The sequence below is a fragment of the Chlorobium sp. genome (assembly GCF_049593655.1).
GTDB lineage: Bacteria > Bacteroidota > Chlorobiia > Chlorobiales > Chlorobiaceae > Chlorobium.
Genome location: NZ_JBAWHG010000044.1, coordinates 1 through 105,665, shown reverse-complemented (window position 1 = coordinate 105,665; position 105,665 = coordinate 1). Strand labels below are relative to the sequence as shown.

At 54.1% G+C, this 105,665-nt stretch carries 89 protein-coding genes and 4 tRNA genes; 68 read left to right on the top strand and 25 right to left on the bottom strand.

All coding sequences use genetic code 11. From position 1 onward, the window contains the following. From WBP50_RS07320 to WBP50_RS07285, 8 genes are all read left to right on the top strand, one after another. Positions 1 to 654 (top strand): alanine:cation symporter family protein (locus WBP50_RS07320; RefSeq protein ID WP_423932878.1); only part of this gene is annotated, 654 nt, incomplete at its 5' end. Positions 655 to 751: 97 nt separating this feature from the next. Beyond that, on the top strand, positions 752 to 1,285 hold the full coding sequence (locus WBP50_RS07315; protein WP_423932877.1) for an inorganic diphosphatase: 534 nt from the start codon (positions 752 to 754) through the stop codon (positions 1,283 to 1,285). Positions 1,286 to 1,520: 235 nt separating this feature from the next. Further along, entirely contained in the window at positions 1,521 to 2,405 is an 885-nt protein-coding gene (locus WBP50_RS07310) for an ADP-polyphosphate phosphotransferase (protein WP_423932876.1), read from the top strand. 37 nt (positions 2,406 to 2,442) lie between these two features. Beyond that, a complete protein-coding gene (gene fumC, locus WBP50_RS07305) occupies positions 2,443 to 3,855 on the top strand; it encodes a class II fumarate hydratase (RefSeq protein WP_423932874.1) in 1,413 nt (470 codons plus the stop codon). A 732-nt stretch (positions 3,856 to 4,587) separates the two neighbouring features. Further along, positions 4,588 to 5,121 (top strand): KdsC family phosphatase, encoded by a 534-nt coding sequence (locus WBP50_RS07300; RefSeq protein WP_423932873.1) that lies wholly within the window; start codon positions 4,588 to 4,590, stop codon positions 5,119 to 5,121. Between the two features lie 53 nt (positions 5,122 to 5,174). Continuing rightward, complete coding sequence (locus tag WBP50_RS07295; RefSeq protein WP_423932870.1) at positions 5,175 to 6,047, top strand: N-acetylneuraminate synthase family protein; 873 nt, start codon at positions 5,175 to 5,177, stop codon at positions 6,045 to 6,047. Between the two features lie 256 nt (positions 6,048 to 6,303). Beyond that, positions 6,304 to 8,184, top strand: a complete 1,881-nt coding sequence (gene htpG, locus WBP50_RS07290) for a molecular chaperone HtpG (protein WP_423932868.1) — start codon at positions 6,304 to 6,306, stop codon at positions 8,182 to 8,184. 44 nt (positions 8,185 to 8,228) lie between these two features. Continuing rightward, positions 8,229 to 9,104, top strand: a complete 876-nt coding sequence (locus tag WBP50_RS07285; protein WP_423932865.1) for a VIT1/CCC1 transporter family protein — start codon at positions 8,229 to 8,231, stop codon at positions 9,102 to 9,104. A 43-nt stretch (positions 9,105 to 9,147) separates the two neighbouring features. On the opposite strand, the gene WBP50_RS07280 is transcribed toward WBP50_RS07285, so the two are convergent. After that, complete coding sequence (locus WBP50_RS07280) at positions 9,148 to 10,710, bottom strand: AAA family ATPase (RefSeq protein WP_423932862.1); 1,563 nt, start codon at positions 10,708 to 10,710, stop codon at positions 9,148 to 9,150. A 253-nt stretch (positions 10,711 to 10,963) separates the two neighbouring features. On the opposite strand from WBP50_RS07280, the gene WBP50_RS07275 reads away from it, so the two are divergent. Both WBP50_RS07275 and WBP50_RS07270 read left to right on the top strand, forming a co-directional pair. Continuing rightward, the gene (locus WBP50_RS07275; protein ID WP_423932860.1) at positions 10,964 to 11,428 is read left to right on the top strand and encodes a universal stress protein; all 465 of its coding nucleotides are present in this window, start codon (positions 10,964 to 10,966) and stop codon (positions 11,426 to 11,428) included. A 52-nt stretch (positions 11,429 to 11,480) separates the two neighbouring features. After that, positions 11,481 to 13,007 (top strand): fumarate hydratase, encoded by a 1,527-nt coding sequence (locus WBP50_RS07270; RefSeq protein WP_423932858.1) that lies wholly within the window; start codon positions 11,481 to 11,483, stop codon positions 13,005 to 13,007. Positions 13,008 to 13,150: 143 nt separating this feature from the next. On the opposite strand, the gene WBP50_RS07265 is transcribed toward WBP50_RS07270, so the two are convergent. Next, positions 13,151 to 14,353 carry a leucine-rich repeat domain-containing protein gene (locus WBP50_RS07265; protein WP_423932856.1) on the bottom strand — a complete coding sequence of 401 codons (1,203 nt, stop codon included), beginning with the start codon at positions 14,351 to 14,353 and terminating at the stop codon, positions 13,151 to 13,153. 214 nt (positions 14,354 to 14,567) lie between these two features. Here WBP50_RS07265 and WBP50_RS07260 point away from each other — a divergent pair, with 214 nt between their 5' ends. The 4 genes from WBP50_RS07260 to trxB all read left to right on the top strand — a co-directional run bounded on the left by WBP50_RS07260 (position 14,568) and on the right by trxB (position 22,208). After that, positions 14,568 to 16,934, top strand: coding sequence for a glycoside hydrolase family 65 protein (locus WBP50_RS07260; RefSeq protein WP_423932889.1), 2,367 nt, complete (start codon positions 14,568 to 14,570; stop codon positions 16,932 to 16,934). 231 nt (positions 16,935 to 17,165) lie between these two features. Then, positions 17,166 to 20,735: a DNA polymerase III subunit alpha gene (locus WBP50_RS07255; RefSeq protein WP_423932853.1), complete on the top strand. Its 3,570-nt coding sequence runs from the start codon at positions 17,166 to 17,168 to the stop codon at positions 20,733 to 20,735. A gap of 131 nt (positions 20,736 to 20,866) precedes the next feature. Then, a complete protein-coding gene (gene trxA, locus WBP50_RS07250; protein WP_012465772.1) occupies positions 20,867 to 21,196 on the top strand; it encodes a thioredoxin in 330 nt (109 codons plus the stop codon). 76 nt (positions 21,197 to 21,272) lie between these two features. Then, entirely contained in the window at positions 21,273 to 22,208 is a 936-nt protein-coding gene (gene trxB, locus WBP50_RS07245) for a thioredoxin-disulfide reductase (protein WP_423932852.1), read from the top strand. A gap of 91 nt (positions 22,209 to 22,299) precedes the next feature. On the opposite strand, the gene WBP50_RS07240 is transcribed toward trxB, so the two are convergent. Next, positions 22,300 to 22,488, bottom strand: a complete 189-nt coding sequence (locus WBP50_RS07240; protein WP_423932849.1) for a 4Fe-4S binding protein — start codon at positions 22,486 to 22,488, stop codon at positions 22,300 to 22,302. A 242-nt stretch (positions 22,489 to 22,730) separates the two neighbouring features. On the opposite strand from WBP50_RS07240, the gene WBP50_RS07235 reads away from it, so the two are divergent. Further along, positions 22,731 to 23,099 (top strand): hypothetical protein, encoded by a 369-nt coding sequence (locus WBP50_RS07235; protein ID WP_423932847.1) that lies wholly within the window; start codon positions 22,731 to 22,733, stop codon positions 23,097 to 23,099. Here the strand turns inward: WBP50_RS07235 and trmH are convergent. After that, a complete protein-coding gene (gene trmH, locus WBP50_RS07230; protein ID WP_423932845.1) occupies positions 23,051 to 23,710 on the bottom strand; it encodes a tRNA (guanosine(18)-2'-O)-methyltransferase TrmH in 660 nt (219 codons plus the stop codon). The genes WBP50_RS07235 and trmH overlap by 49 nt on opposite strands. 240 nt (positions 23,711 to 23,950) lie before the next feature. Between trmH and WBP50_RS07225 the strand changes: the two genes are divergently transcribed. Next, the gene (locus tag WBP50_RS07225; RefSeq protein WP_423932843.1) at positions 23,951 to 25,024 is read left to right on the top strand and encodes a metallophosphoesterase; all 1,074 of its coding nucleotides are present in this window, start codon (positions 23,951 to 23,953) and stop codon (positions 25,022 to 25,024) included. A gap of 27 nt (positions 25,025 to 25,051) precedes the next feature. Here the strand turns inward: WBP50_RS07225 and WBP50_RS07220 are convergent, their stop codons facing one another. From WBP50_RS07220 to WBP50_RS07205, 4 genes are all read right to left on the bottom strand, one after another. Further along, the gene (locus tag WBP50_RS07220) at positions 25,052 to 25,714 is read right to left on the bottom strand and encodes an HAD family hydrolase (RefSeq protein WP_423932840.1); all 663 of its coding nucleotides are present in this window, start codon (positions 25,712 to 25,714) and stop codon (positions 25,052 to 25,054) included. A gap of 15 nt (positions 25,715 to 25,729) precedes the next feature. Beyond that, on the bottom strand, positions 25,730 to 26,380 hold the full coding sequence (locus WBP50_RS07215) for a class I SAM-dependent methyltransferase (protein ID WP_423932838.1): 651 nt from the start codon (positions 26,378 to 26,380) through the stop codon (positions 25,730 to 25,732). 25 nt (positions 26,381 to 26,405) lie between these two features. After that, positions 26,406 to 26,771, bottom strand: coding sequence for an acyl-CoA thioesterase (locus tag WBP50_RS07210; protein ID WP_423932836.1), 366 nt, complete (start codon positions 26,769 to 26,771; stop codon positions 26,406 to 26,408). Positions 26,772 to 26,858: 87 nt separating this feature from the next. Next, a complete protein-coding gene (locus WBP50_RS07205; protein ID WP_423932833.1) occupies positions 26,859 to 28,481 on the bottom strand; it encodes an NFACT RNA binding domain-containing protein in 1,623 nt (540 codons plus the stop codon). Positions 28,482 to 28,589: 108 nt separating this feature from the next. Here WBP50_RS07205 and WBP50_RS07200 point away from each other — a divergent pair, with 108 nt between their 5' ends. From WBP50_RS07200 to WBP50_RS07180, 5 genes are all read left to right on the top strand, one after another. Then, complete coding sequence (locus tag WBP50_RS07200) at positions 28,590 to 29,114, top strand: deoxycytidylate deaminase (RefSeq protein ID WP_423932831.1); 525 nt, start codon at positions 28,590 to 28,592, stop codon at positions 29,112 to 29,114. 38 nt (positions 29,115 to 29,152) lie between these two features. Next, positions 29,153 to 30,235 carry a bifunctional diaminohydroxyphosphoribosylaminopyrimidine deaminase/5-amino-6-(5-phosphoribosylamino)uracil reductase RibD gene (ribD, locus tag WBP50_RS07195; protein ID WP_423932887.1) on the top strand — a complete coding sequence of 361 codons (1,083 nt, stop codon included), beginning with the start codon at positions 29,153 to 29,155 and terminating at the stop codon, positions 30,233 to 30,235. 47 nt (positions 30,236 to 30,282) lie between these two features. Further along, entirely contained in the window at positions 30,283 to 30,699 is a 417-nt protein-coding gene (locus WBP50_RS07190) for a DoxX family protein (protein WP_423932829.1), read from the top strand. Then, positions 30,690 to 31,529 (top strand): ABC transporter ATP-binding protein, encoded by an 840-nt coding sequence (locus WBP50_RS07185; protein WP_423932827.1) that lies wholly within the window; start codon positions 30,690 to 30,692, stop codon positions 31,527 to 31,529. Before WBP50_RS07190 ends, WBP50_RS07185 begins: the two co-directional genes overlap by 10 nt. 346 nt (positions 31,530 to 31,875) lie before the next feature. After that, entirely contained in the window at positions 31,876 to 32,682 is an 807-nt protein-coding gene (locus WBP50_RS07180) for a L,D-transpeptidase (protein WP_423932824.1), read from the top strand. 7 nt (positions 32,683 to 32,689) lie between these two features. Here the strand turns inward: WBP50_RS07180 and WBP50_RS07175 are convergent, their stop codons facing one another. Beyond that, complete coding sequence (locus tag WBP50_RS07175) at positions 32,690 to 33,049, bottom strand: hypothetical protein (protein WP_423932823.1); 360 nt, start codon at positions 33,047 to 33,049, stop codon at positions 32,690 to 32,692. Between the two features lie 315 nt (positions 33,050 to 33,364). Between WBP50_RS07175 and tpx the strand changes: the two genes are divergently transcribed. From tpx to WBP50_RS07150, 5 genes are all read left to right on the top strand, one after another. Beyond that, complete coding sequence (gene tpx / locus WBP50_RS07170; RefSeq protein ID WP_423932820.1) at positions 33,365 to 33,865, top strand: thiol peroxidase; 501 nt, start codon at positions 33,365 to 33,367, stop codon at positions 33,863 to 33,865. Between the two features lie 228 nt (positions 33,866 to 34,093). Continuing rightward, positions 34,094 to 36,025, top strand: a complete 1,932-nt coding sequence (locus WBP50_RS07165; protein ID WP_423932819.1) for an alpha-amylase family glycosyl hydrolase — start codon at positions 34,094 to 34,096, stop codon at positions 36,023 to 36,025. Between the two features lie 111 nt (positions 36,026 to 36,136). Continuing rightward, positions 36,137 to 36,793 (top strand): riboflavin synthase, encoded by a 657-nt coding sequence (locus WBP50_RS07160; RefSeq protein WP_423932816.1) that lies wholly within the window; start codon positions 36,137 to 36,139, stop codon positions 36,791 to 36,793. 2 nt (positions 36,794 to 36,795) lie between these two features. Then, positions 36,796 to 38,145, top strand: a complete 1,350-nt coding sequence (locus WBP50_RS07155; protein WP_423932813.1) for a replication-associated recombination protein A — start codon at positions 36,796 to 36,798, stop codon at positions 38,143 to 38,145. A gap of 86 nt (positions 38,146 to 38,231) precedes the next feature. Next, a complete protein-coding gene (locus tag WBP50_RS07150; RefSeq protein WP_423932811.1) occupies positions 38,232 to 39,617 on the top strand; it encodes a TolC family protein in 1,386 nt (461 codons plus the stop codon). 4 nt (positions 39,618 to 39,621) lie between these two features. Here WBP50_RS07150 and WBP50_RS07145 read toward each other — a convergent pair whose 3' ends face one another. From WBP50_RS07145 to WBP50_RS07130, 4 genes are all read right to left on the bottom strand, one after another. Then, positions 39,622 to 40,581 (bottom strand): class I SAM-dependent methyltransferase, encoded by a 960-nt coding sequence (locus WBP50_RS07145; protein WP_423932809.1) that lies wholly within the window; start codon positions 40,579 to 40,581, stop codon positions 39,622 to 39,624. A gap of 2 nt (positions 40,582 to 40,583) precedes the next feature. Continuing rightward, complete coding sequence (locus WBP50_RS07140) at positions 40,584 to 41,102, bottom strand: HIT family protein (protein WP_423932807.1); 519 nt, start codon at positions 41,100 to 41,102, stop codon at positions 40,584 to 40,586. Between the two features lie 35 nt (positions 41,103 to 41,137). Beyond that, positions 41,138 to 41,224: transfer RNA gene (locus tag WBP50_RS07135), tRNA-Leu, on the bottom strand. A gap of 35 nt (positions 41,225 to 41,259) precedes the next feature. After that, positions 41,260 to 41,341 (bottom strand) — tRNA-Leu (locus WBP50_RS07130). Positions 41,342 to 41,449: 108 nt separating this feature from the next. Here WBP50_RS07130 and WBP50_RS07125 point away from each other — a divergent pair. From WBP50_RS07125 to WBP50_RS07040, 18 genes are all read left to right on the top strand, one after another. Next, positions 41,450 to 42,043 carry a hypothetical protein gene (locus WBP50_RS07125; RefSeq protein ID WP_423932805.1) on the top strand — a complete coding sequence of 198 codons (594 nt, stop codon included), beginning with the start codon at positions 41,450 to 41,452 and terminating at the stop codon, positions 42,041 to 42,043. Then, positions 42,025 to 43,131, top strand: coding sequence for a ferrochelatase (locus WBP50_RS07120; RefSeq protein WP_423932802.1), 1,107 nt, complete (start codon positions 42,025 to 42,027; stop codon positions 43,129 to 43,131). The genes WBP50_RS07125 and WBP50_RS07120 overlap by 19 nt, the downstream gene beginning before the upstream one ends. Continuing rightward, the gene (locus WBP50_RS07115; RefSeq protein ID WP_423932799.1) at positions 43,118 to 43,717 is read left to right on the top strand and encodes a tetratricopeptide repeat protein; all 600 of its coding nucleotides are present in this window, start codon (positions 43,118 to 43,120) and stop codon (positions 43,715 to 43,717) included. Before WBP50_RS07120 ends, WBP50_RS07115 begins: the two co-directional genes overlap by 14 nt. A gap of 466 nt (positions 43,718 to 44,183) precedes the next feature. Further along, positions 44,184 to 44,615 carry an NADH-quinone oxidoreductase subunit A gene (locus WBP50_RS07110; protein ID WP_423932796.1) on the top strand — a complete coding sequence of 144 codons (432 nt, stop codon included), beginning with the start codon at positions 44,184 to 44,186 and terminating at the stop codon, positions 44,613 to 44,615. Between the two features lie 26 nt (positions 44,616 to 44,641). Then, complete coding sequence (locus tag WBP50_RS07105; protein WP_423932794.1) at positions 44,642 to 45,211, top strand: NADH-quinone oxidoreductase subunit B; 570 nt, start codon at positions 44,642 to 44,644, stop codon at positions 45,209 to 45,211. A gap of 35 nt (positions 45,212 to 45,246) precedes the next feature. After that, complete coding sequence (locus tag WBP50_RS07100) at positions 45,247 to 45,765, top strand: NADH-quinone oxidoreductase subunit C (RefSeq protein ID WP_423932884.1); 519 nt, start codon at positions 45,247 to 45,249, stop codon at positions 45,763 to 45,765. A 33-nt stretch (positions 45,766 to 45,798) separates the two neighbouring features. Continuing rightward, positions 45,799 to 47,001 carry an NADH-quinone oxidoreductase subunit D gene (locus WBP50_RS07095; RefSeq protein ID WP_423932791.1) on the top strand — a complete coding sequence of 401 codons (1,203 nt, stop codon included), beginning with the start codon at positions 45,799 to 45,801 and terminating at the stop codon, positions 46,999 to 47,001. Further along, positions 46,998 to 48,116 (top strand): NADH-quinone oxidoreductase subunit NuoH, encoded by a 1,119-nt coding sequence (nuoH, locus tag WBP50_RS07090; protein ID WP_423932789.1) that lies wholly within the window; start codon positions 46,998 to 47,000, stop codon positions 48,114 to 48,116. The genes WBP50_RS07095 and nuoH overlap by 4 nt, the downstream gene beginning before the upstream one ends. A 45-nt stretch (positions 48,117 to 48,161) precedes the next feature. Continuing rightward, positions 48,162 to 48,779 (top strand): 4Fe-4S binding protein, encoded by a 618-nt coding sequence (locus WBP50_RS07085; protein WP_423932788.1) that lies wholly within the window; start codon positions 48,162 to 48,164, stop codon positions 48,777 to 48,779. A gap of 27 nt (positions 48,780 to 48,806) precedes the next feature. Next, complete coding sequence (locus WBP50_RS07080; protein ID WP_423932786.1) at positions 48,807 to 49,328, top strand: NADH-quinone oxidoreductase subunit J; 522 nt, start codon at positions 48,807 to 48,809, stop codon at positions 49,326 to 49,328. Positions 49,329 to 49,340: 12 nt separating this feature from the next. Continuing rightward, entirely contained in the window at positions 49,341 to 49,658 is a 318-nt protein-coding gene (nuoK, locus tag WBP50_RS07075) for an NADH-quinone oxidoreductase subunit NuoK (RefSeq protein WP_423932783.1), read from the top strand. Between the two features lie 49 nt (positions 49,659 to 49,707). After that, positions 49,708 to 52,017: an NADH-quinone oxidoreductase subunit L gene (gene nuoL / locus WBP50_RS07070; protein ID WP_423932780.1), complete on the top strand. Its 2,310-nt coding sequence runs from the start codon at positions 49,708 to 49,710 to the stop codon at positions 52,015 to 52,017. Positions 52,018 to 52,058: 41 nt separating this feature from the next. Beyond that, complete coding sequence (locus WBP50_RS07065) at positions 52,059 to 53,696, top strand: complex I subunit 4 family protein (RefSeq protein WP_423932778.1); 1,638 nt, start codon at positions 52,059 to 52,061, stop codon at positions 53,694 to 53,696. 37 nt (positions 53,697 to 53,733) lie between these two features. Then, positions 53,734 to 55,269: an NADH-quinone oxidoreductase subunit N gene (locus WBP50_RS07060; protein WP_423932776.1), complete on the top strand. Its 1,536-nt coding sequence runs from the start codon at positions 53,734 to 53,736 to the stop codon at positions 55,267 to 55,269. A 219-nt stretch (positions 55,270 to 55,488) separates the two neighbouring features. Next, the gene (locus tag WBP50_RS07055) at positions 55,489 to 56,574 is read left to right on the top strand and encodes a hydrogenase small subunit (protein ID WP_423932773.1); all 1,086 of its coding nucleotides are present in this window, start codon (positions 55,489 to 55,491) and stop codon (positions 56,572 to 56,574) included. A 13-nt stretch (positions 56,575 to 56,587) separates the two neighbouring features. Continuing rightward, a complete protein-coding gene (locus WBP50_RS07050; protein ID WP_423932772.1) occupies positions 56,588 to 58,306 on the top strand; it encodes a nickel-dependent hydrogenase large subunit in 1,719 nt (572 codons plus the stop codon). A 12-nt stretch (positions 58,307 to 58,318) separates the two neighbouring features. Beyond that, complete coding sequence (gene cybH, locus WBP50_RS07045; protein WP_423932769.1) at positions 58,319 to 59,002, top strand: Ni/Fe-hydrogenase, b-type cytochrome subunit; 684 nt, start codon at positions 58,319 to 58,321, stop codon at positions 59,000 to 59,002. After that, complete coding sequence (locus WBP50_RS07040) at positions 58,999 to 59,472, top strand: HyaD/HybD family hydrogenase maturation endopeptidase (protein WP_423932768.1); 474 nt, start codon at positions 58,999 to 59,001, stop codon at positions 59,470 to 59,472. Before cybH ends, WBP50_RS07040 begins: the two co-directional genes overlap by 4 nt. Before the next feature lie 92 nt (positions 59,473 to 59,564). Here the strand turns inward: WBP50_RS07040 and folE are convergent, their stop codons facing one another. After that, positions 59,565 to 60,239 (bottom strand): GTP cyclohydrolase I FolE, encoded by a 675-nt coding sequence (folE, locus tag WBP50_RS07035; RefSeq protein ID WP_423932767.1) that lies wholly within the window; start codon positions 60,237 to 60,239, stop codon positions 59,565 to 59,567. Continuing rightward, on the bottom strand, positions 60,199 to 60,648 hold the full coding sequence (locus WBP50_RS07030; protein ID WP_423932764.1) for a 6-carboxytetrahydropterin synthase: 450 nt from the start codon (positions 60,646 to 60,648) through the stop codon (positions 60,199 to 60,201). Before WBP50_RS07030 ends, folE begins: the two co-directional genes overlap by 41 nt. A 240-nt stretch (positions 60,649 to 60,888) precedes the next feature. Here WBP50_RS07030 and WBP50_RS07025 point away from each other — a divergent pair, with 240 nt between their 5' ends. Beyond that, positions 60,889 to 61,317, top strand: a complete 429-nt coding sequence (locus WBP50_RS07025) for an OsmC family protein (protein WP_423932762.1) — start codon at positions 60,889 to 60,891, stop codon at positions 61,315 to 61,317. 211 nt (positions 61,318 to 61,528) lie between these two features. Next, complete coding sequence (trxA, locus tag WBP50_RS07020; RefSeq protein ID WP_423932759.1) at positions 61,529 to 61,837, top strand: thioredoxin; 309 nt, start codon at positions 61,529 to 61,531, stop codon at positions 61,835 to 61,837. 62 nt (positions 61,838 to 61,899) lie between these two features. Here trxA (WBP50_RS07020) and WBP50_RS07015 read toward each other — a convergent pair whose 3' ends face one another. After that, the gene (locus WBP50_RS07015) at positions 61,900 to 62,592 is read right to left on the bottom strand and encodes a zinc metallopeptidase (RefSeq protein WP_423932757.1); all 693 of its coding nucleotides are present in this window, start codon (positions 62,590 to 62,592) and stop codon (positions 61,900 to 61,902) included. A 250-nt stretch (positions 62,593 to 62,842) separates the two neighbouring features. Between WBP50_RS07015 and WBP50_RS07010 the strand changes: the two genes are divergently transcribed. Genes WBP50_RS07010 through WBP50_RS07000 form a run of 3 tightly spaced genes read left to right on the top strand, consistent with a single transcriptional unit; the run spans position 62,843 to position 65,408 of the window. Then, positions 62,843 to 64,162, top strand: coding sequence for an NfeD family protein (locus tag WBP50_RS07010; RefSeq protein ID WP_423932754.1), 1,320 nt, complete (start codon positions 62,843 to 62,845; stop codon positions 64,160 to 64,162). 4 nt (positions 64,163 to 64,166) lie between these two features. After that, positions 64,167 to 64,937: a slipin family protein gene (locus WBP50_RS07005; protein ID WP_423932751.1), complete on the top strand. Its 771-nt coding sequence runs from the start codon at positions 64,167 to 64,169 to the stop codon at positions 64,935 to 64,937. 12 nt (positions 64,938 to 64,949) lie between these two features. Next, complete coding sequence (locus tag WBP50_RS07000) at positions 64,950 to 65,408, top strand: universal stress protein (RefSeq protein ID WP_423932749.1); 459 nt, start codon at positions 64,950 to 64,952, stop codon at positions 65,406 to 65,408. Between the two features lie 47 nt (positions 65,409 to 65,455). Here WBP50_RS07000 and meaB read toward each other — a convergent pair whose 3' ends face one another. The 7 genes from meaB to rsmA form a co-directional block, all read right to left on the bottom strand. Further along, positions 65,456 to 66,460, bottom strand: a complete 1,005-nt coding sequence (meaB, locus tag WBP50_RS06995) for a methylmalonyl Co-A mutase-associated GTPase MeaB (RefSeq protein ID WP_423932747.1) — start codon at positions 66,458 to 66,460, stop codon at positions 65,456 to 65,458. A 13-nt stretch (positions 66,461 to 66,473) separates the two neighbouring features. Then, positions 66,474 to 68,621: a methylmalonyl-CoA mutase gene (scpA, locus tag WBP50_RS06990; protein ID WP_423932745.1), complete on the bottom strand. Its 2,148-nt coding sequence runs from the start codon at positions 68,619 to 68,621 to the stop codon at positions 66,474 to 66,476. After that, entirely contained in the window at positions 68,618 to 70,393 is a 1,776-nt protein-coding gene (locus WBP50_RS06985; protein WP_423932743.1) for a methylmalonyl-CoA mutase family protein, read from the bottom strand. The genes scpA and WBP50_RS06985 overlap by 4 nt, the downstream gene beginning before the upstream one ends. A gap of 9 nt (positions 70,394 to 70,402) precedes the next feature. Next, complete coding sequence (locus WBP50_RS06980) at positions 70,403 to 72,214, bottom strand: carboxyl transferase domain-containing protein (protein WP_423932740.1); 1,812 nt, start codon at positions 72,212 to 72,214, stop codon at positions 70,403 to 70,405. A 28-nt stretch (positions 72,215 to 72,242) separates the two neighbouring features. Continuing rightward, positions 72,243 to 72,650, bottom strand: a complete 408-nt coding sequence (mce, locus tag WBP50_RS06975; protein WP_423932739.1) for a methylmalonyl-CoA epimerase — start codon at positions 72,648 to 72,650, stop codon at positions 72,243 to 72,245. Then, positions 72,647 to 74,569 carry a propionyl-CoA synthetase gene (locus WBP50_RS06970; protein ID WP_423932882.1) on the bottom strand — a complete coding sequence of 641 codons (1,923 nt, stop codon included), beginning with the start codon at positions 74,567 to 74,569 and terminating at the stop codon, positions 72,647 to 72,649. Before WBP50_RS06970 ends, mce begins: the two co-directional genes overlap by 4 nt. 231 nt (positions 74,570 to 74,800) lie before the next feature. Beyond that, positions 74,801 to 75,589: a 16S rRNA (adenine(1518)-N(6)/adenine(1519)-N(6))-dimethyltransferase RsmA gene (rsmA, locus tag WBP50_RS06965; protein ID WP_423932737.1), complete on the bottom strand. Its 789-nt coding sequence runs from the start codon at positions 75,587 to 75,589 to the stop codon at positions 74,801 to 74,803. A gap of 72 nt (positions 75,590 to 75,661) precedes the next feature. Here rsmA and WBP50_RS06960 point away from each other — a divergent pair, with 72 nt between their 5' ends. The 6 genes from WBP50_RS06960 to WBP50_RS06935 all read left to right on the top strand — a co-directional run bounded on the left by WBP50_RS06960 (position 75,662) and on the right by WBP50_RS06935 (position 79,343). Beyond that, a complete protein-coding gene (locus WBP50_RS06960; protein WP_423932735.1) occupies positions 75,662 to 76,642 on the top strand; it encodes a transketolase family protein in 981 nt (326 codons plus the stop codon). Positions 76,643 to 76,684: 42 nt separating this feature from the next. Further along, complete coding sequence (locus WBP50_RS06955) at positions 76,685 to 77,020, top strand: YbaB/EbfC family nucleoid-associated protein (RefSeq protein ID WP_423932732.1); 336 nt, start codon at positions 76,685 to 76,687, stop codon at positions 77,018 to 77,020. A 6-nt stretch (positions 77,021 to 77,026) separates the two neighbouring features. Then, positions 77,027 to 77,644, top strand: a complete 618-nt coding sequence (gene recR / locus WBP50_RS06950; RefSeq protein WP_423932729.1) for a recombination mediator RecR — start codon at positions 77,027 to 77,029, stop codon at positions 77,642 to 77,644. Positions 77,645 to 77,696: 52 nt separating this feature from the next. Then, positions 77,697 to 79,079 (top strand): FAD-dependent oxidoreductase, encoded by a 1,383-nt coding sequence (locus tag WBP50_RS06945; RefSeq protein ID WP_423932727.1) that lies wholly within the window; start codon positions 77,697 to 77,699, stop codon positions 79,077 to 79,079. 100 nt (positions 79,080 to 79,179) lie between these two features. Next, a tRNA-Arg gene (locus tag WBP50_RS06940) sits at positions 79,180 to 79,252 on the top strand. A gap of 18 nt (positions 79,253 to 79,270) precedes the next feature. Then, positions 79,271 to 79,343 (top strand) — tRNA-Pro (locus WBP50_RS06935). A 66-nt stretch (positions 79,344 to 79,409) separates the two neighbouring features. On the opposite strand, the gene WBP50_RS06930 is transcribed toward WBP50_RS06935, so the two are convergent. After that, positions 79,410 to 81,698 (bottom strand): heavy metal translocating P-type ATPase, encoded by a 2,289-nt coding sequence (locus WBP50_RS06930; protein ID WP_423932880.1) that lies wholly within the window; start codon positions 81,696 to 81,698, stop codon positions 79,410 to 79,412. Positions 81,699 to 82,140: 442 nt separating this feature from the next. Beyond that, entirely contained in the window at positions 82,141 to 82,464 is a 324-nt protein-coding gene (locus WBP50_RS06925) for a hypothetical protein (RefSeq protein WP_423932725.1), read from the bottom strand. A gap of 22 nt (positions 82,465 to 82,486) precedes the next feature. Here WBP50_RS06925 and WBP50_RS06920 point away from each other — a divergent pair, with 22 nt between their 5' ends. The 13 genes from WBP50_RS06920 to WBP50_RS06860 form a co-directional block, all read left to right on the top strand. Next, a complete protein-coding gene (locus WBP50_RS06920; RefSeq protein ID WP_423932723.1) occupies positions 82,487 to 83,587 on the top strand; it encodes a polysaccharide biosynthesis/export family protein in 1,101 nt (366 codons plus the stop codon). Between the two features lie 83 nt (positions 83,588 to 83,670). After that, positions 83,671 to 84,831: a hypothetical protein gene (locus WBP50_RS06915; protein ID WP_423932722.1), complete on the top strand. Its 1,161-nt coding sequence runs from the start codon at positions 83,671 to 83,673 to the stop codon at positions 84,829 to 84,831. Positions 84,832 to 84,844: 13 nt separating this feature from the next. Then, entirely contained in the window at positions 84,845 to 85,636 is a 792-nt protein-coding gene (locus WBP50_RS06910) for an ABC transporter permease (protein WP_423932720.1), read from the top strand. After that, positions 85,633 to 86,289: an ABC transporter ATP-binding protein gene (locus WBP50_RS06905; RefSeq protein WP_423932718.1), complete on the top strand. Its 657-nt coding sequence runs from the start codon at positions 85,633 to 85,635 to the stop codon at positions 86,287 to 86,289. The genes WBP50_RS06910 and WBP50_RS06905 overlap by 4 nt, the downstream gene beginning before the upstream one ends. Positions 86,290 to 86,348: 59 nt before the next feature. Further along, positions 86,349 to 87,884: a hypothetical protein gene (locus tag WBP50_RS06900; RefSeq protein ID WP_423932715.1), complete on the top strand. Its 1,536-nt coding sequence runs from the start codon at positions 86,349 to 86,351 to the stop codon at positions 87,882 to 87,884. A 9-nt stretch (positions 87,885 to 87,893) separates the two neighbouring features. Then, positions 87,894 to 89,756, top strand: a complete 1,863-nt coding sequence (locus WBP50_RS06895; RefSeq protein ID WP_423932713.1) for an FkbM family methyltransferase — start codon at positions 87,894 to 87,896, stop codon at positions 89,754 to 89,756. A gap of 8 nt (positions 89,757 to 89,764) precedes the next feature. Continuing rightward, entirely contained in the window at positions 89,765 to 92,416 is a 2,652-nt protein-coding gene (locus WBP50_RS06890; protein WP_423932711.1) for a glycosyltransferase, read from the top strand. A 152-nt stretch (positions 92,417 to 92,568) separates the two neighbouring features. Then, positions 92,569 to 94,668, top strand: a complete 2,100-nt coding sequence (locus WBP50_RS06885) for a hypothetical protein (RefSeq protein ID WP_423932710.1) — start codon at positions 92,569 to 92,571, stop codon at positions 94,666 to 94,668. Between the two features lie 318 nt (positions 94,669 to 94,986). Further along, the gene (locus tag WBP50_RS06880; protein ID WP_423932708.1) at positions 94,987 to 96,360 is read left to right on the top strand and encodes a glycosyltransferase family 2 protein; all 1,374 of its coding nucleotides are present in this window, start codon (positions 94,987 to 94,989) and stop codon (positions 96,358 to 96,360) included. A gap of 95 nt (positions 96,361 to 96,455) precedes the next feature. Continuing rightward, positions 96,456 to 97,463, top strand: a complete 1,008-nt coding sequence (locus tag WBP50_RS06875; RefSeq protein WP_423932706.1) for a KpsF/GutQ family sugar-phosphate isomerase — start codon at positions 96,456 to 96,458, stop codon at positions 97,461 to 97,463. A 54-nt stretch (positions 97,464 to 97,517) separates the two neighbouring features. Beyond that, positions 97,518 to 99,644, top strand: coding sequence for a capsular polysaccharide biosynthesis protein (locus WBP50_RS06870; protein WP_423932704.1), 2,127 nt, complete (start codon positions 97,518 to 97,520; stop codon positions 99,642 to 99,644). Continuing rightward, the gene (locus WBP50_RS06865) at positions 99,625 to 100,977 is read left to right on the top strand and encodes a capsule biosynthesis protein (RefSeq protein ID WP_423932702.1); all 1,353 of its coding nucleotides are present in this window, start codon (positions 99,625 to 99,627) and stop codon (positions 100,975 to 100,977) included. The genes WBP50_RS06870 and WBP50_RS06865 overlap by 20 nt, the downstream gene beginning before the upstream one ends. 33 nt (positions 100,978 to 101,010) lie before the next feature. Further along, positions 101,011 to 105,665: BadF/BadG/BcrA/BcrD ATPase family protein (locus WBP50_RS06860; RefSeq protein WP_423932701.1), on the top strand; the 4,655-nt coding region annotated here is incomplete at its 3' end.

Sequence of the window (105,665 nt, the reverse complement as noted above, 5' to 3'; positions counted from 1 at the left end):
CTTCGTCAGGATACGCTGCCCGAAACCCTGCAGCTTATCTTTTCGTCTGCCTTCACCGGTCAGGCGGCTCTTGGCGGTTTCGCCGGCGCCGGAGTGAAGGAGGCCATGCGCTTCGGTATCGCTCGCGGCCTTTTTTCCAACGAATCGGGACTCGGCAGCGCGCCCATTGTCGCCGCGGCCGCCCAGACCAGCCATCCGGTGCGTCAGGCACTGATCTCCTCCACAGGAACCTTCTGGGATACGGTCGTGGTCTGCGCTGCAACAGGCATCGTCGTTGTCAATTCCGGCATGTGGCAGAGCGGGCTGAAAGGGGCGGAACTCACCAACGCGGCCTTCAACGAGGTGCCCTATATCGGCAACGCCGTCCTTACCTTCGGCCTGCTGACCTTCGTGTTTTCCACCATTCTCGGCTGGTCGTACTACGGCGAAAAAGCCATGGAGTACCTGTTCGGCAAGCAGCTGGTCATGCCCTACCGCTGGGCCTGGGTGGCGGCGGTCATGGTTGGATCGGTCGCATCGCTGCACGTGGTCTGGACCTTCGCCGACATTGCCAACGCGCTCATGGCCCTGCCGAACCTTGTGTCGCTGCTGGTGCTGAGCCCTGTGGTCGCCGCCGAAACGAAAGCGTATTTCGCAGGGAAAGCCGAAAGCTGAGATTCTCTTGCATTCGCGCTTGAAGGCTTTGAAAAAAAATGCTATAATGCCACGGCTTTTCCCTGTTTGACTATATAACCAATACAAGACACCCGTTATGAATTTTAATCCCTGGCATCATGTTGAGGTAGGAGAAGATCAGCCGAATATTGTCAATGCCATTATCGAAATTTCAAGAGGCAGTAAAACCAAGTATGAACTGGACAAGAAGACCGGCATGCTGAAACTCGACCGGGTGCTTTTTTCCTCGGTTTTTTATCCTGCCAATTACGGTTTCATTCCGAAAACGCTCGGTGACGACCATGATCCGCTCGATATCGTGGTTATTTCGCAGTGCGATATCGTGCCGATGTGCCTGGTGAGGGCGAGAGTGATCGGCGTCATGCGCATGGTCGATCACGGCGAGGGCGACGACAAGATCATCGCCGTTGCCGAAGACGATGTGAGCATGAACGGTATCAACGATATCGATCAGCTTCCCCCTTACTTCAACTCCGAGCTGCAGCACTTTTTTGAAGAGTACAAGGCTCTCGAGCATAAAACCGTTCTCGTCGAGCAGTTCCAGAATGCCGAAATCGCCCGTCAGAGCGTGGTGCATGCCATCGACAACTATAACAAGGTTTACGCATAGGCGGCTTCGCTTGAAGATGTCCTGAAGCTTTCTGGACTTCGCTGCACATTCCTGTTCAAGACCGATAAGGGCGCTCCGGTGCCCTTATCGGTCTTTTTTATGGCCTGCGGTTCCGGTCCATCTTGACACCCCTCCGGGCGGGTAAAACGAACGAACTGCAGACTTGAACCGTTTGTAGTGTAACGTTGCAGATTCCTCAAGTTCGGACTCTCTTGACTGTTGAAAATCAGCGGTTATGAACAGTGAAATAGCTCCCGGAAAATATCTTGTTCAGCAGGGCGGGAAGGTAGACCTTTCGGCATCTCCCACCCTCGAACCTCCCCTCTACTCCTCAAAAAAAGAGTACAGTAACGTGCTTGAGCGGCAAGTCAGGCAGCTCAGTGACATCCAGCAGCGGCACTATGCCGACAACCGCTATGCGGTACTCCTGATTTTCCAGGCCATGGACGCCGCCGGCAAGGACAGCGCGATCCGCCATGTCATGTCTGGCATCAATCCGCAGGGTTGCCAGGTTTACAGTTTCAAGCACCCTTCCCCGCATGAGCTCGACCACGATTTCCTCTGGAGAACCAACTCTGTTCTGCCGGAGCGGGGGCGTATCGGCATTTTCAATCGCTCCTATTATGAAGAGGTGCTCATTGTGCGTGTCCACCCCGAAATTTTCGTGGGTCAGGGGATTCCCGAGGTGCGGATGAAAAACGGGGACGTATGGAAGCAGCGCTACCGGTCGATCAATGAGCTTGAACGGCATCTCCACCGGAATGGCACCCGGATTCTGAAGTTTTTTCTGCATCTCTCGAAGGAGGAGCAGCGGAAGCGGTTTCTGGAAAGGATCGACCGACCGGAAAAGAACTGGAAGTTCAGTATGGCCGACATCGGGGAGCGGAAGTACTGGAAGGAGTACATGAAAGCCTATGAAGACTGTCTTTCGGCAACCAGCACCCGCTACGCACCCTGGTACGTCATTCCGGCCGACGACAAGAAAAACGCCCGGCTTCTGGTTTCGCGCATCATTCTCGACATGTTCCAGGGGCTTCGGCTCGAATTTCCCGAAGCCGATGCCCAGAGAACTGAAGAGCTGCGTGAATGCCGCAACATGCTGATGCGGGAGGAGTCCTGAGGGTTCGTTTCCCGATCAGCGCCAACGCCAGTCTGTCATGAACGGTCGAAGAGAGAAAGACTCCATGGGAGAGGTTGTTGTGCCTGCCGAGAAATACTGGGGGGCACAGACCCAGCGCTCGCTCCTGAACTTCAGGATAGGCCCTCCCGGCTCGATGCCCCACGAGGTGATACGGGCTCTGGGGTATGTGAAAAAAGCCGCGGCAATCGCCAATTGCGAGCTTGGGGTACTTTCTCCCGAAAAGATGAATGCGATTGCCCTGGCCTGCGACGAGCTCATTCAGGGGGAGCTGTTCGATCATTTTCCGCTGGTCGTCTGGCAGACCGGATCGGGCACCCATACCAACATGAACGTCAACGAGGTGATCGCCAACCGCGCCCATGTGCTGCTCGGCAAGCGCCTGGGTGAAGGAGAAAGGCTGCTGCACCCCAACGACGACGTCAACATGTCGCAGTCTTCCAACGATGTTTTCCCTGCAGCCATGTACATCGCCGCTTTCAGCGCGCTCTCGTCGAAAACCCTTCCCGGCCTTCGGCGGCTTCATGAGGCGCTCTCGGAAAAAACCGGCGCATTCGGGAGCATCATCAAGACCGGTCGTACCCATCTGATGGATGCCGCCCCACTGACGCTCGGCCAGGAATTTTCCGGTTACGCCGCCCAGGTCGCCCACGGTATCGGCTGGCTCGAAAGCTCCCTGCGGCCGCTTTCCATGCTTGCGCTGGGAGGCACGGCGGTCGGTACCGGCCTTAACGCTCCGGCGGGGTTTGCCGAAAAAGCGTGCCGGAACATCGCATCGCTGACCGGTTATCCCTTTACTGTGGCCCCCAATCCCTTTGCTGCACTGGCGTCGCACGATGCCCTTCTGGGTTCGCACGGAGCCCTGAAACTTCTGGCCGCAAGTCTCATGAAAATCGCAAACGATATCCGGCTGCTGGCTTCGGGTCCGCGCTGCGGCATCGGGGAACTGGTGCTTCCGGCAAACGAGCCGGGATCCTCGATCATGCCGGGGAAGGTCAATCCTACGCAGGCCGAGGCGCTCACCATGGTATGTGCTCAGGTAATGGGCAACGACGTCACGCTTTCGGTAGCCGGATCAGGCGGCATGCTCGAACTGAATGTGTATAAGCCGGTCATGATCAGTGTATTTCTCCAGTCGGCCGAGCTGCTGGGCGATGCCTGTCTGTCGTTTGCCGCAAAATGCGTTTACGGCATAGAGCCCGACAGGGAGGCTATCGACGGCTATCTGTCCGGTTCCCTGATGCTTGCAACGGCCCTCAACCCGCACATCGGCTATGACAGGGCATCGGAAATCGCCCGGAAAGCCTTCCGGGAAAATCTTTCGCTTCGTGAGGCTGCCCTGTCGAGCGGTTATGTTACGGAGGCGGAGTTCGACAGCTGGGTGAACCCTTCGGCCATGACCGGTACCGCTCTCCGTGATGAAAAAAGATGAGTTTTTTTTGTGTCTCCCCGAACAAAATCGCCACTCTTTTTGTTGTGTGTAAAAGGTTATGTGGTTATTGTTCTTTAGGGGTTTTTCCCTTTGTGCAGGCTCTTTCAGTCAGGTTTGAAAGAGCCTTTTTTTCTGCCGCCGCCCGCTCAATCCGTTTGACGTATTCTCCGTTTTTTTTCCTTTACCGAGAAAATTTTGTTTTTTCTGCGTCTCTCCTTTTCTGTCGGCGCTTTCAGTACGGAATGCGCCATCCCCCATCCGTTTTCGGGCATTGCCCAGCGAGGTCGCACCGGTCGAGGAGTCATTGCATCGGGACGTCTCCTTTTGCGCTGCAGTATTCTTTTCTTTTTTCTGCCGTATTGCGACGGATATTTGTTGACAACCTGCAGATTTGAGAGGTAATACTGCATCTCAAGGCGGAAAAACTATTGCGTCAGAGCTGTTTCATCAGAATTCATTTTTTTTCTATATAAAAGTTTTTAAACAGGATAACGGATTTTTCCGGCTGTTTTCGAATTACGCTACAGGCTCTGTTTCTGCCCGGAATTTCTGTGAACGGAGTGTTGAAAAAAATGTGGATAACCTGTTGGTAACTTTTTTCTCCACCCCTTCGAGATGCGTTTTTTGCCGGGGGGCGTTAAAGAAAAAGAAAAGTCCTATATTTGCGGGGAAGAGTGGACGGGCGGGCGGGCGATCCCCGTCCTTTTTTATGATATTTTTTTGCATCTACTTATGATCGAACTCGGAAATGCGGAACTCCGGCGGCGTGCCGCCTGCATCAGGCTGGTCATCTCGGACAATGACGGCGTATTTACCGATAACGGGGTCTATTACGGCGAAGGAGGAGAGGTGATGAAGCGCTATTCCATCCGGGACGGCATGGGTGTCGAGCGGCTTCGGGAGCACGGGATCGAAACGGCGATCATGACCGGCGAGGTGTCGCCGAGCATTGTCCGGCGCGCCGAAAAGCTGCGGATGCCGCACCACTACCTCGGGGTGAAAGACAAGCTCTCGAAGCTGCCTTCGGTTCTCGAGGATACGGGTCTGCAGCTGCACCAGCTCGCCTATATCGGCGATGATGTCAACGATCTCGGCATCCTCGGGGCCATAGTCCCTCAGGGTATTACCGCATGCCCCGGCGACGCCATGCCTTTCGTCGAGCCATTTGTTCACTATGTCGCCCGGCAAAAAGGGGGATACGGAGCCTTCAGGGATTTTGCAGAATGGCTCATTGCCCTCCGGACGGACTCGTCGTTGACGGTCTGAGCCGCATTCAGGCCTCCACAGGCATTTTTTTTACTAATTTTTTCAAGGATTGTATGGCGGAAGTAAAAATCGGAAACAGATATGTCGGAGACGCGCATCCGGCCTACATTATTGCTGAAATAGGCATCAACCATAACGGCTCTCTCGATGTGGCCCGGCAGCTCATCGAAGGGGCGGCTCTTGCCGGATGCGACGCCGTGAAATTTCAGAAACGCACGCCGGAGCTGTGCGTGCCTGCCGATCAGCGGGATATCGAGCGGGATACTCCCTGGGGCAGGATGCGTTATATCGATTACCGGTATAAAGTGGAGTTCGGGCGCGAGGAGTATGCTGAAATCGACGCATTCTGCCGGGAGAAAGGTATTCACTGGTTCGCTTCCTGCTGGGATGAGGAGGCTGTCGATTTTATGGAGCAGTTCAACCCTCCCTGCTACAAGGCCGCATCGGCATCGCTGACCGATCTGGCGCTTCTGAAAAAAACGGCCTCGACCGGACGCCCGCTCATCATTTCCACCGGCATGTCTACCATGGAAGAGATATCCCTGGCGGTAAGCGAGATCGGCGCAGGCAACCTGCTTATCGCACACACCAATTCAACCTATCCGTGTCCGGTCGAGGAGCTGAACCTTCGCGTGATCGAAACGCTGAAAGCCGCCTGGCCGGATATACCGGTCGGGTATTCGGGACATGAGGTCGGTCTTGCCACCACCTGGGCGGCCGTGGCCCTTGGAGCCACCTTCATCGAGCGGCATGTCACGCTCGATCGCGCCATGTGGGGATCGGACCAGGCGGCTTCGGTCGAGATATCGGGAATGAGCCGGCTGGTCTCCAATATCCGCGATATCGAAAAAGCTCTCGGAGACGGCCTCAAGCGGGTCTATGAGGGTGAAATTGCCGCCCGAAGGAAACTCCGCAGGGTGCCGTAGTTCACTGCAGGTTCCGATTTTTTCGGCAAACCGCCGGTGCTCCTGCAGAAGGAGCTTCCTCCGGCGGCCTGCCGGTCCGGTTTTTTCCCGAAGCCGGCAGCGAGGACGGACCTGTTATGGAGCGTTTGTTATATTTCATTCCCTCGCTTAAATTTACCCCTCGATTGCATGGCGCCTGGCGCATGCCCGTGTCTGTGTTTTTTTATCCCGTCGCCGGGATGATTTTTTAATGAATAACCCAACCAGAGTGCAAATTATGACCAGCAACAACGGTTCATCTGTGCAGGAGTTCGAATATAAGGCCGAAATGAAGCAGCTTCTGGACCTCATCGTCCATTCGCTCTATACCCATCCCGAAATTTTTCTCAGAGAGCTTATTTCCAACGCTTCGGATGCCCTGAGCAAGGTGCGCTTCAGCGCTCTTACCGACCAGGATCTTCTGGAGGGAGAGGGCGATCCGGGAATCAGGATCACGGTCGACTCCAAGGAACTGACCTTCGTTATCGAGGACAACGGCATCGGCATGAGCGAGGAGGAGCTGATTGCCAATCTCGGCACCGTGGCAAAATCCGGGACGCTCGGCTTCATGCAGGCGCTGAAGGATCAGCAGCAGGAGCTCGACGGCAATCTGATCGGCCAGTTCGGAGTGGGATTCTACTCGGTATTCATGGTGACCGACGAGGTCACGGTCGAAACCAGAAGCGCAAAACCCGGCTCCGAAGGCTACCGGTGGCGTTCTTCGGGCGAGGGTACCTACACCATCGAAAAGATCGAAAAGGCCGGACGGGGCACCACTATTTCCTTCAGGCTCAAGGAGGAGTCGAAAGAGTTCGCCGAGGAGTACCGTATCGAGCACATCATCAAGAAGTACTCGAACTTCGTCGATTTTCCCATCACACTCGGCGGCAGGCAGATCAACAGCGTGACGGCTCTCTGGCAGCGATCGAAGAGCGAACTGAAGGATGAGGATCTCAACGAGTTCTACAAGTTCGTTGCCAACGATTTTCAGGATCCTCTCGACTACCTGCACGTTTCCGTTGAAGGCATGGTGAGTTTCAAGGCGCTGCTTTTTCTCCCGAAGGATGCCCCGCCGGAACTGCTCTATCGCCAGAGCGAGCTTGAAAACCGTGGCCCCCAGCTCTACGTGAAAAAAGTGATGATCCAGCACGAGTGTCGCGATCTGCTTCCGGAATACCTGCGTTTTCTGGTTGGCGTTGTCGATACAGAGGACCTTTCGCTCAACGTATCCCGCGAGATCGTCCAGTCGAGCCCGGTGATGGCCAAAATTCGCCAGATCCTTACCGGAAAGATTCTCGGATGGTTTGAGGACCTTGCCAGGGAGCAGCCCGAAAAGTTCCGCACCTTCTACAAGGCGTTCGGACCCATCGTGAAGATCGGTCTGAACACGGATTTCACCAACCGGGACAAGCTGATCGAGCTGCTTCGTTTCGAAAGCACGAAAACCGCTCCGGAGGAGTACGTCACCCTCGGTGAATATGTGGCGAGAATGTCGCCTGATCAGAACGAGATCTACTTTCACTCCGGCAGCAGCCGCAGCCAGCTGCTGGCGCACCCCAATCTCGAGTACTTTCAGGACAGGGGTATCGAGGTGCTGCTGCTCAGCGATCCAGTCGATGTGTTTGTGATTCCCTCGATTCACGAGTATGAGAAAAAACCTCTGAAATCGATTGAAAAAGCCGATATTGATTTCACAAAAGCCGCTGAAAAGGAGGGGATCGAGCCGCTGCCGGAAAACCTGCTGCAGCCTGTTCTCGGGCTTTTCAGGGATGTGCTTGGAGAGCGGATAGAGGATGTCGTCGAGTCGCACCGGCTGGTGAACTCTCCGGTAACGCTCGTGAGCGGAAAGGATGCGCTCGACAGCCAGATGGAGCGGATGATGAAGATGATGCAGGCCGATATGCCTGCCGCCAAAAAGATTCTCGAGGTCAACACCTCCCATCCCATTATCCGGAATCTTTCGGGCATGTACATGGCCAATGCCGCCAATCCACTCATCGGAACGGTTATCCTGCAGCTGTACGATGCGGCGCTGCTGCACGAGGGAGGGCTTGATTCGACCACCGAGTTTCTTTCGAGGATGAACGAACTGATCGAGGCGGCAACCCTGCAGCGCTAAGCGGGGCCCGCTGAAGCTTTAACAACTTTTTAACCGGTTGATTTGTGAAACAGAGCAGGGATTTCGATGCACGGGAGGTAGCCGTTTTCCAGAAAAACGAGATCACCGAGCATTTCATCTACAAAAACCTTTCCGGAAAAGTGAGCGGGGTCAAGAACCGCCGCATTCTCAGCCAGATCGCCGACGACGAGCTGCGGCATTACAACGTCTGGAAAACCTACACCCGCAGGGATATTTCGCCCAGCAGGCTGAAGGTGTGGTTCTATACCTTCGTCAGCATGGTGTTCGGTTTTACCTTCGGCATCAAGCTCATGGAAAAAGCCGAGCAGAACGCCCACAATACCTACAACCGGATGCCGGGCAGCTTCAAGGAGATAAACGGCATCATCCGCGACGAGGAAGAGCACGAGCAGGCACTGATAACCCTGCTCGACGAAGACCGCCTCAGGTACACCGGTTCGATCGTGCTGGGTCTCAACGATGCGCTTGTCGAGCTGATGGGCGTGCTTGCGGGTCTGACCTTCGCCCTGCAGAATACGCCGCTGGTGGCCCTGACCGCCTCGATCACCGGTTTCGCCGCCGCGCTTTCCATGGCATCTTCGGAGTATCTGTCCACCAAGTCGGAGCCGGGCGGAAAAAATCCCCTGAAAGCGGCAATCTATACCGGTTTCGCCTACCTGCTCACGGTGCTGGTGCTGGTGACGCCCTACCTGCTTTTCACCGACCTTTACCTCTGTCTCGGCATGGCGTTTGCCGCCTCCGTCTGTATTATCGGTTTTTTCAATTTCTACATCTCCGTTGCCCGGGATCTCTCCTTCAGGAGCAGGTTTTTCGAGATGGTGGGGCTCAGCTTTACCGTTGCCGCACTGAGTTTTGCCGCAGGATACGGCATACGGCTGGCTTTCGGCATCGAGGTTTAGGCCTTTTTTGGCGGAGCGGGGGATCGGTTTCCGGAAGCCCCGTTCAGGGCGACTCTTTCCGGTGCCGCAGGTGGTTCGCGATGCTCCGGTAATCGATCTCGCGACCGGTATCGATCAGGATCTCGTCGGACAGCTCCTCTTCGGAGAGCGGCTCCGCCGCCGCCAGCTGTTTCTGCAGCACCGCTTCATCGGCTTCGGACGGATCACGCCCTTCCCGGAGCCTCGCCTTTACCCGCATCCGGAGTATCGCTTCATCGGCATGAAAATGCAGGATGGTGAACCGGCAGCCGTATTGCCGGGCAAGCTTTCTGAACTGACGCCGCTCGCCCTTTCCGAGAAAGGTGGCGTCGACCAGCACCGCAAACCCCTCTTCAAGAGCTGTTGCCGCTATTTCCGCAAGTCGCCGGTAGGTTTTTTCTGTAAACGGCGCCGTATAGATGTCGATTCCGGAGCAGTTGCTGCTGCGGGTATCGGCAGGGATGCCGGCAAGCCTTTTCCGCTCGATATCGGACCGGATATGAACGGCCTGCAGTTCCAGGGCGATCGCCCCGCCATGCGTGCTCTTTCCACTTCCTGAAACCCCGCAGGTGATCATGAGGTGCGCCGCCGTCGGCTGCGTATAGTGAAAGGCGTGACGCACATAGGAAAGGTGTTCCTCCCGGATGGTGTGCCTGCGCGTTTCGTCCGCTTCCTGTTCGTAACGGATGGCGGTTACCTTTGCCCGTACCGTTGCCCGATAAAGGCTGTAGAAACGAAGGAGGCGAAGGCTTTCGTAGTCGCCTGTCGCTGAAAGCCAGCCGTTGAGGAAACGCCATGCGAGCCCGGTGTTCCCGCTGTGCTGGAGATCCATGAAGAAAAAGGCGATATCGCTTGTTACGTCGATCATGTAGAGCGCGGGGCTGAACTCGATGCAGTCGAAAATCAGCACCCGGTCCTTTTGCCAGACCATATTGCCGGTATGCATGTCTCCGTGGCAGTGGCGGATGAAGCCTCCGGCTTTTCTTTCAAAAAAGCGGGGGGTGAGGCGAAGGTGTTCTTTTTGGACCCACGTCCTGACTTTTTCCAGCAGCAGTTCTTCTGCGCGGCAGGCTACAAGCTCCGATGTATGCCGGAAATTTTCGAGCAGGGGGAGAATCAGCTTTTCCGGACGTCCGTACTCCGAATCCGGATCCGCGGGCGGTATGGCCAGATGAAAAGCGGCAACCGTGTCGATGATGCTGTCGATATGCCGTGCCGTCAGCCGGTTTCCGGCAAGAAGCCTGTCGAGTTCCTGTGAACGGTCGAACTGCCGCATCTTCACTGCATGGCCGATAACGGCGCCATCTCCCCCAACCCTTACGGCAGTGTCTGAACGGGTGATCGGTACGACATCGATATAGAGATCCGCCGCGAGACGCCTGTTGAGGCGCACCTCCTCATGGCAGTAGTGCGCCCGTTTTTCGAGGGTGGAAAAGTCGAGAAAACCGAGATTTACGGGCTTTTTAACCTTGTAGGCCCAAATGCCGGTCAGGAACACCCATGAAATATGGGTTTCCGCCACGGTTATGGCTTCAGTCGGGTGGGGATAGGCCTCCGGCCTGCCCAGGGCTTCCAGAATAGCATCCATTGCTCTGACTCTCTCTCGGGTAACGGAATTTTCCGGGTTGACGGCTCTTGCCGGTAATTAGTCAAATATAACAGCCCTGAAAACAAGAGCGCGCCTGTTTTACCGTTTTTTCTTGCCGGAGTGAGGCCTGGCGAGTGACGTACTTCACTGATGCAGCCGGAGTCCGGATGTTTTAAACAAAAAAAATGTAAATTCAAGGCTTGAAAAGCAGTATCCCCCGATTCTTTTTTTCACCTGTCATCAGGCTACACTTATGATCCATCTTTCCAAGATTCTCTGCCCGACGGATTATTCGGATACGTCGGACAAGGCGGTCAGGTATGCCGTTGAGTTCGCCCGAAAGGTCAATGCGCATGTCCGGTTTCTGCATGTTCAGCCACCTGAAAACATCGCCCTGAAAACCGCAGCGAGCTACGGTCTGAATCTGGCTTCGCAGGAGAACGACGACGTCATTCCCCAGGCCTTTGCGGGAGTGGTCATGGCAGAAAAAAAGAACGGTCTTTCTGCCGATATTCATGTGCTTCGCGGTGAGGCATCAAAAGTGATAAGCGATCACGCCACCGCATGGGGAGCCGATCTGATCATCATGGGTTCCCACGGCAGAACCGGCCTCATGCGCCTCATGGTTGGCAGCGTGGCCGAAGCGGTATTCCGGTCCGCGGATGTTCCCGTGCTGCTGGTGAAGCAGTCCGATTCCGAAAAGACCGCAAACAACTGACCAGCCGGCAGGTCGCCGGTATTATTTCAACAGCATCCATCTTTCCAGTGCCATGAACAATTTCAGGGAATCAATACTCTCGCTTATTACCGAAACATCAGCCAACCTGCCCGGCGACGTGCGCCGGGCCATCGCAAGAGCCATCGACAGGGAGGATCCCGCATCGCAGGCAGGTCTGGCCATGTCGGCCATTTCGGTCAACATCGATATGGCAGTGGACAACGTATCGCCCATATGTCAGGATACCGGCATGCCGACCTTTTTCATCCACTCTCCCCGGGGAGCCGACCAGCTCATGATGAAGCGCGAAATCGAGGAGGCCGTAGCCGAGGCCACGCGCACCGGAAAGCTTCGACCGAACGCGGTGGATGCCCTCAGCGGCAAGAATTCCGGCAACAATCTCGGTTGCCATGTGCCGGTCATCCATTTCGAACCGTGGGAGAAGGATGAAGTCGAGGTGCGGCTGATTCTCAAGGGCGGGGGGTGCGAAAACAAGAACATCCAGTACTCGCTTCCGGCGGAAATTCCCGGTCTCGGCAAGGCCGCACGCGATCTCGACGGGGTGCGCAAGTGCCTTCTGCACGCGGTCTATCAGGCGCAGGGCCAGGGGTGCAGTCCCGGATTTATCGGCGTCGGTATAGGCGGTGACCGCACCAGCGGTTACGAGCTAGCCAAAAAGCAGCTCTTCAGGCGGGTTGACGACACCAATGCGGATGCCGAACTGCAGGCGCTCGAAGAGGAGATTCTTGAAAAAGCCAATACGCTTTCCATCGGACCGATGGGATTCGGGGGAAAGACTACCCTGCTCGGCTGCAAGATCGGCGCCTCACACCGGGTTCCGGCGAGCTTTTTCGTTTCGGTGGCCTATAACTGCTGGGCCTATCGCCGTCTCGGCGTGCTCATCGATCCCGAATCCGGATCGATTATCAGCTGGCAGTTCCGCGATGAGGATGAAATCCGTCGTATGGCTCGGGGTGAAGGCATTCCTCTGACCGGCAGGGAGGTCGTGCTGCAGGCTCCGGTCGGTGAGGATGAGGTGCGCAGGCTGCGGGTCGGCGATATCGTCATCATCAACGGCGCCATGCATACCGGCCGCGACGCCTTTCACCATCACGTCATGCAGCACGACCTGCCGGAGGGTATCGATACCCGGGGAGGCATTCTCTACCACTGCGGCCCGGTCATCATGAAAAACGGGGACGGCAGCTACCGCGTGACCGCTGCCGGTCCGACCACCTCGATCCGCGAAGAACCCTACCAGGCCGATGTTATCGAAAAACTCGGTCTGCGGGCCATTATCGGCAAGGGGGGGATGGGTCCGAAAACCCTCAGGGGGCTTCAGGAGCACGGTGCGGTCTATCTCAATGCCATCGGCGGCGCGGCGCAGTACTACGCGAAGTGCATTCACACGGTAACCGGCGTGGATTTTCTCGAAGAGATGGGGGTTCCCGAGGCGATGTGGCATTTCGAGGTCGAGTCGTTTCCGGCCATCGTCACCATGGACGCGCACGGCAACAGCCTCCACCAGAAGGTCGAGGATGAGTCGATGAGCGTTCTCGGGTCGTTTGTCAAGAAATAACGGTTACACTGCATCAGCGGGCAGGGCCCCGCTTCAGCTGCCGCCGGCAAAGGAAAAGGCCTCTGTGCACAGAGGCCTTTTCCTTTGTTTCGAAAACAGGTCGCGAGCGTTTTTTTCTCTGTCGGTTCCCTTTCGCAGCGGCTTCAGTTTTTCAGCAGTACTTCACAGCCGGGGTGGAGCTCGATGAATCGTTCGATCTCCATATCGGGTACCTGCCCTGCCGAAAGCTCGAGTTTTTCGAAATGTTCCAGATGTATGAGCGGCTCTATGGAGTGTATCGGGGTGTTTGAAATATCGAGTTCCTCGAGGTCCAGGAGACCTGCGAGCGGTTCGACCGAAGAAACCTCCGTTCTCGACACATTGATCTCCCTGAGCGAAACGATGTTTCTGAGCGGTTCGAGACTCGTTATTCCGGTTCTGCTGCAGCGAAGGTATTCGAGATTCCGAAGTTCTTCGAGCGGAGCGAGATCCTGAACACCGGTATTGTTGATCCCCAGCTCGATAAGATCCTCAAGAGCGCGCAGCGCCTCCAGTGAACGTATTTCCGTTTTATAGCAGCTCAGCTTTTCAAGCGTGACGATCGAGCGCAGCGGGGAGAGATCGGCAATCATGGTTTCCGAGCAGTAAAGCTCTTCGAGGTTGAGCAGATTTTTCAGCGGTTCGAGCGAAGTGATCTGCGTGCTCGATACCCAGAGCAGTTTCAGATTTCTGAGATTGCCGAGAGGTTCGAGAGTGGTGATGTCGCAATCGAAAGCATAGAGCCGCTGCAGATGCTGGAGATCGGCAAGGGGATCGAGACTTTCAACCGGCGATTCGTCACAGCGGAGCTGCTGGAGCATGTCGAGCATGCGGACCGGCAGCAGATCGTGGACGCGACGGTTGTCGCAGCGCAGATGGGTGGTTTTGAAAAAATCGAGAATTTCATTTTCGGAGGGTTCCCTGACAAGCTTCAGGGTGCTTTTTACGACCTCTTTCCAGTCGGCGCTCAGGCTGTTCCACCATTTCCTGCGCAGTCCCCCATCTTCGAGAAGCGCAGTTTTCGAACAGGTTGAGAGAAATTCTATTTCCTCGGGGCTGCAGTAAAGGTGGCGGTTTCCGATGTTTTTTGCGCAGCTGTCCCCCTGTACCTCGGGTGCGGTTTCACTCACACCGAGATTTTCGGTAATGCAGCGTGTATACCAGTCGGCTTTTTTTTCTTCGATGTTCCGCTGGTGAATTTCCATGCTCTGCTCGTCCAGAGAGGTGATATCCTCGAGTATGTCGTTGCCGCACCGCGGGCAGACTGCGCTGTCACTGGTGAGGGGAAAGTGGCATACCGGGCAATTGCTGTAGGTGTTCTGTTCCAAAATTCACAAGACGGTTAAGTTTATTGAAGGGAACAGCGATGAGCTAAAGTTTACAGTATAAGAAAAAAAGCGTTACGGTTATATAACCTGTTTCCCCCTATATGGTCTCCTTTTTCGAGAGTGCTTTGCAACTCAAACTATTTGAAAGCTTTCCGCGTTAAAGTAAAAACAGGCAAAAAGAGCGGTTTTCTTTTTCAATCCCCCGGAGGTCATGATGTACAGAAGTGAATCGAACGGGCTTGCCGGCACAGGGCTGCCGCATGCCTCTCTGCTTGAACTGTCCGAAGAGGTCTGGCTTCTGCGCCGCAAAGGGTTCCGAAGAAACGCAAAAAGCATCCAGATCGCCGAATCTGTCTTTACCATAGGCAACGGCTATCTCAACATCAGGGGAAGCCTTGAAGAGCTTCCCGACGGTCATGCAGGCGGGATGTATCTCGGTGGCGTTTACGACCGGTCGGAAGCCGATGTCGAAGAGCTGGTGAAGTGCCCCATGTGGACGGATGTTTCCGTCTGGAGCGAAGGGGAGAAGTTCAGCCTGTCCACCTGCAGCCTGCTTTTTCACGAACAGGTGCTCGATATGAAAAAAGGGATCCTGCACCGTTCGACCACCATGCGGAACTCCGCCGGCAGAGTTCTCACCATCGAAAGTCTTCGGCTGGTTTTCATGCATCAGGTTCATCTGGGCTACATGCTGTTCAGGATAACCCCGAGAAATTTTTCAGCTCCCCTGAGGGTGTTCAGCGGCCTTAACGGAGAGGTGTGCAACCGGGGGTTTTTCCCCGAAGAGCGTATCAAGCATCTGCAGCTTGAAAAGATCGAGCGGGGCAGGAACTTCATGTATCTCGAAATGAGGACACGGCAGCAGGGCATACGCATAGCCGAAGCTGCATCGTGGAAGCTTGTACTTCCCGGGTCCGCAAGGGCGTATCCCGAACCGAGGATTTACGGCGAAAAGTTCACCAGCGAGATGACCCTCGAAGTCGAGAAAGGCCAGTCCTATACGTTCGAAAAACTTGCCGTGGTCCGCACCAGCGACCGGAAAACTCCCGAAGAGAACATGTTCAGCCGCTCGATATGCGAGCTGAAGTCGTATATCCGTACCGGAGCGGCAGCCCATCTCGTCGATCATCTCCAGGCATGGGGAGGGAAGTGGAAGCAGGCCGACATACGGATAGAGGGAGACCCTCATGCCCAGAAGGCACTGCGCTACAACATCTACCAGCTGCTCATCAACGGTCCTCCGGTTTCCGGCAGCATCGGCGCGAAATTTCTCAGTTCGGAGGGGTACCTCGGCCATGTGTTCTGGGATACCGAGATTTTCATTCTTCCTTTTTTTGTCTACAATTTTCCCGAGATAGCGCGCAACATGCTGCACTACCGGTATGCAACGCTGCCGGGTGCGATGAAAAACGCCGAGCGGAACGGTTACCGGGGAGCGAAATATGCGTGGGAGTCCGCCTCCACCGGCGAGGACGTGACGCCGAGATTCGCTTCGAAACTTGAACGCACCATCCGGCTCATCTATACCGGCATGGAGGAGGATCATATCGTTTCGGATGTCATTTACGGCGTCGAAAAATATTTCCGGGTGACCGGCGACGAAGAGTTTCTTTTCGAGTGCGGGCTTGAAATGGTTTTTCAGACGGCAAGATTCTGGGCCAGCAGGGTGGTTTTCAGCGAGGGCATCTACGAGATACGCAGGGTTATAGGGCCCGATGAATTCCATGAACACGTCGACAACAACGCCTATACGAACTACATGGTGAAATGGCATCTCCGGCTTGCCGGCATGCTGTTCACCTATATGAGCAAGAGACATGGAGAGCGGCTCGATACGCTCTGCCGCAAGCTGGATCTCACCGGAGAAGAGGTCCGGCAGTGGCTTTCGGTGAGCAGGTGCCTGAAATTTTCCATCGATCCGGACACCAGGCTTGTCGAGCAGTTCGACGGCTATTTCAGGCTTCGCGACCACGTTATCGAAGGGTTCGACCGCAAAGGGCACCCCAAGCTGCCCAAGGGGGTCACCTACAGGAATATCGGATCGACGACGCTCATCAAGCAGGCCGACGTGCTGCTGCTGATGCACCTGTTTCCCCACGCGTTCAGCCAGGAGGAAAAGCAGGCGAATTTCGACTACTACGAAAAGCGTACCGCACACAAGTCTTCGTTGAGCCACTGTACGCACGCCATGATGGGCCTCTCGGTCGGAAAACGCTCCAGAGCCTACCACTATTTCATGAAAACCGCCCTTTTCGATCTTGAAAACCTGCATGGAAATACCGCTATGGGCATTCATGCGGCTGCGGTCGGGGGAGCCTGGCAGACCGTCGTCTACGGGTTCGGAGGGCTGTCGATCAAATCGGACCGGCTGGTGCTGACGCCCTGGCTTCCGGGAAAATGGAAGCGCCTCTCCTTTTCCGTCCGGTGGCAGGACCGGAACATCGATCTTTCGATCTCTCACGACAGGATCGACATATGGATAGAGGCCCCCTACGACAGCGAAATTCCGGTGAGCATCTATCGTAAAACGCATAAAATCAGAACAAACAGGAAAGAGGTGCTGCACTACTGTTCTTCGTGACGGATTTTTCTTCATCCGCGATTCACCCTTTTCAGACCAGGGACGAGTGTTGCCGGAAGTTTGCCGTATCGGGTGAGGCGACGGGATTCCTGCGGGGGAGCCGTCCGTTCGGGAAAAAGCCGGGAAACCGGGTTATCGGGTGGTGAAAGAGCTGAAAAAATTGTACTATTTCGGGCAGAGGTCTGCTGGTTGATCCCTTTTGAATGAACTCTCTCCCCGAAGGGTCGTTATATGGAATTTGTGCATCTTCACGTTCATACCCACTACTCGATGCAGAGCAGTCCGGTATTTCCCGGCGAGCTTTTTTCCGCCTGCCGCAGGCTCGGTATGGAGAGTGTTGCCGTTACCGATTACTGTTCGATTTTCAATATGCCGGAACTGTTCAGCGACGCCAGAAAGGCCGGAGTGAAGCTGATCATCGGTTCCGAAGTCTATCTGCTCGAATCGGGAGCCCATTCGCACGCCAAAAACAGCGTTTCACCTTCGCTTTTGCTGCTCGTCGAGAGTGAAATCGGTTACAGGAACCTCTGTATCCTGCTCTCGAGAGCGTCCAGGGATGGTTTCATCAACGGCATGCCGCATCTCGAATCGCGCCTGCTGGAGGAGTACAGCGAGGGGCTGATCTGCCTGTCAGCATACAGTTCCGGAAGAATTGGCAGGGCGCTGCTTGCCGGTTCCGCACATGAGGCCGAAACGGTTACCCGCTACTACAGGGAAATTTTCGGGGAGAACTTCTATCTCGAACTGCAGCGTCATGCCACGCCGTTCGACGACAGACTCAACCTGGCCACCATAGAGCTGGCCGAAAAATTCTCGGTGGAGCTGGTGGCCACCAACAATGTCCACTATCTCGAGCGCAAGGATTCCGGCTGCTACCGGGCAATGATAGCCAACCGCACCAAGGAAAAACTTTCGAGCCAGAACCTGCAGGCCCTCGCGGGCAGCGAGCACTATCTGAAAACCGCGGCGGAGATGGCCCGGCTTTTTCCCGAGAACCAGAGGGCGCTGGCCAATACGGTGACGATCGCCGAAAAATGCACCTACGCATTCAAAAAGAAGGACCCCATTCTTCCTCCCTACACGCTTCCCGAGGGGTTCGAAGACGAGGCGAAATATCTTCGCCACCTTACCTGGCAGGGGGCGGCAGAAAAGTATGCCGGATCGGAAGCCGAAGGCATCACCCAGGAGGATGTTCGCGAACGTATCGAGCTTGAGCTTGGCGTGATCGAGAAGATGGGTTTCAGCTCCTATTTTCTCATCGTGAGCGACCTTATTGCCGCTTCCAGAAGGATGGGCTATTCGGTGGGTCCCGGCAGGGGATCTGCCGCCGGCAGCATCGTGGCCTATCTTACCGGAATAACCAGGATCGATCCCCTGAGGTACAAGCTGCTTTTCGAGCGCTTTCTCAATCCCGAGCGCCTCTCCATGCCCGATATCGATATCGATTTTACGCCGGTCGGCAAGCAGAAGGTTCTTGAATATACCGTTGAGAAATATGGTCAGGAGAGTGTGGCCAAAGTGGTTGCCATCGGTACGCTTGGAGCCAAAGCCGCCATCCGCGATGCGGGCCGTGTGCTTGAAGTGCCGCTGCCGGTTGTCGACAGGCTTGCAAAGCTTGTGCCCGGAAAGCCGGGTATTACGCTTGAAAAAGCCATCGGCGACGTGAAGGAGCTGAAACAGTTTGTCGAAAGCACACCCGAGAACCGCACGCTGCTCGAATATGCCCGGGCGCTTGAGGGCAGGGCACGGAACGTTTCGATGCATGCCGGCGCCGTTGTCATCACCGACGGGCCGCTGGAAGCCCAGGTGCCGCTCTATGTATCAAACAAGATAGAGACCGAGGTGCGGCGCTATGCCGATGAAATCGATCTCGACGAAACCGCCCTCACCGGAGGCAAGGGGGTCGAGGGAGCCGAGGAAAAGCAGGTGGTCACCCAGTTCGACAAGAACTGGATCGAAACCGCAGGTCTGCTTAAAATCGACTATCTCGGTCTTGAAACGCTGGCCGTGATCGATGAAACCCTTCACCTCATCAGGAAACGGCATCAGGTCGAGATCGATCTCGAGAGAGTTCCCATGAACGACAGGAAAACCTTCCGGATCTTTCAGGAGGGTAAAATGGCCGGCATATTCCAGTTCGAGTCGTCGGGCATGCAGAACTACATGACCAGGTTGCAGCCCACCCAGATCGGCGACATTATCGCCATGAGCGCGCTCTACCGACCAGGAGCGCTGAACGCGCGGATCGACGAGCACCGCAATGCCGTTGACCTGTTCGTCGACCGGAAGCACGGCCGGGAGGCTATCGATTACATGCATCCCATGCTCGAGGAGATTCTCAAGGAGACTTACGGGGTTATCGTCTATCAGGAGCAGGTCATGCAGATATCCCAGGTGATGGGGGGATTCTCGATGGCCAAGGCCGATAACCTGCGCAAGGCGATGGGCAAGAAAATGCCGGAAATCATGGAGCAGTTCAAGGCGGATTTCGTCACCGGCGCGGTTGCCCAGGGGGTTCACGATACCCTGGCCACAAGGGTTTTCGAGCTGATGGCCGAGTTTGCAGGCTACGGCTTCAACAAAAGCCATTCGGCGGCGTACGGGGTGCTTGCCTACTGGACCGGATATCTCAAGGCGCACTATACCGCCGAGTTCATGACGGCGATTCTCAACAGCGAAATCGGTGATACCGACCGGATGAAGCACCTGACCGACGAGGCCAAAAGCTTCGGCATCATGACGCTGCCTCCTTCTCTGAACAAGAGCGATACCCTTTTCGCCATCGAGGACGTCAAGGGCAAGCCGTTTATCCGCGTTGGCCTGAGCGCCATCAAGCAGGTGGGCGGCGCGGCCCGGGCGATCGTAACCTCCCGCATGAGAAAAAAGCGGGACTTTGTGAATCTTTTCGATTTTACCGCCTCGGTCGATCTCCGGGTGATGAACCGCAAGGCTCTCGAATGCCTGATTCTTGCAGGAGCGCTTGACGAACTCGATCCGAACAGGGGAAAGCTTCTGGCAAATGTCGACAAGGCCATCAGGTTCGGCCAGATGCAGAACCGCTCGGTAACGCTCGGACAGTGCGGCTTTTTTACCTCCGAGGGCGGAGAGGGCACCGATGATATTCACTACCCCGATCTCGATCCGGGAGATCCCATACCGGAATCGGAAAAACTGCTGCAGGAGAAAAAACTGGTTGGTTTTTATCTCAGTCGTCATCCGCTCTCACCTTACAGGAGGGACTGGGAAGCGTTTGCGACCCTGCCGCTCAATGCCAAGGAGGTCACCCCTTTGCGGCAGTACAAGGTACTCGGCGTTGTCGTGTCGGTCAAGCCGCATCAGGACCGAAAAGGCAAGGCCATGCTGTTCGGTGCGCTGGAGGATTTTACCGGCAAATCGGACTTTACCGTTTTTGCCAGTGTCTATGAACAGTTTGGTCACCTCATAAAACCCGAGGAAGTGCTCATGCTGGTTGCCGAAGCCGAGGTGAGCGGCGGCATGCTGAAGCTGCTGGTACGCGAGGTGGTGCCAATCAAAAAGGTGCGGAGCAGCCTCATCCGTAAAATCATTCTGAAAGTTGACGCCGACGATTCGGCCCAGATCGAAAAACTCGTCCAGCTGAAAAAACTTTTTGAAGCACACAGGGGTCCGACCCCGGTCGATTTCGAGGTCAAGGCGCAGTCAGGGGAGAATATCGAAACCCTCAGAGTGTTCGCTCGCGGCACGCCCGTTGATGCCGCGGACTCGACGATTGAAAAACTCGAGGAGATTCTCGGTCCCGACAACGTGAGGATTTCGGGTTAGCAGTGCATGCGGACTGGCCCGGATTGTCCTCCGGTTTTGCCTGCCCACCTTGTTTTTTTTTGTTACTTTTATAACTTGTTGCTTGTATCGCTATAGAGTTTGGACCAACACAATTTTAAACTGGAATAACAATGAGCGGAAAATATCTTGCAGCTACCGACCAGAACTTCAAAACCGAAATTCTCGAATCGGACAAGGTTGCCCTTGTCGATTTCTGGGCTGCCTGGTGCGGGCCCTGCATGATGCTCGGCCCGGTTATCGAGGAGCTTGCCGGCGATTACGAAGGCAAAGCCGTGATCGCAAAGGTCAATGTCGATGAAAACCCCAATACTGCCGCGCAGTACGGTATCCGCAGCATTCCCACCATGCTGGTTTTCAAGAACGGTCAGGTTGTCGATCAGATGGTTGGCGCCATGCCGAAAAACATGATCGCCAAAAAAATCGACGAGCATATCGGCTGATCCTTCAGCCTTCGATTGATCCCGGCAGTTTTCCTGCCGGGATTTTTTTTCTCAACTCCATTTGACAGGCGGAACTATGGAAAAGGTGATTCGTGATGTCGTTATCATCGGAACGGGTCCTGCCGGGTATACTGCGGCAATCTATACCGGAAGAGCCAACCTGAAACCTCTTGTGATCGAGGGCATGCAGCCTGGCGGTCAGCTTATGATCACTACCGAGATCGAGAATTTCCCCGGTTTTCCCGAAGGGATCAACGGCCCTGAGCTCATGTCGAGAATGCGCAGCCAGGCGGAACGCTTCAACGCGGAATTTGTTTACGGCAGCGTTGTCGAGGCGGATCTTTCCAGAAGCCCCTTTTCCCTTACGCTCGATGACGGCAGGGAGATTGTGGCCCGCTCCCTTGTTATCGCAACCGGCGCCAACGCGAAATGGCTCGGCATTGAATCCGAAGACCGCTACCGGGGCAAGGGCGTATCGGCCTGTGCGACCTGTGATGGCTTTTTTTTCAAGGAGTGCCGGGTGTTTGTTGTAGGTGGCGGCGATACCGCGATGGAAGAGGCGCTCTATCTCACCAAATTCGCTTCACAGGTTACGCTCGTGCACCGCAGGGAGGAGTTCAGGGCGTCGAAAATCATGAGCCTGCGCGCCGGAAAAAACCCGAAAATCAAGACAATCCTGAATGTCGTCGTCGATGAGATACTCGGTGACGGCCGGAAGGTTACCGGTATCCGGCTGAAGGATGTCCGTACCGGCGAGCTTGCCGATCATGCCTGCGACGGCGTGTTCGTGGCCATCGGCCATTCGCCCAATGCCGGACTTTTTACGGGACAGCTTGCCATTGACGACTACGGCTACATCGAAACGAAGAAATCATCCTCCGAAACCAGCGTGCCCGGCGTGTTCGCCTGCGGTGATGTGCAGGACTACACCTACCGCCAGGCGGTAACCGCGGTTGGTTCGGGCTGCATGGCGGCCATCGATGCCGAACGTTTTCTGGAGTCCATCCGGTAAGCGACCTGTCGTGATGTTTTTTCGACAGGCACAGGAATGCGGGGCCGGCTTCAAACCGGCCCCGCTTGTGTTTGCGGTGTATGCGGGCAGTTCATGCCTCGACGATGCATTCCGTCGGGCATACCCCCACGCATGCCGGAGCGTCGCTGTGTCCGATGCACTCGGTGCACGTCGTCGCATCGATAACATAGGTGTCGTCACCGGCCGAAATTGCGTTGACCGGGCATTCGGGTTCGCACGCTCCGCAGAAGGTGCATGATTCTGTAATCTGGAGTGCCATGATTGCATGGAGTTTTACGTGGATGAAAAGGGAACGGTTCACAGAGGACAAGATAGCGCGGAATGCGCTGTTCGTCAATATCGAAGCCCACAGGGAGGCTGCCCGAACTTTCCGCCTCCTTTCTGATGCTGCTGAAAAGGATTTTCCAAACCGTAACAGAGTCGCGCTGGGTTGCTGGGATGGCATTGCGTAACATAAGCAGAGTGGGTTCCGGCCATTTTTCAGGGAACATGTGAATGCTTATGGATGAGTTAAAGCCTTTCAGAATCGAGATCGAGTGGACCGACAGGGAGGATTTCCTCTTTTCCTGCCACTATCGGAGTGCATCTTTCCCGGAGTGTCGGGTTGTGCCGGAGAGCGTCGCCGTGCGGCACTTTTTCCCCGTGATGACGAGAGCGATGGGCAACGTGCTGCGCAAGCTCAGGCGGGAGCACATCTCCTTTCCGCTTTTTCTGGTGACCCTGGCCTTTGAACACCGTCACCTGCTTTCGGAAATCGATCAGATGCTCAACGCCTTGCACAGCCATCTTCGGGAGCAGAAGAGTCCGGGCAGCTGGAATTGTCACGTATCGGGGGAAACGATGAAACCGTCGTCGTCGAGAGGGGGGTAGTCGAGCCCCTTTTCGCGGAGGTGTTCGGCGAGGCGGGGATAGGTGTACTCGAACAGGAAACGCTGCAGGGGCTCTTCGGGTATTTCCGGATGGTCGTACATGCCCTTGAGCAGCCGCTGGCGCTGGGCTTCGAAAATAATGACGGCGCCTGCGACCGATACGTTCAGCGATTCCACCATGCCGAACATCGGTACGGCAATGCACCGGTCGGCTCCCTGCACCGCTTTTTCCGAAATACCGTCCCATTCCGCTCCCAGAACCAGCGCGGTCGGTATGGTGTAATCGATCTCCCTGAAATCCACGCTGTTCTCTGACGATGCCGCTGCCAGAATCTGCATGCCTTCCCGGCGCAGAAGGGCGTAAACGCTCTCGATCTCCTGGTAGAGGTTGAGGTTTACCCACTTGCTCGAACCTGCTGCGGCGTTGTGGCGCGTGAAGATGTGCTTCCTGTAGGATACCGCGTGCATTTCACGAATGCCTGCAGCATCGCAGCTTCTGAGGAGGGCGGCAAGGTTGTGGGATTTGTTGACGTTGTCCATGACAACGGTCAGACTGGTCTGTCTTCTGCAGAGCATCTGACGGATTTTTCTGAACCGTTCGGGTGAAGGCAAGGGCGTCAAGGCGGATTGCTGATGTCAGGGTCGAGTTATTTTCAATAAATCTATCAATTACCCGCTTTTTTTCTCATTTTTTATTCCCGATTGCCATTATGCCGCTTTGTGAGCAGGGAGAACGGCAGGTTCCGGGTGTTTGCCGTAATGAAAAAAATAATTATATCGGAGTGTTGCTTTCTGCCGTCACCGGATGGCGGCGGCATGGAGGTTGGAGTAAACGGGTGGTGCCATTAGAATATGCCTTTACATCATAAAAAACATCCACATCTCGAGCGCCTGCTCAACAGCGCCCGTTCGCTTTCGCTCGAAGAGAACTCCCGCGTGCTGATTCTCAGCGATCTGCACATGGGCAACGGGGGAAGAAGGGATGAATTCCGCCGGAATGCCGCGCTTGTAGGAACCATGCTTGCGGACTACTACCATCCCGAAGGGTACAGTCTGATTCTGAACGGCGACGTGGAGGAGCTGTTCAAGTTTTCCCTCGACAGCATTACCGCCCAGTGGGGAGATTTTTACGATCTGTTCATCAGTTTCCGCCAGAACGGTTTTTTTTTCAAAACCTACGGCAACCACGATGCGGAATTGCTCGAGGAGAAAGAGTACCGGCTGGCACCCTATATGCTCGAATCGCTGAAGTTTTACTATGGAAATGAGACCATCCTCTGTTTTCACGGCCATCAGGCATCGGTCCTGCTCTGGGAGACCTATCCGCTGGTCAGCCGTTCGGTCGTGTTATTTCTCCGCTACATCGCGAAACCTGTCGGCATAAGGAATTTTTCCATGGCCTACAACAGCCGCCGGCGCTTTGCCATCGAAAAGTCCATTTACGATTTTTCCAACAACGCCAAGATCGTTTCGGTGATCGGCCATACCCATCGGCCGCTTTTCGAATCCCTTTCGAAGGTGGACTATCTGAACTACCGCATCGAAGAGCTTTGCAGGGCCTATCCTGCATCGGGAAGCGATGAGCGGATCGTCATCGAAGAAAAAATTGCGGCGTTGAAAGAGGAACTCGATTCCTGCTACAAGCAGGGCAAAAAGATCGGTCTGCGCAGCGGACTCTACAATACGCTCACCATTCCCAGTGTCTTCAATTCGGGCTGCGCCATCGGAAAACGGGGTATCACTGCGCTTGAAATCGAGGGAAACATCATCCGGCTGGTGTACTGGTTCAATGGCAAACAGAGCCGGAAATTCATCAGCGACCGCGACAACAGGCCCCGTGAACTCTCAGGAACCGGATTTTACCGAATCGTGCTGAACGAGGATCATCTCGATTACGTTTTCACCCGTCTCCATCTGCTTGCCTGAGCGGAAAGCCGAGAACTGCGGCAAGCGCTACCTTGCGGCTTCCAGAAACGCAGTGATCTCCGCCGGTGTTTTTACCAGTGTTTTCGCCCCGAATTCCAGCAGCTCGTCCTCCGGTCTGAAACCCCACAGCACGCCGAGCGGGTACATGCCGGCGCGCGAAGCCGTCAGCATATCGATGCCGCTGTCTCCCACATAGAGGATATCTTCCGGTTTATGCCCCAGCTTTGCCGCTATCAGCAGCGCTCCTGCCGGGTCGGGCTTGTGGGGAATCGCATCGTGATGGCCCATAACAGCATCGAACGACCATTCGGCGAGCAGTTCGGAGGCGCAGAGCTGCGTAAAGCGGTCGGCCTTGTTCGAGAGGATGGCCTTTTTCATGCCTCGCCGGTCGAGGTCGTCGAGCATGTCGGCTATGCCCTCGTAGGGTTTGGAATTGCGGTTCCAGTTGCGGCTGTAATGGTCCATGAGATCCGCGAGCAGCGTGTCGATAAGCGTTTCGGTAGCGGTATTTTCAGGCAGAGCCTTTCTGACGAGTTCCCGCAATCCGTGGCCGACAAGAAAGCGTCCTTCATCGAGCGAGTGGGTAGGGTAGCGATGTGATTCGAGAACGGCGTTGAGCGTGTTGACGATATCTTCAAGCGTGTCGAGCAGGGTTCCGTCAAGGTCGAAAATAACGGCGTTAAAAGGCATGTCTGTACGTAAAGGTTAGGGTTTGACGGCGGTAGCCAGAAAAATAGGATAGGTTTTCACTTCTCCTGCGCGATTGGTTTTGCTGATTTCGCAGGCGGTGATGAATGAAACGCGGTCGAAGCCGGCCTTTTCGAGCATGGCCTGCAGCAGGGATCGCTCGAAACCGGGATGTACCTCTTCGGTTTCGTCGTCGTGAAAAAAGCCGTCCTCGAGGTCGAGATCGGCTATGGCGATGGTGCCGCCCTTCCGGAGCAGTCCGTTCAGCCTGTCCAGCAGGGCCTGCGTATCGGCAATGTGGTGCAGGGTCATGCTGCTGCAGATGAAATCAGGTTTTTCCGTCCAGAGCTCCCTTTCCTCCGCCTGCAGAAGGTCGGCACAACGGGTTGCAACCGTCCGGATTCCGAGCGTTTCGATTTTTTTGTTCAGCACGCCGAGCATTTCCTCTGAGGTATCTATTGCCGTGAACCTGCCGAGATGGGGGGCGAGGGCAAGGGTGAGCAGGCCTGTTCCGCATCCGAACTCCATGGCCCGCATCGTTGCGACGGGTCCGGCGGTTTCGATGATGGCTTTTGCCACGCATTCGGCAAGCGCGGTACGCCGGGGATTTTCATCCCACTCGGCAGCTTTCCGGTCGAACCGGTGCGAGCTGTTCCAGATGGTTGTCATAAAATCGTGTGTATGCGTTTGATGGTTACTCTTTAGTGTCGCGGATCGGCTTTTTCTTTCCCTCTTCGTCAAGGCAGACAAAGGTGATGTGCGTGCTGAAGACGATAACCCGTTCACCGGTTTCGATGTTGTCCTTGGAAACGGTTACCGTGTATTCGATCGAGGTCTCGCCGATCCGGTTTTTCTCGCTTGTGAAACAGAGTATCGTGCCCCCGCGGATGCTTTTCCGGAACTCAACCTTGTCCATGCCGACGGTTACAAAGTTGCATCCGGGGTAGTCGAGCGTGACGGCAATATAGCTTACCTCATCGATCCATTTCAACAGGTTTCCGCCGAAAAGGAACCCGTAGTGGTTCAGATGTTCCGGCAGCACGAGCTTGTAGTTTTCCATAGGGGTAAAGGGTTTTGGTTTTCCTGATGTCACTCAAAAGGGTTTCGGGCCGTTGAACGTTCCTCCCGCACGGGAGCTGCGCGAGGTTTATTCCATCTCTCTGGAAGGTTTTACGAGAATCACCTCTTCTCGTTCGACCTTCACCTGGCCGGGAGGAAGGTTTTTTGCGCGCCGTACATGTTTTTTCAGGGTGTACATCACCGGCACCAGTTCGGAGTGTTTGGCGGCCGAATGCCATGCGGCGATCCGGGCGGCCCGGTGTATCTCGTCCCTGTGCTGCATGCTCGCACCCCTGAGCACGCAGTGCGAGCCCGCGCTGCCCCGTGCATGGAGCCAGATGTCGTTCGGTTTGGCGAAGGCGAAGGTGAGCTGTTCGTTGTTCCTGGCGTTTTTGCCGATATAGAGCGTTGCCGACGCCGAAAGCCTGATGGTTCTGAAGGGCGAAGAGGGGGCTGCGGCTTTCGGCGGCGCAATGCCGTTTTTCCGGAGAGGAGCGGCGTTCGTTTCAAGAAACCGCTTCACGGCTTTCGGTGAGGAGAGCGAGGCAAGTTCACCGAGAAGTCCTTCAAGCTCGACTTTGCGTTTTTCAAGCTCCGCCCTGCGCCGCCGAAGGGATTCCGCCCCGCCCCGGGCTTTGGCGGCCTTTCTGAAATAGGCCGCCGCGTTGTCGCCGAGGCCAAGTTCGGGTTTCAGGCGTATTTCCACGTCCGGGCCCCCGGGGTTGAAGATGTCCTTCACCCTGATGCTTTCAGGCGCACGGCGTTCCATGTAGAGCGCACCCATCAGGAGATGGCCGCAGGTTTCATATCCGGCGGCGCTTTTTTCAAGTTCAAGCGGCCTGAACTCCTGCAGCTCCCGTTCCGCTCTCCGGAGCTGCTGCTGCAGTTTTCCGCTCAGCTCCCGCTGCGCCTGTACGGTGTTCAGCCAGCTCCACATGGCCGAGCTGTAGCGGTTGAGCCCTTCGAGCACCGAACTGTGGATCTGTGCACCGGCAAGGCGGGTATGCAGCAGGCTGAACAGCGGTTTTCCCTCAGTGCTTTCGCCGCTCTGCACCAGCGGGTCGAGCAGTTCGTAGAACATGTCCTGAAAAGCCGCGAAAAGCGCTTCGGGGTTTTTCGTGCCTCCGGCCCTTTCCAGAAGGCTCCGCTGCAGGGAGCGGTCGAATCCGGCAAGATCGGGTGCGCCGCTCCCACTCGTTGCTATTCTCCCGAAAAACCGTTCCGGGCTTTGCGCCAGCTGTTCGAGCTCACCAAGGATGCTCTCTTTCGAATGGTCGCCGGATTCCGGATACGGCTGCCCGACGAGGGTATTCCTGTTGCGGCAGGCGTCGGTGACAACTCCTCCGCTCGAGAGAAAGATATTTGCCTCTGTGCCGAAGAGACGCAGTACCAGAGTCTCTTCGCCCGAAAGCCGCACCAGGATTTCCCGGTCGCAGGGCGACATTTCCACACTCTCGACCTCCCGCTCACAGATGCTTTTGAGCAGGCTTGCGCTTTGGGGGTTTTTACGGCTCATGCCTTCCCTCGTATAGAAGGAGAGTTCCGGAATCCGCGATATTGCCATGACCTGCAGATGCTCACCCTTGGCGGTAATGAAGCAGATGCACAGTTCTTCTTTACGGGGGGAGTGAATCTCGAAAACAAAACCGCCCGCAAGCCGTTCATGGAGTTCCATGGCGGCATGGTAAAAGGTGAAGTAATTGCGGTGCATCGGTTGTTTTAACGGTTTCTTTTTCCCTATTTTAAAAGGGAATTGCACAGTCGGGTTTTCCCTGGCGGACGGAATGGTTCCGGTATCAATGTATTAAAAAGTATCTCCATGTCAGAAGAACAGGGTTCGTCCGGATGCTGCGGCTCCGGGGGTTGCGATGGCCACGAAGGGCAGGAAAAGCGGCTCGGATGGCATGAATATTTCATGAGCGTCGCGCATCTGATTTCGCGACGTGCCACCTGTACGCGCGGCCATATCGGCGCGGTGATCGTCCGGGACCACAACATTCTTTCCACCGGTTACAACGGCGCCCCTTCGGGACTGCCGCACTGCAACGAGACCAACTGCAGAATCTACCGCAGCACCCATCCCGACGGCACAATCGAGGAAAACTGCGTCAATACCATCCATGCCGAAATCAACGCCATCGCACAGGCCGCCAAGCACGGGGTGTCGATCAAGGACGCCGATATCTACATCACGGCCAGTCCCTGCATCCACTGCCTGAAGGTGCTCGTGAACGTGGGAATCAGGACCATCTACTACGACAAGCCCTATAAAATCGAACATATCGACGAACTGCTCAGGCTTTCGGGAGTCCGGCTGGTGCAGGTGCATGTCGAGGAAACGTGAAAGGGGGAGCTGTGCCGGGTCAGGAGCATGAACACTATATGCAGCGATGTCTGGAGCTCGCGCTGAAAGGGTCGGGTTCGGTGAGTCCCAATCCGATGGTTGGTTCGGTGATCGTTTACGGCGGACGTATCGTCGGGGAGGGATACCACATGGAGTACGGTGGCCCTCATGCGGAAGTCAATGCCGTAGCATCGGTTGCCGATGCCGGAGTGCTTCGGGATGCGACGCTTTATGTCAACCTCGAGCCCTGCTCCCATTTCGGCAAGACTCCGCCCTGCAGCGACATGATCATCCGGTGCGGCATTCCCCGCGTGGTTACAGGCTGTCGCGATCCGCATGTAAAGGTTGCGGGAAAGGGGATCGAAAAGCTGCTTGCCGCCGGCGTGGAGGTGATCGAGGGGGTGCTGGAGGCAGAGTCAGAGAAGCTGAACGAGGCTTTTATCACCAGCCACCGCAAGGGGCGACCCTTTGTGGCCCTGAAACTCGCCCAGACGCTCGACGGCAAGATCGCCACCGCTTCGGGTGCATCAAAATGGATTACCGGTGTGGAGGCGAGAACCGAAGTGCACCGGCTCAGGTGCGCCTACGATGCCGTGCTGACGGGCGCTGCGACGGTAATGGCCGACGATTCGGAGCTAACCGTAAGGCATTGCGCAGGCCGCAATCCGCTTCGAGTGCTGCTCGATCCGAGGCTTGCCGTTCCGCTCGACGCGAAATTTTTCGATGGAGGAGCCGAAACCCTGGTGTTTACCGTCCCATCGCTGCTGCAGTCCGAAAAAGCCCGGCAGATAGCAGGAAGAGGCATTTCGCTTCTGGGTGCGCCTGCCACCGGATGCGGTCTCGATCTCGGGCTCGTGCTCGATGCGCTGCACGAGCGAAGGGTGCTGTCCGTTCTGGTGGAGGGGGGGAGTCGTCTGCACTCCTCTTTCGTCCGCTCGGCGCTCGTGGACAAGTTCTATGTTTTCGTCGCTCCGAAACTCTTCGGCGGTGACGGCCTGAGCGCTTTCGCTCCTCTCGGGATAACACTTCCCGGAGGTGCTTCGGAACTCTGCTTCGAAGCGCCGCTCGGTTTCGGCAGTGATCTTCTTCTGACGGCATATGTTGTAGATGATGTGCAGTAAAAAAAATGAGCGTCATGAAACGAAAATTCTCAAAAAGGGGGTCAGGCATGTTTGACAGAACATTCAACAACACCGATTTCGGCAAGCTGCTCCTGCGGCTTTCCATAGGGGGTCTGATGTTGTTCCACGGCGTCAGCAAACTGCAGCATGGCTACGCTTTCGTGGAGAAAATGCTGCTGAAATCAGGTCTTCCGGAGTATCTCTCCCACGGTATCCTTGTCGGCGAAATCGTCGCCCCGGTGATGATCGTGCTCGGCTTCAATACCCGTGCCGCGGCTCTGGTGGAAGCGTTCGTCATGGTGATGGCGGTGTATCTGGTGCATATGGGCGACCTCTACTCCATCAACGAGCACGGCGCCTACGCGCTTGAACTTCAGGCGCTCTACCTGTTCGGTTCACTGGCCATCGTGTTTCTCGGAGCGGGCCGCTACTCTCTGGGAGGATCTAACGGCCGGTGGAACTGAGTACCTTCACAGGCACAGCGGCGGGCACACTTCTCGACATCCGCAACATCAGCGCGTTCCGCGGCACCACAAAGGTATTCGACGCTTTTTCGCTGCAGATCGACGAAGGGTGCAGCACGGCTATCCTGGGGCCGAACGGCGCGGGGAAGTCCTCTCTTATGAAGCTTATTTCGGGTCATCTGCACCCCTGTTTTTCGCCGGAAAGTGCTTTGCGGATTTTCGGCAGGGAGCGCTGGAATGTATGGGAACTTCGTTCCCGTCTCGGCATCGTTTCGTACGATCTGCAGCATGAATACCTTGCCTCTGCCGCCGGCTTAAACGTGGTGCTGTCCGGGTTTTATTCGAGCATCGATACCTGGCGGAATCAGGTTTTCAGCGACCGGGAGTACCGCAAAGCCGAAGAGGTTATGGAAACGCTCGGTATCGGCGCCCTGCGGAACCGTCCGTTCGGTTCCCTTTCGACCGGCGAACAGCGCCGCTTCCTGCTCGCCAGGGCATTGGTCAACGATCCGGGAACCCTTCTGTTCGACGAACCGACCTCCGGGCTCGATATCAAATCTTCGTTTCTCTACCTCGAGCTGCTCCGCAAACTGATGCGGAACGGGAAAACCGTACTGCTGGTCACTCACCACGTACACGAGATTCCGCCGGAAATTCGCCGCATTGTAATGCTCCGAGAGGGAAGGGTAATGGCCGAAGGAAGCCGCGAGGAGATGCTTTCCTCCGCCATGCTTTCTGCGCTGTTCGATTATCCGCTACAGGCGGTTTCCCGCAACGGGAGCTGCCAGGTTTTTCCGGCGTTTCAGGATGCTCCTGATGTAAACCGGTAACCGGCAGACAGGCTTCAGGGGGTGTCGAGTTCTCTATCGGGGATTTTTTTTGTCCATATCCTGATAATGTTTTACATTCAAATGCCCCATCATAAAATGGCCGTTAAATTTTTTATTCCCGTTCCGAAAAGATGCCGGATTGGTGGAGGCGTCATGATTTAAAATGCGAGGGCGGATTCTTTCGGCTCCGCCGGGTGATACGATGTAAGGGTTACGCGCCACTGTTTACAAACATGCTGCAGGTGTCTGGTTCTCTTTTTTTCGGGTTTGCCGGTATGCCGTTTCTTTTTTTCGACAGGCGCCGGAAACGCTTCTGCTTTCAACGGTGTTTGTTTGAAAAACAGTCATGAACAACAATACGGCCTTGTATCGTCCCCCTTTTTACGGCAGCGCCCTCCTTACCGGTTTTTTTGTGCTGTTCGTCTCTTTTTCATCTCCGGTTTTTGCCGAAAAAACCCAGAAAACGCCCTTCAAATCTTTGCCAGGGTCTGTCCCTCTGGCGGACTCCTCGCGCATCATGCAGAAGCATGAGCTCAATGCAGGCGTTCCCGATTCCCTCAGGGGCGGTTCCTCGTCCGGCCAGGCACAGGCGGAGATTCCCGAGGGTTTTGTGACCCAGAAGCTGAAAAAAGGAGAATCGCTCGCCAGGCTTTGTGGAGAGGATTCCGTCTGCCAGACTATTTTCATGAAGGTGAACAGGGTCGACAAACGGCATTTTCCTGTGGGAAAAACCGTGCTCTTGCCGGTTGACCTTGCAAAAGCCGTCCAGTACGCTCCGATTCCCGAACTGCTCACCGACAGCAGGGGAGAGAGGGAGATAAGGGTCTATCTCAACAGCCAGTATTTCGGGGCCTACGAAAAAGGGAAGCTTGTTTTCTGGGGCCCTGTTTCAACCGGCAGAAAAACCTATGCGACGCCGCCCGGCAGGTTTTTCGTGAACTACAAGCAGCGCCACAAGCGTTCCATCAAGTACGATAACGCGTCCATGCCCTTTTCCATCAACTTCTACGGCGGCTACTTCATGCACCAGCAGTCCCTGCCGGGCTATCCGGCTTCCCACGGTTGTGTGCGGCTGCTCATGACCGATGCGGAACGGCTCTTCAACTGGGTAAAACTCCGTGATCCCGTCACGGTTGTGCGTAACGGCGCGTAACCCGGCTCTAAGGCGTATCGTCTTCCCTGTCCTCCCAGTGCAGCCGGTGCATGATCCGGTGTACCACCGGTGCGAGCATGATGCTCATGACCGCAATGAACACCAGCCCGGCATAGAGCGCATACAGCCCGGCAAAAAGTTTGCCGTTCGCGCTCAATCCTTCGGTTTTTACCGGTCCCATGCCTCCAAGCAGCATGGCTGCGTTCAGAAACGCGTCAAGCAGTGTCATCTGTTCGGTGCGCATATACCCGGCAATGCCGATCAGGAGCGAAATGCCTATCAGAAGAAAGGCCAGTCCCGCATGTCCGGCGATGCGCAGGATAAAACGGCCGGCAGGAATCGGCCGGCTATGGCGATGTTCGTACATGGTGCTGCGTGATGTTTGTCAGGATTATCATAACCCGTTTTGAAAAGCCGTTCATCCACCCTTTTCAGGAAAGGTACGGCTTTTTTCCCTGACCGTTAAATGCAGGGGGTCTGGCCAGGAACCGGTGCCGGGAGCAGGGAGGCTTCCTTGTCGTTTGAGTAAACCGGCCGCAAACGATCACTTTTTTCAGCGAAGGGTGCCGGGGACATGAGCGCGGCTGAAACTTAATGCAGCCGGTTCCGGTTTTTGGGGTTACGCTGTCTGAAAATCCGTTCTTGAAACCCGATCAATAGCAAACATAAATCCTTCGCACCTATGGCAACAGTTACCCTGAAAGGCAATCCGGTGGAGACCACCGGCGAACTTCCGGCAATCGGCATTGAAATGCCGTTTTTCTGTCTGGTGAAGACCGATCTTTCGGAATCAGGCCCGGCCGATTATGAGGGCAAGCGTCTTGTTCTGAATATTTTTCCAAGTCTCGATACCGCAGTCTGTGCTGCATCGGTCAGACGTTTCAACCAGGAGGCTGCTTCATTCGACAACACCGTGGTGCTCTGTATTTCAGCCGATCTTCCGTTTGCCCACAAGCGGTTCTGTGAAGTGGAGGGGCTCAGCGACGTGGTGCCGCTTTCGGTTTTCCGTTCACCGGAGTTCGGCAGGGATTTCGGCGTGGCTATGGCTACCGGTCCACTGAAAGGACTGCTTGCCCGCGCGGTGGTTGTTGTCGATAACGAGCATCGGGTGGTGTATCGCGAACTGGTGCCGGAAATCGTCGAGGAGCCGGATTACGGTGCGGCACTGAAAGCGCTCGTTTGAAACTCGCGCGCCTGCACGGCGCTTGAAACTCGCGCTCCCGAGCCTGCCGTGGCTCCATACGTCTCATCGGTCCCATGACAACAGAAAAAGCCAGCCTCGTGCAGGCTTTTTCTGTTTGTTGAGATATGGTTTATTCTGTTTAAATCAAGCGTTTTATGCGTATACTTCAGGCAGTGCTGTTTTACGGCCGGGCCCTGTCGGCCGATAACCCCATACCCATGATGCATTATGTCGAAAAACCCAGTTGAGCGCACTCTCCGGGAGATTGATTTTCCAAAACTTGTTGAGGGAAAGGAGTTTTACCCATCCCCCGCCTCCTGGGAGGATGAAGTGCTCTATTTCCTGTTTCTCGACCGTTTTTCCGATGGACGCGAGTTCGGGGGTTTTTCCGGGCTTGACGGAACTCCGGTGGATCAGGCCGATCCGGACCGGTCGACGCCTCTTTTTTCGCCGCTGGAAGATGCCGGCACCGCGGAGCGTGATGCGTGGTTTCAGGCGGGAAGAAACTGGTGCGGCGGAACCATTGCCGGCATGAAGGACAAGCTTGGCTATCTGAAACGGCTGGGTATTACGGCGGTGTGGATCAGCCCGGTGTTCCGCCAGGTGACCGGCAGCAGCGATTACCACGGTTACGGTATCCAGAATTTTCTCGATGTCGATCCGCATTTCGGCACACGTGAAGAGTTGAAGGATTTTGTCCGGGCTGCGCACCATTCGGGCATCAGGGTGATTCTCGATATCATCATCAACCATGCCGGCGATGTTTTTGCCTATGAGGGCAATATGCAGTATACCTATCAGGAGGGCCGCCAGTGGCCGGTGCAGGGCTACCGCAGGCACAGCGGCGATCCGGGCAGCCTGCCCTTCGCCATGGTGGATGGGGAGAGTGCCGAGGGCGCGGTGTGGCCGGTGGAGCTGCAGCCGGAGAGCACCTGGACGCGGCGTGGCGAGATCAGGCGTTGGGACAGCTTTCCCGAGTTTCTCGATGGCGATTTCTGCACACTCAAGGATGTCAACCTGGGCGATGCCCTGAAAGACCCTTCGGCAGCCTGGGACCTGCAGCGCCGCATCCGCGAGTTCCGTCCCTCCCAGGCGCTCAGGAACATGACGGAAATCTATCAGTTCTGGATTGCCTTTGCCGATATCGACGGCTACCGGCTCGATACCGTGAAACATATGGAGCCTGGAGCGGTGCGCTTTTTTGTTTCTGCGGTGCATGAATTCGCCGTTTCGCTCGGCAAGGAGAATTTTACCATTATCGGCGAGATTACCGGTGGCCGTTCACATGCGACCGCCATTCTTGATACCACAGGGCTCGATGCGGCGCTCGGCATCAATGATATGCCCGACAAGCTGGAGTTCATGGTGAAAGGATGGCGCAGTCCCGGCAACCCCGATACCGAGGATCAGGAGGGGTATTTCGACCTGTTTCGCAACAGCCTTCTCGATAACAAGAGCTCCCGCCAGTGGTTCGGCAGTCATGTGGTTACCATGTTCGACGACCACGACCAGGTTGGCGTGCAGCACAAGTTCCGTTTTGCCGGAGACAGCACCCGCAGCGAGATGCTGCTTCCGGCCGCGCTGGGCCTGAACCTCGCTTCTGCGGGGATTCCCTGTATCTATTACGGTACCGAACAGGCTTTCAACGGCGCCGACCACCGTAACGGAGACGACTCCTACAGCGACGTTTTTCTGCGCGAGTGCATGTTCGGCGGCCCGTTCGGCTCCCGGCAGAGCGCCGGAAGGCATTTCTTCGACGAAGCACATCCGGTTTACCGTTTTCTCAGCCGGCTTGCCGCGCTGCGCAGGGAGCATATGGTCCTGAGGCGCGGCCGCCAGTACCTGCGGCAGGTTTCGGCAACCGGGTTCGATGGCGATTTTTACTATCCGCAGCCGGTAGACGGCCAATTGCACTGGATTATCGCCTGGTCGCGCATTTTCGCCCGCACGGAGTGCCTTTGCGCAATCAATACCGATACGGACAGGGCGATTACGGTTTACGCGGTGGTGGACAGTACCATTCATCCGCCCGGCAGCACCATGCAGTGCCTGCTTTCAACGGCAGAGGATTTCCAGCCCCATGTCGTTACGGTCGAGGCGCGTCAGGGTTCCGCAGTTCGCATTACGGTGCCGCCGGCGGGGTTTGTGGTGTACGGATAAGGTGTCGCCGTCGGGCTTCGGAGCGGACGTTTGGGGCAATTAAGCCCGGTTTGCCGTATATTGACGGGTAAAGAGGATAAGCCGTAACCGGAAAAACAAGTCAGGAATCGAATGTTTACGGGAATCGTGAAGGATATAGGGAAGGTGGGCGCACTCGAAAGGCGTAACGGCGGATTGCGTCTGCGGGTGCAGTATGCCGGAATGGAGGCGTTCGCGTCTCTGTCGGTCGACGAGAGCGTCAGCGTCAACGGGGTCTGCCAGACCGTGGTTGCGGTTGCGGATGGCTGGTTCGAGGTAGATACGGTCGAGGAGACGCTCGCCAAAACCACGTTGGGTTCGCTCCGTTGCGGGGCTTCGGTGAACCTCGAGCGCGCACTCAGGCCGATGGACCGTCTCGGCGGCCATTTCGTGCTTGGCCATGTGGATTGTGTCGGGGTGGTGAAGGAGCTGCGGGAGCTCGGTTCGAGCCGGGAGATATGGTTCTCTTATCCGGAGGAGTTCAGCTCCATCATGGTTTCGGCCGGTTCCGTCGCCATCGACGGCATCAGTCTGACGGTGGCAAGGCTCGGGGATGCCTCGTTCGCCGTCGCCGTGATTCCCTTTACCTTCAGGCACACCACCATCAGCGCTCTTGCGGTCGGAAGCAGGGTGAACCTTGAATTCGACATACTGGGAAAGTATGTCGCACGGCAGCTTTCGCTGTCGGCCTCTTCGCCCTTCGGGGCGTCGCGGCTCGATGAAGCGTGGCTCCGCGAGAACGGATTCTGACGATGGCAGCCCGCGATTCTCTTCAGCCCGACCTGTTCGGTCTCCCGGACAACCCTTCCAGGGAAACTCCCGAGCGTTTTCAGCCTCTGGCCGAGCGGATGCGTCCCCGAAGCCTCGACGATCTTTATGGCCAGGAACACCTTGCAGGAAAGGAGGGACCGCTGCGCGGTTTTCTGGCGGGGGAGAAACTGCCTTCCATGGTTTTCTGGGGGCCTCCGGGGTCGGGAAAGACCACCCTTGCCGAAATCTGCGCCAGGGCGCTGCACTACCGTTTCGAACAGCTTTCGGCCATCGATGCAGGAGTGAAGGAGGTGCGCAAGGCGCTCGATGGCGCAAGACAGTCGGCGCGTTCCGGCTTGAGGACCATTCTCTTTATCGACGAAATCCACCGCTTCAACAAGGCGCAGCAGGATACCCTGCTCCACGCCATCGAGCAGGGGCTGATCATTCTTATCGGTGCGACCACCGAAAACCCTTCGTTCGAGGTCAATGCCGCGCTGTTGAGCCGGATGCAGGTCTATATTCTCAAGCCGCTTTCCCGAACCGATATCGAGGCGGTCATCCGGCGGGCGCTGGAGCACGATCCCCTTTTGAAGGAGCGTCATGTCGTGATCGAGGACCTTCCGTTTCTTCTGCAGTTTGCCGGAGGCGACGCACGCAAGGCGCTCAATGCCCTCGAGGCGGCCTTTGCCCTGGCCGATACGGAGAACCGGGATGTGGCGGTGACACGCGCCATGCTCGAACGTGCCCTGCAGCACAAGGCGCCGATCTACGATAAGGGAGGCGAGGCCCATTACGATACCATATCGGCCTTTATCAAGTCCATGCGGGGAAGCGATCCCGATGCGGCGCTTTTCTGGCTTGCGAGGATGATCGAAGGCGGTGAGGACCCGCTTTTCATCGCCCGGCGGATGGTCATTTTCGCCAGTGAGGACATCGGCAACGCCGATCCTTTCGCACTCTCGCTGGCGGTATCGGTGTTTCATGCGGTACAGATGATCGGTTTTCCCGAGGCCAGAATCAACCTTGCCCAGGGAGTGACCTATCTTGCCTCTTCTCCGAAATCCAATGCCAGCTACGAGGGGATCAACGAGGCCATGCTTGCTGCCGGAAGCTTCCGGGATGCCTCCGTGCCGCTCCATCTGTGCAACGCACCCACTTCACTCATGAAAACCATGGGTTACGGCGAGGGATACCGCTATCCTCACCACTATCCGGGCCATTTTGTGGAACAGCACTATTTTCCGGAAGGCCTGCAGCCCCGGCCCTTCTACCGTCCTTCCGACGAGGGGAGGGAGAAAGCCCTGGGCGAACGTCTGCGGGGGTTGTGGAAGGAACGCTACCGTTCCTGAATTTTTATGGACCTTCGGCTCTTTGTATATTACAGTACGTGATATACGGCCGATTTTTTCGTCAACACGCATGATGTGACTTTTTTATGAACAGGTTCGTAGCGCCGGTTGTTTTTTTCTTCGTGTTTCTGGTTCCCGAGCAGGTATTCCCGGCAGATCCGGTGGCAGCAGTCGACAGTTCAGGCTACAGGCTTACTCTCGAAGATGCCGTACAGCTCGGGCTCGAAAAGAGCCGTTCGCTTGCAATCGCCCGTCTCGACCGGCAGATGGCATCAGAGAAGATCAGGGAAACCTGGTCCGAGGTACTTCCCCAGATCACTTCAGGTTTTACCTATACCCGTTCGCTTAAGCCTTCGGTACTGTTTTTTCCGAATGTTTTCGGCGGCGATCCGACACAGTTCATTCCCCTTGAAATCAGTGCCGACAATTCGGCATCGGCAACGCTCGATCTGCGCCAGAAAATTTTCGACGGCGCGGCCATAGCCGGCATCAGGGCGGCTTCGGTTGTCCGCAAGATGAGCGAAGAGGCATACCGGAATACCGAGTCGGCAGTCGTTGCCGACATCAAACAGTCCTATTTCGATGCCCTGATTTCCCGGGATCGCCTTAAACTTATCCGCCAGAGCATCGAGCGCTGGGAGCTTGCGCAAAAGGATACCCGGGCGATGTTCCGTCAGGGCGTTGCCGCCGATATCGATACACTGCAGGCGTTTCTTTCGGTTGAGAATCTTCGTCCGGATCTGATCCAGGCGGAAAATATGGTGGGCATCAGTATGACCAGGCTGAAAAACGCCATGGGTATTTCGGCCGACAGCGAGGTGATTCTTACCGGAAAGCTCGATGTTTCTCCTGCGGCATATCCGGAGGATATCGCTTCGGCTTACCGTGAAGCGCTGCAATCGAGGCCCGACCTTCGCCAGCTTGAACTGCAGGTCGATGCCGAGGATGAGAAGGTTTTTGCCGCCCGGGCCGAGCGCTTTCCCGTTCTGTCGGCTTTCGGTCAGCTTGAAACGCAGAGCGCTTTCAACGACGACGTGAGTCTTTCGGATTCGAACTGGCCGGTATCGTCATCCGTTGGCCTGCAGGTCAGCGTGCCGATTTTTACCGGTTTCAGAATCAGTTCCAGGGTGGAGCAGGCCAAGATATCCCGTCTGCAGGCGATGATCCGCCATGCCGACCTCAAGGCGTCGATAAGAACCGAAGTGGAGGTCCGTCTGTCGGCTTTCCGGGAAGCGCAGAAGCGGATCGGGGTACAGTCGAAAACCATCAGCGTTGCCGAACGCAGTTACCGGATATCCCAGTTGCGCTTTCGCGAGGGCATCGGTTCCCGTCTCGAACTCAACGATGCGGAGCTGCAGTTGAACCGGTCCAAAACAAACTACCTTCAGGCGGTTTACGACTATATGACGGCCAGCGTATTGCTCGATCGGGCGCTGGGGCGTTCGCCCTACAGCGTTGCCGCTGCGAAGTGATGGTTCACCCCCTCCTGCGGATGAAGTAGACCAGAGTTGAAGCCTGCCGGATCCTGAAAAGGGACGCCGCAACTCCCAGAGCGCTCTGCAGCAGCGCATCGGCCATTGCCGGAAATCCGAACCGGCGTCCGCGGGCGTCCGCCGCGAGTTTTCCGCTGTACCAGCAGGTGTAGAGGGTGTCGGCTATCCAGGGCGTCGTCCAGGAAATCTCCAGTCCGTGAGCCGCGAGCAGTTCGGCAAGGGTGGCGGGTGTGAAGTGCCAGAGATGGCGAGGCGCGTCCCATGCGACCCAGTTCTCCCGGTAGCGCCGTGCGTCGCGGCTTTCGGGATTGGGCAGCGCCACGACTACCGTTCCGTTGCGTTCGAGACGCCCGGCCGTGCCTGCCAGAACTCCATTGAGATCGTGCAGGTGTTCGAGCGCGTGCCAGAAAACAATCCTGTCGAACCTCATTTCCTTTTCCATTTCGTCGATTCCGGTTCTGTAAATCGTTATTCCGGAATGACTTTCCGCTATGCCGGCTGCTCTGGCGTCGGTTTCGACACCGGCAAGATTTTCAGCAGGAATGCCCTTTTTCCTGTGAAGGTGGTTCAGGAGATCGCCGGTGGAACATCCTATTTCAAGTACCCGGAGATCACCGGCGGCTTTTTTTTCTGTGTGAAGCACCAGAGAGGCTTTCCTGTGCAGGAGAAGCCTTCGGGCGAAAAGATAGATGCGGTCTCGGGGTGATCTGGCGAGGGTTTCGTGCAGGTGCGGGTCGTAAGCGCCATCAGGGCCTTTGTGATAGTAGTCGTGGATTTCGGTGACGCCGGGCCGGGGATTGAGCATGAGCAGGCCGCAGGACGTGGAGCGTACAAGCTTCCACCGCCCGGAGGGATCGAGACGGTCGGGAAGTTCAAACGAAAGCTCGAAATCCGGAGAGCCGCAGATCGGGCAGGGGACGGTTTCCATCAGAGGCGTGCGCAAATTCAGGGGTTCTGTGCATCGAGAAGCGCTGCGATGGCTTTTTTCAGATTTGTATAGGTGGATTTCATGTCGTTGCTGAGCACTTTAGCGTCGGCAAGCACCGGCATGAAGTTGGTGTCGCCCTCCCATCTCGGCACAATATGGAAGTGGATATGGGTGTCCACGCTGCCTCCGGCGACACGGCCGAGGTTTGCCCCGAAATTGAACCCCTGGGGCTTGAGGGTCTCTTTGAGTGCCTTGATGCTGAGGTCGGTGAGATCCATGATTTCCAGCTTCGTTTCACTGTCGAGAGCCGAAAAATCAGGTGTCTGGAGGTAGGGAATCACCATGAGATGCCCGCAGTTGTACGGGTAGAGGTTCATGATGATGAAACAGGTTTTTCCCCTGTGGAGCACGAAACGCTCGTCATCCTCTTCGGGGGGGATGTCGGAAAAAACCGATTTTTCTTCTTTGCCGGCGGATTTGACATCCTTGAAGGACTGCATGTAGACTTCACGCCAGGGGGAGTACATTCGCTGCATAGGGCGACCTGTTTTTCCGGTGAGAGTTATGACAATGGTACCAAAGGAGGGACTCGAACCCTCACGAGTTTGCACTCACTGGATTTTGAGTCCAGCGCGTCTACCAGTTCCGCCACTTTGGCATGCCTCCGACGTTTCTTCCGGCACTCCGGGAATGTGCGAGAGAAGGGACTCGAACCCTTACGCCTCACGGCACTAGTTCCTAAGACTAGCGTGTATACCAATTTCACCACTCTCGCGATATGGACAAAGAATATACGCGGTTTTTTATTTTATTAAAACTATCTTTATAGATACTTTTGCGCATTTTTACGTAAAATTTTCCATACCTTCGACCGGTTGTGCCCATGCGTTCTGATGTTCATCGTCTGGCGGATTTTCTTTCATGGGCGATAAGTCCTGTTGTTGTGGCTCCTGCGGTATACTGTGTTATCGTGCTTTTCGGATACGCGGACGATCCTTCGAAATTCCCCTATCTTACGGTTCTGTTCGCCTCGAGCACGTTAGCGCCGATGCTGCTGATCTACGGTCTCAAGAAGATCGGCAAGGTTTCGGACTACAACATCACCTTCAGGGAGCAGCGGTTTCTGCCGCTTCTGGTTCTGACCTTCGTCAATGTGCTTGGCTATGAGTTCATGCTGCAGCTGCATGCTCCGAGGCTCCTTACCGGGATACTTCTGTTCAATGCGGTCAATACCGTGCTTATTCTTCTCGTTACCCTGCAGTGGAAGATCAGTATCCACCTTTTTACGCTGACCGCCTCTGTGGCCCTGCTTTTTCTGAAGTTCGGCGCGGTCGCCCTGTGGCTTTTCATGCTGGTTCCGCTCCTGATGTGGTCGAGAATACAGCTCAAGGCGCATAATTTCATGCAGACGCTTGTCGGGGGTATCATCGGATTTGTGATAATGTTTGCCGAGCTGAAATGGTGGATAGGATTGTAAGGAAAAAACGGTACGCGGTTCTTGTCGTTACGTATGGGGAGGTCGAAAAGCTGACACTTCGAAATCTCTGGCCCAGTTCGAGAAGGATCCTGAAGGTGATAACCAGTCAGATTGTAAAGGTTCCGAAATTACTGGTTTATTTCATCGCCGATTTCCGCTCGACGAAGCATTTCATCAACTGGCGGCTGAACCGCTATCGTTCGAAACTGCTTTCGATCAACAGGGCACAGACAAGAGCCATTGACGCATGCCTGCAAGAGAGCGGCGACCCCCTGCTCGATGTCGTCGATGTCGATGTGCTCGACGCTTATTATTTCGTGCCCCCGTATCTTGAAAACGTGCTCAGGGAGCAGCAGAGCCGGTGTGACGGGGTTGTTGTGGTGCCGATGATTCCGGTGGAATCGGCTTTTTCCTGCGGCGTGGCCTGCCGCATGATTGCTGAAGAGTTCGGTGAAAACCGTTATGCAGGCATACGGCTGCTCAACAAGCTCTGGCGCGATCCGGAACTGCACCGGATTTATCTCGATCATCTGTTTTCGGCAATAGATGCCTCCATGAAGGGCTCCGGTGCCGGCAGAACAGGTCTGGTGCTGGTGATCCACGGTACGCTTGTCCGCGACCGGGCCGGGAACCCGCCAAAGGTGTTTACGGGTCTGGACGAGACCGGACTCTTTTTCGAGATGATGAAAGAGCGGATCATGGCTGATCCGAGGAACCTTTTCGCCGATGTCCGACAGGGCTGCATGAACCATTCGGCTGGTGGAGAGTGGACGTCGGAAACCGTCCAGAAGGCGCTTTTGGCTTTCCGTGAGGAGGGAATCGAAAACGTCGTGATGTTTCCCTACGGGTTTTTCGCAGACAACAGCGAAACCGAGTATGAGGCCCGAAAGGAGCTCACCCGTTCGGGGTTCGAAAGGGTGCAGTATGTTCGCTGCATCAATGAATCAGAAGCTTTTGGCTGCTGGCTCGCATCGAGAATTACAGGCGAGCTTGCAACGCTCTACAGAATTCAGCAGCTCTTTGACGAGGATATTCCGGAAGAGAGAGTGCCATCAACCAGTAAAACCGCCGACATTGAACGAGATTGAAAAACTTGAGGATGAACTTCGTCAAAGCCCCGAAGATCCAGGCAAACAGTACGACCTCGCCCTCTCCTACCTTCGCAGCGAGCGTAACAGCCAGGCGCTGGAGCTGCTCGACCGGATGCTGGCCCGGAGCGGTCGCGATCCGCAGGCTTATTATGCAAGGGCGGTGGCCTACCTGTCCATGAACGATTACCGTAAGGCAGGGTGCGATTTTCTCCGGACCATTGTCCTCGATCCTGATTTTCTGGAGGCCTACAAGCATCTCGGTTTTATACAGCTCACCCTCGGAAAGGATGAGGCGGCCCTGAAGACCCTGAAGAACGCTATAGCACGGGACCCCTCTCATGCCGGTCTCTACTGTGTGCTTGGGGATGTCTATCTCGACAACGGCGAGCCCGACAAGGCCAGGGAGGCTTTCGAAAAGGCTCTCGAACTGGAGCCTCTGAATGCGGAACCGCACTGCAAGCTTGCCATGTACCATGTTTCCCGGGGCGACATGAAAAGCCTTAAAAAAGAGTATGAAATTCTTAAAGATCTTGATGCCCTGATGGCAGAACAGATCGCAACCCTGTTTTTTCAACCTCTATGAAGCTGTTTGGCGATCTTGAGTTCCGGAAGCGTTTCATGAAAAGCGGTCTTCCTTTTATTCTTGCCGTTGCATGGGCTCCTATTATCTGGATGGCGCTGACGGCGCTTCTCGGACCTTTCCTGTTGCAGGCGAGCAGATCTTTTCTTGTCGTGCAGACGATTGTTTTTTCGCTCACCCTGCTTGTGCTGTTTCTTTTTTTAAGGTTTTTTCGTGTTTTCAGCAGCAGGTTTTATGGGGAAAAGCCTGATTCTTTAATTTAATTATGAATTAAGGTAATTTTTTTTAGATTCATGCGGCTTTTTTTCGGTATTGGTAACGGCTTGCGGGTATGCGTCTGTTTGAGGTTTTTTTCTGTTCGATAAAGGAATTTTTTTTTATATTTGGCGCACTTTAAAGCAACACTTGTTACATGTGCCGGGATTTTTTCCGGTATCCCTGGAATAAGGATAATCTTAATGCACAGCTCATGGATCAGACGCTGAGTGGTTTCGGAAATGTCTTCGTTTTTCTCGCTCTCGGTATCGTTTTTGTGGCGGGCGGCTACCTGACGGCACGCATGCTTCGTCCCAGCAGGCCCAATCCCGAGAAAAACTCCACCTACGAGTGCGGTGAAGAGGCTGTCGGCAGCGCATGGGTGAAGTTCAATATCCGCTTTTACGTTGTAGCCCTCATCTTTATCATTTTCGACGTCGAGGTTGTCTTCCTCTATCCCTGGGCAACCGTTTTCAAGCATCTTGGTTCTTTCGCGCTTTTCGAGGCGCTTGTCTTTGCAGGAATCCTGATTCTCGGGCTTGCCTACGCCTGGGTCAAGGGTGACCTCGACTGGGTTCGCCCCACTCCCAATATTCCGAAAATGCCTGAAATGCCTGTCGGGAAGACCGAGGGCAGGAGAGTCTGATTTTCACAATACCAGATTTATGCGTTATGGGTTTACTTGATGCCGGTATATCGAAGCACAATGTTGTGATAACTTCCGTCGACAATGTCCTGAACTGGGCAAGGTTGTCTTCGCTGTGGCCGATGGGTTTCGGTCTGGCATGCTGCGCTATCGAGATGATGGCCACCAACGCATCCAATTACGACCTTGAACGCTTCGGTATTTTTCCCCGTTCGTCACCCCGTCAGTCGGATCTCATGATTGTTGCCGGTACGGTTACCATGAAAATGGCCGAGCGGGTGGTCAGGCTTTACGAGCAGATGCCCGAGCCGCGTTATGTGCTTTCCATGGGAAGCTGCTCCAATTGCGGCGGTCCTTACTGGGAGCACGGCTACCATGTGCTCAAGGGCGTGGACAGGGTTATTCCGGTCGATGTCTATGTGCCGGGATGTCCTCCAAGGCCCGAGTCGCTCATCGGCGGCCTCATGAAGGTGCAGGAGCTTATCCGTATGGAACAGATCGGTATTTCGCGGGCCGATGCACTCAGGAAGCTGGCTGAAAAGAGCGTCGATCCGCAGCCGGTTATCGAAGCCGGGCGACAGGCCGCACGTGCATAACAAATGAATTTGTAATCCAGAGCATCATGTCAGAAATGGAAGAAGGTAGGGTTTTGCCGCAGTCGGTACAGCAGAGTGCCGCGGCATATGCGGTGATCCGTGAGCAGTTCGGCAGCGCGGTTTCGGATTTCGACGCCAATGAAACCATGCCGTTTTTCGAAGTGCTCGAAGCCGCCAAGTGGCCGGACATCGCGCTGTTCATGCGCGACCATCCGAAATTGAAGTTCAATTACATGGCCTGTCTTTCCGGTGTCGATTATCAGGCCGAAGAGCAGCTCGGCATTGTCTGCAACCTTGAATCGCTCGGGGAGTTCCCTCACCGGATAGCAGTCAAGGTGAAGTGTCCGAGAGATGGGGGTTCGATTCCTACGGCAGCCTATGTCTGGCATACGGCAAACTGGCATGAGCGGGAGGCTTACGACATGTTCGGCATGCAGTTCACCGGTCACCCCGACCTGCGCAGGATTCTCTGTCCCGAAGACTGGGAAGGGTTTCCGCTCCGCAAGGACTACAGGGTTCAGGAGAGCTACCACGGGATCAAGGTGCCGTATTAATGAGGGTTAAACAGCAATAAAGCAGACTCAAGTATGCAGGAATTAGGAATGGCTGAGCAGGGGTCGATACGGGTATCCCGGAAAGATGACAACGTTGTTGTCATAGAGAAGGATCTCGCAACCGAAGAGATGCTGTTGAGCATGGGTCCCCAGCACCCTTCGACGCACGGCGTGCTCAAGCTCGAATGTATGACGGACGGCGAGGTGGTCACCTCTGCGGAACCATATCTCGGTTATCTCCACCGCTGTTTCGAGAAGCACTGCGAGGTGGTCGATTACCCTGGTATTGTGCCCTATACCGACAGGATGGACTATCTTACCGGCATGAATAACGAGTGGGCTTACTGCATTGCCGTTGAAAAGCTTCTCGATATCGAAATTCCCCGGAGGGTCGAATTTATAAGAGTGATGGTTTCCGAGCTGAACAGGATTGCTTCGCATCTTGTCGCTATCGGCACCTACGGTATCGATCTCGGCGCCTTTACTCCTTTTCTCTTCTGTTTCCGCGACCGCGAACATATTCTCAATCTTCTCGAATGGGCATCGGGTGCACGCATGCTCTACAACTATGTGTGGATCGGCGGAGTCGCCTTCGATATCCCTGCCGATTTCAACAAGCGAGTCAAGGAGTTCGTCGATTACTTCCGCCCGAAAGTCGTCGAGCTGTACAAACTTCTGACCGAAAACGAGATTTTCGTCAAACGCACCAAGGGTATCGGCATCATGCCCGCTGATGTTGCCATCAACTACGCCTGGTCGGGTCCCATGCTCCGGGGCTCGGGTGTCAAGTGGGATCTTCGCAGGAACGACCCCTATTCGGTCTATCCCGAGCTCGATTTCAACGTTCCGGTTCCGGACGGCAAGTTTTCAGATGTCGGCGACTGCCTGTCGCGCCACCTTGTCCGTGCGCTTGAAATGGAGGAGAGCCTCAATATCATCGAGCAGTGCATTTCGAAAATGCCCGGTTCCGAAGGTTTCAATCCGAGGTCTGCAGTGCCCAAGAGGGTGCGCCCGAAAGCCGGTGAGGTTTATGCGAGGGCCGAAAATCCCCGCGGCGAGCTGGGCTTTTACATCCAGAGCGACGGTAAATCAACCAAGCCGCTCCGCTGCAAGGCGCGTTCTTCCTGTTTTGTCAATCTATCCGCCATGAAAGATCTGTCGAAAGGTCAGCTTATACCGGATCTCGTGGCTATTATCGGCAGCATCGATATCGTTCTCGGGGAGGTTGACCGATGAGTATTGCCGCCATTTCGCAAATCCGTCTGCCGTTTCTTATGGGTAACAACCTGAATGCCTGGTCTGATGCGCTTGCCGGGCTCACCTTGTCGTGGTTTCCTCTCGGTCTGGTGATTATTGCCGCTATTCCCCTTGTTTTCATCGCTCTCTACGCCCTCACCTACGGAGTGTACGGCGAGCGGAAGATTTCCGCCTTCATGCAGGACAGGCTTGGTCCAATGGAGGTCGGCAAGTGGGGTATCCTGCAGACACTTGCCGATATTCTCAAACTCCTGCAGAAAGAGGATATCGTGCCTACTTCCGCCGACAAGTTCCTTTTCGTGGTCGGTCCCGGCATTCTCTTTGTAGGTTCGTTTCTCGCCTTTGCCGTGCTCCCTTTCAGTCCGGCCTTTATCGGGGCTAACCTCAACGTCGGCCTTTTCTATGCCATAGGAATCGTCGCTCTCGAAGTTGTCGGTATTCTTGCCGCCGGGTGGGGTTCGAACAACAAGTGGTCGCTTTACGGCGCGGTTCGGAGCGTCGCCCAGATCGTGAGCTATGAAATTCCGGCAGCCATCGCCCTTCTCTGTGGCGCAATGATGGCCGGAACGCTTGATATGCAGCAGATCAACGTCCTGCAGTCCGGTCCTTACGGTTTTGCGCACTTCTATCTTTTCCAGTCGCCTATAGCCTGGCTCCCTTTCCTTATCTATTTCATCGCATCGCTGGCCGAGACGAACCGTGCGCCTTTCGATATTCCCGAAGCCGAATCCGAACTGGTGGCCGGATATTTCACCGAGTACAGCGGTATGAAGTTCGCCGTCATCTTTCTTGCGGAATACGGAAGCATGTTCATGGTGTCGGCGATTATCTCGATCGTCTTTCTCGGCGGATGGAACTCTCCGCTCCCGAATCTCGGTTCCGTTGCGCTCTATGACTGGACAAGCGGCCCGGTATGGGGCGCGTTCTGGATCATCTCGAAAGGCTTTTTCTTTATTTTCGTGCAGATGTGGCTTCGCTGGACACTTCCCAGACTCAGGGTTGACCAGCTGATGTATCTCTGCTGGAAGGTTCTTACCCCGTTCGCATTCATCAGCTTCGTGCTGACGGCGATCTGGGAAATTTATGTACCGTAGAAAACCGGTTTGACGCTGCAAGGCAAGTAATGACGAAAGAAGATTATGAGTGAATATTTCAGCAATATCAAGGCAGGTGCGGTAACGATTGCTACCGGCATGGGCATTACCCTGAAGCATTTTTTCAATGCCATCCACCGGAAAGGCGATGCGGGTATCGACGATGCCGACTATTTCAGGCAGGTAGACGGTCTCTGCACCCTCCAGTATCCGAGAGAGGCGGTTCCTACGCCGGTGAACGCCAGATATCGTCTCTATAACGATATCGAGGACTGTATCGGCTGCGGCCAGTGCGAAAGGGCATGTCCGATCGGCTGTATCGCTATCGAGACCATCAAGGTGCTTCCGGAAGATCTGGCCGTATGCGGCAAGACTTCGGGCGGCCAGCAGAAAAAGTTCTGGGTTCCTGTTTTCGATATCGACGTTGCCAAATGCATGACCTGCGGCATCTGCGTTTCGGTCTGTCCGACCGAATGCCTTGTGCATACCCCGGTAAGCGATTTTTCGGAGTTCGACCGGCAGAACATGATCTACCATTTCGGCAATCTTTCCCGTCTTGAGGCAGAGGCGAAGCGCCGTAAAGTCGCCGAGCAGCAGGCGCAGGCCGCCAGGGAGAAGCAGGCGGCAGCTGCGAAAGCCGCAGAAGAGAAGAACGGTCAGTAAGTGAATACGAAACCAGGGCAATAACACATGAATAACGCGACCTTCGTTACTATCTTTTATATCTTTGCCGCAATCACGGTGTTTTCGGCGGCATTCGTGGTGTTCTCCAAAAACGTGATCTACTCGGCCTTCGCCCTGCTTTTCACCTTTTTCGGCGCCGCGGCGCTCTATGTTTTTCTCAGCGCCGATTTCATCGCCGTCACCCAGATCGTTGTCTATGTCGGCGGCATTCTCGTGCTTCTGCTTTTCGGTGTCATGTTTACCAACAGCATCATGCAGGCCGATCTGAAAACCGACGTGCTCCACGTGGTTCCGGGAACGCTGCTGCTGGTGGCAACCGTCGGGGGACTGCTGTTCACCTTTTATACGACCGGCACATGGAAACCTTCGGAGGTTCAGCTGCAGGGGAGCGTTGTCGAGCGTATCGGTATCGAAACCATGTCGAGATACGTTCTTCCCTTCGAGATGGCTTCCATCCTGCTTCTGGCCGCCCTTATCGGCGCCGCGTTCCTTGCCCGGTACGACAACGTCCACAATAACGAACATTAAGCCATCTTTTTCATGGAACTGCTTACGAACATAGGTCTCAATCACTACCTGACCATATCGGCACTGCTTTTCGGTTTCGGGCTTTTCGCCGTGATGACCCGGAAAAACGCCATTGTCATTCTCATGGGTGTGGAATTGATCCTGAACGCTGCAAATATCAACTTTCTGGCCTTCTCTAAATTCAACGGAGGCATGGAGGGTGTGATGTTCAGCCTGTTCGTCATCGTTCTTGCCGCTGCCGAGGCGGCCGTCGGCCTGGCAATCGTCATCAACATCTATAAAATCTTCAGGAGCGTCGATGTGTCAACCATCGATACCATGAAGGAGTGAGCAGGCAGAAGATCCATCAGTTTTATTATTTCCTGAAAATCGAAAGAACATGCACAGTTTAATCCAGTTATCAATAGCCGTTCTGCTTCTGCCGCTTCTGTCGTTTGTGATCCTTATTTTCTTCAACAAACGGCTTCCCAGAAGAGGTGATTTCATCGGTGTTGGGATACTCGGCACGACGTTTGCCATTTCGCTCTATATTTTCTGGAGTGTCGTTGTTCAGTCTTACGATCCGGCTTTCAGGGTGGTATGGGATTTTACCTGGATCGATCTGGGCAATGTGCCCGGAGTAGGTCCGCTTGTCATCAAGATGGGTATCGTGATCGACAATCTCACGGCGATCATGCTTGCCATGGTCACCCTGATCAGCTTTCTGGTGCATCTCTACTCGACAGGGTACATGTCGGGAGACCCTCGCTACGGAAGGTTTTTTGCCTTTCTCGGCATCTTCACGTTCTCGATGCTCGGTATCGTGCTTGCCGATAACCTCTTCGCCATCTATATTTTCTGGGAGCTGGTCGGTCTTTCTTCCTACCTGCTCATCGGTTTCTACTTCGAGAAGGACAGCGCCGCCGACGCACAGAAAAAGGCCTTTCTTGCCAACAGGGTGGGTGATATCGGAATGTGGCTCGGTATCCTGATTCTGTATTCGCAGTTCCATACCTTCAGCTATCAGGAGATTTTCGCGAACCTCGCCGCCGGAAAGTTCGGCCTGAGCCAGGCCTGGCTTACCGCTGCAGGCATCCTTCTGTTCATGGGCTGTGTAGGTAAATCGGCACAGTTCCCGCTGCATGTCTGGCTGCCCGACGCCATGGAGGGTCCGACGCCGGTTTCCGCACTTATCCATGCGGCTACCATGGTTGCTGCAGGCGTCTATTTCGTGGCCAGGATTTTTGTGCTGCTTACCGCGGACGCGCTTCATGTGATCGCCTTTATCGGTGCATTCACGGCCTTCATGGCCGCCACCATCGCCATCACCCAGCACGATATCAAGAGGGTTCTGGCCTATTCGACGGTTTCCCAGCTCGGCTATATGGTGCTTGGCCTTGGTGTCGGGGCCTATTCTGCCGCGCTTTTCCACCTGGTGACGCATGCGTTTTTCAAAGCATGTCTCTTCCTCGGTTCCGGCGCGATCATCCACGCCATGCACCATGAACAGGATATGCGCTGGATGGGCGGACTTCGCAAGCATATGCCCTGGACATTCGCCACCTTCACCCTTGCAACGCTCGCCCTCGCCGGCCTTCCGCTGACCAGCGGCTTCATGAGCAAGGACGCGATCCTTGCCGGAGCAATCGGCTTTGCCAACGCCGAAGGCGGGGGCATCTACTATATCATTCCTTTCCTCGGCTTTTTCTCTGCCATGCTGACCGCATTCTACATGGGGCGGCAGATATGGCTGGTTTTCTTCGGGGAGAGCCGTACGCATCTCAAGCCCGCGGATGATCATCATCACGGACACGACGCCCATGCGGCGCATGGTCATGACCTTCATCACGAAGAGGCGCACGGCGTGCATGAGGTGCCCTGGAACATGAGGGCTCCGCTGGTGGTACTTGCAGCACTCTCCGTGTTTGCCGTCTACTCTCCCGATCCGCTTGACGGAGCGAAGGGGTGGTTCATGAGCATGGTGCAGACTCCGGCTACGGTTGTCGGCTCTTCTGCAGGCGGAGCGAAGCACGATACGGCCGTCTCCGCGACGCGTCCCGATCGTCTGCTTGCAGAAGCGGTTCCTGCCGTTGGTCATGGCGCCGAAAGCGATGCCCATTCCGAAGGAGTGGCTTCGGAAGCGGCATCCGAAGGGCATGGCGCGGAAGCCGGTGCGCATGGTGAAGCAGCGGGCCACGTGTTTTCCGATCCGCGGCAGGCATCCATTGCCCATGCCGCACACGAGGCGCACAATCCGGCTATCCTGATTTCCAGCGTCATGGTCGTGCTCGGCATCAGCCTTGCGCTTGTCGTCTATGTCTTCCGGATCATCGATCCCGACCGGACCGCAGCGAGCATCAGGCCCCTCTACCTCTTTTCGTTCAACAAGTGGTACTGGGATGAAATTTACCAGGCCACCATCATCAACGGTTCGGTCGTTCTGTCAAAGGTGCTTTCCTGGATAGACACCAATATTGTCGACGGTGCGGTAAACGGCGTTGCCGTCGTGACGAAAAAAGTTGCCTTTACCAGCGGCGGCTTCGACAGGTATGTCGTCGATGGCGCGGTGAATTTCACGGCTTTCTTCGTCAATACCACCGGTGCAGTCCTCAAGAAGCTGCAGACCGGCAAGGTGCAGACCTATGTGGTTATGCTGATGCTTGCCGTGATAGGGTACTTTATCTATTACTTTACACAACTGATCTCCTGAGAGGCATTTATTTTTAAATTGAAAACCTACAGATACGGAACATGCTGAGTCTTATCGTTTTTCTGCCTATTCTTGCCGGTCTGGTGATTCTTGCCGTGCCTTCTTCACAGAAGCAGATAATCAGAATAGTGTCACTGCTTGCGGCAATCGCCCAGGGCGTGCTCGCTGTGCTGATCTGGAAGGGGTATGACGCCTCTCTGCCGGGAATCACCGCTGCCGCCGGAGGAGCCCCGGAAGGTTCCTTCCAGTTCATCGAACGATTGCCGTGGATCAATCTCGATCTGGGGAGCATGGGATCGCTCAACATCGAGTACTTCCTCGGTGTAGACGGTATCTCGATCACCATGGTCATCCTGACCGCCCTGATCTCGATCATCGGAATTCTTTCGAGCTGGCCGATCCAGAAACAGGTAAAGGGGTACTTCATCCTCTACAACCTGCTCGCCACGGCGATGATGGGCTGTTTCGTGGCGCTCGACTTTTTCCTGTTCTACGTGTTCTGGGAGCTCATGCTGCTTCCTATGTACTTCCTCATCGGTATATGGGGCGGTCCGAACCGTGAATACGCAGCCATCAAGTTCTTCCTCTACACGCTGTTCGGTTCCGTGTTCATGCTGCTGGTCATGATCGGCCTCTACTTCAGCGTTATCGATCCGCTTACCGGCAATCACACCTTCAGTCTGGTCGCCATGGCAAGCCAGGAGAACTATATCAAGGATGCCATTCTTGGTCCGGACAACGTCATGTGGCGTTACGCGGCATTCATCGTACTCTTTATCGGTTTCGCCATCAAGGTTCCGATGTTTCCGTTCCACACATGGCTTCCCGACGCGCACGTCGAAGCTCCGACCCCGATTTCGGTCATTCTTGCCGGCGTGCTGCTTAAGCTCGGTACGTACGGCATGATGCGCATCAACTTCCCGCTTTTCCCTGAAGTGTTCCAAGCCTCGCTTTACGTGATCGCGGTTCTGGGCGCCATCAATATCATCTACGGTGCATTCTGCGCGCTTGCCCAGCAGGATCTCAAGAAAATGGTTGCCTATTCGTCCATCAGCCACATGGGTTACGTGCTGCTCGGTCTTGCCGCCGCGAACAGCGAGGGAATGGTCGGTGCGCTCTATCAGATGTTCAACCACGGCACCATCACGGCCATGCTCTTCCTTCTTGTCGGCGTGATCTACGACAGGGCCCACACCCGCCAGATCGACAAGTTCGGTGGCCTCGCATCCTATATGCCGGTCTACGCCGCGGTCGTCACCATAGCCTGGTTCGCCTCGCTCGGTCTTCCCGGTCTCTCCGGCTTTATTTCCGAAGCGTTCGTTTTCGTAGGCGCTTTCAGTTCGGTGACCACCCGCAATGTGGCTATCGTTTCCGTGCTCGGTATCGTGTTCGGTGCGGCCTACCTGCTCTGGTCGCTCCAGAGGATGTTTCTTGGCAAGAGAAAGGCGGATGCGGCCTACGATCTCGAAGTCGGAGCCGACGGCCATGAACACATCCATTTCCACGACTGGAAAGGGAAGCTCGATCTCGATGCCCGCGAGCTGGTCATGCTTGTCCCGCTTGCCATTATCGTCATTTTCCTCGGCATCTATCCGATGCCGGTGCTCGGCATGCTGACATCGAGCATCAACAAGCTCGTTGAGGTGCTTTCGCCTGTCGTGATGACCGCATTGAATTAATCTGCCGAATGAGGTAAAAGAATAAACGAAGAGAATTATGTTCGAGCTGCCATCAGGTGCTGAAATACAGAGTATCATCGCTGCCTTGAAAACCGGCGTTGGTTTTTTCATGCCTGAAATCTATCTCTCAGTGCTTTTCATGCTCCTGATCGTTGTCGATCTGGCGGTGAAAGGCAGAAAAAACAATCTGCTGCCTCTGCTTACCGTTCTCGGTCTTGCCGGCAGCTTCTACTTTATCTATCAGCAGCATCTGCTTGAAGCCGGAGAGATCTTTTTCGGGATGTACGTGCTTGACGGGTTCGCGATCTTCTTCAAGTACTTTTTCGTGATTTCAGGTATTCTTGCGGTACTGATATCGGTCGCAGACGATCAGCTCAACCGCCATGTAAGGAGCATGGGCGAGTACTATGCGCTGATTGTCGCCATGGTTATCGGCATGATCATGATGGCCTCGTCGGTCGATCTCCTGATGATGTTTCTTTCCATGGAGCTCGTAGGCCTTACCGCATATGTGCTGACCGGTTACCGGAAGGACGATCCGCGTTCTTCCGAAGGCGCCCTGAAATATCTGGTCTACGGAGCGGTCTCCACGGGACTCATGGTGTACGGTTTTTCCCTGATTTACGGCATAACCGCCCAGACCAACATCATGAAGATCAGTTCGGAACTTGCCCTGCACGGATACGATCCGCTGGTGATGATGCTGGCCTCACTGCTCATTCTTGCGGGCTTCGGCTACAAGATCGGAGCCGTGCCTTTCCATTTCTGGAGTCCCGATGTGTATGAAGGAGCGCCGACTCCCGTTACCGCCTATCTCTCGGTAGGTTCGAAAGCGGCAGGCTTTGCCATTCTCATGCGCTTTTTCTATGTAGCCATTCCTCACGGCGGCGAACCGTTCCAGGATATCGCCGGCATCGACTGGCTCATGCTGCTGATCGTCATAGCCATAGCTTCGATGGTCTATGGCAACGTTGTGGCTCTCTGGCAGAAGAATGTCAAGAGAATGCTTGCCTACTCCTCGATTGCGCATGCGGGTTATCTTCTGCTCGGCATCATCGCCATGGATTCGCTGGGCACCCAGGCGACTCTCTTCTATCTGCTGGGATATCTGCTCATGAACATCGGCGCATTCTATGTGGTGATCATTATTTCCAACAGAACCGGAAGCGAGAATCTCGAAGACTATCGAGGTCTCGGCAAAGAGATGCCTCTTGCCGGAGCGGCTCTTACGGTGTTTCTCATCTCCCTTGTCGGTCTTCCTCCGACGGTGGGCTTTATCGGCAAGCTCATGATCTTTTCGGCGCTTCTGGCCAAAGGTTCGGTTTATATCTGGCTCGCTCTTATCGGCGTCCTGACCAGCGTCATTTCTCTCTACTACTACATGCTCATTCCTCTGAACATGTATCTCAGGGAATCGACCCAGCCCTGTGAAGTGAAAGCCGGATTCGGGATACTCCATAAGGTCGCCATAGCGGTGCTGATGATCCTGACCCTCTATTTCGGTCTTTTCTTCAAGCCGCTTACCGATTTTGCCAGAATTTCGTCATCGATGCTTGGCGTAACGATCTACTGAGTAGCTTCAGGCGTCACTAACCAGTGTTAAAACCCTGCAAAATCATAAGATTTGCAGGGTTTTTTTGTTTTTCGCGTTATTATTGAGGGTGGGCTGCTGGAAAATTAATCAACGATTGTTAATTTAACAGTTAGTCTAATTGACTTTACCACAGACAGGCACACCGGATTCGGCAGATTTTTCGCCCTACAGTCCGGTTCACTTAATCCGGAGGCAGTAATGCACAACAACCAGACCTTCGCCGATATTTTCCGGGCCAGCGGCATAAGCCGACGGGATTTTCTCAAATTCTGCTCGCTTACGTCGGTCTATCTCGGTCTTTCCCCTTCAATGGTACCCAAAATGGTTCAAGCCATGGAAACAAAGCCGAGAACTCCGGTTATCTGGCTGCACGGGCTTGAATGCACCTGTTGTTCGGAATCCTTTATCCGTTCTTCCCATCCCACCATCGAGGACATCATTTTCAACATGATCTCTCTCGACTACGACGATGTGCTCAGTGCCGCCGCCGGTCATCAGCTCGAAGATGTGCGCAGGAAAATCATGCAGGAGTACAAGGGTAAATATATTCTTGCCGTCGAAGGCAACGCCTCCACAAAAGATGACGGGGTCTACTGCATGGTGGGCGGTGACTCCTTCCTGAACACGCTCAAGGAGACTGCGGCCGATGCCGCGGCCATCATCGCCTGGGGGGCATGCGCTTCGTACGGCTGTGTTCAGAACGCGGATCCCAACCCTACCGGAGCTGCGCCGATTTCCGAAATCATCAAGAATAAACCAATTGTCAATGTTCCGGGTTGTCCGCCCATCTCTGAAGTGATGACCGGTGTAGTCGCCCATTTCCACACCTTCGGCACCCTGCCGGAGCTGGACCGCATGGGCAGGCCGAAAGCGTTCTACAACACCAGGATTCATGACAAGTGCTACCGTCGGGCATTTTACGATGCCGGCATGTTTGTCAGGAGCTTCGACGACGAGGCGACAAGAAAGGGATGGTGCCTCTACAAGATGGGCTGCAAGGGACCGACAACCTACAACGCCTGTTCAAAAATCCAGTGGAACGGCGGCGTCAGCTTTCCGATCGGTTCGGGACATCCGTGCATCGGCTGCTCGGAACCGAATTTCTGGGACAAGGGACCGTTCTACGAGCGTCTTGCCGAAGTATCGTTCCTCGGTACGGACAGTAATGCCGACAGGATCGGTGTGATCGCCGTAGGTGCGGCTGCAGCTGGAGCTGCCGCGCATGCCGCCGTTACAGCGGTCAAAAAGGCCAAGGCAGGAAACGATTCAGAGGAAAAAGCTTAACAAGGAGTAGAGCATGGCTAAAAAAATTGTAGTCGATCCCATTCCCCGCATTGAGGGACACCTGAGAATAGAGGCTAAAGTAAACGACAGCAACGTCATCGAGGAAGCATACAGCAGCGGTACCATGTGGCGAGGTATCGAGGTCATTCTCAGAGGGCGCGATCCGAGGGATGCATGGGCATTTGCCGAACGTATCTGCGGTGTCTGCACGACCGTGCATGCCCTCGCCTCGGTCAGGTGCGTCGAGGATGCCCTGGGCATCGAAGTGCCGACCAACGCGCGTATCATCCGCAATCTCATGAATGCCACCCAGCAGACGCAGGACCATCTGGTGCATTTCTACCACCTGCATGCGCTTGACTGGGTAGATGTGGTGAGCGCTCTGAAAGCCGATCCTAAAATGACCTCCGATATCGCCCAGAGCATCTCCCCGTGGCCGAAATCATCGGTGGGCTATTTCAAGGATCTGCAGCAGCGGCTGGTTGGATTCGTCGAAAGCGGGCAGCTCGGCATTTTCTCGAACGGCTACTGGGGCCATCCCGCCTACAAGCTGCCGCCCGAGGTGAACCTCATCGGTGTGGCACACTATCTCGAAGCGCTTGATTTCCAGAAGGAGATCGTCAAGATCCATACCATTTTCGGCGGCAAGAATCCGCATCCCAACTATCTGGTAGGCGGCATGGCCTGCGCGATTGACCCGAACAGCGATACGGCCATCAATATCGAGCGGCTCGCCATGGTGAAAAAGATCATCGACCAGACCCAGCAGTTCATCGATCAGGTCTATATTCCCGATCTCATCGCCATTGCGGGATTCTACAAGGATTGGCTCTACGGCGGCGGGCTGGGCAACTATCTCAGCTACGGCGATTTCCCGGAAACCACGCTTGATGACTTCAAGACCCTGCTCTGGCCGAGAGGCGCGATTCTCGGCAAGGATCTCACGACCGTGCACGACGTCGATCCGAGAGATGCCGCCCATGTTACCGAAGAGGTCAGCCACAGCTGGTATACCTACTCGAAAGGCGACGACAAGGGACTGCATCCCTGGGAAGGCGAGACCAAGCCTGCGTACTCCGGCCCGAAGCCTCCGTTCGAGCACCTCGACACCGAGAAGAAATACAGCTGGCTGAAAACGCCCCGCTGGAAAAACCACGCAATGGAAGTAGGTCCGCTTGCCCGTGTGCTGATCGCCTATGCAAAAGGCGATCCCATGATCAAGGATACCGTCGGTATGGTTCTTTCGAAACTGCAGGTCGGACCCGAAGCGCTTTTCTCGACGCTCGGCAGGACAGCCGCAAGGGGTATCGAGTGCAAGCAGACCTCAGGGTTCATGCGCCATTTCTACGACCAGCTCGTCGACAACATCAAGAAGGGGGACTACCGCACCTTCAACAGCGACCGCTGGGATCCGGCCACCTGGCCTGCAGAGTGCAAGGGGTTCGGCTACAGCGAAGCTCCACGCGGCTCACTTGGCCACTGGATCCACATCAAGGACCAGAAGATCAAGGAGTACCAGATTGTGGTGCCTTCGACATGGAATGCATCTCCGCGGGACGGCAAGGGCAATTCAGGCGCTTACGAATCGGCACTGAAAGGCACCCCGATGGCCAATCCGGAGCAGCCGCTGGAAATTATCCGGACAGTGCACTCCTTCGATCCCTGCCTTGCCTGCGCGTCACATGTGTTCGATATGAATGGCAAGGAAGTTACCAGTGTCAGAATCGTTTAAACGGAGGCTACCATGGGCAGAATCATTGAGGAGATCTATGTCTGGCGGCTGCCGGTACGCTTCTACCACTGGGTCAATGCCATTTGTACCGTTATGCTGCTGCTGACCGGCATGTATATTGCAGCCCCGGTCATCAACCCGCCTCTGGGCGAAGCGGTCTGGTACAACGGGATGTCGTGGTGGCGGTATCTGCATTTCGCTGCGGCGTTTATTTTTATCGCAAACTTTCTTTTCAGGATGTACTGGGCGCTTTTCGGGGACGACAAGTATGCCCGCTTCGGCGGATTTCAGCCCTGGTCGCCCTCCTGGTGGGGCAAGCCCTTCCGGGAACAGGTCGAGTCGTATCTCTTTCTGAGACGTGACGAGCCGAACTATGTGGGTCACAACCCGGTTGCAGCCCTGGCTCATTTCATCTTTATTTTCTGCGGCTCGACCTTCATGATTCTCAGCGGGCTTGCCATGTACGGCGAGAACAATCCGGGCGGCTTCTCGGAAAGCCTTTTCGGCTGGATGATCCCCCTCTTCGGAGGGAGCTATGCGCTGCATTTCGCGCATCATCTGCTGGCATGGATTTTTCCGATCTACCTTATCATGCATCTCTATGCCGTGTTCCGTCACGATGTGGTTGATCGCACCAGCGTCACCTCATCCATCGTAACCGGATACAAGCACAAGGTGGAGGAAGAGCCGAGTTGAAATACAACCGTATCAATGTTCTCGGGCTTGGCAATATCCTTTTCGGCGACGAGGGGTTCGGTGTGGAGGCCATCCGGGCCTTTGAAAAAGACGGCGATTATCCGGAGACGGTTCAGTTTGTCGATGGCGGTACACAGGGCCTCTATCTGCTCGACTATATAGAGTCGAGCGATGCCGTCATGGTGTTCGATGCGCTTATTCCTCTGGATTTCGAAAGCCGGGTTTACGTGTATCACAAGGATGAACTGCCGGCATTCATTCACCGGAAGATGTCCTCTCACCAGATGGGCCTGAGTGAGCTTCTGGGTATTGCGCAGCTGCACGGCCGGATGCCTGAGAGGTTCGTGCTGATCGGCATACCGCCACGAATTCTCGATCTCGGAAGTGGCCTCAGCGGAGAAGCCCGTGAGCTGCTGGACGAGGCGGTAGCAGAGGGCAGGACGATACTGCAGGAGTGGCTTCAGGAGTAATCGGGCAACCGGTTGAAGGCGTTTCAAGACAAAGTCAGGCGGTCCGGGTGATGATGCATCCGGGCCGCTTTTGCTTTTGAGGGAGGATGGATTCAGGGGCGGATAAGACGCAGAAATTCGCTTCGTGTGGAGGGGGATGCAAGAAACTCTCCCGACATGGCCGACGTGGTGGTGACGGAGTTCAGTTTTTCGACGCCGCGCATGACCATGCACATGTGGCGCGCCTCGATGACGACCGCCACGCCTTTCGGGTTCAGAACGTGCTGTATTGCGTCGCGGATCTGCTGGGTCAGTCGTTCCTGAACCTGGAGACGCCGGGCATATATCTCCACAACCCGCGCTATTTTCGAGAGCCCGACGATTTTCCCGTCCGGGATGTATGCCACATGAGCCTTTCCGAAAAAGGGGAGCAGGTGGTGTTCACACATCGAGAAGATGTCGATGTCCCGTACGAGCACCATCTCATCGTAGGCTTCGGTAAACACCGCTTTTTTCAGCACCTCTTCAGGATCCTGGCGATATCCCCGCGTCAGGAAGCGCATGGAGCGGGCAACCCGTTCCGGGGTTTTAACCAGACCCTCGCGCTCCGGGTCTTCACCCACTCCGTCAAGCATGGTGTAGACTGCATCGGCAATTCTCGACAGCGCATCGGTATCGTTATCCTGCACTTCATACAGGCAGTCGTCATCGATGCACTGGCTTGCCCGACCGGAATGGTGAGCCGGTTTATTCTCCAAGGTATCGGACAGCGTTTTTTCCTGTTTCATATATGTTGACTTCGTAAAGGGAGATTTCCCGGTTGTTGAATTGTTTGAGTCGGTTTTCAAGAATATCCCAGACGAGCACGGCAAGTACCTCGGTTGTCGGCACGCAGCCGCTGAGTTCGGGTACGTCGTAATTCAGATGGCGATGGTCGAATCGCGCAATGATTTCCTCTTCGAGTATGTTTTTCAGCAGCTTCAGGTCGAACAGGAACCCTGTTTCAGGGTCGGCCGTTCCGTAGAGGGTGATCTCCAGTTCGTAGTTATGTCCGTGTCCGTGCTCATTGCTGCACTTTCCGTACAGGCTGCGGTTTTCTTCATCGCTCAGTTCCGGGTTGAAAAGACGGTGAGCGGCATTGAACTCGATTTTTCTCGAGACATAGACCTTTCTCGGCTTTTCCAGTAGATAGTTCATAGGCAGACGGTTTCTGTTGCAGGAAATATGAGCAGGAACACGATAACCTGTGGGGAGCCGGTAAAAGCAACCGCCATCGCAGATGCACAAGGTAAGGTTTTCGAACAACCAACCGAGGGTACAATTTATAAGTTTCCTTCCCGAATGCCGCTGTAAAGATGAGCAGGGGAGTGCGAAACTGAAAAGCCCGATTGCCTGTTTACCTGTTGAGAAGCTCGAAATCATAAAGGAATTCGCCCCATGAACGCATCCGTCACCTTTCGCAACACCATGCCTCTTGCCGGGACCACCAGGGCCGGCCACGTTACCCTGTTCGATACGTCGGCGGAATTTCACGGAACCGGATCGGCGCCCTCTCCGATGGAGATGGTGCTTGAGTCGCTTGCGGCCTGTTCCATGATGGACGTCATCAGCATTCTCAGGAAGAAGCGCCGGGATCCGGTAGCGCTTTGCGTGGAAGTCGATGGTGATCGAGCCGAGGAGCATCCGAAAGTTTTTACCGCAATCAGCATGCGTTTCAGTCTCGAAAGCCCCGACTGTCCTCTTGCCGATTTCCATCGTGCGGTCTCGCTCTCGATGGAGAAATATTGCAGCGTCGCGGCCATGCTCCGGCACTCTGGGTGCCGTATCGAGTGGAAGACCGAACTGTTGCGGGAGGCGCATCAATGAATTTGTTCCGCGTCAGGATTGTTTCGTTGAGCGGTACTCGAAATCCTCATGTACTTCGTGTACACTCCGGTTTCTGCGTTCCGTTCGCCTTGCACTCCTGCCGCTCACGACAATTCATTGATGCGCCTCACAATATGTCCTGATGATCAGTGACCGGCTTGAAAAAATCAGGGATCGCGGTTGTTTACATCATAAATGAAACACAATACCTATGTCCAAATCGCTCAACGATCTCATACAGTCCAGCGCGGTGCCGGTTTTCGTGGATTTCTGGGCCGAATGGTGCGGGCCGTGCAAGATGGTGACTCCGTCGGTAAAAAAGCTTGCCCTGGAGTTCAGTGGCAGAATGGTGGTGGTGAAGGTGAACGTCGACCGGCAGCCGGCTGCGGCGGCACAGTTCCAGGTACAGGGCATCCCCGCACTCATGCTGTTCGACAAGGGTAAGCTGGTGTGGCGCACTGCCGGAGCGCTGTCGTATCAGCAGATCAGGGCAGAGGTGGTGAAGGTTCTGGTGTCATAGGGTTACATAACGAACAGGCGGCACAGGTCCCTTGAGACCGTTGTGCCGCCTGTTCGTTATGCTTACGAATCCCTGCGGTTCATCACCGTGAGGAAGTAGACGAGCTGCATGATGGCCTGCGCTGCGGCGGCTACGTAGGTGAGCGCCGCGGCGTTGAGCACTGCGTTCACTCCCTGCATTTCGGCAGGGGAGACGATGCCCTGCGAAACGAGCAGTTCCTTGGCCCTCCGGCTTGCGTCGAACTCCACCGGAAGGGTTACCAGAGCGAAAAGCGCCGTGGCGGCGAAGAGGATAATGCCCGCCCACGCAAGCGAGGTGCCGAGCGTCCCGGCCATGAACATGCCGACCATGAAGATGATCGGACCGAGATTGCTGCCGATAGAGACAGCAGGAACCATGAGCGAACGGAGCTGCAGCGGCATGTAGCCGGTTTTGTCCTGCAGCGCATGGCCGGCTTCGTGAGCCGCCACTCCGACCGAAGCGATGCTCGGCAGGCTGTAGACCTCCTCGCTCAGGCGCAGTGCCTTGTGGCGGGGATCATAGTGGTCGGAAAGCATGCCGCGGGTGGCCTCGACCGTCACATTGGCGAGCCCACCGCGCTCAAGCAGTTTGCGTGCGGCCTGCGCCCCGTTGATTCCTGAGTTGGTACGCACCTGCGAATATTTTTTGAACGCTGATTTAACCCTGAACTGTGCCCACAATCCGAGCAGCATGGGTGGAAGAGCGAAGACGAAGTATAATGGATCGAAGTACATGGTGTGTCGTAAAAGGTTATCTGGTCGTTATAAATACAGTTCAATAGATAATCGTTACCTGTGAGAAAAAACAACGAAACATATGCATTAGTTTCGTCAGGCGCAACTGCCGCATCTGTCTCCTTCCTGTTTGAAGTTATCTGGTGCGCAATCTTGCGTTTTCGGCCCATAGCGGTTTACCGGGAACGAAGAGCGTGGTTTATTTCATTATATTGATAGCAGATGCACGTTTTCACCGAATAGTCTTTCCATGGCAAGATTTGCGTACGGCCGCAGCTGTGCGGCATGCATGCTCATATCGTTCTCCCTGCTCTTTCTTTTCAGGCAGGGTTATGCGGCCGCGCAGGTCACGGTATCGCGAATCGTGCTTTCGGGATCGGTAAATCCCGCCAGCGCACAGTATTTTTCCCGGGCGCTTGCAGCGGCTCATGCCGACGGTTCAGCGGCGCTGCTGGTGGAGCTCGATACCCCCGGAGGTCTGGTAAGTTCCCTTCGCCTGATGGTGCAGGATGTACTGGCCTCGAAAATTCCCGTCATCGTCTATGTCTCTCCTTCGGGTGCGCAGGCCGCTTCCGCCGGAGCACTCCTGATGCTTTCGGCACATGTTGCGGCCATGTCGCCGGGCACGGAGATCGGGGCGGCCCATCCGGTAGGCATGGGAGGGGGGGACAGAGAGGGCGATGTTATGAGCGGTAAAGCCGCGAGTGATCTTGCCGCTTTTGCCAGAAGTCTTGCCGAGGTGCGTGGCAGGAATCCGGAATGGGCGGAGCAGGCGGTTCTCCGGAGCCGGGCCTCAAGCGCCAGGGAAGCGCTTCGGATCGGCGTGATCGATCTGATTGCCGCCAAGCCTGCGATCGTGCTCAGAAGCGTTGACGGCCTGAAGGTCAGGACCGCCGGAGGTGAAGTGACGCTTGCAACCGCTGACGCCTCACTGAAACCGATAGCCGCGACCTTTCAGGAACAGGTTCTCATGAGGATTGCCGATCCGAACATTGCCTATATTCTTTTTCTTGCTGGGCTTGCCGGTCTTTACTTCGAACTTGCCAGTCCCGGAGCGATTTTTCCCGGTGTCGCCGGGGCGGTTTCGCTGCTACTGGGGCTTTACGCCATGCAGATGCTTCCGGTCAGCATCACCGGTGTGCTTCTTCTTCTGCTCGGCGTGCTTTTTCTCGGTTTTGAACTGTTCGTAACCAGCGGAGGTGTTCTTGCAATTGCGGGCCTCATCGCACTTTTTGCAGGCTCGCTCATGCTTTTCGACACTCCGGGCTCGGGAACAGAGCTCTCCCTGTTTGTTTTTCTTCCTGTATTTCTTGTTTTTGCAGTTGCGGCGGGAGCTATCGTCAGGGTTGTCCTGCGATCCTCCTCCTCCCGGCAGCTGAGCGGACAGGAGGGCCTGCTGGGAGAGAAAGGCCGTGTCGTGAGACGGATCGAAGGCGCTTCTGCCGGCAAGATTTTCGTGCATGGAGAGCTGTGGGACGCCGTTGCAGGCGAAAAGCTGCCGGAAGGAACTCCGGTAAAGGTGACAGGTATTAAGGGACTTCAGTTACAGGTAACAAAAACAGAGGAGTAGCGATATGCTGACCATGAATATTCTTACAATCATTATTCTTCTTGCGGTTTTTCTCGGCTCGTCGGTCAAGATACTGCGAGAGTACGAGCGTGCGGTCGTGTTCCGTCTCGGAAGGCTGCTTGGCGCAAAAGGACCGGGCATGATCATCCTCATTCCCGGCATAGACAAGATGGTGCGGGTGGATTTGCGCACGGTAACGCTCGATGTGCCACCCCAGGATATCATCACCCGCGACAACGTTTCCGTTAAGGTGAGCGCGGTGGTCTATTTCAGGGTTCTCGATCCCGTCAAATCGATCATCGATGTCGAGGATTTTCATTTTGCGACATCCCAGCTTGCCCAGACGACGCTGCGCAGCGTCTGCGGGCAGGGAGAGCTCGACAACCTGCTCGCCGAAAGGGACGAGATCAATGAACGAATCCAGACCATTCTCGACAAGGATACCGAGCCGTGGGGCGTTAAGGTAAGCAAGGTCGAAGTGAAGGAGATCGACCTTCCCGAAGAGATGCGCAGGGCGATGGCCAAGCAGGCGGAGGCCGAGCGGGAGCGCCGTTCGAAGATCATCAATGCTGAAGGGGAGTTCCAGGCTTCTCAGCGCCTTTCCGAAGCAGCGGCGATCATCTCCGCCACTCCTGCGGCGCTGCAGCTTCGCTATCTGCAGACTCTGCAGGATATTGCAGCGGAAAACAATTCCACCATTCTTTTCCCGGTTCCGATAGACCTTCTCCGCCCGTTCGTGGAAAAGGGGGCCTCCTCTTCGTCAAAGGAATCCTAAAACCATACAGCCATGTTCAAGATTCGAACCATTCTCTGCCCGGTCGACTTTTCCGATGCGTCCCGAAAAGCCGTGCGTTATGCGCATGAATTCGCCGTCAGCATGGGCGCTGCGATGTTTCTGCTCAATGTCGTCGAGCCCAGGCCCATGGCCGTCGATCTTTCACTGAACTATATTCCTCTTGAAGAGGATCTCGAAAAAGCTGCCGAGGCTGACCTTGATGCCCTGAAGAATGAACTGCTCCGAGAGGGGCTGAAAGTCGAAAGCTCTGTGGAGATCGGCAATCCTTCCGACGTGATTCTCGAAAAAGCCGCCGAGCTCGACGTGAACCTCGTCATCATGGGTTCGCACGGCAAAAAGGGTCTCAGCCGACTCATCATGGGCAGCGTGGCCGAAACTGTGGTGCGCAAGGCCGACTGCCCGGTGCTGATTGTCAAGAGTGCCGAAAAGGAGTTCATCGAGGAGCAGTGAAGCCTCCGTTGCCCGCTTCAGAGGGTTTTCCGGGGAAAGTTTGATGGTCAGGATTTGGGGTGAAAGGCCTCGATCAGGACTTTCGCTCCGCTGAAGGGGCTCAGGTTACCTGAACGTACCTGCTCTTCTATTCCGGGCTGCAGGGCCTGAACGGATGGATCGCCGAAAAAACGGGCCCTGAGCATGGCGTCGAGTACCGTATGAAGCAGTTTTCCCAGCTGTTCCTGCCGGCGGGCCTGCAGGGCGTTGTTGCTTCGCATGAGCGCGACGGTATCGCGTATTTCTTGCCAGACTTCGCTTATACCGGTGCCGGAGTGCGACGAGGTGAGAAAGGTTTTTCGCTCGTGGAAATGGTGCCTGGGCGGAAGCATGCCGAGAGCGGCTGCAAAATCGGCTTTCGATACATTGGCCAGCTCTGCCTGCCGTCCGTCTGCTTTCGTGATGGCTATGGCATCGGCAATTTCCATGATGCCGCGCTTGATGCCCTGCAGTTCGTCTCCCGATCCGGGAAGCATGAGCAGCAGGATGAAGTCCACCATCGAGTCGATCATGATTTCAGACTGGCCGACCCCGACGGTTTCCACGATAATGATGTCGAACCCCGCGGCTTCGCACAGTACGATAGCTTCATGGGTTTTTGGCGACGTTCCTCCAAGATGGCCGGAAGAGGCCGTAGGCCGGATAAAGGCTTCATGTTTTCCGGCAAGTTTTTCCATTCTCGCCTTGTCGCCGAGTATGCTTCCTCTGGAGCGGCTGCTGCTCGGATCGATGGCAAGCACGGCAAGCCGATAGCCTTCGCTGATGATCATTTCTCCCAGCGCTTCGATAAAGGTGCTCTTGCCGGCGCCCGGCGATCCGGTTATGCCGATCCGGATGGTCTCTTTTTTTTCAGCCAGGCAGCGGTCGAGAATTTCGTGCGCTCTCTTTTCATGATCCGGCTTTGTCGATTCGATCAGGGTTATGGCGCGACTCAGCATATGCCGGTCTCCCCCGAGAATGCCCCTGACCATTTCGTCAACGCCGGGTTCGCAGGGTTTGATGTATCTCTGCATGGCTCTTTGGCTGCTACTCATGTTCGAATTTTGCGAGCAGAAGCCTGAGAATGCGTATCGCCGCCTCGGCGATCACCGTGCCGGGTCCGAAAATGCCGGCCACTCCCTGTTCGTAGAGGAATGCATGGTCGCGTTCGGGAATGATGCCTCCGGCTATGACAAGAATATCGTCGCGGTGCGACTCCCTGAGCTCGGAAATGATTTTCGGAATAAGCGTTTTATGTCCTGCGGCAAGGCTCGATATGCCGATCAGGTGCACGTCGTTGTCGAGCGCCTGCCCTACAACCTCTTCAGGGGTCTGGAAGAGCGGGCTGATATCCACATCGAAGCCGATATCGGCAAATCCTGCAGCGATCACCTTTGCGCCGCGGTCGTGACCGTCCTGACCGACCTTGGCCACCATGATTCTCGGCCTGCGCCCTTCGTGCGAGGCGAAGCGGTCTGCAAGCTCCTGCGCCTCCTGAAATAGCTTGTTGTGCTGCATCTGTGAGCGGTAGACGTTGGTATTGAGTCTGATCGATGAGCGGTACCGTCCGAACACCTTCTCGCAGGCGGATGAGATTTCACCGAGGGTTGCTCTCTTGCGGGCGGCATCCACGGCAAGTTCGAGCAGATTGCCCGTTGCCCCTGCGGCACAGTTTTCTATTGCCGCCAGAGCCGCCGTGGTTTCATCGCTGTTGCGCCGGGCTTTTATTTCCGCGAGGCGCTGCATCTGCTGTTGCAGCACAAGGGTGTTGTCGACCTCGAGAAGTTCGATATCGGTCCGGCTGGTGGTGGTATAGCCGTTCACTCCGACAATGATATCTTCGCCACTGTCGATACGGGCCTGTTTGCGGGTGGCAGCTTCTTCGATGCGGAGCTTCGGGATGCCCTGCTCGATAGCCTTGACCATGCCGCCTGCTTCTTCGATTTCCGTGATGATCTTCCAGGCTTTCGCGGCAAGTTCTCCGGTCAGGTACTCGACGTAGTGCGAACCCGCCCAGGGATCGATGCTCCGGGTGATATCGGTCTCTTCCTGCAGGTAAAGCTGCGTATTGCGGGCTATGCGCGCCGAGAACTGCGAGGGGAGAGCGATAGCTTCGTCGAGCGCGTTGGTGTGGAGCGACTGGGTATGGCCGAGTGCAGCCGCAAGCGCCTCGACGCAGGTTCGGGTGATGTTGTTGAACGGGTCCTGTTCGGTGAGGCTCCAGCCGGAAGTCTGGCAGTGCGAGCGGAGCATCAGGGATTTCGGGCTTTTCGGATTGAAGCCGCTTACGATTTTCGCCCAGAGCATTCTTGCCGCGCGCAGTTTGGCGATTTCCATGAAATAGTTCATCCCGATCGCCCAGAAGAAGGAGAGCCGGGGAGCGAAGGCATCGATGTCAAGTCCTGCCTTGAGTCCGGTGCGGATGTACTCGAGTCCGTCGGCAAGCGTGTAGGCAAGTTCGAGATCGGCGGTGGCTCCCGCCTCCTGCATGTGATAGCCGGAAATGCTTATCGAGTTGAATTTCGGCATGTTGCCGCTGGTATAGCGGAAGATGTCCCCGATTATGCGCATGGAGGGTTCAGGCGGGTAGATATAGGTGTTGCGTACCATGAACTCCTTGAGGATGTCGTTCTGGATGGTGCCGCTCAGTTTTTCGGCCGGAACGCCCTGTTCCTCGGCTGCCACGATATAAAACGCCATGACCGGAAGCACTGCGCCGTTCATGGTCATGGACACCGAAATGTCGTCGAGGGGAATGCGGTCGAAGAGGATTTTCATATCCTCGACCGAATCGACGGCGACGCCGGCCTTGCCAACGTCTCCTACTACCCGTTCATGGTCGGAATCATAGCCCCGGTGCGTGGGAAGGTCGAATGCCACCGAGAGCCCTTTCTGGCCGGCGGCAAGATTTTTCCGGTAAAATGCGTTCGACTCCTCGGCGGTCGAAAAACCTGCATACTGCCGGATGGTCCATGGCCTCGAGGTGTACATGGTGGTGTAAGGGCCGCCCGTGTAGGGAGGAAACCCCGGGGCGAAGTGCCGGTGAAGGTATTTTTCCGTGTCGGTTGCCGTATAACGTGAGCTGATGCCGATATTTTCGGCGGTGCTCCATTTTTCCTGAGCCGGTTGTCCTGTGCCGGGAGTTTCCTCTGTTGAGGGCGAGAAAATATCGATGGATGAAAAATCCGGTCTCATTGTATTCCGGTTTTGGTGTGATACGATTGCAGCATGGCAAGGACGTCGACACCGGTATAGATGAAGCTGTCGAGTCCCGCGTTAAAGAGTTTTTCCGGGTTATCCGGCGGTTTTCCGGCAAAAACCGTTATGAGAGAGGGCTGTCGCTCCGAAAGGGCCCGGCAGAAGGCCTCTGCCTGCGGTACCGGATCTTTTTCGGCAACGCAGAGCACGGCGATTGCCGGGCTGTCGATGAGCGCCTTGTCGCAGGTCTCAACGTTACCGTCAAGTATGGCGGTTCCCGCGATATCGAAGCCTCCGCACCGGAAAAAATCTTCGGCAAAGGCCGCCTGGCGGAAGCTGATGGCAGGGTCACCCGAAAGCCCGATAAAGACCGTGGGGACGCGACCCGTGAGGCTGCGGTGCTTTTCGGCTTTAAGGCGCAGGCGTTCGAACGCTGCGGTCTGGCTCCCCGGAGGTTCCGCATCCAGGGCCTGCAGCAGTGCCTCGATGTTCCGCTCCTGAACCGGAGTGAGCGGCCACGGATACCGGTTAACCCCGATCAGGGTCTTTTTGCGGTTTTCCAGAGTCTTTTTTCTTGCGGCACCGCTCCCGGAAATGGCCCGCGTTACCGTTCCGTTTTGCAATGCAACTGCAAGACCGCCGGCTGCTTCGATTTCCAGGAAGAAGCTCCATGCGGACTTTGCCAGTTCCGCGCCGAGTGTTTCGATGTAGTGCGATCCGGCGGCCGGATCGGCGACACGGTGCAGGAAGGATTCCTCCCTGAGGATGAGGTGAATGTTGGCTGAAATTCGTTCAGCGGTGTTTTCCGAAACGGAAAGGCCGTTGTCGAACGGGTCTATCTGCAGTGTCTGGTAGCCTCCGAGAACTGCCGAAACCGCTTCGGTCGTCTGACGCAGCACATTGGTGAAGGGGTCGAGTATCGAGCGGTTGGCTGCGGATGTTCTTGCGAAAAGCCGGGGCATCGTGTTTTTTCGTGCACCCCAGGCTTTCAGCAGAGGGGGCAAGAGCGCCCTGAGCGCTCTCGGCTTGGCAAGTTCGGTGAAATGGCTTGAACCTGTGGCCATGATGACTTCCATGCCGGCAACCACAATGTCGGCTTCCATGCCGGCTTCGGTAAAGCGGTGGAGGGTATCGCTTGCAGCGGCAAGCGCAAGCGCGATCTCCTGGGACGCGGTCGCTCCCTGGTCGTGCCAGGGCACGGTATCGACCGGAAGAAAGCGGAAATCGGGCATGGAGTGGCCTGCATTGCAGATGGCGAGTTCTTCACCGGCCGGAATCCGGTCGGTCGCGGTAAGGATTCCTCCGGTATTGCTGCTGAATTCCGGCATCTCGGCAAGGGTTTCCATGAGAAGCAGGGGGTTGCCGAGATGCCCGGAAAAATAGATCGCAACGGCGGGAACGGAGATTCCCTGAAGGAGCCGGATGATGTTTTCCCCGGTGCAGAGGTCCTGATTGCAGAAAAAGAACTCCAGTGCGGTCACGTCCTGCGAGAAACTTTCAAGCGCACTGCTGTTTGCCTGATGAATGTCTGAAACGGCGATCCGGCGGCAATTGCGCCAGATGTTTCCCTGTTCCGGATTTGACCTCTCCGATAGTGCGGCGGTATTGTCGGGAGCGTACCACGGTTCGAGGGTGAAGCCGTCAGGCGTGGTCCACCTGATTCGCTCGAAAGGTGTCTGGCGGAGATCCAGAGAGGCCTGTGCTTTCCATTCGTCCCATCCTACAGGCGTAAACTCCTGAAACAGCTGTTTTTCTGTAAGTAGTGTCATTGATAGTTGTTACTGTGAAAGCTTTTCCGATGGAGCCGGCGCATCATGTTCCTCCTTGTACTGCCTGAGCAGAACGGCAATGTCGTGCCTCATGTTTCCGGGCAGCGAGGTCCGCTTTGCAAAACCCTTCTGCATAAGCCATGAAGTTGTCTGGAAGTCTCTTGATGTGGATTTGCCGGTGTACTGTTCGATGACCCGTTTGCCCGAAAATCCGATATTTCCTGCGTTGTGCTCGAAAACCCTCCATCCTCTCGATGCGAAGCCGATGGCAACGCCGCCGAGTGTCGGGTCTGTGACGATGGTTATAACCGGAAGACCGGCTTTTTCAACGCTCGACAGGGCTACATGGAGTTTCGGGAGGCTTACCATCGAAGAACATCCTTCGTGCATTCTCGCGCCTCCGCCTGATGCCTGTATGATGAGCGGTTTCCTGCCGGCAATGGCTTTTTTTGCCGCCAGCCAGATTTTTTCACCGGTCGACATGCAGAACGAGCCGCCCAGAAAGTTGAAATTGGTGGCACAGAACACGACAGCCTCTCCTTCTATGGCGCCGTCTCCGGTAATGAAGGCGGATGCAGCACCGGTCTTGTGCTGTGCGGCTTCTATTTTCTGCTGGTAGCCCGGAAAATCGAGAATGTCCCGGTCAACGACATGACGGGTTTCCGGGTGCTCCCGGAACGAGTCCCGGTCGAGCACCAGATCGATATAGTCGTGAGCCGAAAGGCGCGTGTAGCGATGTCCGCAGGTGCTGCAGACGAAGTTGTCGGCGAGCAGCGTCGTGTAGAGTACCGGGTCGTGGATTTTTTTTCCGTCAATGTCCGTACACCGTTTATGGCGCGCAATGAAAAGACGCTTTTCCGGTTTCGGTATGAAGTAGGTGACCGGCTTTTCAAAAGCGAGAATATCCTCTTCGCTGATCGTGTCCCATCGCCCTATTTTTTCCCATCGCCGCATTCTGGTTTCGAAAATCTTGTCGGCGGGAGTTGCCCGGAGTTTTTCAATCCACGCGGCTACGGTAACCCTGAAGGATTCCATCGCGGGTTCCCTGAAACGGTGGGCCGGACCATCCGGTTCGGTGATCAGTTCGTCGATGATGCCGTTTTTCACCCCCTCTTTCGAGGTGATCTGGGAGATTTCCGCTGCCAGACCGGCCTTGTGCCTTGTGTGGAAGAGAATTGAACTGCAGGCCTCGGGAGAGATGACCAGAAAGGTTGAGTACTCCATGGCAAGCACTCCGTCGCAGCCTGTCAGGGCAACGGCGCCACCGCTGCATCCCCGGTTGATGATTACCGAAAGGGTTGGCGTCCTGGATTCGGCAAGTGCCTGCATGCACCGTCCGATGTTCCAGGCAATGCCTCCGGCTTCCGATTCCTCTGACGGGTCCGCTCCGGCGGTGTCGATAATGGTGATGATGATGCGGTTTTCCGTTTCGGCCAGCTTTATCGCATCAAAGGCCTTGCGGAAAGCCGCCGGCGTCGGCATGCCGTGGTTCCACCGCTTTACGCTCAGGGGGTCCCTCATGAGTTTTTTCATGAGGCCGAAATCGGATGTTGGCCCGGACTGCTGTCCGATCAGCATGACCGGAACCCGCTCTTTTCCGCAGAGAATGGCTGCCCGATGCGTCTGGATAACGCAGCTTCCGAACTCGTCGTTCGAAAGACACTCTTCTGGCTCGCTGAATACGGAAAGGTAGTCGAGATACTTGGGGCGTTCGGGGTGAAATGAGAGCTGATATTTTTCGTACTCGCTCAGGGCTTCGACAGCTTCATGCGAATAGCTGAATTCCTCTCTTTTCTCAAAAGGCAGATAAAAATGTTCCACAGCTTGCTGCTAAATGGTTAGTGCTCGTTCATGAATGTTTTTCGGTGAATTCAATCAGTACCCTGTTGGTCTCTTTCGGGTGCAGAAAAACAATGCGTTTTCCCCCGGCGCCATCTTTCGGAGCGCCCAGCGTGCTCAGGTTCACGGATGCGACGCGCTCCGTTTCCGCCGCGATATTGTCGGTCTGCAGTGCGATATGATGCATGCCGTCACCATTTTTCAGAAGGAACTTCGAAATGGGGCTGTCGTCGCTGAGCGGCTGGAGCAGTTCGATTTTTGTTTCCCCGATCGGGATGAACGCAACCCGCACATTTTCAGAGGGTACCTCTTCGATGGTGATGGCCCCGGCATCGCACCCGAGAACGTTACGGAACGTTTCGAGTGCGCTTTCGAGGTTCTGGACGGCGATGGCGATATGGTCGATCTTTCTGATCATGCTTCCCTGGTTATGGGCTGGCTTGTTGCTGCGTATCCGATGGTCTGCAGCGCCACCCTGATTTCATCGAGAATTGCCGGATCGTCGATGGTTGCCGGCATGGTGTACTCCTCGCTGTTGGCGATCTTGCGCATGGTGCCGCGCAGGATTTTGCCCGACCGCGTTTTCGGCAGCCGATCGACGATAACGGCGTTCTTGAAGGAGGCGACAGGTCCGATGTTCTCCCGGACGTATTCGATCACATGCTTGACGATCTGGGTTTCCGGGGTATCGACATTGGCTTTCAGCACCAGGAATCCAAGCGGCACCTGTCCCTTGAGATCGTCGTGGACGCCGATAACGGCGCCTTCGGCAACATCGGGGTGCTCGCACAGCGCGGCCTCGATAGCTCCGGTCGAGAGACGGTGGCCGGCGACATTGATGATATCGTCCGTCCGCGACATGATGTGGATATAGCCGTCATCATCGATATAGCCAGCGTCGCTTGTCTGGTAGTAACCGGGAAAGGTGGCCATATAGCTTTCAACAAACCGGACATCGGCCTTCCAGAGGGAGAGCATGGTTCCGGGAGGAAGGGGAAGCTTAATGGCGATATCTCCCATCTGTCCACTGGGAAGCTGTTCCATGTTCTGATTGATGACCTGCACGTCATAGCCCGGGACCGCTCTTGACGCTGAACCGTATTTGATGGGGCCAGGCTCGATACCCTGACAGTTTGCAGCAATTGCCCAGCCGGTTTCGGTCTGCCACCAGTGGTCGATGACCGGAACCTGCAGCATTTGCTCGGCCCATTTCACGGTATCGGGATCGGCGCGTTCACCGGCAAGAAAGAGCGTGCGCAGGCTGGAAAGATCGTATTTTTTCATGTGCATGCCTTTCGGGTCCTCTTTTTTGATGGCCCGGAACGCGGTCGGAGCGGTAAAGAGCACCGCAACGTTGTATTCGCTGACGATTCGCCAGAATGTTCCGGGATCGGGAGTGCCGACCGGTTTGCCTTCGAAGATGAGCGTGGTGCATCCATGGAACAGCGGAGCGTAGACGATGTAGGAGTGCCCAACAACCCAGCCTACGTCGCTGGCCGCCCAGTATACCTCTCCGGGCTTGACGTCGTATACGTTTTCCATCGACCATTTCAGAGCCACCATGTGTCCGCCGTTGTCGCGGACAATGCCTTTGGGCTGGCCGGTAGTGCCGGATGTGTAGAGGATATAGAGGGGGTCGCTCGACTCCACGGGAACGCACTGTGCAGGCTCGGCGCCCAGAAGAGACTGTTTCCAGGTGAGATCGCGATCTTCGTTCAGTTCGGCTTTCAGCTGATCGCGCTGCTTGATGATACAGATTTCCGGCTTGAAGTGGGCAAGCTCGATGGCGAAGTCGAGCAGCCGCTTGTAATCGATAATCTTGCCGTGCTCGATGCCGCATGATGCCGAGATGATCACCTTCGGCTTGCAGTCGTCTATTCTTACGGCAAGCTCGTGAGATGCGAAGCCTCCGAACACCACCGAATGGATGGCCCCGATTCTCGCGCATGCCAGCATGGCGACCACCGCTTCGGGTATCATGGGCATGTAGATGATCACCCGGTCGCCTTTTCTTACGCCTTTCGACTGCAGGGCTCCGGCGAAAATTGCGACGATATCGCGGAATTCCCGGTAGGTATACCGCTCCTTGGTGCCGGTAACGGGGCTGTCGTAGATTACCGCCAGCTGGTTTCCGCGGCCTTCGTCCACATGACGGTCCAGAGCGTTGTAGCAGGTGTTGGTCATGCCGCCGGGAAACCAGCGATAGAAAGGCGGGTTGCGGGAATCCAGAACGGAATCCCATTTTTTGTACCAGTGAAGATCAGCGGCAGCAGTGCCCCAGAACTCTTCAGGCTGCTGAATCGACTGCTGAAAGACGGTGTTGTAGGACTTCGACATACAAATGACCCCCATTATCTAAGTTGTTGAGATAAAGCAGGAAGAAATCAAACAGCAAGGAACAGAAAAAGAGCGGCAGAATAGCGTTCGTATGGAACCCCGATGACTGTCGTCGCGGCTTAAGCCGGTAACCTTCATGTTAAGAAAAAATACAGTTACAGCCAATCAACAATTGTTGATTGCGCGATATTCATGAGAGTCGAAAAACTTGTGAGCACAACGAAGTAATAGTTATAACGGTTTCAGGCTCAGGGTATCGAACAGCTCGAAAAAATCTTCGACTGCAAGCGCCTCCGCCCGAAGTTTCAGGGTTTCAGGCTGTACGGCCTCGAGATTGTACTCCTCTCTCAGGTTGTTCAGGAGGGTTTTGCGCCGCTGATGGAATGCGCAGCGCACGAAACGGCTGAAGCCCCGGGGATCGCTGACCGGCACTCCTGCTTTCGGTTTCATGGTGATGACGGCGCTGTCCACTCCCGGCTGGGGTTTGAATACCTTGCGCCCTACCTTGAAGCCGTAGGATACCTCGAAGAATGCCTGCAGTTGGACGGCCAGAATGCCGTAATCCTTGGTGGAGGGAACGGCGACGATGCGCATGGCCACCTCATGCTGCATCATGAGGGTTGCGCTGCTGAATGTATGGCGGTTCTCAAGCAATTTGAAAAGGATCGGGCTGGTAATGGAGTAGGGGATGTTGCCGAGAATCCGGAGCTTTTTGCCGCCGGACAGGGCTTCGAGATCGATTTTGAGGAAATCTGCTTCGATCACCTGCAATTGCGGATACTCGGCGCGGATGAAGGCTGCAAGTTTCGGATCTTTTTCCACGGCCGTGAACGAAGGGTGGATGTCGATGATTTCTCTGGTCAGCGCTCCGAACCCCGGGCCGATTTCAAGGATGGTGTCATCGGGTTCCACTCCGGAAAGCCTGACTATTTTTCTGGTGATGTTCCTGTCGGTGAGAAAGTTTTGCCCTAATTGTTTTTTTACCGCTATTTCTGTATGCTTATATTCGACTTTTGTCATAATGTCCGGGTTTTTCCTGTTCACTGAGGCCGGGCGGAACTACTTTTTTTAATTTAAGTTATTCTGGAATTAATGGGAGAAAATAACATCAGCGCCGAGGCCGCAGCATATGTTTCTCGGGGGAACAAGGCTACCCGTACAGGGTTTGGTGAAGCTCTGCTGGAGATCGGACGTGAAAACAGCGCCGTTGTGGGGCTGTGTGCCGATCTGACCGGCTCTCTGAACATGAATCAGTTCCGTGATGCTTTTCCCGATCGTTTTTTCCAGACCGGTATTGCCGAGGCCAACATGATTTCGATGGCGGCAGGTCTTTCGACAACCGGAAAAATCCCTTTTGCGGCAAGCTTTGCCGTTTTTGCAACCGGCAGGGTGTACGACCAGATCCGCCAGTCGGTCTGCTACTCGAATCTCAACGTCAAAATCTGTGCTTCGCATGCAGGCCTTACGCTCGGCGAAGACGGCGCCACCCACCAGATTCTCGAGGATATCGGTCTCATGCGCGGACTGCCGCGGATGACGGTGGTCGTGCCCTGCGATTACAGCGAAACCAAACGGGCCGCCAGAGCGATCGCAAAGCATCAGGGGCCGGTGTATTTCCGTTTCGGAAGGCCGAATGTGCCTGATTTCACGATCGACGAAGACGGCTTCGAGATCGGCAAATCGATAGAGCTGCATCCCGGCAGCGATGTTACCGTCATCGCGTGCGGCATCATGGTCTGGAAAGCTCTTGAAGCCGCACGTATTCTCGAGAAGGAGGGTGTCGGCGTCAGGGTGATCAACATGCATACCATCAAGCCTGTCGATACGCTTGCCATCGTACGGGCTGCCAACGATACCGGAGCCATCGTAACTGCAGAGGAACATCAGATTCACAACGGGCTTGGCGACGCCGTTGCCGGAGTCTGTGCTCGCAACATTCCCGTGCCCATTGAAATGGTGGGTGTCGAAGACCAGTTCGGCGAATCGGGAAAGCCTGACGAACTGCTTGAAAAATACAAGCTGACGACGGCCGACATTCTTGAGAAAATATATCTGGCCCTGCGCAGAAAGTAGCCGCGACGATCTTAACCGTAATTCCGTAAGGAGAATCGAACGATGAGTATGCCGAATTTGGGGGATATGATGAAGCAGATTCAGAAAGCCGGCGAGAAAATGCAGGATGTGCAGAATCAGCTTGAAAAACTTGTCGCCCACGGAGAGTCCGGAGGCGGCATGGTGAAGGTAAGCGTAAGCGGCAAACAGAAGCTGCTTTCACTGCGGATCGATCCTGAAATTCTCGACGATGTGGAGATGGTGCAGGACCTCGTCATCGCGGCCGTCAACAACGCTCTCGACGCGGCGGCTGCCCTTGCGCAGGAGGAGATATCCAAAGCTGCAGGAGGCATGATCAATCCTGCAGATATCCTGAAAAACCTGAACCTCGGTAAATAGCTTTCCATGCGTTATACTTCGGCGGCTATTGAAACCCTGATAGAAGAGTTCGCAAAACTGCCGGGTATAGGCCGCAAAACCGCCCAGCGCCTGACCATGCATATGCTGCAGGAGCCCCCCGAGTCCGCCAGGAGGCTTGCGGGTGCGCTTCTGGATGTGAAGGAGAAGGTTGTCCGCTGTTCGGTCTGCCAGAATGTAACCGACCGCGACGCCGATCCCTGCTATATCTGTCGAAGTACCGGACGCGACCGTTCGGTAATCTGTATTGTCGAGTCTCCTTCCGATGTGCTGGCATTTGAAAAAACCGGTCATTACAAAGGCCAGTACCACGTTCTGCACGGCGTCATTTCCCCCCTTGACGGTATCGGTCCTGACGATATCAGGATTCATGAACTGCTTTCCCGTCTCGGAGAAAAGCATGAGCCTGTTCCGGTGAAGGAGGTTGTGCTTGCCCTGAATCCGACGGTGGAGGGCGAGACTACCTCACTGTATATAAGCAGGCTGCTCAAGCCTTACGGCATCAGTGTCACCAAGATTGCCCGGGGCATTCCTGTTGGTGCGGAGCTCGAGTTTATTGACGAAGCAACGCTTTCACGGGCAATGGAGGGGCGCTCGGCAATGTAGCGCTCCTCCCGGATTTTCCGGTGAGGGCACAAGAGAAGTATCATTTCAGACCATGAGTACAGAAAAAAAATCGGTTTTGATCCTCGGCGGCGGTCTTGCCGGACTGACAGCGGCAAAACGCCTCACGGACAGGGGCTTTCAGGTCAAGGTTCTTGAAAAAAGAGAGATATACGGAGGAAAAGTCTCTTCATGGAAGGATGATGAGGGTGACTGGATCGAGTCGGGCACCCACTGTTTTTTCGGGGCCTATGATGTGCTTTACGACCTGATGAAGGAGATAAAGACCTATCATGCGGTTCTCTGGAAAGAGCACCAGCTGACCTATACTCTCGAGGGCGGAAAGCGATTTACCTTCAATACCTGGGATATGCCCAGCCCGCTGCATCTGCTCCCGGCCATTGTGAAGAACGGTTATTTCACCTTCGGGGAGATGGCTTTCTTTTCCCGTTCGCTGATTCCGCTTGCCCTCAAGCAGGCGGCCTATCCCCCAACCCAGGATCACCTGACCTTTGCCGAATGGGCCGAACAGAAAAAATTCGGACGCAGGCTCATGGACAAGATGTTCAGGCCCATGGCTCTTGCCCTGAAATTCATTCCCCCGGAAGAGATTTCCGCCAAAATCATTCTCGATGTAACCGAAACGTTCTACCGTGTACCCGACTCTTCCTGCATGGGGTTTCTGAAAGGAGCTCCCCAGGAGTATCTGCATCAACCGCTTCTCGACCATTCAGCTTCACGGGGCGCGGTTTTCAAGAACAGGACGGCGGTCGATGAACTGCTTTTCGATGGTGGCGAGATCAAAGGCGTCCAGCTTCGCAACGGCGAGATCCTTACGGCCGATTACTACCTTTCAGCCCTGCCTGTTCACGATCTCAACAAAATTCTTCCCGCAGGCCTCAAGTCCCACGACCGCTTTTTCGGCGGTCTTTCAAATCTCGAAGGCGTGCCGGTCATCTCCGTGCAGCTGTGGTACGACCGCGAAATAGCTTCGGACGACAACGTCCTGTTCAGCCCGGACGGCATCATACCGGTTTACGCCAACCTTGCACGCACGACACCCGAGTACCGGACGCTCCGGGGAGAACCGTTCAGCGGAAAAACACGTTTCGAATTCTGTGTGGCCCCCGCCCGCGAACTGATAAAGCTCTCCAGAGAAGAAATTATCCGTCAGGTTGACCTCAGCGTCAGAGCCTGCTACCCGGCGGAAACACGAGGGGCGAAAGTTCTGAAATCGACGCTTGTAAAGATACCGCACTCGGTCTATGCGCCCCTGCCCAACATGGAGCAGTATCGGCCCACACAGCGTACCCCGGTGCGCAACCTGTTTCTGGCCGGCGGTTTTTCCCGTCAGTTGTATTACGATTCGATGGGAGGCGCGGTCATGAGCGCAAATCTTGCCGTTGACGGTATCCTCAGGGCCGGGGAGATGGAATGATGGGCCATTTTCCGGTAAAAAAAGAAAATAATTGTTCCTTTAAAATGTTCTATTGCGTATCTTGCAAGTCCAGAAGCAATCGACAGGATTGATCAGGCAAGCCCTTGTAGCTCAGTGGATAGAGCAGTAGTTTCCGGAACTAAAGGTCGGCAGTTCGAATCTGTCCAAGGGCACTGGATGAAAAGTTTTTTCGGGGTGTGGCTCAGATGGTAGAGTGCTGCGTTCGGGACGCAGAGGTCGTGGGTTCGAGTCCCGCCACCCCGACAGAAAGGCGGTTACGGCAAGTTTCGTAGCCGCCTTTTTTATGTTTCCGGCATGAGTGAAATCTGTTTACCGGAGCTTTTTCGCTTTCAGGCGCAGCGAGTTGCTGACCACCGATACGCTGCTTCCCGCCATGGCTATTCCGGAAAAGACCGGATTGAGAAAAATCCCGAAAAGAGGGTAGAAGACTCCGGCCGCAAGCGGAATTCCGATGATGTTGTAGATGAACGCCCAGAACAGGTTCTGACGGATAACCCTCATGGTTGCCTTCGAGAGCGTTATGGCCTGTGATATTTTTCGAATGTCTCCCTTCAGGAGAGTTATACCTGCAGATTCCATGGCGATATCGGTTCCGGTGGCCATGGCGATGCCGACGTCCGCCCTTGCAAGCGCCGGAGCATCGTTGATGCCGTCGCCAGCCATGGCTACGGTCCGACCCTCTTTCTGGAGCGCCGCTATTTTCTCTGCTTTTTCGCCGGGCAGCACTCCGGCAATCACCTCGTCGATGCCTGCCTGTGATGCGATATAGCCTGCGGCCGAAGGGTTGTCGCCGGTCAGCATGATAACGCGTATCCCTTTTTTCCGGAGTTCGTCGACCGCCTCTTTTGCCCCGCTCTTGATGGTATCGGAAAGGGCGATGAAGCCTGCGGCCGTGTTTCCTTTTTCAACCACGATAACGGTTTTTCCCTGCCGGAGGAGAGCCTGGACTGCCGGCAGGCCGGATTCCTCCTCTTCGGGTTTTCTGACCGTTACGTGAAGTTCCCCGATTGTTCCCCTGACGCCGATGCCTTCCATGGCTTCGAACGCCGTTATTTCGGGAAGCGCCGCTTCGCCGGCTTTTGCCGCGTTGACAATCGCTCCTGCAAGCGGGTGTTCCGAATAGCGTTCGACGGCCGCAGCAATCTGCAGGATCTCCGCTGGGGTGGTGCTGCCGTCGAGAGACCCTTTGTCGGTTACTTCCGGAAGACCTCTGGTTATGGTTCCGGTTTTATCGAAGACGACGGTATCTACCGAACTGAGCCGTTCAAGGCTTTCCGCGTTGCGGATAAGCATGCCGTATTCCGCTCCTTTGCCGATTCCGACAATGATGGCCGTTGGGGTTGCGAGTCCGAGCGCGCATGGGCAGGCGATCACCAGTACGCCGACGAAGCTCATGATCGCGTAAGTGAGCGCTGCCGGGAAGCCGAGGAATGCCGTTCCGAGGGTAAGCCATGCAATCAGGGTAAGTGCGGCGATAACAAGTACAACAGGGACGAAAACGGATGCGATCCGGTCGGCGATGTTCTGGATCGGGGCTTTTGACCCCTGGGCCTCCTCCACCATCGAAATGATCCGGGCAAGCAGGGTGTCGCTGCCTACCTTCATGGCGGTAAAACTGAACGCTCCCTGGCGGTTGATGGTGCCGCCTATAACCGGATCTCCCTCTTTCCGGTCGACCGGCAGGGGTTCGCCTGTCACCATCGATTCGTCGATCGATGAATTTCCTCTGGCAATAATGCCGTCAACAGGGATGACCGCTCCCGGCTTGACCAGAAGCAGATTGCCTTTTTTTACCTCTTCTACCGGAATCTCGATCTCCTCACCCTTGCGGACGAGCAGTGCCGATTTTGCCTGCAGCCCGACGAGTTTGCCGATCGCCTCCCCGGTTTTCAGTCTCGATCGGGCTTCGAGATACTTGCCGAGGTGCACAAAACCGATAACCACAATCGCCACATCGAAGTAGGTGTGATCGGGGAGGCCAAGCAGATCACTGAACGAGGGGAATATGGTTATAAGCGAGCTGTACGAAAATGCCGAGAGGGTTCCGATTCCGATCAGCGTATCCATGTTGGCCGCCTTGTGGCGTATGAAGAGCAGAATGCCGTCGAGAAAGGGTTTGCCGATCCTGAAGATGAAGATAGCGGCCAGAATCATGGTGATGCCGTTGAACACCTCCATGGAAAGCGGCATGTGCGGTATGCTGGGCAATGCCGCCGAAGCGATATCCCACAGCATGAAGACAAACACCACCGTCGCCACGGGAAGCGAGATGCTTACCATGCGCCGTTGCTTATGCAGCTGCTCCTGTTTTTCGCTGAACGCCGCTCTGCCGGCACCTGCCCCCTTCATTCGGGATGAAGGGGCTCCGGCGCCACTTTTTTCGCTCTCTTCCGAAGAGAGATCATAGCCGAATTTGCCGACGATAGCGTTGATTTCGCTGTCGGAGAGATCGTGTTCCCCGAACGAGACTTTAGCCTGTTCGGTGGCAAGGTTGACCTCGACCTTCTCTATGCCTTCCGTCCGGGAGAGCTTTTTGGTGATAATTGCCGCACAGCTTGCGCAATGCATGCCTTTGACGCGGTAGGTTTTTTCGAGCACTGTATAATCGATTGTGTTTCCCTTTTTTGACAATATACCCGTAATCGGGCTAAAGAATTTACGGTTTATCGGCGAGGTTACCTGCCTGATGAGTGGAGCATGATAACCCGGTGGCGCTTCATATGGCATTCATGCGCCAATTCTGCAGGCAGCAATCGGGCGTTTGTCGGGCATGATATACATGATTTATGAATCATAGGACTAAAATTTACCGGGAATTCAATGTCAGCAGATGTGCATATATTAACATTGAATACGCATATAGGTATATATTTTTTAATGTTTTATTTGTTTCTATGTTTTGCGATATTTGATTTTATTTTTTTTCTGAATTCTGATTCCTGAAGACGTTTTTTTCATTTTTAGTACGCTGCCCCTATCAATAAATTCACATTAAATTTGAAAATTTGCCGGAATGTCTGTATCTATTAATTAGACGTATCTAATGAGTAAAATAAGAGTTGATCTGTCTTATTAAAAAACAAAGTGATAAGACATTGTTTTTATAGGTGGTTCTGTTTTTTCCTTTTTTTTGTGTTGCAAGGCGCTCCCATGCATAACTCCTTGCTGTTTTCACGTTACATGGATGCACCATTTTTTTTTCGAGCTGGTTTAGCTGAACTTCAACTGTAAGTGAGGGAAGCGGAGCTTTTTGGTATTGTGCAAAATATCGGGTTTCAATGCGTTTCAAGTACGTCTTTAATTTTATTTTTATGCCATTTTTACGTTTTTTCTCCCGATCTGTTCTGTTGTCCTTTTTTGTCATGCAGTGCAGCGGGTGCGGTTCCATGCTGCCCTCCTCAGGCCCGAAAACTGCTTCGGTCATGCAGGCCGACCGCTCCGGGCGGCTTAAACATATCAGGATTGTCGAGATCGATCAGCCTCAGCTTGCCCGGCTGGCGCAGGCACAGCAGCAGAAGCTTTTTTCGGAAATGTTTCATACGGCAGGCAGCAACGTCCAGATTGTTGCTCCGGGAGATGTCATCGAAGTTTCGATCTGGGAGGTTCCGCCGGCACTCTTCAGCGGCATTGCAGCCGATTTCCGTTCAGGAGCGGCTGCCACACACGTGACAACCTTTCCCGAGCAGATGGTCAGTTCGGACGGCACCATCAACATACCGTTTGCAGGGCATATCCCGGTTACCGGACGTACGTCGAGGCAGATCGAGTCGGAAATTACATCGAGGCTCCGGGGCAAGGCAAACCAGCCCCAGGTGCTGGTCAGGACCGTGCGCAACAATACCGCCAATGTTACGGTCGTCGGTGAGGTTGCTTCAAGCACCCGCATGCCCTTGACCGCGCGCAGGGAACGCCTGCTCGATGCGCTTGCCGCCGCAGGCGGGGTTCGTCAGCCGGTCAGTAAAATGACCTTACAGCTTACCAGGGGCAGCAGGGTACAGGCTATGCCGCTCGACCGGATAATTCGCGATCCCCTGCAGAATGTACCTCTTCAGGCGGACGATGTGGTGACCCTCATGTATCAGCCGCTCAGCTTTACCGCATTCGGAGCGACAGGCAAAAACGAAGAGGTCAATTTCGAGGCGCAGGGGATATCTCTCGCCCAGGCGCTTGCCCGCGTAGGAGGCCTGCAGGATAACCGTGCGGATGCAAAGGGCGTGTTCGTTTTCCGCTTCGAGTCTCCGGCATCCGCTGAAACGTCGGCCGGCAGTTTCGGAACACCTGTATCCCCGCTGTCCTACAGGGACCCGGTCATCTACCGTCTTGACCTCAGGGATCCGGGATCGTTTTTTCTCGCCCAGAATTTCATGATGCAGAACAGGGATATCGTCTATGTTTCCAATGCGCCGTCCACGGATCTGCAGAAGTTTCTCGGGCTGGTTGGCTCGGTTGTCTATCCTGTTGTGAACATTATCAATAACGTGCAATAGCAGGCTGTTCCTGCAGGATGATTTTTTTTCGTCAGCGGAATGCCTGAGGTTTTCATACACGATTTTATCAGTTACATCATTCAATGAGCGCAGAAGTACCGTTTTCCGGACTGGCCGCAAAGTGGACAGGGCAGTTGAAGCACCAGATCACCCATGCCAATCGTCTTTTTCTTTTTACGGTTGTCATTCCGACGATGCTCTCTCTTTTATACTTTGGCCTTATCAAAAGCGATGTTTATGTATCGGAATCGCGCTTTGTGGTGCGAAGTCCCGAGCGCCCGATCCAGACAGGTCTTGGAGCCATCATACAGGGAGCCGGGTTCTCCCGTTCGCTCGACGATACCTACAGCGTGCACGATTACATGCTTTCCCGAGATGCCCTGAATTCGGTCAACACCCGTTTCGATTTTCGCACGGCCTTCACTCGAAAAGGTGTCGATCTGTTCAGCCGCTTCAATCCCCTTGGTCTCGACAACAGCCTTGAATCACTGTACATCTACTACCAGAGTCGTATCGCAGTTTATCTGAATGCGTCATCCTCCATTTCAACGCTGAAAACCAGGGCATTTACCGCTTCAGATGCCCGAAAGCTCAACGAAATGCTCCTGCAGCGGGCGGAGGCTCTCATCAACCGCCTTAACGAGCGGGGCCGCATAGATCTTATCCGTTATGCGCGAAGGGAGGTTGCGATTGCCGAACGGAAATCGAAAGAAGCTGCTCTAGCCCTCTCGATGTTCCGGAACAAAAACGGCGTATTCGATCCGGTAGGGCAGTCGGCGCTGCAGCTGCAGCAGGTGGCGAAGCTCCAGGATGAACTGATCGCCACGAAAACCCAGCTCTCCCAGGTCAGCGCGTTTACTCCCGAAAGCCCCCAGATTCCCGTTCTCCAGCAGCGCGTATCGGCAATCCAGACGGAAATCGAAAGGGAAACGGCCAAGGTCACCGGCGAAGCTACCGGTTCTGACCCCTCGCTTACCAGCAAGGCCGTGGAGTACGAGCGACTTTCGCTTGAACGGGCCTTTGCCGAAAAACAGCTTGGAGCAGCCATGGCCTCGCTCGAACAGGCCCGCAATGAAGCCCAGCGCAAACAGCTCTATCTGGAACGTATCGTGCAGCCCAACAAACCTGACATTGCAATTGAACCGCAACGCATCCGCTCGATTCTCACTACTTTTATCGTAGGCTTGATAGCCTGGGGTATTCTGACCCTTTTGCTTGCCGGTATAAGGGAACACCACGATTAAGGTTAAGGTATTCATGAAAGCATTTTCACCTCTTCTCAGTTCATTAGCCGTACAGCGCCGTGTTATCGGAGCCCTTCTGATGCGAGAAATTATTACCCGGTACGGGCGCCATAACATAGGTTTTCTATGGCTCTTTGTGGAACCGGCACTGTTTACTGCCCTGATCACGCTTATCTGGCACTATATGAAAGTCAGTCGAGTGTCAAGCATTCCCATTACTGCATTTGCCATTACGGGTTATTCGTCGCTTCTGCTTTGGCGCAATATTGTCCGCCGTGGTCAAAGCGCTGTTTCCGCCAATAACGCAGTGCTTTATCACAGAAATGTTAATACCCTGGATATTTTTATTTCACGTACAATTATTGAGATCGCCGGCGTTGCAAGCTCATTTGTGTTTCTCTCGATCATCTTCAACTATATCGGATGGATGAAACCGCCGGAAGATCTCCTGAAGGTTGTGTTTGCTTTTATCATGCTTTCCTGGTTCGGCGCTTCACTTGGGCTGATTATCGGATCGTTAAGTGAGCGTTTCGAGGTTTTCGGCAGGCTCTGGAGGGCAATGTCATACCTATTGATGATTTTGTCCGGGTTGGCATACCTCGTTGAATGGCTTCCTCCTGCCGGTCAGAAATTTGTTTTGCTGTTTCCTATGGTGCATGGTCTTGAATTGTTGCGGGACGGCTATTTCGGGAGTGGTTTTACCGCGCATTATGACCTTTTTTACATGAGCATCTGTTGTCTTTGCCTCATGCTGCTTGGATTGCTTCTGGTAAATTATTCCGGTCGGAGGATAGAGCCCGAATGATAGTCGTCGATAAGGTGGTAAAGCGCTACAGCACCAGAAAAGGGAAGAATACTGTGCTGGATGGGGTTTCTTTTCGTGTCAGGAAAGGCGAAAAAATCGGGATTCTCGGGCGCAACGGAACAGGGAAGTCCACCCTTATCCGTCTTCTTGGTGGTATCGAGAAGCCCGATTCCGGTCACATAAAACGATCGATGTCTGTATCGTGGCCATTGGCTTCTACGGGTGGGTTTCAGGGCTCACTAACCGGTATGGACAATTTGCGTTTTATATGTCGTCTTTACGGTGTCAGCACCGAAGATAAAATTCCTTTTGTAGAAGAGTTCTCTGAACTCGGGTCATATCTTCGTGAGCCGGTTAAAACCTACTCTTCAGGCATGAAGGGGCGCCTGGCATTTGCGCTTTCAATGGCAATCGAGTTCGACTGTTATCTGATTGACGAAGCAATGTCGGCCGGAGACGCACGGTTCAGGGAGAAGTGCAGCTATGAACTGCTGGACAAACGGAGCGATCGCTCAATCATTCTGGTATCACACGAACCGAAACAGATGCGCTCGTTCTGCAATGTCTTTTATGTGTTAAAAAATGGGCAGTTGAGCCGCTTTGAAGAAGCAGATTCTGCTTATGCATTCTATCAGGAATCAGTACATAACTGACCACCTCCCAGATTCGCCATATCTTTTTGAGAAGCGAGAAGTCCAATAGACTTGATCACATGAACAAGATTCTCATTCTCGGTCATCCGCAATCCTGCTACCAAAAAGTAGAGTTGGTGCTGCAAGCATGTGGCATGCAATCCGCAATGCCATCCCAAAAAGAAAGATTTACCCCTTTCGATATCAGCGTGACCCTGTGCAAGGCACATGGAATTCTACCTGTTCAGGAAATCGATTCAGAAGAGCAGGTACAGCAAATAGATGTAGGTCCGGTATGGAACGGGCTTGCGCTGGACCTTCTTCTCGGCAACCTTGAGCAGAAGCTCTGGGGCTGGTCGGACCCGCAGGCACTCTGTCTGCTCGATTATTGGAAAAACCTTGATCCTAAAATGACGTTTGTGCTGGTTTATGATGAACCGCACAGGGTGCTTGCCGAAACGGTTTGCGATGAAAGCATGAGTCTGACGGAAGCAGTGGTACTGCAGAGGCTCAACAACTGGAACTTTTATAACGGGGCTCTGCTGTGGTTTTATTTACGGAACAAGTCCCGCTGCATGCTTGTCAATGCACAACAGGTTCGAAACAATGCGGAAAGCTGCATGAAAGAGCTGCAGAGTTATCTCGATGTACCGCTTGCCCTGCCCGAGCATTATTCCGGAAACGGATTTTCGAGGATTGACAATAATCATAATGGTGTCGGTTTGTATACCGAAATACAGGACTCTGTAATGCTTTCTAATGTGCTTGCGACAGACAGGTACCTGATCGACAGAATTCTCGAAACGCATCCTGAGCACCTGCAGCGATATGAGGAGATGCAAGCTGTCGCCAGAGTTCCGCTTGATGCCAAGGCTCGCAGTTATTCCGAGCCTCTCGAGGCTTGGCTTGCACTGATGAAGATACGCTCCGAACGCAGTAAGTTCGTTACGATCCTTGCAGAAGAAAAACAAAAGATAGAGACGCAACTGATCGAGTATGGGACACAAAATGAGGAGTTAAGGGAACAGCTCGAAACGCAACAAAAAGCACTGGAAGAGGAAAAACAGTGCATTCAGAGGAGGCTGAACGCATTCCAGCAGCAGGCAGGGGCCCTTAAACAGGAGGCGGTCAGCATAAGCAGTGCACAAAAAGGGCTGGTGGAAGAAAACGAACTCCTGCTGACCCAGCTTCATCAAGTGCAGGAGGAACTCGAACGTTACTATATCGAAAATCAAAAACTACGCCAGAAGAACAATAATCCGGCATATTACGGCGCAGCTGACCGTATCAAGCAGCAGCTCTCTTACCGTCTGGGCTCAGTTATGATCGAGCGTTCGAAAAGCATTTCCGGTTGGTTTACCATGCCGGGTGCTTTACTGAAGGAGCGAAGGGCGTTCCATAGTGAAAAAGCTGAAGCCCCACAAAAAAAACTGCCGCCGGTTCATCGGTACTGTGATGCGCAAGAGGCGGAAAAAGTAAAAAAACATCTCTCCTATCGGCTTGGGTCGGTTCTGGTTCAGCAGGGGTCAAATCCAATTGGCTGGATGAAAATGCCCTTTGCATTGACGAAAGCTTATCGATCCTACCGTCAGTATCGCAAATCGTTGGGAAAATAAGATGATCAAATGCAGGAAACAGCGTTTTCACCGTTGAAATACCTTGACTGTCTCTGCAGGATATTTCCTGTAAAAGGAGCAATTATTGTAGGTGCTGGTATGGGCCATGGGCCATGGTTCGATCTGTTTTTCCAACAGGCCGTTGATGATGTTCTGCTTATAGAAGCGGATAAAGACAACGTGAAGTATCTGGAAAAAAAGTATTCGAGCCGAAACCAATGGAAAGTACTTCATCAGGTTGTCAGCGATCAGGAAGAAGAGTGCTTGTTCTACAGGCTTTCCAATAGCGCGGAAAGCAGCCTTGTTCATCCGGATCTACTGAAAGCGCTGTGGCCGAACATTTCGACTAAAGAAGAACTGTCATGTTCGACAGTGACACTGGATGGGTTGGTGCAAGAAAAAGGTTACAAAGCCAACTGGTTGGTGATTGATACTTTGCCCGCAGAGAAGATTCTCGATGGTGCACAAGCAATGCTTGCGAATCTCGATTTGGTTATTGTGCGGGTGATTAAGGCCGATGAAACGGTTTCGAGTTTTTCAGGCTCTTGTATAGGCATTGATGCCTTTCTGAAGAATTATGGGTTGCTCCGTTTCGGAGTGGAATCTGAACGCCATCCAGCTCTCGGACTGGCTCTCTACGTAAGAGATGTCCAACTCCAGACTCTTGAACTGAAGCATAGTCACTACCAATTTGAACAGCAACAAAAAACGTGGCTTGAAAGAGAAGTTGCCTGGTCTCAGGAGAAATGTGAGTTATTGGTTTTCCAAGAAGCAATCGAGCAGCAACGTGTAGCGCAATCGAAACGTACCGAAGAACTGATGCAAAGCTTGCAGGCCACCAAGCGAGAACTTGTCGAAAGCAAAGAGGCTCTGTCGAAACTTGCAGATCAACAAGCCAGACAGAATAGACAGGATTTTGCGACGATGGAGCAAAAACTTCTGGAACAAGTTGCAGTTGCTAACCAAAAAAAAGTTGCGGCAGACGAAATTATTATTCAAAAGAATAATGAAAATCAGCATTTGCACAAAAAGATCAAATCTTTAACTGACAAGCTGGCTGAACTGGAAGGAAAATCAGATCCGAATAAATCGCGTAGTCATGCAAGTTTAGATGAAATGCTGAATGACCTTAGTCCGTTCTTTTCAGGGAGGATGATTACCTATGTTGATGTTGGCGCTTATACGGGGGATGTGTTTCGTAAAATTTACGAGTCTAAAGTAATCGAGGTAAGAGAATTCCATCTCTACGAACCAAACCCCGATAGCTATGGAAGGCTGGTAGAGAATGTTGGAGGGTATGATCTTCGCTCTCTGCATACATACAACTTTGCAATTGGTGCCCGGTCCGGTGAGAAGCAGTTCAGCGCCGCGGGAACCATGACAAAGATGCTGAACCTGTCCATAGACAAGAACAACGCCTCCAATATATTCAGCGCTGATACCTATTCTCTGGACGAGTTGGGAAGAACATATACTGACGGGCATATTGATCTTCTGAAAATAGACGTTGAGGGGATGGAAATGGACGTGTTGGAAGGCGCGCGGAACCTGCTGCGCGAGCAACAGATCGATGTCATCTATATTGAGGTTGGTTTTAATAAAAAGGGGACACAGCAAACGTATTTCGCAAAAATTGATACAATATTGCAGGAATTTGGCTACCGGATTTTCAGGATTTATGAGCAAAAAAACGAATGGATTCGGGATTCTCCGCTGTTGAGGCGTTGCAATTTTGCCTACATGAGTTTACGGTTTTCCGAGGCAAATCCACTTAAAAAAACACAGGAACTTGTCAAACTTCAAAAAGAAGCGGCCAAGCTAAAACAGAAACTCAGTGCCTGCCAGGCGCGTTTCGAACCGGGTGATAAATAAATGATCCTATGAATCAGAACGACATGTCGAATAAAAATAGGACGTTGGAGTCTTTGGAGAAAAGACGGAGTCGGGTTGGTTCGTTAGGGGCACTGGATTTTCTTATTGCTTTTGAAAGAAGCAGGATGTTTTCGAATGACTTGAAAACAGAGTTGATCGCGGTCAAGCGGGAGCAAGCCTCAAGTGCTATTACCCGGGAGTCTCCCAAACCAGTCGTCCTTACGACCAGAGATAAAAAAAACACGAAACGTGAAAAGCAAGCCAGTGATCGCAAAAAAATTGACGTTATCCGAAAAAAGCTTTTTTGCCTCGGCTTTACAGAACGTCCTCTGGCTGAATTGACCGAAATTGCCAACACCAGTCAAAGCGCAAATTCCCGAGCACTGGCAGCTCGGGAATTGGCGCTTTGGCACATGCGAGAGAAATCAGATGCCGGTTACCGAACGGTGTTGGACTGGATCGCCTGCGCCCGCCCTGATGCCCCCGATCTTGACTTTCTTGCCAAGCTCAACACAGTCGAGTTGCTATGCCATTATTTTCTGAACCAGCCTGACGAAGGATTTCATGTTTATGACAGGGCAACACGTTTGGGCGAAGTGACACCCGATGTCATGCTGGCCCGGGCGAACTTTGAGTTTACGCCTGAAGCACGAATCCACTGGATCAACAAGGTACTGGATCACTACAATATACCCCCTGTAGCGCTTCTGCCCGATGAGGGTCAACCGGCTTATGACCGGTTGAGATGCGGAGTGAAACTTCATAACGTGGCCGATGGGCCTAAGGTGACAGTGCTCATTGCGGCCTATAATGCGGCAGGGATGTTGCCTACAGCGCTTCGTTCGCTGCAGGAACAGACTTGGCGAAATCTTGAAATCATCGTGCTTGACGATTGCTCCCCTTCTGCAGGCACGTGTGATGTTGCCGAGCGCTTTGCTGCCGCCGATCCCCGTATTCGTCTGATCCGGATGAATGAAAATGGTGGGGCCTATGTTGCACGCAACCGAGGAATAGGCGAGGCAACGGGAGAATTCGTGACACTCCACGATGCCGACGACTGGTCTCATCCGCTGAAGATCGAAACGCAGGTGCGATTCATGATGGAAAATCCCTTGATATTGGGGTGTACCTCGGAGCAGGCTCGGTGTACAGAAGATATCGTGTTTGGGATAATGCGAAGAAATATACAGCTCGTTACTTCGAACACTTCTTCATTGATGTTCAAGCGAACTGAGTTCATTTCAACACTTGGCCACTGGGATACTGCACGGTTTGGTGCCGATGGTGAATTGTTACAGCGGATGCGGATGATCTATGGAAAAAGTTCTCTAAAAGAAATTAAATCCGGTCCACTCTCATTTCAGCGTTACACCGATACCTCCTTAACAGGCGATCAATTTTTTGGATATGAGGGCTATAAATTCGGCGCTCGTCGAGCATATGAAGAGATATATAAGGTCATCCATAAGAATTTGAGTTGTTTGACTTATAATATCAGCAATACCCGTGAAAGAATATATTATGCGCCGGCGCCAATGCGCGCGTCTATTTCGAAAAAAGTAAAAGAAAAGAAATACTTCGATGTTGTCATTGCATCTGACTTCAGATTTCCAGGTGGAACCTCAAGTTCAAACGCAGAAGAGATAAAAGCGCAAAAAGCAGTTGGTCTGAAAACTGCCCTCGTCGAACTTTACTGGTACGGTATGAACGTAGAATGTGAGCTAAACGAAAAGATTGTTCAGCTCCTGGAAGAAGGCGTTGTCGAACTGGTCTCCTACGGAGAAGATATAGCTTGTGATACACTGATTATTCGCCAGCCAATGACCTTGGAGCCTATGATTACGAAAATTCCCTCTGTAGAAGCAAAGTCTGTTCGAGTCATTATTAATCAGACTCCTAAACGGGATTATGGTGAGGGAAGTGAGGATATTTACGATTTAAAAGCATGTGCAGACAATGTGGTGCAAGCCTTCGGGCAGCTTGGTACTTGGCATCCAATAGGGCCTCTTGTTCGAGATGCACTGGTAAAACATCACCGAAGTGATCTGCAATCCATTGACTTGTCGCCGGATGACTGGACAAATATCATTAATGCTTCAGAATGGCGGAGAAGTGCGAGACCAGTATACAAGGATAGGCCTATTCGTATTTGTCGTCATTCCCGTGATGGATATGTTAAGTGGCCATCAGATCCACAAATAATAAAAACGGTATATCCGGAAAACAGTGATTTTGAAATTCATGTCCTGGGTGGTGCAACAACGCCTCAGAAAATCCTGGGTGGTACATTGCCAGGCAATTGGCATGTAACAGAATTCGGCGTTCTTCATCCTAAAGATTTTTTGACTCAACAGGATGTGTTCGTATACTTCACACACCCTGACTGGATCGAATCATTCGGCCGCGCTATTTTTGAGCCTATGTGCGTTGGCGTTCCGGTGATTCTGCCTCAAGGACATGGTTATGAGAAGCTGTTTGGTCAAGCGGCAATTTACGCTCAGGCGCACGAAGTTGCTGGCATTGTTAGAAAGCTAATGGCTGAATCCAAACTCTATGAGAACCAGGTTCAAAATGCTGCTCAGATTGTTCGAGAGCGGTTTAGCTATGAAACTCATTACCTTCGATTGAATCTTAATGGTAAGAAGGCTGTGGACTATTGATATGTGTAGTGAATTAAAAGCGATGACTGTTTCTTTTGTGGTTATTGATGCTGAATGTATCATATTTTTGTTTCTATTTCCTGTAGTGTGTGATATTCGGAAATCCGATTGATTGCAATTTTTCGGCGCGTTAAAATCAAGAATAAATAAAAATGAGGAATACAGTAATCGCTGCACGGCGTGATGGTCTTGGAGAGCGCCTTAATTCGATATTTAATGGGTTGTTGATTTCAGAGATTACTGGTTCTGAATTTAAGTTTCATTGGCCAAAAACATTAAATGTGAAAAATTCATTGCATGTGATGGATTCTGTGGACAGGGTTTTTTCCAAAGATTTTATTGATAAATATCATATTTGTGATTCTGCTGACTTAATGAATTATAAGGAGATTAAGTTTATTAAAGGGGATTTGGAACAAACGGTTAATCATATAAAGTCGGAAATCGCGTTTGGCGCTTGTCTTGTGTCGCAAAAATCGTTGATTGATCTGATAAAGACTGAAATAGAAGAAAAACGGGATTTGGCAGGTAAAGTATATGCTATGATAGGGTTTTCGGATGAGATATTGCTTGCTAGGCGCTTTGCAAATCAAATAAATATCCCCAACAATCTGGCTGCAGTACATATCCGGTCAGGTGATATTGTTTATCAGGGTATAGTGCTTTCGCATTTGATGTCAAAAGCTGTATGTACTCCGTTAATCTCAAAATTAATACAACTTCTCATTGCAGACAATAAGGCGGTTATCCTTTTTGGACAGGAACCTGAAACAATAAGCAAATTTAGTTCTCATTACAGGGTAATTGATGCAAGAGCTTACTATGCAGGGAAAGAGTTTAGTAAGCTGCAAGAGGCAATGATTGATATTTTTTTGATGTGCAGATGCAAGTCGATATATGCTCCAAGCTCAGGTTTTTCTAGAATCGCATCTCAGTTAGCTGTAATACCAATTATTTCCATTGCTAAAGTCATACCAAAAGAATCCTATGGCGTTGTTGTTGAGAAGGAGATATTTGCATATCCTGATTATTTTTCTAGCGAACAAAAAGCCTATGCTTACTTTACTGCATTCAGCGGATTATATGGCAAGGCTTCTTTTGAAGTGTTGGATGGATATATAAAAAAGGCTCGCCACTATAATCCGGAAAGTGTTATGTACATTTTCTTGGATGCCATAAACTTGCATGAACACGATCGCTATGTTGAGTGTGAAAAGATATTAGCTGAACTTTTTGGCGGACTTGATGTATCTTCATATGATAAATATGAGGGCTCTTCCGTAATGGAAATGATATCCAGACGAGGTGGGGTTGGTAAGGTAAGGAGGGAGGCATTTGTTTTTGAGAATTACTATAAGCCTTTTTTGAAGGCAGATAAAGATTCATCATTCTTTTACGCCTCCACTTTAAGAGGATATTTTAAAGGTTTATATGATGAGAGAGCCTTATATGACAGGTTAAAATCGGGATCTTACGAAAAATCAGAAATCAATATCTCGCCAAAAAAGATATATAAGTTCAGGGCTACATCCAATGATGATCTTTGCCGGTTTTTTGAGCGCGTACGGCCGGTACCAATTTCAGAAGGCCTTATAAGAATTGGCCGTAAGGGAGACGGGGGATACTTGGTTCCGAATAATCTGAGTGGTGTCGAGGCATGCTTCTCACCAGGGGTTTCGAAAGTAGCGACGTTTGAGGAGAATCTCACTATGTATGGTATAAAGTCATACATGGCAGATTACTCTGTGGAGAAACCGCCAGTCGATCATGATATGTTTTATTTTGAAAAGAAATATCTTGGTAATGTAAATGATGATATATACATGCGGCTTGAGGATTGGGTTTCGAGAAATGCTATAAATGTACATGCAGATTATATTTTACAGATGGATATCGAGGGCGGAGAATATCCTGTTATATTTGATACGCCTCTTTCTGTCTTTAAAAAGTTCAGGATTATGGTTGTAGAGTTCCATAATATGGGCATGTTGTTCAACAGGGATGCTTTTATGTTTCTGAAAGAGGTATTTTACAAGCTGTTAAGGGAGTTTAGCGTTGTTCATATTCACCCGAATAACTGTTGTGCCGTTATAACTAATGACAAGTATGATGTTCCTAACGTTATCGAATTTACTTTTTATCGAAGAGATTTTATCAAGCATGCACCGTCTGAGCTAAGCTTCCCTCATCCGTTGGATTCACCAAATGTTGCAAGCAAGCTTGATATAGTTCTACCGAAATGTTGGTGGTAGTTTTTCACTGTCAATAATGGTGGTATATAAAAATTATGCATTTGTCTTGATCAGTTTCTTAAGGTATAGAATTTTAATTTAAAAGATACTAAGCGATCTCCACAGATTCAAAGAGTTGTCTTATGCAGTTCATGTAAATAGACTGTTTGATAAAATTTGTGGTTGTTACTGATATGGCTCTTATATTCTCCTATGCTTTACCCCCTTTCGTTCTACCGCTTTTATAGAAAAAACCGATTCGCAGAGGCTCTTGCTTCCTTGCGTAAAGGGACCTGTGTTCGTTATTCTGACGAGCTTTGGGCATGCTATCGGCTTGGAATGTATTGTACTGTAAAAGAAAGCGGCAGGGCCGATAATCATTGGAAAGGCATTTTTGCCTCCTCGGTATCGTTAGCTGCATGCGGAAGTAACGTCGAGGCTGCCGATCTTGCCCGAAGACTGGTCAAGGGGCGGGTTAAAGACGGTCCCCGAACGCTGCTCGCAGATGCTTTAGCGCCATTTCTGCCGGAACTCTCTCTTGAATTGATTGAAGGGGCTACTGCACCCACAGGGTTTCAAGCTGCATTGTTATTGAACAATGGGAATAATATGGAGGCACGGAGTTTGCTTGAGAGGGCTTTGGAGAAGGGTGACGCAAGGCATAATCCGGAACTCTGCCTTTTTATGAGTAATGCGGAACAGGGCGACAATGAGCGGAAACTTGAGCGATTGAACGCTTTTCTCGATGTTTCAGCCTTGTCCCCGGTGGCACTTCGTGACCCCGATAAGGCGCCATGCCCGTGGAACATTCATTCGGCAGTGGAACTTCCCGGTATTGATGGGCCACTTGTGAGTGTGCTGATGACAGCTTACGAGAGCGCCAGGCATATCGATACCGCAATCAGCTCACTTATGCAGCAGACCTGGCGGAATATTGAGCTGATTATTATTGATGACGCGAGCACCGATAATACGGGAGATGTTGTGCGTGAGTGGATGGCACAGGATGCACGTATCCGGTACATTCGTCTGCCCTACAATGCAGGAACCTACGTTGCCAAGAACATCGGGTTGCAGTATGCCAAAGGGGAATTTGTTACCTGTCACGATTCCGACGATTGGTCTCATCCGTTGAAGATCGAACGACAGGTCAAGCCACTCATGAAAGACGGAAGCCTTGTTTGTACCATTTCGGACTGGATTCGCATGCAGGATGACGGGGTGTATTATGCGCGTCAGGTGTATCCTCTCGGACGCCTGAATCCCTCTTCGCCTTTGTTCCGTCGTCGGGAGGTACTTGATGTTTCCGGTGCATGGGATTGCGTTCGAACCGGTGCTGACAGCGAGTTTGCCGCTCGCCTGAAACTTGTTTTCGGGCGGAATGCCGTGCTGCGCCTCAGGCAGCCGCTGGCATTCGGCGCTCATCGTCCAGGTTCGCTGATGACTTCCCCGGAAACAGGCTACAGTTCTACCGGGATATCGCCTTCACGTCTGGCTTACTGGGAGGCATGGACCTACTGGCATATTGATACGCTGCGTGGAGGAAGAAAGCCGCAAATGCCACCAGGGTTGCTACAGCAGAGGCCGTTTGTTACTGATGAAAAACACATTGTACCTGACATCGTCATTCAAAATTGCCTGAATTGCTTGAGTGACAATCCGGTTCCCTTTACTGAAAACCCGCGTCATCAATCCCATAACCTGATTTCATGAAGTGGCAAAACTTTTTGCCATCGGCATTATAGACTGCATTGCCGGAATCCGGTGCTGCGCACATCTCTTTTGGGAAAACACGAAAACCTCCTGCCATGCCTTTTAAATTCGAAAGCCTTAACTGCCTTGCAGATGCGGATGTGACTACGGTATTTGATATTGCCCGCAAAACTATCGACATGCAGATCGATGCGCTTAAATCGATGCGTAACAGGCTCGATGATAACTTCCGGAAAGCTGTCGATATCATTCTGGATTCAAAAGGGCGTCTTGTCGTCATGGGTATGGGGAAGTCCGGCATAATCGGCAGGAAAATCGCGGCAACACTCGCCTCGACCGGTACGCCCTCTTTTTTCGTGCATCCCGGTGAAGCTTTCCATGGCGATCTGGGGATGATCCTTCCGGACGATGTGGTGCTGATGATATCAACCAGCGGCGAGACCGAGGAGATTATCAGGCTTCTGCCGTTCATGGAGCATCAGGATAATGTTGTCATCGCCATGACCGGAAAAATTCCCTCGACCCTCTCGAGGCATGCCGATGCGGTGCTCGATGTATCGGTTGAGCGGGAAGCGTGCAAGAACAATCTCGCACCGACCAGTTCAACCACGGCGACCCTGGTTATGGGAGACGCTCTGGCATCTGTTCTGGCGGAACTGAAGGATTTTCAGCCTGACGATTTTGCTCGCTTCCATCCCGGCGGCAGCCTTGGACGAAAACTTCTGACCAGAGTTTGCGATGTCATGCACCGGGAGAATTTGCCGGTATGCAATGCAGGAGATTCGTTTACGACAGTCGTGCAGACAATGACGAGAGGGCGGCTTGGCCTCGCCCTTGTTATGGAGAATGAATCGTTTTGCGGCATTATTACCGACGGGGACCTTCGCAGGGCTCTCGACCGGGGCGGAGACTTCATGGCGCTGCAGGCGTGCGGTTTCATGACGGGCAACCCGAAAACGGCAAGACCTGAAGAGCGGTTTTCCGATGCCGAAGAACGCATGCGGGCGATGAAAATCAACTCTCTTGTCGTGCTCGATGAACATAACCGCATACAGGGAGTTTTACAGATTTACGATCTGAAACCGGGCACCCCCGCCCTTTGACCCATCCTCTCCCCCAATACACCGTTATCGTTTTTACAACCTTTATGGCCAGGAATGCGTGATACACGCTCCGAATTATTGAGCCTGCCATCCGAAAACCGCATTGGCGTGTTTTCACGGGGTATCCTGCGCATTCCGTTTCTTGAAACGATGCTTGACAACAGGATTTGCCTGGCCGGAGGGTCATTGCAGACCCGTGTTTCGGCGATTGCCGGTTGGGGCAGAAAGCCCACGGCCACAAACGCGCGCAAGTATGCGGAAAAGCATGATCTTCCGTACATCGCACTTGAAGACGGATTCCTGCGTTCATGGGGGACAGGCGACCTTTTCCCCCCTCTGTCTGTCGTTATCGACCCTGAAGGTATCTATTACGATAGCACAAGGCCGTCGGCGCTTGAATCGCTGCTGAACGGCGACGCCGATATTCTGGAAGGCATTGAAGATGATGTGCACCATGCGCTCGCATTGATTCTCGAACACCGCCTGAGCAAATACAACCATGCCCCGGAACTCAGTGCGGGTATGCTTCGGGAGCATGACCGGAAACGGGTGCTGGTAATAGACCAGACCGCCGGTGATATGAGCATTTCGCTCGGGCTTGCCGGAGAACACACCTTTGCGGAGATGCTGACTGCTGCAAGAGAGGAAAATCCTGATGCTACGATCTATGTGAAAACACATCCGGAAGTCACTGCGGGCAGAAAACAGGGCCATTTTTTTCATGTCGGCAATGATGAACGGACAGTGGTGCTTCGTGAGGCGGTCAATCCGATAGGTCTTATCGGTGAAATGGACCGGGTTTATGCGGTAAGTTCGACGATGGGTTTTGAGGCGCTTCTTGCCGGCAAGCCGGTAAGCTGTTTCGGTATGCCCTGGTATGCGGGCTGGGGGGTTACCGACGACCGTAAATCCTGCAGCCGGCGTACCCGCAAGCGCTCTGTTGAGGAGCTTTTTGCGGCTGCATATTTTCGTTATGCCCGTTACCTCGATCCGCTTACGCATCAGAGAGGGAGCATTTTCGATGTGATAGACTGGCTGCTGCGCCAGCGAAAGATGAGTGAACGATATTCCGGCCGAATGATCTGTAATGGCTTCCGCAGATGGAAGGCTGCCAATGTTGCACCGATGCTCTCCCTGAACCCCCGGAACACGTTTTTTGTAAAAGATATTACCGATGTCCGGAAAATGCAGCCCTTTCCAGGGGACGCTCTTGTGCATTGGGGAAAAAAAGGCGTGGATGGGTTGGGCGAACTGGCTCTGGAGAGCGGAGCCCGCAGGCTTTGCATGGAGGACGGATTTGTTCGTTCTGTAGGGCTTGGTTCCGATCTGGTGCCGCCCCTTTCCCTGGTGCTCGACGAGCGGGGCATCTATTTCGATCCGTCACACCCCTCGGATCTCGAACATATTCTCAATACGGCAGCCTTCAATTCCGATGAACTTGCCGAGGCGGAGACGGTCCGCAGTTTCATGGTCGAAAATGGAATTACAAAGTACAATATCGAGCGGCGCGATTCGCCTGCCTGGCTTGCAGAAGGCAAACGGGTTGTGTTTGTGCCCGGCCAGGTGGAGGATGACGCGTCGATCAGGTTCGGATGTAACGGGGGGGTTACAACCAATATTGAGATCCTGTCCGCTGTCCGGAAATCGAAACCCGATGCATTTATCGTTTACAAGCCGCATCCGGACGTGATGTCGGGGAACCGCAAAGGGTATGTACGCGGAGGACGGGTTGAACAACTGGCCGATCACGTCGAAACGACGCTTTCGGTGGTGAGCTGCATCGAAGCCGCTGATGAGGTTCACACCATGACTTCCTTGTCGGGATTCGATGCTCTTTTGAGAAACAAGGCTGTGGTTACCTACGGTATGCCGTTTTATGCCGGATGGGGCCTTACCGATGATTGTGCCACCGGGCCATCGTTCCAGAGACGCCGCAGGAAGTTGCGCCTGGAAGAACTGGTTGCCGGGGCTTTGCTGCGTTATCCGCTTTACTGGGATCGCGATTTGTGTGGCTATACGACTTGCCGGGCGGTGCTCTACCGTATTACGGAGCAGCGCAATGCGCTTGAAGCGTCAGGCAGTCTTGAAAAAATCCGTTCAGGATACGTTCGAAGACAATTACGAAAGCTGTCGATTCTTCTTAATACAACCCTGTCGGATCATGATAATAAAGGGTATTGAGGCTTTTTCAGGAAAACGCGTTCTCCTTTTGCAGGGGCCGGTTGGGCCGTTTTTCAGACGTCTCGCAAGCGATCTGCGAAATGTAGGAGCCGATGTGTTCAAGGTGAATTTCAATGCAGGCGATTGGCTTTTTTACCCCAAAGAGGCTATAAACTATCGCGGCAGCATGGAGGCGTGGCCCGCTGAAATCGAACGGCTGGTGACTTCGCTTCACATCGATGTGGTGTTTCTGTTCGGTGACTGCCGTCCAATCCATCGTGTGGCCCATGAGGTTGCCCTCCGCTTTGACATCGAAATCGGCGTGTTTGAAGAGGGGTATATTCGACCGAATTACGTGACCCTTGAGCGGTCTGGTGTGAACGGCTATTCACTGCAGCCCAATACTCCCGAGTACTATATCAGGAACCGTCCGATCGAAGTCCCGAAAGAGAAGCAGTTGGGAAAAACTTTCTGGCCAATGGTGCTCTGGGGGTTCCTGTACTTTACCGTCGGCGGTCTCGGAGGTCTGTTTTTTCCCCGCTACCGTCATCACCGGCCACTGACTGTTCTGGAAGCGTTTCCCTGGATTCGATCGGTCTGGAGGAAGTTTTGGTATTCGATGAAGGAAAAAGGAGTGCTCGATGAGCTGACGGAGATATGGAACAAGCGTTTTTTCCTGGTGCCGCTGCAGGTTCATAACGATGCCCAGATCACGGAACATTCCCGATATGCCGATATCGAGGCGTTCATACACGATGTTATCGCATCGTTTGCCCGTTATGCTCCTGATGATACGGTGCTTGTGTTCAAGCACCATCCTATGGACAGGGGATATACGGATTATTCTGTACTGATCCGGCAGGTCAGTGAACGGAAGAAACTGGGTGGTCGAGTGTTCTACCTGCACGACCAGCATTTGCCGACACTGCTCAATCACGCCCTTGGCGTAACGGTGATCAACAGTACCGTGGGCCTTTCTGCCATTCACCATGGCGTACCGACCAAAGTGTGCGGTTCGGCCATTTATGACATGGCAGGACTGACGAGCCGCAAGAGCCTCGACCGGTTCTGGAGCACTGCGCAGAGCGAGCTGCCGGATGCTGCGCTCTATGGCCGGTTCAGGGAATACCTGATTGCGCACACACAGCTCAACGGCAGTTTTTACAAGGCGATGAACGACACCGGACTGCAAAGCGGTCTGGTCTGGAGTGCAAGCGCACAGCGTCCTGAGCAGCAGTGGATTCCGGTTGGGAACGTTGCCGTCGGCATCCCTCAGGTTCGACTACTCGTTGAAAGCGAGAAGATGGTGCGAGAGATGCGAGTACGTGCCAATCGTCCCGTAGTGGTGCAATAGATGGTTCAGTTACAAAAGCAGAGGATGCATAACGTGCAGAAAAATACGGGGCGACTCATTATCGATGCCGGGGTAGAGCGGTTCCGGGTTTTTACCGTTGCATCCGACGGTACGGTCAGTGAGCGACGGACGTGCTGTTCTGCCGATGGGGCTGATGTTGGCCTGTTCCCTTCGTCGGCAGATGCGTCAATACCGGTTTATCTTACCGGCAACTTTTCAGGACTTGCCCGGCAGTATTGGCGGCATGGACGGCAGCTTCCTGCAATGGCGGTCAAGTGGGCTGCGCTGGTACGCTCAAGTGGCGGAAAATCTGCGGGGCTGATAGAGCTTTCGGCCTCCGGTTACACGATAATAGGGGTGGGAGAGGATGGGAGGTTGAAAGATGACCTTCTGGTGACGCATCCACGATGCGGGGCTGGTGTGGGGTTCAATATCGACAGGGTCTTATTGAAACTCGGTTTTCGAAGAGAGCAGGTTGACAACCTGCTCTCTTCATATCAGGGAGAATCAGGAGCCTCCTTGCGGCAGAAATTGCCTGTTCGAGCCGACCGTTGCGGCGTCTTTGCTTCTTCTGCGACGATTTCGGACAAGAACCAGGGTGTGCCGCTGCATTATGCACTTGCCGTGACGTTGAAGTCGGAGGTCGTGAAAGCATGCTGCCATATGCAGCAACCTTTCGAGAGCGTCTGGCTGGCGGGAGGTGTGTTTGAGTGGCAGTTTTGCAGAGAGTGTGCCGATGATTATTTGCGGGGTATCGGGGTAAGGCGGGTGCTGCATGACAGCGATGACCTGTTGATGCTCAATGGTGTTTTGCACCTTCTCGAAAAAGGGGATGTGCTGCCTTCAGCCGAAGAACCGGAGGTTGTGCCGGAAGCCGTCCGTCATTCTTTTCCATCGTTTCCCGATCTGTTCAGGCGGCTTGCAGACGACCATCGGTATCTTCGTCTGGAGATCGATTCCGTGGATGGGGTACTGTTTGAGGATGAGCCGGTGTTTCTTGCAATCGATGCAGGTTCTACCATGGCGAAGGTGATCGTTACTGCCGCTGACGGCAGTCGGGTGCTCTATAAGGGGCTGTTCACCAACTCCCGTGATACGCTCGAGACTGTCCGGACGGTGTTTGCGAGCCTGCAGGAACAGGGCGTTTCGGAGTTGAGGGTGCTTATGCTTGGTCTGACCGGCAGCGCAAGGTATCAGCTTCGCCAGGCGTTGCTTGCCGTATATCCGGAACTTGCCGGACGGATTGCCGTGCTGGTTGAAAATTATGCCCACGCGCGCGGCTCCATAGAGCTTGCCCGGGAGCATCTGGCGAGATTGCGGCGGTTTGGAATTTCGGATATCGATGATCGAAACTGCATTGTTGTGGATGTCGGGGGGGAGGATACGAAGATATCGCGTATCGATCTGGCAACGGGGGAACTTCTCGATAACGCCATGAACAACAAGTGTTCTGCCGGAACAGGCAGCTTGCTTGATACCCTCGTCGCATTGTTCCGGATACCGGATATCCGGACGGCTGCCGATATGGCCATGCATGCAGAAAAGGCATATGCCCTGAATGCCACCTGTGCCGTTTTTCTGCTTGAGGATGCCCGTTTTCTGCAGGCAAAAGGGTACGGCAAACCGGAAATCCTTGCGTCGTCGGTGTGGACGGTAGTTGAAAATATGTCGAGAACGCTATGGAAGCAGATCGCTTTTCCGGAGAACGCCATTGTCCTGCTGCATGGTCAGACCATGCAGAGCGATCCCCTGCCTCTGGCCGTTGCCGAGCGGCTGCAGCAGTTATGCGGAGGAAGCGCCTATTGCCTTGTTCCTCCCGATCCGGGTTACAGGGCCTGTTTCGGCCTGGTTGCAACCATGGTTCCCGATGCAGCCGGCTCTCCGGTGGCTCTGCCGTTGTCGCGCTTTACCGGAAGACAGTTCGAGAGGAAGATTGTCGAGTGCCGGGGAGCGGCATGCGGCGATTCTGCTGCTCGATGCAACAGGACACGGCTGCATGGGAGCGGCGCCGAGGGTGAGAATATCTCGTTTTTACTGGGCGGCTGCAGTGCGGTCAACGATCTTGGAGGAGATCGTGCCGATGCAAGGAAAGCAAGGGCGTCAAGGGATCTGTATGGTGAGATCTGGAAGTTTATCGCCGATCGTAATCCGGTTTCTACGGCCGGAAACCGTCTGGTAATTCCCCGCAGTTTTGCGGTTTCGGAGTGGGGCGTTTTTTTTGCGGAGCTGTTCCTTCCCTCTGGTATTCCGGTGCATCTCGATCGGGTTGTCGAGGAGGATATTCAGCGAGGGAGAGCGTATTTCCAGATAGATACCTGCGCACCCCATATCGGCGCCGTTGGCCAGATGCTGCGTCTTGCAGAGCAGCCTCACGGCATGATTCTGGCGCCGCAGATCGAGTTTCTGCCTCTGCGGGGGGGATCGCTCGGCCGTACCTGTACCATCAATCAGGGTGGGTTTGCCGTTGCCATGGGTATAGCACAAACCGTCGTTCCCGGCTGTCGCGTGCATCTTTTTCATGTTGACCTGAAGATGCCGAATCAGGAGATGCTGGCCCATAAATTGTACGGGAAGCTGCAGACGGTTTACGATTATTATGGTGTTGCCGTCGATTTTCACGAGTTCAGCGAGCGGGTGCGCAGGGGAATGCATGCCTGGATGGAACTGCGTAGGGATGCCGCCGATTTTGCGGTTGCTTCCGCACGGGAAGCTCTCGATGCGGGTGATGATATCGCGCTGGTTCTCGGCCGGGAATATATTCTGAATCCGGGGGTGTATGACAGTCATGTCGGGCGTCTTCTCCGGGATAAGGGTATGGCCGCGATACCGGCTTATCTGCTCGATGTGGAGTGTGATCCCGATTATAATTATATCTACTGGCGCAATGCCCATCAGCTTGCAACGCTGGCAGCAGCGGCGGCTGAAGGCGCCGTGCACCGGGTTGTCCGGCACCCCGGCATGAAAGAACTTTTACGGGAAAGGGAGGATGACGGAGGGAGGCTGCTGCCTTTCGTTCAGGTTTCTACTTTTCTCTGCGGTCCGGACAGTGTCACCAATCCCCTGATCGAGGAACTGGTTAAACAGAGGCCTTACCTGCGTATCCAGTCGGATGCGGCCATAAAGGAGCTTGCTCACCTTGAAAACAGGATGAGCACCTATGTCAGGCAACTGGCCGATTCGGGCGGTTTCAGGTTCACTTTCGGGGATCAGGTTTTCGATGTTGCGCTTCTTCAGTCGCTTGTTCATGAAGATGCCCCTGATCCCGAAACCGATGTTATCGCGTTTCCGACGCTTTCCGATAACCGGATGCTGGTTTCGGTTCTGAGAGGTGCAGGCTTTACCTGCATCGACAACTATTCCGAAAATTATCGTTTGACCGAGGCCATTGCCCGCGGGCGTGCTGTTGCCGGTGATGCGGTCTGTGCGCCCATGGCGGCGGTATACGGCGATGTCTTGTCCCTTGTGGAGAGGTTTCGCCACCTCCGCATTGCCGATCCGGCGTTTGCCGGTAAGAGCCGGCTTCTGATTTTCAATAACAAGGGGCTGGGACCGTGCAGGCAGGGCCAGTATGTTGAAATACATAAGCTGTTTCTTTATCAGGATGACCTGAAGTCCGGGAGAGGAAGCAGTGCGGACGATGCTATCGTTCGCTTTCTGGTCAGTCATGAAAATAAAGGGTTCAATGCGGCTTTTCCGCAGTGGGTTTTTCTTCGTGGTATACAGAGCGTGGTTCTGCAGGGCGTGTTGCATCAGCTCTGGGCCGACGGAATGGCGAGATGTTGTTCTGGTGAAGAATCCGGAGGGTTTCAGGCTGCTTTTGACATCCTCAAGCAGGAACTGAACACGGTATTGCAGAAAATGAAGCCTTCAGCAGCAGCCGAGCGCTGGATTTCGCGTTACGGCAAAACGGGGGGGATCGGCCTGGGAGTCAGGTTTTTTGCCTATGGTTTTCATCACAACGATCTTGTGCCGCGGCTGCGGAAATTTCGCCAGGAGTGGTGTTCTCGCCCCAAACCGGACAACCCGGTACGCATCCATATCGATGGGGAAGTATACATGCGTTCGGCCCAGTTCGAGGAGCTTCATCGCGAAATCGTTCGTTTGACGGGGTTTGGCAGGGTCGAGATTACCTATACGCCGGTCTGGTGTTTTCTCGACTACAAACTTGCCGGTATGATGCTGCGTGCGCGTGAGGCGATCCAGGAGAGCAGAGAGGAAATAACCCGTTCTTCCGATCCGCTTTTTCAGAAGAAGCGCCGGGATTTTCTTCATAAAAAGCTGAAACGGATCTATGCCGTTGCCGGAACGGAAAAAGCCCTCAGGCATATACTTGCAGGACCTCTTTACCGGGCGGCGGGCCTTGATATGCCCGAACCGATGTCGAAAATACTTGAGAAGGCAAAGGCGGTCGTTTCTACACAGCGTCCCGGCGGTGAATTGATGCCGTTTATCGGAGAAGCTGTCCTGAAGCTTGCAAAGGGATATGATCTTGTTCTCAATGTCGCTCCCGAAGGTTGTATGGTTTCATCCATGGGAGAGGCTCTTGCAAGCTCGATCCAGCGTGCCTGTCCGGATGCTTCCGGCAAGGTATTGCCCCTGTTTTCACAACAGGGTGATATTCAGCGTGAACAGCTTGAGCTGGTTCTCCTGCGCGCTCTCGGACCGGACTTCCTGATTCGACGGGATGT

Excerpts from the sequence above, each read along its gene's own strand:
- WBP50_RS07315 (WP_423932877.1), top strand. The coding sequence starts at position 752 with ATGAATTTTAATCCCTGGCATCATGTTGAGGTAGGAGAAGATCAGCCG.
- WBP50_RS07310 (WP_423932876.1), top strand. The coding sequence starts at position 1,521 with ATGAACAGTGAAATAGCTCCCGGAAAATATCTTGTTCAGCAGGGCGGG.
- fumC (WP_423932874.1), top strand. The coding sequence starts at position 2,443 with ATGAACGGTCGAAGAGAGAAAGACTCCATGGGAGAGGTTGTTGTGCCT.
- WBP50_RS07300 (WP_423932873.1), top strand. The coding sequence starts at position 4,588 with ATGATCGAACTCGGAAATGCGGAACTCCGGCGGCGTGCCGCCTGCATC.
- WBP50_RS07295 (WP_423932870.1), top strand. The coding sequence starts at position 5,175 with ATGGCGGAAGTAAAAATCGGAAACAGATATGTCGGAGACGCGCATCCG.
- htpG (WP_423932868.1), top strand. The coding sequence starts at position 6,304 with ATGACCAGCAACAACGGTTCATCTGTGCAGGAGTTCGAATATAAGGCC.
- WBP50_RS07280 (WP_423932862.1), bottom strand. The coding sequence starts at position 10,710 with ATGGATGCTATTCTGGAAGCCCTGGGCAGGCCGGAGGCCTATCCCCAC.
- WBP50_RS07275 (WP_423932860.1), top strand. The coding sequence starts at position 10,964 with ATGATCCATCTTTCCAAGATTCTCTGCCCGACGGATTATTCGGATACG.
- WBP50_RS07270 (WP_423932858.1), top strand. The coding sequence starts at position 11,481 with ATGAACAATTTCAGGGAATCAATACTCTCGCTTATTACCGAAACATCA.
- WBP50_RS07260 (WP_423932889.1), top strand. The coding sequence starts at position 14,568 with ATGTACAGAAGTGAATCGAACGGGCTTGCCGGCACAGGGCTGCCGCAT.
- WBP50_RS07255 (WP_423932853.1), top strand. The coding sequence starts at position 17,166 with ATGGAATTTGTGCATCTTCACGTTCATACCCACTACTCGATGCAGAGC.
- trxA (WP_012465772.1), top strand. The coding sequence starts at position 20,867 with ATGAGCGGAAAATATCTTGCAGCTACCGACCAGAACTTCAAAACCGAA.
- trxB (WP_423932852.1), top strand. The coding sequence starts at position 21,273 with ATGGAAAAGGTGATTCGTGATGTCGTTATCATCGGAACGGGTCCTGCC.
- WBP50_RS07240 (WP_423932849.1), bottom strand. The coding sequence starts at position 22,488 with ATGGCACTCCAGATTACAGAATCATGCACCTTCTGCGGAGCGTGCGAA.
- WBP50_RS07235 (WP_423932847.1), top strand. The coding sequence starts at position 22,731 with ATGGATGAGTTAAAGCCTTTCAGAATCGAGATCGAGTGGACCGACAGG.
- WBP50_RS07225 (WP_423932843.1), top strand. The coding sequence starts at position 23,951 with ATGCCTTTACATCATAAAAAACATCCACATCTCGAGCGCCTGCTCAAC.
- WBP50_RS07220 (WP_423932840.1), bottom strand. The coding sequence starts at position 25,714 with ATGCCTTTTAACGCCGTTATTTTCGACCTTGACGGAACCCTGCTCGAC.
- WBP50_RS07215 (WP_423932838.1), bottom strand. The coding sequence starts at position 26,380 with ATGACAACCATCTGGAACAGCTCGCACCGGTTCGACCGGAAAGCTGCC.
- WBP50_RS07210 (WP_423932836.1), bottom strand. The coding sequence starts at position 26,771 with ATGGAAAACTACAAGCTCGTGCTGCCGGAACATCTGAACCACTACGGG.
- WBP50_RS07205 (WP_423932833.1), bottom strand. The coding sequence starts at position 28,481 with ATGCACCGCAATTACTTCACCTTTTACCATGCCGCCATGGAACTCCAT.
- WBP50_RS07200 (WP_423932831.1), top strand. The coding sequence starts at position 28,590 with ATGTCAGAAGAACAGGGTTCGTCCGGATGCTGCGGCTCCGGGGGTTGC.
- ribD (WP_423932887.1), top strand. The coding sequence starts at position 29,153 with ATGCAGCGATGTCTGGAGCTCGCGCTGAAAGGGTCGGGTTCGGTGAGT.
- WBP50_RS07190 (WP_423932829.1), top strand. The coding sequence starts at position 30,283 with ATGTTTGACAGAACATTCAACAACACCGATTTCGGCAAGCTGCTCCTG.
- WBP50_RS07180 (WP_423932824.1), top strand. The coding sequence starts at position 31,876 with ATGAACAACAATACGGCCTTGTATCGTCCCCCTTTTTACGGCAGCGCC.
- WBP50_RS07175 (WP_423932823.1), bottom strand. The coding sequence starts at position 33,049 with ATGTACGAACATCGCCATAGCCGGCCGATTCCTGCCGGCCGTTTTATC.
- tpx (WP_423932820.1), top strand. The coding sequence starts at position 33,365 with ATGGCAACAGTTACCCTGAAAGGCAATCCGGTGGAGACCACCGGCGAA.
- WBP50_RS07165 (WP_423932819.1), top strand. The coding sequence starts at position 34,094 with ATGTCGAAAAACCCAGTTGAGCGCACTCTCCGGGAGATTGATTTTCCA.
- WBP50_RS07160 (WP_423932816.1), top strand. The coding sequence starts at position 36,137 with ATGTTTACGGGAATCGTGAAGGATATAGGGAAGGTGGGCGCACTCGAA.
- WBP50_RS07155 (WP_423932813.1), top strand. The coding sequence starts at position 36,796 with ATGGCAGCCCGCGATTCTCTTCAGCCCGACCTGTTCGGTCTCCCGGAC.
- WBP50_RS07150 (WP_423932811.1), top strand. The coding sequence starts at position 38,232 with ATGAACAGGTTCGTAGCGCCGGTTGTTTTTTTCTTCGTGTTTCTGGTT.
- WBP50_RS07140 (WP_423932807.1), bottom strand. The coding sequence starts at position 41,102 with ATGCAGCGAATGTACTCCCCCTGGCGTGAAGTCTACATGCAGTCCTTC.
- WBP50_RS07125 (WP_423932805.1), top strand. The coding sequence starts at position 41,450 with ATGCGTTCTGATGTTCATCGTCTGGCGGATTTTCTTTCATGGGCGATA.
- WBP50_RS07120 (WP_423932802.1), top strand. The coding sequence starts at position 42,025 with ATGGTGGATAGGATTGTAAGGAAAAAACGGTACGCGGTTCTTGTCGTT.
- WBP50_RS07110 (WP_423932796.1), top strand. The coding sequence starts at position 44,184 with ATGGATCAGACGCTGAGTGGTTTCGGAAATGTCTTCGTTTTTCTCGCT.
- WBP50_RS07105 (WP_423932794.1), top strand. The coding sequence starts at position 44,642 with ATGGGTTTACTTGATGCCGGTATATCGAAGCACAATGTTGTGATAACT.
- WBP50_RS07100 (WP_423932884.1), top strand. The coding sequence starts at position 45,247 with ATGGAAGAAGGTAGGGTTTTGCCGCAGTCGGTACAGCAGAGTGCCGCG.
- WBP50_RS07095 (WP_423932791.1), top strand. The coding sequence starts at position 45,799 with ATGCAGGAATTAGGAATGGCTGAGCAGGGGTCGATACGGGTATCCCGG.
- nuoH (WP_423932789.1), top strand. The coding sequence starts at position 46,998 with ATGAGTATTGCCGCCATTTCGCAAATCCGTCTGCCGTTTCTTATGGGT.
- WBP50_RS07085 (WP_423932788.1), top strand. The coding sequence starts at position 48,162 with ATGAGTGAATATTTCAGCAATATCAAGGCAGGTGCGGTAACGATTGCT.
- WBP50_RS07080 (WP_423932786.1), top strand. The coding sequence starts at position 48,807 with ATGAATAACGCGACCTTCGTTACTATCTTTTATATCTTTGCCGCAATC.
- nuoK (WP_423932783.1), top strand. The coding sequence starts at position 49,341 with ATGGAACTGCTTACGAACATAGGTCTCAATCACTACCTGACCATATCG.
- nuoL (WP_423932780.1), top strand. The coding sequence starts at position 49,708 with ATGCACAGTTTAATCCAGTTATCAATAGCCGTTCTGCTTCTGCCGCTT.
- WBP50_RS07065 (WP_423932778.1), top strand. The coding sequence starts at position 52,059 with ATGCTGAGTCTTATCGTTTTTCTGCCTATTCTTGCCGGTCTGGTGATT.
- WBP50_RS07060 (WP_423932776.1), top strand. The coding sequence starts at position 53,734 with ATGTTCGAGCTGCCATCAGGTGCTGAAATACAGAGTATCATCGCTGCC.
- WBP50_RS07055 (WP_423932773.1), top strand. The coding sequence starts at position 55,489 with ATGCACAACAACCAGACCTTCGCCGATATTTTCCGGGCCAGCGGCATA.
- WBP50_RS07050 (WP_423932772.1), top strand. The coding sequence starts at position 56,588 with ATGGCTAAAAAAATTGTAGTCGATCCCATTCCCCGCATTGAGGGACAC.
- cybH (WP_423932769.1), top strand. The coding sequence starts at position 58,319 with ATGGGCAGAATCATTGAGGAGATCTATGTCTGGCGGCTGCCGGTACGC.
- folE (WP_423932767.1), bottom strand. The coding sequence starts at position 60,239 with ATGAAACAGGAAAAAACGCTGTCCGATACCTTGGAGAATAAACCGGCT.
- WBP50_RS07030 (WP_423932764.1), bottom strand. The coding sequence starts at position 60,648 with ATGAACTATCTACTGGAAAAGCCGAGAAAGGTCTATGTCTCGAGAAAA.
- WBP50_RS07025 (WP_423932762.1), top strand. The coding sequence starts at position 60,889 with ATGAACGCATCCGTCACCTTTCGCAACACCATGCCTCTTGCCGGGACC.
- trxA (WP_423932759.1), top strand. The coding sequence starts at position 61,529 with ATGTCCAAATCGCTCAACGATCTCATACAGTCCAGCGCGGTGCCGGTT.
- WBP50_RS07015 (WP_423932757.1), bottom strand. The coding sequence starts at position 62,592 with ATGTACTTCGATCCATTATACTTCGTCTTCGCTCTTCCACCCATGCTG.
- WBP50_RS07010 (WP_423932754.1), top strand. The coding sequence starts at position 62,843 with ATGGCAAGATTTGCGTACGGCCGCAGCTGTGCGGCATGCATGCTCATA.
- WBP50_RS07005 (WP_423932751.1), top strand. The coding sequence starts at position 64,167 with ATGCTGACCATGAATATTCTTACAATCATTATTCTTCTTGCGGTTTTT.
- WBP50_RS07000 (WP_423932749.1), top strand. The coding sequence starts at position 64,950 with ATGTTCAAGATTCGAACCATTCTCTGCCCGGTCGACTTTTCCGATGCG.
- meaB (WP_423932747.1), bottom strand. The coding sequence starts at position 66,460 with ATGCAGAGATACATCAAACCCTGCGAACCCGGCGTTGACGAAATGGTC.
- scpA (WP_423932745.1), bottom strand. The coding sequence starts at position 68,621 with ATGAGACCGGATTTTTCATCCATCGATATTTTCTCGCCCTCAACAGAG.
- WBP50_RS06985 (WP_423932743.1), bottom strand. The coding sequence starts at position 70,393 with ATGACACTACTTACAGAAAAACAGCTGTTTCAGGAGTTTACGCCTGTA.
- mce (WP_423932739.1), bottom strand. The coding sequence starts at position 72,650 with ATGATCAGAAAGATCGACCATATCGCCATCGCCGTCCAGAACCTCGAA.
- WBP50_RS06970 (WP_423932882.1), bottom strand. The coding sequence starts at position 74,569 with ATGTCGAAGTCCTACAACACCGTCTTTCAGCAGTCGATTCAGCAGCCT.
- rsmA (WP_423932737.1), bottom strand. The coding sequence starts at position 75,589 with ATGACAAAAGTCGAATATAAGCATACAGAAATAGCGGTAAAAAAACAA.
- WBP50_RS06960 (WP_423932735.1), top strand. The coding sequence starts at position 75,662 with ATGGGAGAAAATAACATCAGCGCCGAGGCCGCAGCATATGTTTCTCGG.
- WBP50_RS06955 (WP_423932732.1), top strand. The coding sequence starts at position 76,685 with ATGAGTATGCCGAATTTGGGGGATATGATGAAGCAGATTCAGAAAGCC.
- recR (WP_423932729.1), top strand. The coding sequence starts at position 77,027 with ATGCGTTATACTTCGGCGGCTATTGAAACCCTGATAGAAGAGTTCGCA.
- WBP50_RS06945 (WP_423932727.1), top strand. The coding sequence starts at position 77,697 with ATGAGTACAGAAAAAAAATCGGTTTTGATCCTCGGCGGCGGTCTTGCC.
- WBP50_RS06925 (WP_423932725.1), bottom strand. The coding sequence starts at position 82,464 with ATGACAAAAAAGGACAACAGAACAGATCGGGAGAAAAAACGTAAAAAT.
- WBP50_RS06920 (WP_423932723.1), top strand. The coding sequence starts at position 82,487 with ATGCTGCCCTCCTCAGGCCCGAAAACTGCTTCGGTCATGCAGGCCGAC.
- WBP50_RS06915 (WP_423932722.1), top strand. The coding sequence starts at position 83,671 with ATGAGCGCAGAAGTACCGTTTTCCGGACTGGCCGCAAAGTGGACAGGG.
- WBP50_RS06910 (WP_423932720.1), top strand. The coding sequence starts at position 84,845 with ATGAAAGCATTTTCACCTCTTCTCAGTTCATTAGCCGTACAGCGCCGT.
- WBP50_RS06905 (WP_423932718.1), top strand. The coding sequence starts at position 85,633 with ATGATAGTCGTCGATAAGGTGGTAAAGCGCTACAGCACCAGAAAAGGG.
- WBP50_RS06900 (WP_423932715.1), top strand. The coding sequence starts at position 86,349 with ATGAACAAGATTCTCATTCTCGGTCATCCGCAATCCTGCTACCAAAAA.
- WBP50_RS06895 (WP_423932713.1), top strand. The coding sequence starts at position 87,894 with ATGCAGGAAACAGCGTTTTCACCGTTGAAATACCTTGACTGTCTCTGC.
- WBP50_RS06890 (WP_423932711.1), top strand. The coding sequence starts at position 89,765 with ATGAATCAGAACGACATGTCGAATAAAAATAGGACGTTGGAGTCTTTG.
- WBP50_RS06885 (WP_423932710.1), top strand. The coding sequence starts at position 92,569 with ATGAGGAATACAGTAATCGCTGCACGGCGTGATGGTCTTGGAGAGCGC.
- WBP50_RS06880 (WP_423932708.1), top strand. The coding sequence starts at position 94,987 with ATGTATTGTACTGTAAAAGAAAGCGGCAGGGCCGATAATCATTGGAAA.
- WBP50_RS06875 (WP_423932706.1), top strand. The coding sequence starts at position 96,456 with ATGCCTTTTAAATTCGAAAGCCTTAACTGCCTTGCAGATGCGGATGTG.
- WBP50_RS06870 (WP_423932704.1), top strand. The coding sequence starts at position 97,518 with ATGCGTGATACACGCTCCGAATTATTGAGCCTGCCATCCGAAAACCGC.
- WBP50_RS06865 (WP_423932702.1), top strand. The coding sequence starts at position 99,625 with ATGATAATAAAGGGTATTGAGGCTTTTTCAGGAAAACGCGTTCTCCTT.